This window comes from Gordonia sp. N1V, from assembly GCF_029269935.1.
GTDB classification, from domain to species: Bacteria; Actinomycetota; Actinomycetes; order Mycobacteriales; family Mycobacteriaceae; genus Gordonia; species Gordonia polyisoprenivorans.
Genome location: NZ_JARJDD010000006.1, coordinates 173,015 through 288,357, shown reverse-complemented (window position 1 = coordinate 288,357; position 115,343 = coordinate 173,015). Strand labels below are relative to the sequence as shown.

At 67.4% G+C, this 115,343-nt stretch carries 106 protein-coding genes, 3 tRNA genes and 1 riboswitch (2 of these 110 running past the window's edge); of the genes, 83 read left to right on the top strand and 26 right to left on the bottom strand.

Annotated elements, in window-relative coordinates; genetic code table 11:
* The 6 genes from P3L18_RS10955 to P3L18_RS10930 all read right to left on the bottom strand — a co-directional run.
* A protein-coding gene (locus tag P3L18_RS10955) for an ABC transporter ATP-binding protein (protein ID WP_079929409.1) crosses the window boundary here: on the bottom strand, nucleotides 1-1,112 show its 5' portion. The gene continues 700 nt to the left of window position 1, outside the view; only the first 1,112 of its 1,812 coding nucleotides appear in the window; its start codon is at nucleotides 1,110-1,112; the stop codon falls past the left edge of the window.
* 431 nt (nucleotides 1,113-1,543) lie between these two features.
* Nucleotides 1,544-3,325, bottom strand: a complete 1,782-nt coding sequence (locus tag P3L18_RS10950) for an alpha/beta hydrolase (RefSeq protein WP_043456401.1) — start codon at nucleotides 3,323-3,325, stop codon at nucleotides 1,544-1,546.
* The gene (locus P3L18_RS10945) at nucleotides 3,325-3,681 is read right to left on the bottom strand and encodes a hypothetical protein (protein WP_014359702.1); all 357 of its coding nucleotides are present in this window, start codon (nucleotides 3,679-3,681) and stop codon (nucleotides 3,325-3,327) included. Before P3L18_RS10945 ends, P3L18_RS10950 begins: the two co-directional genes overlap by 1 nt.
* A gap of 170 nt (nucleotides 3,682-3,851) precedes the next feature.
* On the bottom strand, nucleotides 3,852-4,202 hold the full coding sequence (locus P3L18_RS10940; protein WP_079929411.1) for a hypothetical protein: 351 nt from the start codon (nucleotides 4,200-4,202) through the stop codon (nucleotides 3,852-3,854).
* Between the two features lie 81 nt (nucleotides 4,203-4,283).
* Nucleotides 4,284-4,356 (bottom strand) — tRNA-Arg (locus tag P3L18_RS10935).
* A 179-nt stretch (nucleotides 4,357-4,535) separates the two neighbouring features.
* A complete protein-coding gene (locus P3L18_RS10930; RefSeq protein ID WP_020171582.1) occupies nucleotides 4,536-5,477 on the bottom strand; it encodes a formylglycine-generating enzyme family protein in 942 nt (313 codons plus the stop codon).
* A gap of 199 nt (nucleotides 5,478-5,676) precedes the next feature.
* Here P3L18_RS10930 and ettA point away from each other — a divergent pair, with 199 nt between their 5' ends.
* The 4 genes from ettA (at nucleotide 5,677) to P3L18_RS10910 (ending at nucleotide 13,502) form a co-directional block, all read left to right on the top strand.
* Nucleotides 5,677-7,350, top strand: coding sequence for an energy-dependent translational throttle protein EttA (gene ettA, locus P3L18_RS10925; protein WP_006371236.1), 1,674 nt, complete (start codon nucleotides 5,677-5,679; stop codon nucleotides 7,348-7,350).
* 86 nt (nucleotides 7,351-7,436) lie between these two features.
* A complete protein-coding gene (locus P3L18_RS10920; protein WP_276114070.1) occupies nucleotides 7,437-12,272 on the top strand; it encodes an NAD-glutamate dehydrogenase in 4,836 nt (1,611 codons plus the stop codon).
* Nucleotides 12,273-12,334: 62 nt separating this feature from the next.
* Nucleotides 12,335-12,817, top strand: coding sequence for a thioesterase family protein (locus P3L18_RS10915; RefSeq protein WP_276114069.1), 483 nt, complete (start codon nucleotides 12,335-12,337; stop codon nucleotides 12,815-12,817).
* The gene (locus P3L18_RS10910; protein ID WP_079929428.1) at nucleotides 12,807-13,502 is read left to right on the top strand and encodes a hypothetical protein; all 696 of its coding nucleotides are present in this window, start codon (nucleotides 12,807-12,809) and stop codon (nucleotides 13,500-13,502) included. The genes P3L18_RS10915 and P3L18_RS10910 overlap by 11 nt, the downstream gene beginning before the upstream one ends.
* Nucleotides 13,503-13,533: 31 nt before the next feature.
* On the opposite strand, the gene P3L18_RS10905 is transcribed toward P3L18_RS10910, so the two are convergent.
* Both P3L18_RS10905 and P3L18_RS10900 read right to left on the bottom strand, forming a co-directional pair.
* Nucleotides 13,534-15,333: a glycoside hydrolase family 13 protein gene (locus P3L18_RS10905; RefSeq protein ID WP_276114086.1), complete on the bottom strand. Its 1,800-nt coding sequence runs from the start codon at nucleotides 15,331-15,333 to the stop codon at nucleotides 13,534-13,536.
* 120 nt (nucleotides 15,334-15,453) lie between these two features.
* Nucleotides 15,454-15,870: a globin gene (locus P3L18_RS10900; RefSeq protein WP_079929430.1), complete on the bottom strand. Its 417-nt coding sequence runs from the start codon at nucleotides 15,868-15,870 to the stop codon at nucleotides 15,454-15,456.
* 239 nt (nucleotides 15,871-16,109) lie between these two features.
* Between P3L18_RS10900 and P3L18_RS10895 the strand changes: the two genes are divergently transcribed.
* The 3 genes from P3L18_RS10895 (at nucleotide 16,110) to P3L18_RS10885 (ending at nucleotide 17,755) form a co-directional block, all read left to right on the top strand.
* A complete protein-coding gene (locus P3L18_RS10895) occupies nucleotides 16,110-16,760 on the top strand; it encodes an HNH endonuclease (RefSeq protein ID WP_014359709.1) in 651 nt (216 codons plus the stop codon).
* Nucleotides 16,761-17,010: 250 nt separating this feature from the next.
* Nucleotides 17,011-17,259 carry a hypothetical protein gene (locus P3L18_RS10890; protein WP_006371243.1) on the top strand — a complete coding sequence of 83 codons (249 nt, stop codon included), beginning with the start codon at nucleotides 17,011-17,013 and terminating at the stop codon, nucleotides 17,257-17,259.
* Nucleotides 17,246-17,755: a DUF5130 domain-containing protein gene (locus P3L18_RS10885; protein WP_231386685.1), complete on the top strand. Its 510-nt coding sequence runs from the start codon at nucleotides 17,246-17,248 to the stop codon at nucleotides 17,753-17,755. Before P3L18_RS10890 ends, P3L18_RS10885 begins: the two co-directional genes overlap by 14 nt.
* Nucleotides 17,756-17,959: 204 nt before the next feature.
* Here P3L18_RS10885 and P3L18_RS10880 read toward each other — a convergent pair whose 3' ends face one another.
* Nucleotides 17,960-19,363, bottom strand: a complete 1,404-nt coding sequence (locus P3L18_RS10880; protein ID WP_026920190.1) for a cation:dicarboxylase symporter family transporter — start codon at nucleotides 19,361-19,363, stop codon at nucleotides 17,960-17,962.
* A 202-nt stretch (nucleotides 19,364-19,565) separates the two neighbouring features.
* Between P3L18_RS10880 and P3L18_RS10875 the strand changes: the two genes are divergently transcribed.
* Both P3L18_RS10875 and P3L18_RS10870 read left to right on the top strand, forming a co-directional pair.
* The gene (locus P3L18_RS10875; protein WP_014359713.1) at nucleotides 19,566-21,149 is read left to right on the top strand and encodes a sensor histidine kinase; all 1,584 of its coding nucleotides are present in this window, start codon (nucleotides 19,566-19,568) and stop codon (nucleotides 21,147-21,149) included.
* A gap of 16 nt (nucleotides 21,150-21,165) precedes the next feature.
* Nucleotides 21,166-21,861 (top strand): response regulator, encoded by a 696-nt coding sequence (locus tag P3L18_RS10870; protein ID WP_014359714.1) that lies wholly within the window; start codon nucleotides 21,166-21,168, stop codon nucleotides 21,859-21,861.
* A 24-nt stretch (nucleotides 21,862-21,885) separates the two neighbouring features.
* On the opposite strand, the gene pepN is transcribed toward P3L18_RS10870, so the two are convergent.
* Nucleotides 21,886-24,498 carry an aminopeptidase N gene (gene pepN / locus P3L18_RS10865; protein ID WP_079929433.1) on the bottom strand — a complete coding sequence of 871 codons (2,613 nt, stop codon included), beginning with the start codon at nucleotides 24,496-24,498 and terminating at the stop codon, nucleotides 21,886-21,888.
* A 168-nt stretch (nucleotides 24,499-24,666) separates the two neighbouring features.
* Between pepN and P3L18_RS10860 the strand changes: the two genes are divergently transcribed.
* The 3 genes from P3L18_RS10860 (at nucleotide 24,667) to P3L18_RS10850 (ending at nucleotide 26,760) form a co-directional block, all read left to right on the top strand.
* Nucleotides 24,667-25,272, top strand: a complete 606-nt coding sequence (locus tag P3L18_RS10860) for a DsbA family protein (protein WP_014359716.1) — start codon at nucleotides 24,667-24,669, stop codon at nucleotides 25,270-25,272.
* A 153-nt stretch (nucleotides 25,273-25,425) separates the two neighbouring features.
* On the top strand, nucleotides 25,426-25,899 hold the full coding sequence (locus P3L18_RS10855) for a ribose-5-phosphate isomerase (protein WP_276114068.1): 474 nt from the start codon (nucleotides 25,426-25,428) through the stop codon (nucleotides 25,897-25,899).
* 57 nt (nucleotides 25,900-25,956) lie between these two features.
* Nucleotides 25,957-26,760 carry a zinc finger domain-containing protein gene (locus P3L18_RS10850; protein WP_276114067.1) on the top strand — a complete coding sequence of 268 codons (804 nt, stop codon included), beginning with the start codon at nucleotides 25,957-25,959 and terminating at the stop codon, nucleotides 26,758-26,760.
* Between the two features lie 43 nt (nucleotides 26,761-26,803).
* Here the strand turns inward: P3L18_RS10850 and P3L18_RS10845 are convergent, their stop codons facing one another.
* Nucleotides 26,804-26,944 (bottom strand): hypothetical protein, encoded by a 141-nt coding sequence (locus P3L18_RS10845; RefSeq protein ID WP_006371252.1) that lies wholly within the window; start codon nucleotides 26,942-26,944, stop codon nucleotides 26,804-26,806.
* Nucleotides 26,945-27,174: 230 nt separating this feature from the next.
* Here P3L18_RS10845 and P3L18_RS10840 point away from each other — a divergent pair, with 230 nt between their 5' ends.
* Nucleotides 27,175-28,080, top strand: a complete 906-nt coding sequence (locus P3L18_RS10840; protein ID WP_276114066.1) for a PE-PPE domain-containing protein — start codon at nucleotides 27,175-27,177, stop codon at nucleotides 28,078-28,080.
* Nucleotides 28,081-28,199: 119 nt separating this feature from the next.
* Entirely contained in the window at nucleotides 28,200-29,648 is a 1,449-nt protein-coding gene (gene sthA / locus P3L18_RS10835) for a Si-specific NAD(P)(+) transhydrogenase (RefSeq protein ID WP_006371254.1), read from the top strand.
* 94 nt (nucleotides 29,649-29,742) lie between these two features.
* Here sthA and P3L18_RS10830 read toward each other — a convergent pair whose 3' ends face one another.
* From P3L18_RS10830 to P3L18_RS10810, 5 genes are all read right to left on the bottom strand, one after another.
* Entirely contained in the window at nucleotides 29,743-30,432 is a 690-nt protein-coding gene (locus P3L18_RS10830) for a L,D-transpeptidase (RefSeq protein ID WP_006371255.1), read from the bottom strand.
* Between the two features lie 223 nt (nucleotides 30,433-30,655).
* Nucleotides 30,656-31,990 (bottom strand): lipase family protein, encoded by a 1,335-nt coding sequence (locus tag P3L18_RS10825; protein WP_276114065.1) that lies wholly within the window; start codon nucleotides 31,988-31,990, stop codon nucleotides 30,656-30,658.
* 162 nt (nucleotides 31,991-32,152) lie between these two features.
* A complete protein-coding gene (locus P3L18_RS10820) occupies nucleotides 32,153-32,338 on the bottom strand; it encodes a hypothetical protein (protein WP_035734553.1) in 186 nt (61 codons plus the stop codon).
* Nucleotides 32,339-32,405: 67 nt separating this feature from the next.
* Entirely contained in the window at nucleotides 32,406-33,869 is a 1,464-nt protein-coding gene (locus P3L18_RS10815; protein ID WP_276114064.1) for a cytochrome P450, read from the bottom strand.
* Nucleotides 33,866-34,093 (bottom strand): hypothetical protein, encoded by a 228-nt coding sequence (locus P3L18_RS10810; protein ID WP_253193922.1) that lies wholly within the window; start codon nucleotides 34,091-34,093, stop codon nucleotides 33,866-33,868. Before P3L18_RS10810 ends, P3L18_RS10815 begins: the two co-directional genes overlap by 4 nt.
* 170 nt (nucleotides 34,094-34,263) lie before the next feature.
* On the opposite strand from P3L18_RS10810, the gene P3L18_RS10805 reads away from it, so the two are divergent.
* Together P3L18_RS10805 and P3L18_RS10800 are read left to right on the top strand one after the other, a co-directional pair.
* On the top strand, nucleotides 34,264-35,571 hold the full coding sequence (locus P3L18_RS10805) for a histidine kinase (protein WP_276114063.1): 1,308 nt from the start codon (nucleotides 34,264-34,266) through the stop codon (nucleotides 35,569-35,571).
* Complete coding sequence (locus P3L18_RS10800; protein WP_276114062.1) at nucleotides 35,571-36,236, top strand: response regulator transcription factor; 666 nt, start codon at nucleotides 35,571-35,573, stop codon at nucleotides 36,234-36,236. The genes P3L18_RS10805 and P3L18_RS10800 overlap by 1 nt, the downstream gene beginning before the upstream one ends.
* Before the next feature lie 83 nt (nucleotides 36,237-36,319).
* Here the strand turns inward: P3L18_RS10800 and P3L18_RS10795 are convergent.
* Nucleotides 36,320-36,390 (bottom strand) — tRNA-Gly (locus P3L18_RS10795).
* Between the two features lie 232 nt (nucleotides 36,391-36,622).
* Between P3L18_RS10795 and P3L18_RS10790 the strand changes: the two genes are divergently transcribed.
* From P3L18_RS10790 to proB, 17 genes are all read left to right on the top strand, one after another.
* Nucleotides 36,623-36,696 (top strand) — tRNA-Pro (locus tag P3L18_RS10790).
* 96 nt (nucleotides 36,697-36,792) lie between these two features.
* The gene (gene tig / locus P3L18_RS10785; protein WP_006371262.1) at nucleotides 36,793-38,220 is read left to right on the top strand and encodes a trigger factor; all 1,428 of its coding nucleotides are present in this window, start codon (nucleotides 36,793-36,795) and stop codon (nucleotides 38,218-38,220) included.
* A 397-nt stretch (nucleotides 38,221-38,617) separates the two neighbouring features.
* A complete protein-coding gene (locus tag P3L18_RS10780; protein WP_006371263.1) occupies nucleotides 38,618-39,193 on the top strand; it encodes an ATP-dependent Clp protease proteolytic subunit in 576 nt (191 codons plus the stop codon).
* 53 nt (nucleotides 39,194-39,246) lie between these two features.
* On the top strand, nucleotides 39,247-39,942 hold the full coding sequence (locus P3L18_RS10775) for an ATP-dependent Clp protease proteolytic subunit (protein WP_006371264.1): 696 nt from the start codon (nucleotides 39,247-39,249) through the stop codon (nucleotides 39,940-39,942).
* A gap of 281 nt (nucleotides 39,943-40,223) precedes the next feature.
* Nucleotides 40,224-41,504: an ATP-dependent Clp protease ATP-binding subunit ClpX gene (gene clpX, locus P3L18_RS10770; protein ID WP_006371265.1), complete on the top strand. Its 1,281-nt coding sequence runs from the start codon at nucleotides 40,224-40,226 to the stop codon at nucleotides 41,502-41,504.
* Between the two features lie 196 nt (nucleotides 41,505-41,700).
* Nucleotides 41,701-42,321, top strand: a complete 621-nt coding sequence (locus P3L18_RS10765; RefSeq protein ID WP_276114061.1) for a molybdenum cofactor guanylyltransferase — start codon at nucleotides 41,701-41,703, stop codon at nucleotides 42,319-42,321.
* 88 nt (nucleotides 42,322-42,409) lie between these two features.
* The gene (locus P3L18_RS10760; protein WP_276114060.1) at nucleotides 42,410-45,055 is read left to right on the top strand and encodes a valine--tRNA ligase; all 2,646 of its coding nucleotides are present in this window, start codon (nucleotides 42,410-42,412) and stop codon (nucleotides 45,053-45,055) included.
* A 182-nt stretch (nucleotides 45,056-45,237) separates the two neighbouring features.
* Nucleotides 45,238-46,704, top strand: coding sequence for a folylpolyglutamate synthase/dihydrofolate synthase family protein (locus P3L18_RS10755; protein WP_253193924.1), 1,467 nt, complete (start codon nucleotides 45,238-45,240; stop codon nucleotides 46,702-46,704).
* On the top strand, nucleotides 46,701-47,102 hold the full coding sequence (locus tag P3L18_RS10750) for a DUF4233 domain-containing protein (RefSeq protein WP_006371269.1): 402 nt from the start codon (nucleotides 46,701-46,703) through the stop codon (nucleotides 47,100-47,102). The genes P3L18_RS10755 and P3L18_RS10750 overlap by 4 nt, the downstream gene beginning before the upstream one ends.
* A 123-nt stretch (nucleotides 47,103-47,225) precedes the next feature.
* Complete coding sequence (locus P3L18_RS10745) at nucleotides 47,226-48,134, top strand: undecaprenyl-diphosphate phosphatase (RefSeq protein ID WP_276114059.1); 909 nt, start codon at nucleotides 47,226-47,228, stop codon at nucleotides 48,132-48,134.
* Between the two features lie 266 nt (nucleotides 48,135-48,400).
* Nucleotides 48,401-48,886, top strand: coding sequence for a hypothetical protein (locus tag P3L18_RS10740; protein WP_276114058.1), 486 nt, complete (start codon nucleotides 48,401-48,403; stop codon nucleotides 48,884-48,886).
* Between the two features lie 32 nt (nucleotides 48,887-48,918).
* Nucleotides 48,919-49,335 carry a nucleoside-diphosphate kinase gene (gene ndk / locus P3L18_RS10735; RefSeq protein ID WP_006371272.1) on the top strand — a complete coding sequence of 139 codons (417 nt, stop codon included), beginning with the start codon at nucleotides 48,919-48,921 and terminating at the stop codon, nucleotides 49,333-49,335.
* Between the two features lie 423 nt (nucleotides 49,336-49,758).
* Nucleotides 49,759-53,241, top strand: a complete 3,483-nt coding sequence (locus P3L18_RS10730; protein WP_276114057.1) for a translation initiation factor IF-2 N-terminal domain-containing protein — start codon at nucleotides 49,759-49,761, stop codon at nucleotides 53,239-53,241.
* A 301-nt stretch (nucleotides 53,242-53,542) separates the two neighbouring features.
* Nucleotides 53,543-53,854 (top strand): 50S ribosomal protein L21, encoded by a 312-nt coding sequence (rplU, locus tag P3L18_RS10725; RefSeq protein WP_006371274.1) that lies wholly within the window; start codon nucleotides 53,543-53,545, stop codon nucleotides 53,852-53,854.
* 35 nt (nucleotides 53,855-53,889) lie between these two features.
* Nucleotides 53,890-54,153, top strand: a complete 264-nt coding sequence (rpmA, locus tag P3L18_RS10720; RefSeq protein ID WP_006371275.1) for a 50S ribosomal protein L27 — start codon at nucleotides 53,890-53,892, stop codon at nucleotides 54,151-54,153.
* 154 nt (nucleotides 54,154-54,307) lie between these two features.
* Nucleotides 54,308-55,768, top strand: a complete 1,461-nt coding sequence (gene obgE / locus P3L18_RS10715; protein WP_006371276.1) for a GTPase ObgE — start codon at nucleotides 54,308-54,310, stop codon at nucleotides 55,766-55,768.
* A complete protein-coding gene (gene proB / locus P3L18_RS10710) occupies nucleotides 55,768-56,883 on the top strand; it encodes a glutamate 5-kinase (protein WP_276114056.1) in 1,116 nt (371 codons plus the stop codon). The genes obgE and proB overlap by 1 nt, the downstream gene beginning before the upstream one ends.
* Here the strand turns inward: proB and P3L18_RS10705 are convergent.
* From P3L18_RS10705 to ectB, 3 genes are all read right to left on the bottom strand, one after another.
* Complete coding sequence (locus P3L18_RS10705) at nucleotides 56,827-57,786, bottom strand: Sir2 family NAD-dependent protein deacetylase (RefSeq protein WP_276114055.1); 960 nt, start codon at nucleotides 57,784-57,786, stop codon at nucleotides 56,827-56,829. The two genes, proB and P3L18_RS10705, sit on opposite strands and share 57 nt — an antisense overlap.
* A 112-nt stretch (nucleotides 57,787-57,898) precedes the next feature.
* A complete protein-coding gene (locus tag P3L18_RS10700; protein ID WP_006371279.1) occupies nucleotides 57,899-58,333 on the bottom strand; it encodes an ectoine synthase in 435 nt (144 codons plus the stop codon).
* A complete protein-coding gene (ectB, locus tag P3L18_RS10695; protein WP_006371280.1) occupies nucleotides 58,330-59,613 on the bottom strand; it encodes a diaminobutyrate--2-oxoglutarate transaminase in 1,284 nt (427 codons plus the stop codon). The genes P3L18_RS10700 and ectB overlap by 4 nt, the downstream gene beginning before the upstream one ends.
* Here ectB and P3L18_RS10690 point away from each other — a divergent pair.
* On the top strand, nucleotides 59,612-59,758 hold the full coding sequence (locus tag P3L18_RS10690) for a hypothetical protein (RefSeq protein WP_155828369.1): 147 nt from the start codon (nucleotides 59,612-59,614) through the stop codon (nucleotides 59,756-59,758). The two genes, ectB and P3L18_RS10690, sit on opposite strands and share 2 nt — an antisense overlap.
* Before the next feature lie 84 nt (nucleotides 59,759-59,842).
* On the opposite strand, the gene ectA is transcribed toward P3L18_RS10690, so the two are convergent.
* A complete protein-coding gene (gene ectA, locus P3L18_RS10685) occupies nucleotides 59,843-60,370 on the bottom strand; it encodes a diaminobutyrate acetyltransferase (RefSeq protein WP_276114054.1) in 528 nt (175 codons plus the stop codon).
* Nucleotides 60,371-60,602: 232 nt separating this feature from the next.
* Between ectA and rsmD the strand changes: the two genes are divergently transcribed.
* From rsmD to P3L18_RS10510, 35 genes are all read left to right on the top strand, one after another.
* Nucleotides 60,603-61,202 (top strand): 16S rRNA (guanine(966)-N(2))-methyltransferase RsmD, encoded by a 600-nt coding sequence (gene rsmD, locus P3L18_RS10680; RefSeq protein ID WP_079929450.1) that lies wholly within the window; start codon nucleotides 60,603-60,605, stop codon nucleotides 61,200-61,202.
* A 12-nt stretch (nucleotides 61,203-61,214) separates the two neighbouring features.
* Nucleotides 61,215-61,703 carry a pantetheine-phosphate adenylyltransferase gene (gene coaD, locus P3L18_RS10675; protein ID WP_006371284.1) on the top strand — a complete coding sequence of 163 codons (489 nt, stop codon included), beginning with the start codon at nucleotides 61,215-61,217 and terminating at the stop codon, nucleotides 61,701-61,703.
* Between the two features lie 162 nt (nucleotides 61,704-61,865).
* A riboswitch (SAM riboswitch) is annotated at nucleotides 61,866-61,974 on the top strand.
* 132 nt (nucleotides 61,975-62,106) lie between these two features.
* On the top strand, nucleotides 62,107-63,117 hold the full coding sequence (locus P3L18_RS10670; protein WP_014359732.1) for an amino acid ABC transporter permease: 1,011 nt from the start codon (nucleotides 62,107-62,109) through the stop codon (nucleotides 63,115-63,117).
* A complete protein-coding gene (locus P3L18_RS10665) occupies nucleotides 63,114-63,911 on the top strand; it encodes an amino acid ABC transporter ATP-binding protein (protein ID WP_079929451.1) in 798 nt (265 codons plus the stop codon). Before P3L18_RS10670 ends, P3L18_RS10665 begins: the two co-directional genes overlap by 4 nt.
* 114 nt (nucleotides 63,912-64,025) lie before the next feature.
* Nucleotides 64,026-65,081: an ABC transporter substrate-binding protein gene (locus tag P3L18_RS10660; RefSeq protein WP_276114053.1), complete on the top strand. Its 1,056-nt coding sequence runs from the start codon at nucleotides 64,026-64,028 to the stop codon at nucleotides 65,079-65,081.
* 78 nt (nucleotides 65,082-65,159) lie between these two features.
* Nucleotides 65,160-65,879 (top strand): GNAT family N-acetyltransferase, encoded by a 720-nt coding sequence (locus tag P3L18_RS10655; protein ID WP_216354232.1) that lies wholly within the window; start codon nucleotides 65,160-65,162, stop codon nucleotides 65,877-65,879.
* A gap of 137 nt (nucleotides 65,880-66,016) precedes the next feature.
* A complete protein-coding gene (locus tag P3L18_RS10650) occupies nucleotides 66,017-66,832 on the top strand; it encodes a DivIVA domain-containing protein (RefSeq protein ID WP_014359736.1) in 816 nt (271 codons plus the stop codon).
* A 74-nt stretch (nucleotides 66,833-66,906) separates the two neighbouring features.
* The gene (locus tag P3L18_RS10645) at nucleotides 66,907-67,539 is read left to right on the top strand and encodes a DUF177 domain-containing protein (RefSeq protein ID WP_006371290.1); all 633 of its coding nucleotides are present in this window, start codon (nucleotides 66,907-66,909) and stop codon (nucleotides 67,537-67,539) included.
* On the top strand, nucleotides 67,536-68,267 hold the full coding sequence (gene rnc, locus P3L18_RS10640) for a ribonuclease III (RefSeq protein WP_006371291.1): 732 nt from the start codon (nucleotides 67,536-67,538) through the stop codon (nucleotides 68,265-68,267). The genes P3L18_RS10645 and rnc overlap by 4 nt, the downstream gene beginning before the upstream one ends.
* A 21-nt stretch (nucleotides 68,268-68,288) precedes the next feature.
* Nucleotides 68,289-69,200, top strand: a complete 912-nt coding sequence (gene mutM / locus P3L18_RS10635; RefSeq protein ID WP_079929455.1) for a bifunctional DNA-formamidopyrimidine glycosylase/DNA-(apurinic or apyrimidinic site) lyase — start codon at nucleotides 68,289-68,291, stop codon at nucleotides 69,198-69,200.
* 91 nt (nucleotides 69,201-69,291) lie between these two features.
* Nucleotides 69,292-69,771, top strand: coding sequence for an OsmC family protein (locus tag P3L18_RS10630; protein ID WP_006371293.1), 480 nt, complete (start codon nucleotides 69,292-69,294; stop codon nucleotides 69,769-69,771).
* A 17-nt stretch (nucleotides 69,772-69,788) separates the two neighbouring features.
* Nucleotides 69,789-70,085, top strand: coding sequence for an acylphosphatase (locus P3L18_RS10625; RefSeq protein WP_014359739.1), 297 nt, complete (start codon nucleotides 69,789-69,791; stop codon nucleotides 70,083-70,085).
* Between the two features lie 48 nt (nucleotides 70,086-70,133).
* Nucleotides 70,134-73,760 carry a chromosome segregation protein SMC gene (gene smc, locus P3L18_RS10620; protein ID WP_276114052.1) on the top strand — a complete coding sequence of 1,209 codons (3,627 nt, stop codon included), beginning with the start codon at nucleotides 70,134-70,136 and terminating at the stop codon, nucleotides 73,758-73,760.
* Nucleotides 73,761-73,818: 58 nt separating this feature from the next.
* The gene (gene ftsY / locus P3L18_RS10615) at nucleotides 73,819-75,333 is read left to right on the top strand and encodes a signal recognition particle-docking protein FtsY (protein ID WP_276114051.1); all 1,515 of its coding nucleotides are present in this window, start codon (nucleotides 73,819-73,821) and stop codon (nucleotides 75,331-75,333) included.
* Nucleotides 75,334-75,597: 264 nt separating this feature from the next.
* Nucleotides 75,598-76,944 (top strand): ammonium transporter, encoded by a 1,347-nt coding sequence (locus P3L18_RS10610; protein ID WP_208790882.1) that lies wholly within the window; start codon nucleotides 75,598-75,600, stop codon nucleotides 76,942-76,944.
* 60 nt (nucleotides 76,945-77,004) lie between these two features.
* Nucleotides 77,005-77,343: a P-II family nitrogen regulator gene (locus tag P3L18_RS10605; protein ID WP_005176661.1), complete on the top strand. Its 339-nt coding sequence runs from the start codon at nucleotides 77,005-77,007 to the stop codon at nucleotides 77,341-77,343.
* 12 nt (nucleotides 77,344-77,355) lie between these two features.
* A complete protein-coding gene (locus tag P3L18_RS10600) occupies nucleotides 77,356-79,950 on the top strand; it encodes a [protein-PII] uridylyltransferase (protein WP_276114050.1) in 2,595 nt (864 codons plus the stop codon).
* 106 nt (nucleotides 79,951-80,056) lie between these two features.
* Nucleotides 80,057-81,622 (top strand): signal recognition particle protein, encoded by a 1,566-nt coding sequence (ffh, locus tag P3L18_RS10595; RefSeq protein ID WP_276114049.1) that lies wholly within the window; start codon nucleotides 80,057-80,059, stop codon nucleotides 81,620-81,622.
* Between the two features lie 7 nt (nucleotides 81,623-81,629).
* Complete coding sequence (locus P3L18_RS10590) at nucleotides 81,630-82,757, top strand: amidohydrolase family protein (RefSeq protein WP_006371300.1); 1,128 nt, start codon at nucleotides 81,630-81,632, stop codon at nucleotides 82,755-82,757.
* A gap of 447 nt (nucleotides 82,758-83,204) precedes the next feature.
* Nucleotides 83,205-83,660: a 30S ribosomal protein S16 gene (gene rpsP, locus P3L18_RS10585; RefSeq protein ID WP_006371301.1), complete on the top strand. Its 456-nt coding sequence runs from the start codon at nucleotides 83,205-83,207 to the stop codon at nucleotides 83,658-83,660.
* Nucleotides 83,657-83,899, top strand: coding sequence for an RNA-binding protein (locus tag P3L18_RS10580; RefSeq protein ID WP_006371302.1), 243 nt, complete (start codon nucleotides 83,657-83,659; stop codon nucleotides 83,897-83,899). The genes rpsP and P3L18_RS10580 overlap by 4 nt, the downstream gene beginning before the upstream one ends.
* Nucleotides 83,900-83,913: 14 nt before the next feature.
* Complete coding sequence (gene rimM / locus P3L18_RS10575; RefSeq protein WP_006371303.1) at nucleotides 83,914-84,474, top strand: ribosome maturation factor RimM; 561 nt, start codon at nucleotides 83,914-83,916, stop codon at nucleotides 84,472-84,474.
* Between the two features lie 17 nt (nucleotides 84,475-84,491).
* Nucleotides 84,492-85,190 carry a tRNA (guanosine(37)-N1)-methyltransferase TrmD gene (trmD, locus tag P3L18_RS10570; protein ID WP_276114085.1) on the top strand — a complete coding sequence of 233 codons (699 nt, stop codon included), beginning with the start codon at nucleotides 84,492-84,494 and terminating at the stop codon, nucleotides 85,188-85,190.
* An 85-nt stretch (nucleotides 85,191-85,275) separates the two neighbouring features.
* Complete coding sequence (locus P3L18_RS10565) at nucleotides 85,276-85,632, top strand: YbaB/EbfC family nucleoid-associated protein (RefSeq protein ID WP_276114048.1); 357 nt, start codon at nucleotides 85,276-85,278, stop codon at nucleotides 85,630-85,632.
* Complete coding sequence (locus P3L18_RS10560; RefSeq protein WP_276114047.1) at nucleotides 85,629-85,961, top strand: hypothetical protein; 333 nt, start codon at nucleotides 85,629-85,631, stop codon at nucleotides 85,959-85,961. Before P3L18_RS10565 ends, P3L18_RS10560 begins: the two co-directional genes overlap by 4 nt.
* A gap of 7 nt (nucleotides 85,962-85,968) precedes the next feature.
* Nucleotides 85,969-87,051, top strand: coding sequence for a hypothetical protein (locus P3L18_RS10555; RefSeq protein WP_276114046.1), 1,083 nt, complete (start codon nucleotides 85,969-85,971; stop codon nucleotides 87,049-87,051).
* 208 nt (nucleotides 87,052-87,259) lie between these two features.
* Nucleotides 87,260-87,601 (top strand): 50S ribosomal protein L19, encoded by a 342-nt coding sequence (gene rplS / locus P3L18_RS10550; RefSeq protein ID WP_006371308.1) that lies wholly within the window; start codon nucleotides 87,260-87,262, stop codon nucleotides 87,599-87,601.
* 18 nt (nucleotides 87,602-87,619) lie between these two features.
* Entirely contained in the window at nucleotides 87,620-88,507 is an 888-nt protein-coding gene (lepB, locus tag P3L18_RS10545) for a signal peptidase I (RefSeq protein WP_276114045.1), read from the top strand.
* A gap of 75 nt (nucleotides 88,508-88,582) precedes the next feature.
* On the top strand, nucleotides 88,583-89,311 hold the full coding sequence (locus tag P3L18_RS10540) for a ribonuclease HII (protein WP_276114044.1): 729 nt from the start codon (nucleotides 88,583-88,585) through the stop codon (nucleotides 89,309-89,311).
* Nucleotides 89,308-89,619, top strand: coding sequence for a DUF2469 domain-containing protein (locus P3L18_RS10535; RefSeq protein WP_006371311.1), 312 nt, complete (start codon nucleotides 89,308-89,310; stop codon nucleotides 89,617-89,619). Before P3L18_RS10540 ends, P3L18_RS10535 begins: the two co-directional genes overlap by 4 nt.
* Nucleotides 89,620-89,785: 166 nt before the next feature.
* Entirely contained in the window at nucleotides 89,786-90,193 is a 408-nt protein-coding gene (locus P3L18_RS10530; RefSeq protein ID WP_026920180.1) for a YraN family protein, read from the top strand.
* Nucleotides 90,194-90,212: 19 nt separating this feature from the next.
* Nucleotides 90,213-91,727 (top strand): YifB family Mg chelatase-like AAA ATPase, encoded by a 1,515-nt coding sequence (locus tag P3L18_RS10525; protein ID WP_276114084.1) that lies wholly within the window; start codon nucleotides 90,213-90,215, stop codon nucleotides 91,725-91,727.
* Nucleotides 91,724-92,851 carry a DNA-processing protein DprA gene (dprA, locus tag P3L18_RS10520; protein ID WP_276114043.1) on the top strand — a complete coding sequence of 376 codons (1,128 nt, stop codon included), beginning with the start codon at nucleotides 91,724-91,726 and terminating at the stop codon, nucleotides 92,849-92,851. Before P3L18_RS10525 ends, dprA begins: the two co-directional genes overlap by 4 nt.
* A gap of 70 nt (nucleotides 92,852-92,921) precedes the next feature.
* Nucleotides 92,922-93,815 carry a siderophore-interacting protein gene (locus P3L18_RS10515; protein ID WP_006371315.1) on the top strand — a complete coding sequence of 298 codons (894 nt, stop codon included), beginning with the start codon at nucleotides 92,922-92,924 and terminating at the stop codon, nucleotides 93,813-93,815.
* 101 nt (nucleotides 93,816-93,916) lie between these two features.
* Entirely contained in the window at nucleotides 93,917-94,897 is a 981-nt protein-coding gene (locus tag P3L18_RS10510; protein ID WP_240523909.1) for a tyrosine recombinase XerC, read from the top strand.
* A gap of 5 nt (nucleotides 94,898-94,902) precedes the next feature.
* On the opposite strand, the gene P3L18_RS10505 is transcribed toward P3L18_RS10510, so the two are convergent.
* Nucleotides 94,903-95,481, bottom strand: a complete 579-nt coding sequence (locus P3L18_RS10505; protein ID WP_276114041.1) for a peptidoglycan DD-metalloendopeptidase family protein — start codon at nucleotides 95,479-95,481, stop codon at nucleotides 94,903-94,905.
* 320 nt (nucleotides 95,482-95,801) lie between these two features.
* Here P3L18_RS10505 and rpsB point away from each other — a divergent pair, with 320 nt between their 5' ends.
* A complete protein-coding gene (rpsB, locus tag P3L18_RS10500) occupies nucleotides 95,802-96,611 on the top strand; it encodes a 30S ribosomal protein S2 (protein WP_006371318.1) in 810 nt (269 codons plus the stop codon).
* Between the two features lie 64 nt (nucleotides 96,612-96,675).
* Nucleotides 96,676-97,500: a translation elongation factor Ts gene (tsf, locus tag P3L18_RS10495; protein ID WP_006371319.1), complete on the top strand. Its 825-nt coding sequence runs from the start codon at nucleotides 96,676-96,678 to the stop codon at nucleotides 97,498-97,500.
* Nucleotides 97,501-97,633: 133 nt separating this feature from the next.
* Here tsf and P3L18_RS10490 read toward each other — a convergent pair whose 3' ends face one another.
* Both P3L18_RS10490 and P3L18_RS10485 read right to left on the bottom strand, forming a co-directional pair.
* Complete coding sequence (locus P3L18_RS10490; protein WP_276114040.1) at nucleotides 97,634-99,349, bottom strand: MFS transporter; 1,716 nt, start codon at nucleotides 99,347-99,349, stop codon at nucleotides 97,634-97,636.
* 8 nt (nucleotides 99,350-99,357) lie between these two features.
* Nucleotides 99,358-100,779, bottom strand: coding sequence for a condensation domain-containing protein (locus P3L18_RS10485; protein ID WP_276114039.1), 1,422 nt, complete (start codon nucleotides 100,777-100,779; stop codon nucleotides 99,358-99,360).
* Nucleotides 100,780-101,135: 356 nt separating this feature from the next.
* On the opposite strand from P3L18_RS10485, the gene P3L18_RS10480 reads away from it, so the two are divergent.
* The 5 genes from P3L18_RS10480 (at nucleotide 101,136) to P3L18_RS10460 (ending at nucleotide 105,662) form a co-directional block, all read left to right on the top strand.
* Complete coding sequence (locus P3L18_RS10480) at nucleotides 101,136-102,164, top strand: alpha/beta hydrolase family protein (protein ID WP_079929468.1); 1,029 nt, start codon at nucleotides 101,136-101,138, stop codon at nucleotides 102,162-102,164.
* A complete protein-coding gene (locus tag P3L18_RS10475; RefSeq protein WP_276114038.1) occupies nucleotides 102,131-103,135 on the top strand; it encodes a glucosyl-3-phosphoglycerate synthase in 1,005 nt (334 codons plus the stop codon). Before P3L18_RS10480 ends, P3L18_RS10475 begins: the two co-directional genes overlap by 34 nt.
* Before the next feature lie 172 nt (nucleotides 103,136-103,307).
* Entirely contained in the window at nucleotides 103,308-104,048 is a 741-nt protein-coding gene (pyrH, locus tag P3L18_RS10470; protein WP_079929478.1) for a UMP kinase, read from the top strand.
* An 86-nt stretch (nucleotides 104,049-104,134) separates the two neighbouring features.
* Nucleotides 104,135-104,692, top strand: coding sequence for a ribosome recycling factor (frr, locus tag P3L18_RS10465; RefSeq protein WP_006371325.1), 558 nt, complete (start codon nucleotides 104,135-104,137; stop codon nucleotides 104,690-104,692).
* An 88-nt stretch (nucleotides 104,693-104,780) separates the two neighbouring features.
* Nucleotides 104,781-105,662: a phosphatidate cytidylyltransferase gene (locus tag P3L18_RS10460; RefSeq protein ID WP_276114037.1), complete on the top strand. Its 882-nt coding sequence runs from the start codon at nucleotides 104,781-104,783 to the stop codon at nucleotides 105,660-105,662.
* 42 nt (nucleotides 105,663-105,704) lie between these two features.
* Here P3L18_RS10460 and P3L18_RS10455 read toward each other — a convergent pair whose 3' ends face one another.
* Nucleotides 105,705-106,073, bottom strand: a complete 369-nt coding sequence (locus tag P3L18_RS10455; protein WP_006371327.1) for a LapA family protein — start codon at nucleotides 106,071-106,073, stop codon at nucleotides 105,705-105,707.
* 30 nt (nucleotides 106,074-106,103) lie between these two features.
* On the opposite strand from P3L18_RS10455, the gene rlmN reads away from it, so the two are divergent.
* Entirely contained in the window at nucleotides 106,104-107,216 is a 1,113-nt protein-coding gene (gene rlmN / locus P3L18_RS10450; protein WP_014359756.1) for a 23S rRNA (adenine(2503)-C(2))-methyltransferase RlmN, read from the top strand.
* Nucleotides 107,217-107,315: 99 nt separating this feature from the next.
* Here the strand turns inward: rlmN and P3L18_RS10445 are convergent, their stop codons facing one another.
* Nucleotides 107,316-107,606, bottom strand: a complete 291-nt coding sequence (locus tag P3L18_RS10445; protein WP_006371329.1) for a DUF2631 domain-containing protein — start codon at nucleotides 107,604-107,606, stop codon at nucleotides 107,316-107,318.
* Between the two features lie 180 nt (nucleotides 107,607-107,786).
* On the opposite strand from P3L18_RS10445, the gene puuE reads away from it, so the two are divergent.
* The 6 genes from puuE to P3L18_RS10415 all read left to right on the top strand — a co-directional run.
* Nucleotides 107,787-108,758, top strand: coding sequence for an allantoinase PuuE (gene puuE, locus P3L18_RS10440; RefSeq protein ID WP_006371330.1), 972 nt, complete (start codon nucleotides 107,787-107,789; stop codon nucleotides 108,756-108,758).
* A 76-nt stretch (nucleotides 108,759-108,834) separates the two neighbouring features.
* Nucleotides 108,835-110,007 carry a 1-deoxy-D-xylulose-5-phosphate reductoisomerase gene (gene dxr / locus P3L18_RS10435; protein WP_079929471.1) on the top strand — a complete coding sequence of 391 codons (1,173 nt, stop codon included), beginning with the start codon at nucleotides 108,835-108,837 and terminating at the stop codon, nucleotides 110,005-110,007.
* A 70-nt stretch (nucleotides 110,008-110,077) separates the two neighbouring features.
* Entirely contained in the window at nucleotides 110,078-111,310 is a 1,233-nt protein-coding gene (locus P3L18_RS10430) for a M50 family metallopeptidase (RefSeq protein ID WP_276114036.1), read from the top strand.
* Nucleotides 111,311-111,397: 87 nt separating this feature from the next.
* The gene (gene ispG / locus P3L18_RS10425) at nucleotides 111,398-112,606 is read left to right on the top strand and encodes a flavodoxin-dependent (E)-4-hydroxy-3-methylbut-2-enyl-diphosphate synthase (protein ID WP_276114035.1); all 1,209 of its coding nucleotides are present in this window, start codon (nucleotides 111,398-111,400) and stop codon (nucleotides 112,604-112,606) included.
* A gap of 74 nt (nucleotides 112,607-112,680) precedes the next feature.
* Nucleotides 112,681-113,517, top strand: coding sequence for a GNAT family N-acetyltransferase (locus P3L18_RS10420; protein ID WP_006371334.1), 837 nt, complete (start codon nucleotides 112,681-112,683; stop codon nucleotides 113,515-113,517).
* Between the two features lie 143 nt (nucleotides 113,518-113,660).
* Nucleotides 113,661-115,343: the 5' portion of a penicillin-binding transpeptidase domain-containing protein gene (locus tag P3L18_RS10415; RefSeq protein ID WP_276114034.1), read on the top strand. 150 nt of this gene lie beyond the right edge of the window; 1,683 of the gene's 1,833 nt are visible here — the first part of the coding sequence; it begins with the start codon at nucleotides 113,661-113,663; the stop codon falls past the right edge of the window.

Below are 115,343 nucleotides of genomic sequence, written 5' to 3'. Positions count from 1 at the left end.
AGGGCCACAATCCGGCCCGGCCGCAGATCGAGCGATACCTCGTCGAGGACGGTGGTCTCACCGCGCTGCAGCGAGACCGAGCGCAATGACACGGGCAGTGCGGCGCCCGGTGTGGGGGAACTGTCCCGCGCGTCGGATGCGTCGTGCTCGGCGGGTTCGAGGTCGAGGATCTCCGCGACGCGTTCGGCACTGACCACGGCCGAGGCGATCGCGAGCCGGGCATCGGCGATCTCTTGCATCTTCGGATAGAGCAGACCGAGGTAACCGGTCAGCGCCAGCAGCTGGCCGACGCTCAGATGTCCTTGGCGAACCTGCCACACGCCGGCGACGGCGATGGCCAGGGTGACCACCACCTGGCCGAAGCCCATCACCGCGCCGAACCCCGCCTCGACCCGGGTCTGCGCGAGACGTGCTGCGCGCCAAGCCAGTCCGTGCGCATGCAGGACTTGGTGTTCGCGCTTCTGCTGGTTGTAGGCGACGGCGGTCTCGTGGCCGGCCAGCGCGGTTTCGACGGCGTCGGAGATGTCGCTGTTGGCGCCCCGCTCGTCGCGGGTGACCGCCATCTGGCGGCGGGCGAAGACCGAGGACACACCCCACAACATCGGGACGGCGGCCAGCGCGACCACCGCGACCTGCCAGCTCATGAGGAACGCGGCGATCACCAGGCCGACGGTGTTGAAGATCGCGATGATGATCTGCATCACCCCGGACCCGACGAGATATTCGACGGCCTCGAGGTCGCTGGAGTGACGACTGACGAGGTTGCCGAGACCGAGTCGACGATGCAGCACCGGGTGGAGCCGCTGGACGTGGGCGAAGAGCCGGTCACGCAGCCGAAGGACCACCTGCTCGGAGACGCTCACCGCGACGACCTGGCCGAAGTAGTCGCCGGCCGTGGACACCGCGGTCAGTCCGAGCCACAGACCGGCAAGACGAGCGAAGTCCCACACACTGTGCGAGTCGAGGGCTCCATCGATGACGTCGGCGAGGACGAAGACCGAGACGATCTCGCAGAGTGCGGCGACCCCGAGGAGACTGCCGGCGAACGCGAATCGCGTGCCCTGGCCGCGCATGGCGGGCAGGAATCGTCGAATGGCAGTGAGGGTGTTCATCGGACTCCGCAACCTGGTCGTCGAGTGTGTCGTGGAAGAAGTGCGTTCGGGCGCGCGTCGACGATTCATGCGCGTCGACGCGTCGGAACCCGGCGCGAGGTAAGCGGTTTGCGCCGGGTTTCCGATCGGGAGTGATCAGGCGGTGCGGGTCACTGCCACACCCAGATCCACCGGAAGGTCCGCCAGTCCCAGATGCGGACGCGGCGGCGGCGTGGCTGGGGCTCGAAGCGGCGCTGCGGACCGAACTGACGGGGCTGTCCTGGCATGAGTTGTCTCCTTCGATCATGGTCGGCGTCGATGCCGACAGAGATGAAACTAGGAGCCGTTGCTGCGTCCGCGCTGCCTCGTCGCTGAGAGCCCGCTGTCAGTGAAACCTGTACAGCAGCTGTGTGTTTCGCCAACGAAGAGGGAGCGTCGCAGGCCGGCCCGAGTCACCACATGCGCAGCGGTACATCGGGGATCAGGGGAGTGGGGAGCGAGGGAGGTGTGCCCGGTGGCCCCGCGTGCCCGCCATTGCCGGGCAGCGGCGGCACCGGACCGATTGTCGGTTGTGACGCGTCACGGATCCTGTCGAGGATCTCCGCGAGCGTCTCAGTGCTGGTGTGGTGTGTCCCGGTGATCACCCCGACCATCGCCGCGAAGGCGTCCGACTCGGGGTCGTTGAAGTACGACCCGTGCGCCGACAGTCCGAACAGCCACTCCCCGTTGCCATCTCGTCCGGTGAACAAAGGCTGGTAGCCCGCCAGGTCGGGGCTGTCGCCGAGCGGGTTGTCGGGTATGAGGCGCGACATCATGATGGGGTCGAAGGGTGCGGTGATGGTGTACCGGTGCACACCGGGACTGGTCGCCGCCGGCCCAAGTACGCCGGTTCCGGCCGACGACGCGTGAATGACGTTGTCGGCGCGCAATCCGAGCTGATCGGCGGTTCCCACGATGGTCCCGCCGTAGGAGTGCCCGAGGTAGGTCGTCGTAGCCGACGGCGCGATCGTGGCGATCTCGGCGTCGAGGGCATGGCCGAAATCGACCAGCCGCGGCGCCATCTCGAGTGCGAACTGCGGATCGACGGCGGAGTCGTCGATGACCGATGCCAAGGCCTTGACCTGGTCGAGGGGATTGGTCGAGATCGGCAACCGCGGTGGGTTGACCACGTTTTGCGGAAAGTCGCCGTCGAGGTAGATGAACACCGGACCACGCGTCTGCTCCGCCAGGTTGTAGGCCGCTGTCCAGTTGCCACCGCCGTAGCCGCGCGCATTGGTGCCGGTACCGGGTACGTAGACGGTGGCGTTGCGGGTGGTGGGTGTGAGCGCGCCGACCATCTCGACCAGCCGCGGGTTGTCACCGTCGGTGAAGGAGACGAACACGCGCTCGGTGTGCGCCGTCAGTGGGGCGTTGGGTGCGTCGCCCTGGATCGACGAATACGGCGCCTTGCGCTGCTCGAGAAAGGACTGCAGCATTCGTGCGCGGTCGGTGTCGACGCCGTGCGTGCGGATCTCGCCGGCCAGCGCGTTGCGGATGCTGATCTCATTGGCGACACCGCGCATCTCGAAGGGAACGCCGTTCAGGTTTCCCATGGTTTCGGGGTCGGCCTGGATCAGCCGCCGCAGATCGTCGGCATCGGTCTGGGCGAGCAGAGTGCGCCGCCGGTCGACGTCGAGCGAGTTCAGGGTCCGAACCATCGCATCCGGGTCCATGGTGCCCAGACCTGGCACCGTCACGTCCGGCTGGCCCAGGATCATCGAGGCGAGATCGGCGCGCAGATCGTCGAGTCTGGTGCCGTAGAGTTCGTCGACCTCGTCGAGAACCCGAAGACCCTGCTGTATCCGGGCCTCGAACGCCGCGGCGTCCGCCGATCTCGTCGCCAGCGAATGGGAGACCGCGCCCTCGTCGGTGACGGTGAAACCGAGCCGCCTCGCCTCGTCGACGGCGGCGAGTAGGTCACGGCGTGCCTGCTCCAGGTCTGTCCGGGCATCGGCGGCTTCATCGGCGATCTGCTGCAACACATTTCGCACCTCGTAGGCGTGATCGTGTTCCTGGCGCAGGCGGGCGAGGGCCGCGTCATGTGTCTTGCCGTGCCACTCGCTTGGCCGAAGTGCGCTGCCGAGCGCGACGTCGAGTCCCTGCTCGAGAACACCCGCGGCAGTGGTGGCTGCGTCTGCGGCCGCAGAGATGTCGGCCACCGGCCAAGCGCGGGCAGCGGAGATGGACAGGCGCATCAGCGTTGCGGCAACAGGTCGAAGGCGCGTCCGGCCGCGGCGTCACTCGCCTGCGCATCGGCGCTGAACTGCTGCAGCGCAACGCTCATCGCCAGCAAGCGATCGGCGATCGAGTCGGCGGCCGCGCGGCTGGGTTCGGCCAGCGAGCGCAGGGCTGTGGTGACCCGGGTCGGTGGTCCGTCGACTTGCAACCCGTCGAACGGAATGCCGGCGACGAATCGGGCGCGTTCTCGCCAACCCGCGCAGATTCCGGCGAGTTCGTCCGGGTCTATGCCGAACAGTGTGTCGTCGTCGTCACCGAAAACGCGCTCGATGGTGTCGGGCAGCATCGTCAGCAGGTGTGAGAGCGGTGTCATGGGTACCCTCCGGCGTCGTGGTTCGGTCGAGTCGGTCGACCTGATGCATTGGACGCGGCGAGGGGGCCGATCGGTTCCATGCTTCACGGTGGTTGTGCACACGTGATGGGGCGGTGCGCCGATGGCCGTCGAAGGAACTTGCTGCTGGATCAACCCGGTGTGCTGGTGCGTCAGTCGTACTGGATGTACTCGACAACAGCTCCATCGGGATGTCTGGCGATCAGTCGTGGACCGTTGGGTGCGGATGCGGGCCCCTCGAGGACAGTGCCTCCGAGGTCGGCGACGGTGCGTTCCACCACCGCGATGTCGCGGACGATGACGGTCGCGGTCCGTGAGCGCACCTGCTCATCGCCGCCCTCGATCAGCAGGAACGCGCCGACCGTGGCGAGGCGGATGTCTCGAAACCCGAAAGTGTGTGGCTCGTCACCGGTGAGTTCGCGATACAACGGCAGCGCTGCGTCAAGATCGTCGACGTGGACGCGGGCAAGGGCGGCAACGATGTTGGAGGGGGCGTCGGTCATGTCGGGGTAACGCGGACGGGGCCGACGCTGTTCCGCTCCCGCGGGCGCACACCCGGCCGGAGGCCGGCGAGGATGTCACAGTGCCCCCGGCAGGATTCGAACCTGCGACCAGCTGATTAGAAGGCAGCTGCTCTATCCCCTGAGCTACGGAGGCGTGCCTCGGCCGCGAGCGGCTGAAAGGCCTGGGAAGTATATCCCGGTCGGATGTGAGGACGGCGACCGTCCCCTCGGCGGTCGCCGTCCTTGCCCGATCAGCATGCCCGACCATCGGGCTCTGTGGCGCACGCCGGAGCGTCCCTGTGGACAACTACTTCCCGCCGGTCGGCGATCGGGTCAGGCGACGCAGCGGAAGCCGAGGTGTGAGGTGGCGGAGTCGTCGGATTGCGGTGAGCGTGCGGCAGGTCGGTATCGACGACAGTACTGGGGTGAACACAGGTGTGAGCCACCCTTGGTGACGCGAAGAACAGTGGGAGAAGTGCTGGGCGCCAACAGGTTCTGCCGTCCGCCGGCGGTGACCGTCGACATGTCGGGCGGGACGTGGCGGGGTGTGAACACCTCGGCGGTGCGTTCCCACACGTTGCCGATCATGTCGAACAGACCGAACGGATTCGGTGGGTAATACCCGACCGGGCTGGTCCCGCCCCAGCCCTCGTTGCGGTAGGGGAATCGCCCGATCCACGTGTTGGCCATGACCGCGCCATCCGGGTGGAGCTCGTCGCCCCACGCGTAGTCGTGGCCGTCGAGCCCGCCCCGGGCCGCGCATTCCCACTCGGCCTCGGTGGGCAGGCGGCGCCCGGCCCACCGGGCGTACGCGTCGGCATCGGCGTAAGCGATCTGGGTGACCGGGTGGTCGAGCCGGTCGTCGACCCCGGAGTCGGGGCCGAGGGGATGGCGCCACGATGTACCGGGCACGTAGCGCCACCATGCGCGCCAGTCGGTGAGGTCCACGGGGCCGTCGGTCGGGGTGAACACCACTGCGCCGGGAACGAGCTCGGCGGGGTCGGCACCCGGGAAGTCTGCCGGGTCGAGTGGCCGCTCGGCGACGGTCCGGTAGCCGGTGTCGGCGACGAACGCCGCGAACTGTGCGTTGGTCACCGGGTGAACCTCGAGGGAAAAGGACTCCACGTGGCGGGGGTGGGCGGGTCGCTCCTCGGCGTAGAAGCGGTCCGAGCCCATCTCGAAGTCGGCCGTGGGGATGGCGACGACGTCGGTCAGTCCGGATGCCGACCCGGCGCGAAGGGCGCGCCGGCCGGTATCTGAGGTGTCGCCGTGCACTCATTGATGGTGCCACCGGTGGCTCGGGCGCGCCTGCCTCGCACGCGCCGACACGGCAGACCGGCCGGTGCGATTAGACTGATTCACCGTTGTGTCAGGGCCCGGCTCTCTCCGCGCCCGGGGATCGCCCGCCGCAGATGAGACCGCGAGTAGTTCGTCGGCCCCACGACCCGAAAACCACTGGTAGAGAGGCTCACGCGTGGCAGAGTTCATTTACACCATGAAGAAGGTGCGCAAGGCGCACGGCGACAAGGTCATCCTCGATGACGTCACGATGTCGTTCTTCCCGGGTGCCAAGATCGGCGTCGTCGGTCCGAACGGCGCGGGTAAGTCGTCGATCCTGAAGATCATGGCCGGCATCGACCAGCCGTCGAACGGCGAGGCCTTCCTCGACCCCGATGCGACCGTCGGCATCCTGCAGCAGGAGCCTCCCCTCAACGAGGAGAAGACGGTCAAGCAGAACGTCGAGGAGGGGATGGGCGAGATCAAGGTCAAGCTCGACCGCTACAACGAGATCGCCGAGCTGCTCGCGACCGACTACTCCGACGAGCTCATGGAGGAGATGGGCAAGCTTCAGGAGGACCTCGACAACGGTGACGCCTGGGATCTCGACTCCCAGCTGGAGCAGGCGATGGACGCCCTGCGCTGCCCGCCCGGGGACTCGCCGGTCACCCATCTCTCCGGCGGTGAGCGGCGTCGCGTCGCGCTGTGCAAACTGCTGCTGAGCAAGCCCGATCTGCTGCTGCTCGACGAGCCGACCAACCACCTCGACGCCGAGAGCGTGTTGTGGCTCGAGCAGTTCCTGGCGAGCTACCCGGGTGCGGTGCTGGCCGTCACCCACGACCGCTACTTCCTCGATCACGTGGCGGAGTGGATCTGCGAGGTCGATCGCGGCAAGTTGATCCCGTATCAGGGCAACTACTCGACCTATCTGGAGAAGAAGGCCGAGCGTCTGGAGGTCCAGGGCAAGAAAGACCAGAAACTGCAGAAGCGCCTCAAGGAGGAGCTGGCCTGGGTCCGCTCGGGTGCCAAGGCCCGCCAGACCAAGAACAAGGCACGTCTGGCGCGCTACGAGGAAATGGCGGCCGAGGCGGAGAAGACGCGCAAGCTCGACTTCGAGGAGATCCAGATCCCCACCCCGCCCCGGCTGGGTGACGTCGTCGTGGAGGTCTCGCATCTGGACAAGGGCTTCGACGGTCGGGTGCTGATCAAGGATCTGTCGTTCACGTTGCCCCGCAACGGTATCGTCGGTGTGATCGGCCCGAACGGTGTTGGTAAGACGACGCTGTTCAAGACGATCGTCGGGTTGGAGAAGCCGGATTCGGGCACCGTCAAGGTCGGCGAGACGGTCAAGCTCAGCTACGTCGATCAGAATCGCGCGAACATCGACCCCAAGAAGTCGGTGTGGGAGGTCGTCTCCGACGGTCTGGACTACATCGAGGTCGGCCAGAACGAGATGCCGTCGAGGGCGTACGTGTCGGCATTCGGATTCAAGGGCCCCGATCAGCAGAAGCGGTCGGAGGTCCTCTCCGGTGGTGAGCGTAACCGCCTCAACCTGGCGTTGACCCTCAAGGAGGGCGGCAACCTGATCCTGCTGGACGAGCCGACCAACGACCTCGACGTCGAGACCCTCTCGTCGCTGGAGAACGCGCTCGAGCAATTCCCGGGTTGCGCGGTCGTCATCAGCCACGACCGCTGGTTCCTCGACCGCACCTGCACCCACATCCTCGCGTGGGAGGGCAACGTCGAAGAGGGCACCTGGTTCTGGTTCGAGGGCAACTTCGAGGCCTACGAGGCCAACAAGGTCGATCGCCTCGGCGCCGACGCCGCGCGCCCCCACCGGGTCACGCATCGCAAGCTCACGCGCGACTGATCGCCGGGCGGCGCCGCAGGCGCTAGGCTCGCCATGGAGCCAACGGCGGCGCCTCCGTCACCCCTGCGCCGCGCACGAGAGGGTGATTGTCGTTGTCGGATGTGACTTCGCTTCTGCCGCAAGTCATTCCCAGCTATCTGGCGACCTCGGTGGGTGTCACCGGAGATGCGGCGGGAACCGATCGGTCGAGCATCGATCCGGGCACTCTCGACCCGGCCGTCCTCGACCGCATCCGGGCGCACATGGAGATCGCCGCGATCCGTCGACCCGGTGAATCGGTGGTCGAGGTCACCACCGATGGAGCGGGCGGCACAGATGTGGTGGTGGTGACCGACGACATGCCCCTGCTGGTGGAGTCGGTGCTCGCCGCGCTCGAGGGGCGAGGGATGACGGTCACCCGCATCGATCACCCGATCATGGCGGTCACCCGTGACCGGACGGGCACCCTCACCGACATCTGCGGCCCCCACGCAGGCCTGGCCGAGTCGTGGATCTCGGTGACGGCGTTGTCGAGTCGGGAGACGGTCGACGATGCGCAGCTGCGGGCCGACATCCGGCGGGGGATCGATGTGGTCGCCGTCATCGACGGTGACGCCGCCGCGATGCGGGAGCGTTTGACCGGATGTTCGGCGGAGTGCGCCGGCGCGCATCTCGGCGACGAATCGGGTGTGTCCGCCGACGGGCAGCGCGAGTACGCCCGGCTGCTCGAGTGGTTCGCCGGCAACCACTTCGTGCCACTCGGATATGCACGGCTCGACGCCTCCGGTGCGGTGACCGACCGGCTCGGTCTCAACCGCGCCGAGTCCGTCGACCTGGACTTCCCGAGAATCGATTCCTCGCCCCTGACGCCCCGCGTGTCGCGGGTGTTCCTCGATACCGGAATCCAGCGCTCGAAGTTCCCGATCCTCATCGCGGTGCCGGCTTTCGACGCTGCGGGAGCGCACGTCGGCGAGCACCGTTTCCTCGGTGTCTTCACCTCCTCGGGCCTGCATCAGACGGTGCTCGACGTCCCTGTTCTACGCGGCAAGGTGCACGACGTGGTCGCCCTCGCGGGCGTCGACGAGGACTCGTTTGCCGGACGCACGATGGTCGAACTCCTCCAGAACTACCCGCTGGTCGAGATGTTCCAGGACACGACCGCGGAACTGCATCGGCGAATCGACGAGATGCTCGACGCCGTCGCGACGCGATCGCTGCGGGTGTTTCTGCGCGTGCACCCCGCAGGCGGAGCCGCCACCGCGCTCATCTACCTACCGCGCGACCGGTACAACACCCCGTCACGAACTGCGCTGGGGAGGGCCGTCACCGAAATGCTCGAGGGCAGCGACCTCGAGTACTCGGCGCGGGTCAGTGAGCGCCCGCTCGCGTTGCTGCAGGTGATGGTTCGGGTGGACCCCGACGTCGCGCGCTCGTGGGGGTCGGTCGACATCGGCACCGATGTACAGCGCCGGATGCAGATCACCCTGTCCGAGGCAATCCGGAGTTGGGACGAGCGGGTGCGTGAACTGATCACCACCACCGCCTCGGAGCGGGCCCTGCCGCCCGGTGGCGCCGACGCCATGCTGCGGCTGATCAACACGCTGCCGGCCGACTACAAGGACCAGCGTGCGCCCGCCGACGCGGTCGGCGACCTCGCGCACGTGGCCGCACTCGAGCCCGGGCATCTGGCCGTCACGTTCGCCAAGCATTCGGGTGCGCAGAGCCGAACCGACCGGGATCATTGGGACTTCACCCTGTACCTGTGTGACGAGTCGGCCACCCTGACCGACGTGCTGCCCGTCCTGCACAGTCTGGGCCTCGACGTCATCGACGAACACCCGTATGCCTTGCGCGGCATCGGCGACAAGGACTGTCACGTCTACGAATTCGCCGTGGTCCTGACCGCCGGGATGGATGTCGACGTCGATCACGCCGACGACCTCCCCGAACGGTTCACCGAGGCATTCGCCCAGATCTGGCGGGAACACGCGCAGATCGATGCGTACAACGAGCTGATCATCCGATGTGGGCTGGACTGGCGGGCCGCGGCGATGCTCCGTGCCTACGGCCGCTATCTCAAGCAGTGCGGATTCTCTTACAGCACAAGTCATGTCGCATCCACATTGGGCCGCTACCGTGAGGTCACGCGCGGGTTGGTCGCCTTGTTCGAGGCGTCGTTCGACCCGGCGGTCGCCGACGCGGACCGTCGTGCCGATGTCCTCGAGCAACTGCGTTCGGACGTGGGGGCAGTGCTGAGCCTCGACGCCGACCGCATCGTGTCGGCGTTCCTCGCGGTCATCGCCGCCACCGATCGGACCAATTTCTATGTGCTCGGCGCGCCGGGCAACTCCGGCGACACGACGGACAGCGACACGACGAACAGCGACGACGAGCACCGACCGGTGATGTCGTTCAAGCTGCGTCCGCGCGACATCCCGCAAACCCCGGAACCCCGTCCGTTGCACGAGATCTTCGTGTACTCGCCACGTGTGGAGGGGGTGCATCTGCGATTCGGTGCCGTCGCCCGAGGTGGGCTGCGGTGGTCGGATCGGCGCGAGGACTTCCGCACCGAGATCCTCGGTCTGGTCAAGGCGCAAGCGGTCAAGAATGCGGTGATTGTGCCGGTCGGGGCCAAGGGCGGATTCGTCCTGACCCGGCCGCCGGCCCCGACCGGAGATGCCGCCGCCGACCGAGAGGCATTGCGGGCGGAGGGAATCGACTGTTATCGCATGTTCATCTCCGGTCTGCTCGACGTCACCGACAACATCGACCGGGCGACCGGCGAGGTGATCCCGGCCCGATCAGTGGTCCGGCGCGACGGTGACGATCCGTATCTGGTTGTCGCCGCCGACAAGGGCACTGCGGCGTTCTCCGACATCGCCAACGACGTGGCGGGGCGGTACGGCTTCTGGCTTGGTGATGCCTTCGCGTCCGGGGGCTCGGCCGGCTACGACCACAAGGCCATGGGCATCACGGCGCGCGGTGCGTGGGAATCGGTGAAGCGCCACTTCCGGGAAATGGGAATCGACACCCAGACACAGGATTTCACGGTCGTGGGTATCGGCGACATGAGCGGTGACGTGTTCGGCAACGGCATGCTGCTCAGCGAGCACATCCGACTCGTCGCCGCCTTCGATCATCGCCACATCTTCATCGACCCCACCCCCGACGCCGCATCCTCGTATGCCGAGCGGGCGCGGATGTTCGCGCTGCCGCGCTCGTCGTGGGCCGACTACGACGAGCGACTGATCAGTCCCGGCGGAGGTGTCTGGTCGCGCGAACGCAAGTCGATCCCGATCAATCCCGAGATGCGCGCGGCCCTCGGGCTTCCCGACGATGTGACCACCCTGTCGCCGCCCGAGCTGATCCGGGCCGTGCTGCTCGCGCCGGTCGACCTGCTGTGGAACGGAGGCATCGGCACCTACATCCGAGCCTCGACCGAATCCGACGCCGACGTCGGTGACAAGGCCAATGACGCGATCCGAGTCACCGGAGACGAGTTGCGCTGCAAGGTGATCGGCGAGGGAGGCAATCTCGGGGTGACCGAGCGTGGCCGCATCGAGTTCGACCTCGCGGGCGGACGGGTCAACACCGACGCCATGGACAACTCGGCAGGTGTGGACTGCTCCGACCACGAGGTCAACATCAAGATCCTGCTCGATGCCGCGGTGTCCTCGGGGGGCTTGGCGCAGGCCGATCGCAACCCGCTGCTCGAGTCGATGACCGACGAGGTCGCGCGACTGGTGTTGGCCGACAACATCTCCCAGAACTCCGAACTGGGATTCTGTCGCGCCTACTCCCGTGACCGGGTGGACGTGCACGTACGACTGCTGACCGCCCTCGCCGCCCGTGGGGTGAATTTGACACTCGAGGCGCTGCCCAGCCCGGTCGCGTTGCGCAAGCGATTCGACTCCGATACCCACCGCGGCCTCACCTCGCCAGAACTCGCCACGCTGATGGCGCATGTGAAGCTGGTCGCCAAGGACGACCTGCTCGCCGGTGACCTCCCGGACAACGACGTGTTCGACCATCGGCTCACCCACTATTTCCCGGTGCCGTTGCAGGAACGATTCGCCGCCGAGATCCACGACCATCGCCTGCGTCGGGAGATCGTGACCACGGTGCTTGTCAACGACGTCGTCGACCGCGCGGGCATCACCCATCTGTTCCGACTCGGTGAGGCGACCGGTGCGACCACCGAGGAGCTCGTCCGCGCATTCGTGGTGGCCGAGCAGGTCTTCGGGATGGCCGGTCTGCTCGACCGCATCCAGAGCGCGTCGGCCTCCATCGACGCGGTCGACGAGATGATGCTCTACGCGCGGCGATTGCTGTTCCGTGCGTCGCGCTGGTTCCTGGCATTCCGGCCGCAACCGTTGCCGATGGCTTCGGACATCACCCGCTACCGCGAGCGGGTCGCCGACCTGACCGCGCGCCTCGACGGCTGGTTCGGTGCGGCGTCGGCCGCCGACGTCGACGCGCGGGTGCGCCGATATCACTCCCTCGGCGTGGCACCGGATCTCGCTCACGATGTGGCGGTCAGTCTGCATCGATTCTGCCTGCTCGACATCATCGACGCGGCTGAGATCGCCGACCGTGATCCGGTCGAGGTGGGTGAACTGTACTTCGCTGTGATGGAGCACTTCGGTCTCGAGGAATTGCTCACCGCGGTGTCGAATCTCGAATACGGCGACCGATGGCATGCGTTGGCGCGCTTGGCGTTGCGTGACGACATGCACGGCGCGCTGCGGGCGTTGACGCTGACGATCCTCGAGGGCAGCGAGCCCGACGAACCGTGCGCGGAGAAGATCAGCGAGTGGGAGAGCGCGCACTCGTCTCGTCTGGCGCGGGTGCGCTCGATGCTGGCCGAGATCGAGGCGGCCGGCAACATCGACCTCGCCACACTGTCGGTGGCCGCGCGGCAACTCCGCAGTGTCATCCGGTGAGTGGGATCCGATGAGCCGCAACGCCGTCGGACCGCACGCGGTACGCGAAGAGGGGAGTCGTAGTGCTCTACGAGGATGAGGGAACCGCCACCGACAAGGGATATGTCGTGCGGGTCCCGGTGCGTTGGTCCGACATGGACGTCTTCCAGCACATCAACCACGCACGGATGGTGACCCTCCTGGAGGAGGCCCGAATCCCGTGGCTGTTCTACGACGGACGGCCCACCGCCGATCTGCGGCGCGGCTGTCTGGTCGCCGAGCTGCACGTGAAGTACGCAGCGCAGATCCGCCACGACGAGGGTCCGATCGTGGTCACCATGTTCGTCGAGAAGGTACGGGCGGTGGACTTCGTCGTCGGTTACGAGGTGCGCCCCGACGGTGCTCAGCCCGACGACGCACCGGCCGTCATCGCCTCCACCCAACTCGTCGCGTTCGACGTGGATGCACAGCGTCTGCGGCGCCTCACCGCCGACGAACGCGCGTACCTGGAGAGCTTCCGGTTGCCGGACACCACCGAGCAGACCGCGCCGCATCATGGAGGGTGAGCGGCATCTGACGTTGCAGCGCGCCGACGACCTCTCCGACGCGCTGGCCTTCCTCGGCCGTGCCCACCGGCTCGACGACGCTGCCGTTGTCCGCCTGGCGGTACGCGGCGACGGCCTGATCGGCCTGTGGTCACACACCGGATTCGACGTCCTGGTCACCCGGGCCGTATTCGGCCGGATGGCGCCCAAGGATCTGGTGGCCGACGTGACCTCCTTGCGCGCAGCGCTTTCCGGCGCCATGCCCGGAACTCCCGTCGACCCCGGTATGCCCTTCGATTCGGCGTGGCGCGGCGCACTGCCGCTGCTCACCGGTTTTCGCCACGTCGACGACGTGCCCGCGCGCACGGTGGTGGGGCTCGTTCGGGACGGTGCTCGCGTCGCACGCGAGGAGGGCAGCGCGCACGGCCCGGCGACCGGCGTACTCGATCAGGACGTGCTGGAGGTCACCTCGACCGACGGCGGTCTACGGGCCGCAGTCTCCCTGCGCGCGCTGTTCGCGCTCACCGGAATGGGTTTCGTCCGCGACGCGCAGGGCCGCGCGATCACCGAGGACTCCGATGTCGAGGCGATCGATGCCGACGAGCCGATCCGAATCCGGATGTCGGCGGCCTGGATTCGGATCGACGCAAGGTTCGGTGCGGTCTACCTGCGCCGCCATCGCGACCTCGGCGTCACCGTGCTGTGACCACCTCTCGGTGGTCCTTCGGTGCGCAGCCTCACACCAGCCAGGCGGCGGAATTCGGTGCGAGATGACCGTCGACGAGAGGGGCGCTGAGCAGCAGGACCTCTCCAGGGGGGAGCGGCACCGGGTCGTCGCCGGCGTTGAGGGCGCAGATCAGGCCGCCACCGGCTCTGCGGAATGCCAGGCAGTCGTCGGGTGCGCCGTACCATTCGACCGTGTCTCCACTGAATTCACTTCGGCTGACCCGCAATTCGATGGCCTGCCGATACAACGAGAGGGTCGAGGAGATGTCCTCGAGCTGCTTCTCGACGGTGTAGGGCGCCCAATTGTCGGGCATCGGCAACCACGTCTGCGCCGAGGTGCTGAAACCATAGGGCGGCTGTGAACCCTCCCACGGTATGGGCACCCGGCAACCGTCGCGCCCGCGTTCGGTGTGATCCGAGCGCTCCCATACCGGATCCTGCAATGCCTCGTCCGGGAGATCCACATTGGGGAGTCCGAGCTCGGCGCCGTTGTAGATGAAGACCGTTCCGGGGAGGGCGAATTCGACCAGCGCCATCGCGCGCGCCCGGGCCCGGCCGACGTCGAGGTCGACCTCGGAGTCCGGGCCGTGCTGATCGAGGCGACCGTAGCGCGAGACCTCCCTGTCGACATCATGATTGGACAGTGTCCACGTCGGCGTCCCCGAGACCCGAAGTACCGCATCGAGAGAGTTCTCGATCGCGGCGCGGATCTCGTCGGGATCGAACGCGGCCTTGGCAAGTCGGAAATTGAACCCGAGATGCAGCTCGTCCGGCCGCAGGTACTCGGCGAAGCGTTCGTTGTCCTCCACCCAGATCTCGCCGACGTTGGCCGCGCCCGGATACTCGTCGAGCACCTTGCGGATCTTTCGGTGGATGTCGTGCACCGCATAGTTGTTGAAGCGCGGATCGTCGTCACTGTTGGTCAACAGCCCGACCGAGTCGAGGTCCATGTCCGGCAGGTCCTCGGGCTTGGCCATGCCGTGCGCGACGTCGATGCGGAAGCCGTCGACGCCGCGGTCGAGCCAGAACCGAAGGGAGCGTTCGAGATCCTCGAACACCTCGGGGTTCTCCCAGTTCAGATCCGGTTGCTCGGCGGCGAAGATGTGCAGATACCACTGACCGGGTGAGCCGTCGGACTCGGTGACCCGTGTCCATGCCGGTCCGCCGAACACGCTGTGCCAGTTGTTGGGTGGCTCGTCGCCGCCCTCACCGAGGCCGTCGCGGAAGATGTAGCGGGCGCGTTCGGGGCTGCCGGGTTCGGCGGCGAGCGCGGCCCGGAACCACTCGTGTTGGTCGCTGGTGTGATTGGGGACGAGGTCCATCGTCACGCGCATTCCGCGGTCGTGTGCCTCGGCGACGAGTTCGTCGAAGTCCTCGAGATCGCCGAAGAGGGGGTCGATGTCGCGTGGGTCGGACACGTCGTAACCGTGATCGGCCATGGGGGAGCACATGATCGGGCTCAGCCAGAGGGCGTCGATCCCGAGGAGTTCGAGATATCCGAGTTTGTCGATGACCCCGGCGAGATCGCCGACACCGTCTCCGTCGAGGTCGGAGAAGGATCGCGGGTAGATCTGGTAGAAGATCGCCGATCGCCACCACGTGGTGTCGGACGGGTCGAGTTGCGGCACAACCGAACCTGGCGCCGCCGCGTCGGTCAGTTCACCGGCGGGGTCCGTCTCGGAGGTCGCCTCGTCCTCGCCGGTCCCGTGGCTTTCCTCGCCCGCGTCGGCGGGATTCGGTCCGATGTCGCTCGGGCCGGAAACCTGCTCGTCGGTGAGCGCTTCCTCGGAGCCGGTGTCCTCCGAACCCATGGGCACAGCGCTCGATGTCTCATCGCTCACGTCGCAATTGTGCCTCACCTGATAATTCGGTGACCCATGCAGGTCCGCGCGGCGAGTCGCCGATGCGCGCGCCGAGGTGGAGGCCGTTGGTCAGAACGGCGAATTCATCATCGACTGTGCAGCCATTTCCATGTAATCGGTGAGCGCACGGCGATGTTCGTCGTCGAGGGTCTGTGAGTCGATCTCCGCGATCGCGGTGTGCATGCAGCGCAGCCAGGCATCGCGTTCGATCGGCCCGATCTTGTAGGGGTGGTGCCGCATCCGCAAGCGCGGATGACCGCGTTCCTCGGAATAGGTTCGCGGCCCACCCCAGTACTGCTCGAGGAACATGCGGAGTCGGCGTTCGGCCGGACCGAGGTCTTCTTCGGGATAGAGCGGCCGGAGTATCTCGTCCTTGGCGACCTCGGAGTAGAAGGTGTGGGTCAGGCGGGCGAAGGTGTCGGCGCCGCCGACCTCGTCATAGAACGATCGGCTCTCGGGTGCGGGAACGGGCTGGGAGGCACTCACCCGACCAGTGTCCTCCACCGGCGCCGAAGGTCTCAAACCTCACGCGTGCCCACCGTCGGTGGACGCCGCGGGTATCGGCGGTCGGCGGGTGCACCGACATCCGTTGTTCACACAAGTGACCTGCGTCGACACCCGAGATTTGTCGTGCACGACCGCGCTCGGCGTGTTCCACTTGACGCGTCCGGTGCGCGCACACGGGAGGCGGGATGACACGCAGAAGCCAACGGCAGGTTCGCGATGTGACGGTGTTGCGTGGCGAGCGGTCGCTGCGCCGCGCGCACGAGAGCCCCGTGTCCACCAACCCGGAACTGACCGAGAAGCCTGATGCTGCCGACGAGTCCCGTCCGTCTGCGGGGCTTCCGGCTGCGGGACTGTGGGGACGACGCCGCGTCCTGCTGCTCAACGCGACCTACGAGCCGCTCACCGCGATCTCCCTGCGCCGGGCGATCGTCCTCGTCCTGCGTGAACGCGCCGACGTCGTCCACGCAGTGGCCCCGGGGATGGCCGTGCATTCCGCCGCGCGAACGGTCCCGATCCCGTCGGTGATCAGGCTGCGGACCTACGTCCGCGTGCCCTATCGTGCGGTCACCCCGATGACCAGGGCGGCATTGATGCATCGAGACCGCTCCCGCTGCGGTTACTGCGGGGCCAAGGCGACCACGATCGACCATGTGCTGCCCCGAAGTCGTGGCGGCGGGCACTCCTGGGAGAACTGCGTGGCCTGCTGCGCGAGCTGCAATCACCGCAAGGCCGACCGCCTGCTCAGCGAACTCGGCTGGACCCTGCACACGCCGCTCACCGCTCCCAAGGGGCGGCACTGGCGACTGTTGGCCACGATCAAGGAGATCGATCCGGCGTGGGTCCAGTACATCGACGCCGGGGCGGCCTGACAAGCCGGTCGTTTCCGGTGGTCGGTGTCCGCTCGAGGCCCCGCGGAGTCCTCCGATTCGTCCCGGACGGAGTGCGCTGATCGTTCCGGACGGAGTGCACCGAATCATCCCGGACGGAGTCCGCCAAATCGTCTACGACACGTTGTAGGCCCCACTGGGACGCACCCGCGCCGGTGGGCTAGATTGATCACACAACCTGGTGGTGCGGGCGGTTTCGTGCCGTTCGAGGAACACCGATCGAAAGGATGTCATGGATAGCGCCATGGTCGGTATCGGAGTCGTGGTCACGGTCATCTGCGTCGTGATGGTCGTGCTCTGCGTCGTCTCGATGATGTTCTCGTCCGGCCTGAAATACCCGAAGGTGCAGGAGTACACGCTCGATCAGGAGTGGACGCGCCAGCCGTTGCTGTTCAGCGCCACCGAGATCGAGCCGATGGCGCTGCCGCATCACGCGGGACCGACCGATGTGGATGGAGGCTCGGCCAGTGGCAAGTGGTGAAGTGACTCAGGCCGGCACACCCGGCGCCGCGCAGGGCGGCAACGTCAAGCTGTCGCCGACCACCGCGCTCCCGATGGGAACGGTGATCACCAACAGCGGTCGCGTCTCGGCGACCCGGTTTCCCGGCCAGGCACCGAGCACCCCGCCGTTCTCGCAGCGGGATCTGATCGATCTCGACGACGCACTCAAGGCTGCCAGCGAGAAGGCCCTCGTGCGTTTCTCGGTCTACATCGGTGAACTCGGTGAGGACGCCGTCGCCGACGCGCGCGCGGTCCTCGCACAGGCTCCCGAGCCTGCCAACGGCGCGCTGATCGCCGTGTCGCCCAACACCCACGACGTCGTTGTCGTCTCCGGTGCGCGGGTGGCCGACCGGGTCAACGATCGGGTCGCCCAACTCGGTGTGACCGCCGCGATCGGCAGCTTCCGGTCCGGTCAGCTCATCGACGGGCTGATCGCCGCACTGCACGTCGTCGCGACCGCTGCCGCACCTTCCTGATCACCGGATCTCGTTTCTTCGCGCCGATGCGGGGCTCTCCACCGAGAGCCCCGCATCGGCGTTTCGGTGGGTGCCCGGCCGAGCGTGCACGCCCGCAGGGCCCCTTACAACCGACCACTGCGTGCAGATGCCGGCGCCGGTCACTCCTGGTGGGAGTGACCGGCGCCGGCGTCTCTTGGCACCCGATGATGTGCCAATCGGCGTTCAGCGTGCGGCGAGTTCCTTTTCCGTGACGATCGTGTCGTCGTGGGTGCGTGGCCGGTCGAGCGGTTCCTCGTCGACCATGTCCTGTTCGTTGAACGGGTCGCGGCCGGCGAGAACCTCCTCGACACGCGCTTTGTCGACGGTTCCGGTCCACGAGCCGACGAGCAGAGTGGCCACGGCGTTACCGGAGAAGTTGGTGACCGCACGCGCCTCCGACATGAAGCGGTCGATCCCGACGATGAGGCCGACGCCGTCGAGCATCTCCGGTCGGTGGGCCTGCAGCCCGCCGGCGAGCGTGGCCAGGCCGGCGCCGCTGACGCCGGCGGCGCCCTTGGAGGCGATGATCATGAATGCCAGGAGACCGATCTGCTCCGGGATCGACAGCGGATCACCCATGGCGTCGGCGATGAACAGCGAGGCCATGGTCAGGTAGATCGCGGTGCCGTCGAGATTGAACGAGTAGCCGGTCGGCACGACGACTCCGACGGTCGTCTTCTCGACACCGAGGTGTTCCATCTTGGCGATCAGCCGGGGCAGCGCGGACTCCGACGACGAGGTCGCGAAGATCAGGATGTACTCGCGGGCCAGGTACCGGACCAGCTTGAAGATCGACACCCCGGCGGAGGTCTTGAGCAGCACTCCCAGCACACCGAACACGAACACCAGGCAGGTCAGGTAGAACGCGACCATGAGCACCAGTAGCTGGCCCACCGCAGCCCAGCCGGTCTGGCCGACGACGTTGGCGATCGCACCGAAGGCGCCGATCGGGGCGACCCACAGGATCATGGTGAGGACCTTGAAGACCAGCTTCTGGAAGTAGGCCACCGCGTTGAGGATGGGTTCGCCCGTGCGCCCCATGGCCTGGATGGCGAAGCCGACGAGCAACGCCACGAACAGGGCCTGCAGCACGCTGCCCTCGGTGAGCGACGACAGCAGCGAGGTGGGGATGATGCCCTCGATGAACTCCATCGTTCCGCCCGATTCGTGCGCCTTCTCCGCCAGCGCGGCGCCCTGACCGGCCACCGCAGAGATGTTGAGACCGGTGCCGGGCTTGATGAGGTTGCCCACGACCAGGCCGATGGCCAGGGCGACGGTCGACATCACGAGGAAGTAGACGAAGGCCAGGCCGCCGACCTTGCCGACGGTGGCGGCCTTGCGGACCGATCCGATGCCCAGGACGATGGTGCAGAAGATCACCGGCGCGATCATCATCTTGATGAGGGCGACGAACATCGTGCCCAGCACGCCGATGTCCTTGCCCACCTCCGGCCAGATCAACCCGACGGCCACGCCGGCGACCACCGCGATGATCACCGAGATGTAGAGCCAATGGGTGCGGTCCCGCTTCTTGCGCGGGGTGGCCGGGAAATCGGCGGTGCCCGCCGTGTTCGACCTGATGTTCATCAGTGAGTCCTTTCTCGTCCCGCCCTCGCGTACGGCGATGGGAGGTGCTGACTGAGAATTCTTCGGCGTCACGGTGACCCCGGTCACCATTGAGTTCATTTCGTTCAGTGGCGTGGACCACCTCGATCGGGCAGTGTGAGTGCGCCGGTCCGGCACGATGTGTCAGGTTGGGGCCGGTGGTGGAGAACGAGGAGGCGCACGGGTGAGGGCACGGTTGCTGCCGCGGTCGCTGGCCGGGCAGGCGGTCGCATTGCAGGTCGCGGTGGTCATCGCGATCGTCGTGGTGGGCAGCCTGCTCGCGGTCGTCGATGCCCGTGCCGACGCGAATCGTGCGGCGCGGGAGCAGGTGACCGCGGTGGCGGTGAGTATCGCCGACGCCCCGTCGACCGCCGCGGCGATCACCTCACCGGACCCGACGACGCAACTGCAGCCGGTCACCGAACACATCCGGCAGGCCACCGGCATCGCGTTCATCACCATCATGAACACCCACGGCATCCGCTACACCCACACCGATCCCCGGTTCATCGGCGGCCACTACCTGGGCACCATCGAACCGGCGCTGCGGGGGCAGACGTTCACCGAGATCTACACCGGCACACTCGGTCCGTCGGTCCGCACCATCGCTCCGGTCCGCGCCGGCGACGGCACCATCGTCGGCGCGGTGGCCGCGGGCATCACCCAGTCGACGTTGACCGAGGACTGGGTGTCACAACTGCCGCTCATCGGCGCCATCGGCGGCGTCGCCCTGGTGATCGCGTTGGTCGGCTTGTGGGCGATCCGTCGGCGTCTGCTCCGTCATACCGGTGGGCTCACGCCGACGGAGTTGCGGGTGATGTACGACCATCACGATGCGGTCCTGCACGCGGTTCGTGAGGGACTCGTCGTCGTCGATTCGTCGCGCCCGGTACTCGTCAACGACGAGGCGCGCCGCCTGCTGGGAACCGATGAGCCGCTTCATATCCCGGAGTTCATGACGTCGGGCACCGAACCGTTGCGTGACGTTCTCGTCGCCGAGGGAGGGCGAGTACTGATGGTGAATCGGTCACCGGTGCCCGGTCGGGATGCCGCGGTGATCACCATCCGCGACCGCACCGAGGTGGCCGAGGCGATGGGTGAACTCGACTCGATGACACGCTTCGCCGAGGCGCTGCGGTCGCAGGCGCATGAGTCGGCGAACCGCCTGCACACGATCGTGGCGTTGATCGAGATGGGACGGTCGGGCGACGCCGTGCGCATGGCCACCGAGAATCTCGAACTCTCCCAGAAACTCGTCGACCGGGTCGGCGACGCGGTGGTCGAGCCGACGCTGGCGGCATTGTTGCTCGGTAAGACGGCACAGGCCGCCGAACGCGGTGTCGAACTGACACTCACCGAGGACTCGATGGTCGATGACCATGCGACGCAGATCCTTTCGGCCGGCGAGATGATCACCGTGGTGGGCAATCTGATCGACAACGCGCTCGACGCCGTCGACCCGGATGATCCCTGGGTCGAGGTGACCGTCATCGGCGACGCTGCCCACGTACACGTGGTGGTCGCCGATTCCGGACCCGGCATGACTCCCGACGAGTTCGCTCGAGCGCGACGCCGCGGTTACTCGACGAAAGCCGGTGGTGACACGGCCGGACGCGGACTCGGTCTCGCGTTGGTCGCCCAGGTCGTGCACCTGCACGGCGGTACGATCCGAGCGGAGAACACCTACGGTTCGGTGGTCGGCGTCGAGATCACGGCCGGCGCGCAGGCGTCGACACCGACCGAACCGGACGCCGGGAGGCTCAGATGATGCGAGCAGAGGCGAGATGATCCGGGTACTCGTCGTCGAGGACGACCAGGTGATCGCCGCCGCACACGTCGACTTCCTTTCCCGGATCGGTGGATTCGACGTAGTCGCCCATGCGGCCACCGCGCAGGAGGCGCTGCGCCGGGCCACCGCGGCCGCCGACGGCGCCCACCCCGTCGACCTCGTCCTGCTCGACCTCGGCCTGCCCGACGCGAGCGGCATCTCGCTGGCCTCGGCACTGTCGGGCATCGTCCCGTCCCCCGACATCATCGCGATCACCGCGCAACGAGACCTGGACTCGGTTCGTAGCGCGATGGCCCACGGTGTGCTGCTCTATCTCATCAAGCCGTTCACCTTCGCGGCATTCGGTGAGAAGATCCGGCAGTATCTGAGCTATCGCGAGGCGCTGACCGGTGGGGGAGACGCGGTGAGTCAACGCGACATCGATCGTGCGTTGGCGAATCTGCGCACCGCCGACACCCGGCGTACCGCCGCGAAGGGGCGCTCCCCGGACACCGAGGACGCCGTCGGACGTGCCATCCGCGACAGCACCGACGGTCTGACCGCCTCGGAGGTCGCCGGCGCGATCGGTAGCTCCCGGGTGACGGCCTGGCGCTACCTCGAGCGCCTCGCCGACGACGGTACGGTCGACCGGGTCACCGAGTACGGCAACACCGGTCGACCGCAGATCCGCTACGTGTGGCGGGCACGCTGAGCGGTCGGCCGCCGGCCACGGCGGTCAGCGAGTGGCGTCGAACGCCCGAGCGCGCAGTGAACGTTCCACTCCCGCACGGCCTTCGACGATGAGGCGCTTGAGCGCGGCGGGATGGTCGGCGGCCAGGAACTCATCGGCGGCGGCGAGACCGGCCTCACTGATCTCCCACGACGGGTAGAGCCCGACCACCACCGTCTGGGCGACCTCGCTCGAACGCCGCGACCACACACCGGGCACGGCGTCGAAGAACTTCGCGACGTACTCGCCCAGCAGCGCACCCTGACCGGGTCGGGCGAAGCCGGCGACGACCGATCGGGTGAAGATGTTCGAGGCCGAATCGTCGTCGACGGCCTGGGCCCAGGCGTCGGCTTTCGCCTGCGCGAGCGGGCGGGCGGCACGGGCCGTTGCGGCCTGCCGGGCACCGGCGGCGGTGTTGTCGCGCTCGGCCTCGGCATCGATGACCGGGGTCGAGTCGGGGTCGGTGTCGATGGCGCCCGCGGTGGCCAGCGCGATCACCAGCCGCCACCGCAGATCGGTGTCGACGGTGAGCCCGGACAGTCCGTGCGACGCTGGGTCGTCACCATCGAGCAGACCTTTGGCCACGCCGACCTGACCCTCGTCGAGGGCACCGGCCAACAGGGTGTTGACGAAGGCCAACTGGTGATCCGAGCCGGGCTCGGCGGCGCGGGCGAGTTCCAGCAGCCGCGCCGAGAAACTCCGACGCCCGGTCTGCTCGGCCCACGTGGGGTCGGCGTAGGACTCGATGGCGGTGGTGGCCTGCAACAGGACTCGCTGGACCACCCCGATCTCGGTTTCGGCGACGATCCCGCGCTCGACCAACTCGACGAAGTCGCGGGCGGCCATCTCGGCCTGACGGGTCATCTCCCACGCCGCCGACCACACCAGGGTGCGCGGCATCGAATCGCTGATGTCGCCGATCCGGGTGGTCGCGGTCGACAACGAATCCGGGTCGAGCCGCACCGAGGCGTAGGTGAGGTCGTCGTCGTTGATCAGGATCAGCTTGCCGCGGTGGACGCCGAGCAGATCGGCGACGTCGGTGCGTTCGCCCTCGACGTCGAGTTCGATGCTGTGCGTACGGGTCAACGCGCCCGAGTCGCCGTCGTCATAGATGCCGACCCGCAGCCGGTGCACCCTCGTCGCGCCCACCGCCGACGAATTGTCCGCGCCACCCGCGCCCGGGACCGCACCGTCCTGCACGATCGTGAACCGGGTGAAAGCGCCCGAGTCGTCGAGCTCGAAGTCCGGGCGCAACACGTTGATGCCGGTGGTCTTGAGCCACTGCCCACCCCAGTCGGACAAATCGCGGCCCGACGATTTCTCCAGTGCGGCAAGGAGATCGGAGAAGGTTGCGTTGCCGAAGCGGTGCGCGGAGAAGTAGTCGCGCAGACCGGCGAGGAAGTCTTCGAGTCCGACGTAGGCGACGAGCTGTTTGAGTACCGACGCGCCCTTGGCGTAGGTGATGCCGTCGAAGTTCACCTCGACCGCGGCGATGTCGGGGATGTCGGCGGCCACCGGATGCGTTGAGGGCAACTGGTCCTGACGGTAGGCCCACGACTTCTCGACGTTGGCGAAGGTGGTCCAGGCGCTGGTGTACTCGGTTGCCTCCGCCTGGCACAGCACCGAGGCGAAGGTGGCGAAGGATTCGTTGAGCCACAGGTCATCCCACCATTTCATGGTGACGAGGTCGCCGAACCACATGTGGGCCATCTCGTGCAGGACGGTCTCGGCCCGCCGCTCGTAGAGATAGTTGGTGACGCGGGAGCGGAAGACGTAGTCCTCCAGGAAGGTCACCGCCCCGGCATTCTCCATGGCGCCCGCGTTGAACTCCGGAACGAAGAGCTGGTCGTACTTGCCGAAGGCGTAGGGGATACCGAAGTTCTTGTGGTAGAAGGCGAATCCCTGCTTGGTCTCGGTGAACAACCGGTCGGCGTCCATGAACTCCGCCAGTGAGGCCCGGCAATAGATCCCCAGGGGGATGGTGCCGTGCTCGTCGGTGTAGGAATCGGTCCATTCGGCGTAGGGTCCGGCGATCAGGGCCACGAGGTAGGTGCTCATCGTCGGCGTCTCCCGGAAGCGGTGCACTCCGGGTTCGGCGGCGGCGGTGGCGACCTCGGGCGCGTTGGAGATCACCTTCCAGTCGGTGGGTGCGGTGACCGTCAGCGTGTAGGTGGCCTTCAGGTCGGGCTGATCGAAACATGCGAACATCCGCTTGGCATCGGCGGTTTCGAACTGCGAGTACAGGTACACCGAGTCGTCGGTGGGGTCGACGAAGCGGTGGAGCCCCTCGCCGGTGTTCGAGTATGCGCAGTCGGCCACCACGGTCAGGGTGTTCTCGGCGGCCAGCCCGGGCAACTCGATGCCGACGGACTCGTCGAAGCCGGTGACGTCGAGTTCGGTGCCGTTGAGCGTCGCCGAGCGCAGGGTCGGCGCAACGAGATCGATGACGGTCGATGCGCCCTGAGTGGCGGTGAAAGTCACCGTCGTGGTGGAGGCGAAGGTGGTGGCGCCCGGCGCGCCGTTGCCGTCGGTGAGATCGAGGTCGATGGCGTAGTGGGACACGTCGACGGTGGCGGCGCGCTCGCGGGCCTGATCACGGGTGAGATTCGGGGCAGTCACAGCGGCCAGCTTAGTGCTCGGCGGCGATCGGGGGTGCCGACGCGACGCCGGGGGAGCAGGATCGGATGGAATGGGCTCGGCCGCGCGCGGGTTGAGTGGGCCGAGTTCGCCGCGCACCCGGTGTGAGCAGAAGGGTGTCCGGGAATCGTCGAGAAGAAGGGAAGACGTATGTCGAAGGATCGTGTGGATTTCTGGTTCGACCCGCTGTGCCCATGGTGCTGGATCACCTCGCGGTGGATCCTCGAGGTCGAGAAGGTGCGCGACATCGAAGTCAATTTCCACATCATGAGCCTGGCCGTGCTCAACGAGGGGCGCGACATCCCCGACAGCTACCGCGAGGGCCTCAAACAGGCATGGAAGCCGGTCCGCGTGATCGCCGCAGCGGCCGCGGCGAAGGGTGAGTCGATTCTCGCCCCCCTCTACACCGCGATGGGTACCCGTATCCACAACGGACAGAACAAGGATTTCGACGTGGTGATCGCCGAGTCGCTCGCCGAACTCGATCTCGATCCGACGCTGGCCGAAGCCGCCGACTCCACCGAGTTCGACGAGGCGATTCGGGAGAGCCATCACCGCGGGATGGACAAGGTCGGCGACGACGTCGGCACGCCGACCATCCACATCAATGATGTGGCCTTCTTCGGTCCCGTGCTCTCGCGCATCCCGCGCGGGGAGACCGCGGGCACGGTGTGGGACGGTGCGGTGGCACTGGCGTCCTACCCACACTTCTTCGAGCTCAAGCGCTCTCGCAACGAGGACCCCGAATTCGACTGACCGCCCCTGAGTGTACTCCGCCCCGACGACTCTCCTCCGGTCGCCGGGGCGGAGTCGTCCGGGGGTAACCCCATGGTCTCGGGGGGTGACGATCACTGTCGGGTCGTCACCCGGCACCGGAATCGCGGGTGGGCGGGATCTATAGTGAGGCGCATGCGCGTATACGTGGGTGGAGATCATGCCGGCTTCGAACTCAAGGCGGCCATCGCCGAGCATCTGCGGTCCAACGGTCATGAGGTGATCGACTGCGGGGCACACGTCTACGACGCCGCCGATGATTACCCGGCATTCTGCATCGCCGCAGCGAAGAAGGTGGTGGCCGATCCGGGCAGCCTCGGAATCGTGCTCGGCGGCAGTGGAAACGGCGAACAGATCGCCGCGAACAAGGTGCCCGGTGCGCGGTGCGCCCTGGCGTGGAGCGTCGAGACGGCCCAGCTCGCTCGCCAGCACAACAATGCGCAGTTGATGGGGATCGGTGGACGGATGCACACCACCGAGGAGGCGCTGGCGATCGTCGACGCCTTCTTGGCGGCGAAGTGGTCGGAGGAACCGCGTCACCAGCGTCGCATCGACATCCTCTCGGAGTTCGAGAAGACCGGTGTGGCGCCGGCCGTCCCCGAGTCCTGAGGGCAGCGCACTCGGTGACGGTGGCGACATCGGCGAGTTCGGCGACGGTGGTCGTCGATGCCTGAGGGGCATACCCTGCATCGCCTCGCCCGGCGTCAACAGAAGCTCTTCGGTGGGCAGCGGGTGCGGGTGTCGAGCCCGCAGGGGCGTTTTGCCGAGGGCGCCGCGGTGGTCGACGGCATGGAGTTCCATCGCGCGCAGGCGTGGGGTAAGCACCTCATACAGCGCTACCGCGACGGCAAGCGGACCCAACTGCTGCACGTCCACCTCGGGCTCTACGGCTCGTTCTCCGAACTCGCGGTGCCGATGGGGGAGCCCGTCGGACAGGTCCGGATGCGGATCGTCGGAGACGAGGTGGGCACCGACCTGCGCGGGCCGACCGCCTGCGAGTTGTACACGCCTGCCGACCTCGAGGACCTCGTCGCGCGGCTCGGCCCGGATCCACTACGGTCCGACGCCGACCCGGAGCGTGCGTGGCAGGCGATCCACCGGTCGTCACGACCGATCGGCGCCCTGCTGATGGATCAGAAGGTGATGGCCGGCGTGGGTAACGTCTATCGTGCCGAGGTCCTTTTTCGTGCACGTCTCGACCCGATGCGGGCCGGGCGCACCGTCGATCGGGAGGCCTTCGACGACATGTGGGCCGACCTCGTCGCCCTCATGCGAATCGGTGTGCGGCGCGGGCGAATTCACGTGATTCGGCCGGAGGACGATCACGGGCCGGGGTCGTACGCACCGGATCGGCCACGCACCTATGTGTACCGGCGCACCGGAGAACCCTGTCGGATCTGCCGAACCCCGATCGCGACCACCGAACTCGTGGGCCGAAACCTGTACTGGTGTCCCGACTGTCAGCGGTGACGGCCATACCAGTGGCTGCGTCAGCATGGGAAGTGCTTGAGGGTCAGCGACTTTCGTGACGCTGCGCCATGACGAGCAGCTCGTCGCGCTGGGCTCCGGACGACATCAGGGCGATGCGCTCGTAGAGCCGACGGTGGTTGTGGCCGGAGGGGAGGAAACGTTCACGCAGACGTGCGAACGACATGGGTACCGCTTCTTTCGTACTTCTCGGGGATGGTGATCGTCGACGGTTCGCGACCGTGTTCGACCTCGTCCATTGTTCGCGTTACGAATGTGTTACGCAACCGGAATCCAGGTGATCCTGGGCACCCTCGGCACGTCGGTGACCAGGCATCACAGCGCGATGGTCCAACTCTCATCCGGCCCTCAGCCGACTGTCCGGCCCCTCTCATCGACCATCGCGACGATGGAGTCATGACAGCCCACACCGACCCGGTGCACGCGGTGACGGTTCTGGTGGTCGGCGGAACCGGAGAGTCCTACGACGGTGACATGCGCACCGAGGTCACCGGACTGCTCTCCGGCGTCACCGATGCCCTCGACGACCGGTTCGACACCCGCTGGGTGGGCTACCCGGCGAGTTACGGTCCGGCACCTCATCTTTCGGGTATCAGCTACGCCGACAGCGTCGCCGCCGGGCAACGCGCACTGGCCGCGGCGCTGCACGCGGTCGTCGGACCGGTGATGATCATCGGCTATTCACAGGGCGCGGTGGTGATCCGACGCCTGCTGGCCGATCTCGACGCACGTGCCGACATGCGCGCGCTGAGCCGTGTCGTGGCGGTCGGATTCGTCGCCGACCCCCATCAGCCGCCCGGCGTCGTTGCGGGATGCGACGGGTGGGGAGTGGCCGGGCCGGGTCCGGCGATCCCCGAGCGCATCCCGGTCTGGTGGGTCGGCGCCCCCGAGGACATGATCTGCAACGCCTCGCGGGATTCGTTCGTCCGCGATATCGCCGATCTCACCGACACCCTCACCTTCGCCGCCCCCCGACGCTGGCTGTCACAGACGTGGAAAGTGTTGCGCAGCAACTCCTTCCAGAATGCGCGGGCAACCTCGGTGCGACCGGCGCAGTGGTTGCGCGACGTCGAACGGCTGGGTTCGGCATGGCGGGAGGTTCGCGGCTACCTGCCCGGTGTGATCGCCTGGCGCGGCATGGTCATCCGCAATCGGGCGGGCGGCAGACACACCGCCTACCACGACGAGCCGTACCGCCGGGACTCGGTGACCGATCCGCTGACCACCGGCTGTGAGGCGCTGGCCCAATGGATGCAGGTGCAGGCCACCTTCACCATGGGCCCGGCCGACCTGGCGGCCTGAGGACTCCCGCTCGAGTCGTGGGATCTGTCGACCTGGGTGACACTTGTCCGGGCGGTACCGATCACCTGCGGTGATCGATACACCGCCGAGCCACGGACACATCGAGCGAAGGATCCACGGTGGATCATTACGACATCGTCGTCATCGGGTCAGGACCGGCAGGTCAGAAAGCGGCGATTGCGGCGGCCAAACTCGGCAAACGCGCCGCGATCGTCGAACGCAAACACATGATGGGCGGCGTGTGCATCAACACCGGCACCATCCCATCGAAAACCCTCCGAGAGGCCGTGCTCTATCTGACCGGCCTGAACCAGCGAGAGCTCTACGGACAGTCGTACCGACTCAAGACCGACATCACCGTGGCCGACCTCACCGCGCGGACGATGCACGTCGTCGGCAAGGAGATCGACGTCATCCAGAGTCAGTTGGCCCGCAACGGCGTTGTGACGCTCATCGGCAGCGCGACCTTCACCGGCCCGCACGAGATCGCGATCGAGGATGCCACCGGAGACCTCAAACACGTATCCGCCGACCACTTCGTCGTCGCGGTCGGCACCCGCCCGGCGCGCCCGTCGTCGGTCGACTTCGACGGGGAGACCGTCGTCGACTCCGATCAGATCCTCGAACTCGACCGCGTTCCGGGATCGATGGTGGTGGTCGGCGCCGGGGTGATCGGCATCGAGTACGCGTCGATGTTCGCGGCGCTGGGCACCAAGGTCACCGTCATCGAGCAGCGGCCGGCGATGCTCGATTTCTGTGACCGGGAGATCGTCGAGGCCCTGCAGTATCAGCTCCGGGAACGTGGCGTCACCTTCCGTTTCGGCGAGCACGTCCGCACCGTCGAGACCCACCCCTCGGGAACCCTGACCATCCTGGAATCGGGAAAGCAGATCCCCGCCGACACCGTTCTGTATTCCGCAGGGCGTCAAGGTGTTTCCGATGAGCTCGCGGTCGAGGCCGCGGGGCTCACCGCCGACAACCGTGGGCGCCTCAAGGTCGACGAGCATTTCCGCACCGAGGTCGAGCACATCTATGCGGTCGGCGACATCATCGGATTCCCGGCGCTGGCGGCCACCTCGATGGAGCAGGGACGCCGCGCGGCATATCACGCCTTCGGCGAGCCGGTCGGACACACCCCGACCGACCTGCAACCCATTGGGATCTACGCGATCCCCGAGATCAGCTTCGTCGGCCGGACCGAGGATCAACTGACCACCGACAACATCCCGTTCGAGGTGGGTGTGGCCCGGTATCGCGAGCTCGCGCGCGGAGCGATCATGGGGGACTCCTACGGATTGCTCAAGCTTCTCGTGCACGCCGAGGACCGCACGCTGCTCGGCGTCCATGCCTTCGGGTCGAACGCTGCCGAACTGGTCCACATCGGCCAGACCGTGATGGGTCTCGGCGGCACCGTCGACTACCTGGTCGACGCGGTGTTCAACTACCCGACGCTGGCCGAGGGGTACAAGGTGGCCGCACTCGATGCGTCGAACAAGATGCGGGCGATCGCGCGGGTGCGCGCGGAGGGGCGATCGCTGGATCTCGATGTGTCGGCGCCGGTGGCCTGACCGGATCGGTGCCCTGAGTCGATCAAGCCCCTGACGACGACGAAGGGCCGGCCCAGGTTGGGCCGGCCCTTCGTCGGTACGAGGAGGGTGGGGATCAGTCGCCGGTGTACTGGCCGCCGACGGTGCCGCGAACGACGATCGGGGTGCCGCGACCGATGGTGTCGTAGACCCACTTGCCGTTCTCGGTGCTCACGTTGATGCAACCGTGGCTCACATTGCTGTGACCCTGCTGCTCGACCGACCACGGAGCGGCGTGAATGAAGATGCCGTCCCAGGACATGCGGGTCGCGTACTCGACGTAGGTGCGGTACCCACCGGGCGAATCGACGGGAACACCGTAGGTGGAGGAGTCCATGTACATGTCACGGTACTTCTCCTTGGTGTGGTACACGCCGTTCGGAGTCGGGTGGGCATCGGAGCCCATCGAGATCGGCATCGACTTGACGAAGGTGCCGTCCTTCCACCAGTAGATGGTGTGCGTCGAATCCTGGGCGAGGGCAACCCAACCGGTCGGGGTCGAGACGTTCGGCTCCGCGGGCACTCCGGGGGTTTCCGGGGTGGTGGACGTCGGAGGCGGCGTGGTCGTCGACGGCGGTGCGGCCGGCGGGGTCGGCAGACCCGGGATCGACGGGATCTCGACCGGCGGTAGTCCGGGGATGACCGTGACGGGGGCGGCCTGCGCCATGCCCGGCAGCGCAAGGGCCACAGCGATCACGCCGAGGACGATGGCCACGAGGCGGCTCATGCCGCGACGACGGCGAGGTGAGTTTGTGGTGTTCAGCACGGAAGTGGAAACCTTTGCTTGTGGGACATCCGGGCGCACCCCCGGGGCGCAGGCACCATCGTTACACAACTGTTGCCATGGGGCCAAAGGACATTGGGCGATCAGGCTACGTCACCGTCGTGTAGTCGCGATGCGGCATCTGGAAACCGGAGGTGAGGGCGCCGGAAACGGAGGGTGTGATTGCAGTCACATCAACCGGAGCGTGTCCCCACCTCGTGCGACCTCAGCAGGTGCTGGGAGCCGGCAATCCGGCGAACCGGTCACCGAGATAGTCGAACGCGGGGAGCAGTCCGATCACCGCCGCCGACATGTGATCGGGCGACGGCGTGGAGAACTGCTGCACACGAGTCCCGGCCCGGCAGTATCGCCGCATCGTCTGATCGATCGAGGCCACCGGGATCAATACGTCGGTCGGACTGTGCCACTCGAAGATCGGGGTCTTGGCCACACCCGGATAGAAGGCGAGGCTGTTGTCCTGGACGACGCGTCGTGCAGTCGGGTCCTCGAAGATCTGCTCACCGCCCACCGAGACCTGCTTGGCCGAGTGACCCGCGCCGAGGCGCAGGATGTCGTTGGTGCACGCGTTGCGCATCTCGGAGTACATCTGCTTACCGAGCGGTGAAAGGAATTTCATCATCGGGATCTGCTGCGGATACTCGCGGGAGAGGCCGATCGCCGCGGCGAAGGCCAGGCCGAAGGCGGGATGCGGATTGTTGTACCCCAGGCCCTCGGCCATCTTGATCAGATCCATCGGGACACCGCCGTACGCTGCGCCGACGATGTTCAGCTCCGGCGCGTAGGTCGGCGCGAGCGCAGCGGCCCACGCGGTTGCCATGCCGCCGCCGGAGTAGCCCGCCATCGCGACCTTGCTCCTGGCGACCTGGGCGGGGGCGAAGCGTTGGACGGCGCGGGTGGCGTCGAGGGCGATCTGGCCGCCCAGCCGCGCAGCCCCGTAGGCGCTGCGCGGGCCCAGATGATCGGGGATCGAGACCGTCCACCCGCGTTGAAGGGCGCCGTTGAGGCCCGGTGCCTCTCGGATGGTCAGGTTCGGGTCGGTGGTCCAGAGGGCCTGCGACGGCGCGCATTCGAGTCCCACCGCGTTGATGATGTGCTGAAACGACAACAGTGGTCCGTTGACCTGCTTGTGGATCGGGACCAGCAGGGTGGTGACCGCGGCGATCGGCTTGCCCTGGCTGTCGGACGACCGGAACTTCAACTGAAAGGTCCGTACGTCGAAGAAGCCGGGCGGAGTGGTCCGCGGGCGCACCGCGAGAATGTCGCCGTCGCGATGAGTGGCGATGTCGGCGGGCTGGGAATAGAAGGAGTCGGGCAACGCGGTGGGGAGCGCGACGTCGTCGGCGTGGGCGGGGCCGACGCCGAGCCAACCACTCGACACCGTCGCGGTGGTCACGGTGGCCGCCACGGCTGCGAGGGCCAGACGGCGTACCCGTGCGGGCGGGGTCTCACCGGTGCGCGGCACGCTCGATCGGCGAGATCCGAACAGTGGGTTGGGGAGAGTGGCCGCACGCGCGCGACCACCACCGAGAGAGAAGAGCACGAATCCCCCATCGAGGTCCTGGTACGAAGACCTGTGGCGCCGACGGCCACACCGGTCATGTCCCCCGACAGGATTCACAATGTGAATGGGGTGGCATGCGGTGTCAACTGGAACGAATGACCAGGTGTGACGGGGGTTACCCGCGAGTTCGCGGGCGGTTGCTCAGGCGGGCTGGAGATGTTCTGTGTGCAGGTGACGGGCCGGCTCGGAGCAGGCTTCGTCACGGCACACGAGCATGGTGTCGACCCGCCGATTTCCGCCGGTGGTCTCGGTGACGTCCTTGCGGACATGGAGATTCGCCCCGCATGACGGGCACTTGCGCTGACTCTTGACGTGACTGGAAGACATGTCCCCAGGCTACGCGCGATGTGGCGAAGATCACATGCCAGGTGAGGTGCGGGTTGCGGTGGCGAGATCAGTCGACCGAGAGTGCCCGGACGGTTCCGCCACGGGCGGGGATCATCGTGACGTTGCGGTAGCGGGGGCGTTCCGCGGGGCGGTCGTGGGTCTCCAGTTCGACCCGCCGCAGGATGTCGCCCACGACGATCTGGAGCTCGGTCATCGCCAGGTGGGCGCCGAGGCAACGACGGTTTCCGCCGCCGAAGGGCAGCAGCGTCATCGGGTCGGTCCGGGTGCCGATGAACCGGTCCGGCCGGAAATCGAAGGGATGGGGATAGAGGTCGTCGCGATGGTGCAGGAGCAGGGTGCTCACCACGGCGATGTCTCCGGACTCGCAGCGGTGGGTGCCGAATCGCCACGGGCGCTGCAGTTCCCGCGCGACCGACGGCACCACCGGGCGGCACCGCATCGTCTCGGTGATCACCGCGCCCACGAACTCGTCGTCGCCCTCGGCGGCGGCCGAGCGAGCCTGCGCATACACCTCGGGGTGACGGGTGAGGCGTTCGAAGGCCCAGGCGATCGTGGTGGCCGTGGTTTCGTGACCGGCGAGCAGCAGTGACACGAGCTCGTCGCGGATCTCGCTGTCGGACAACGGGAGTCCGTCGGTGGCACGCGCCGCCAGCAATGCCGACATCACATCGTCGTCACTGGCGTGGCCCCCGGCGCGACGTTCGGCGATCACCTCTGCGATCGCCGCATCCAGGTGCCGAACACCCCACGCGAGCAGGCCGACGGGCTCCGGATGCGAGGCGTTGAGCAATTGCGCGACGGTACCGACCGCCGACGACGACCAGCGCAGGAAGCGCCGGGTGGCGTCGCGGAGGTGCCGCTCGGCGGTGGTCGCCACGTCGGGAACATCGTCGGTGAGGACGCCGTCGGCGGCGTGGATGCCGAAGATCACGGCCATGATGACGTCGAGGGTTATCGCCTGGGCGATGCGGTCGACCCGGACCCGGCGGTTTGTCGGCCAGCGATCGAGATGCGCCGCCGAAGCCTGTTCGATCACATCTGTGTACCGCGCGACCGAGGTGCGATGGAATGACGGCAGCAGCGCCGTCCGTTGCCTGCGGTGCTGCTCGGCGAGGGTGGTGAGCACCGAGTCGGGACCGACGATCGGCCGCAACGGTGACAGCCGCGTCGCCGAGGGGGCGATCGCCGGATCGGCCGTCAGTACCGAGCGGACGTGAGCGGGATCGGAGATCACCACCAATCGTCCGGGCGCGCCGGGCAGATCGTAGGTGAGCACGTCGCCACATCGCGCCGCGTCGGCGAACACCACATCCCCCTCTCGACGGGCGAATCGCAGCGCGTTGCGGACCGTTGCGCGACGGGGCGTCGGCGGTGCCGGTAGGGCGTCGGCGTCCGACGCGCTCAGCGGTCCCGCCTCGGCGCACGTCGATACCAACCCCGACGCCGCGTCCGGGGCGGCGTCGAACCACCGCCCGGTGAGCGCGGGGTGGTACTCGGTCGATGCGGTCATGCGCGGGCCCCCGCCGGTCGGGTCGCACCCGGCAGCCGCGGCATCGACGACCGGGGTGCCGTGCGCACCCGCGACGGTCGGGGTCGGCGTGCCGAACGTGCGCGGTTCTCTCGTGCCGCATAGGCGATGTCGGTTTCACGGCCACGGAAGTTCATGTCATCAGGGCTGTGCAAGAGCCAGAAGAGGGTCATGAGGGTGGCGGCGGCGATCAGCAGGATCAGCATGGTTGCTCCTCGTCCGATGAACCCGGTCAATCCGGGTACCACTCACGCTATGGAGATCGAACTCCCTGGTCAGCGCCCCGCAGGCGGATCTTTGTCGACCTACTCGGGGTGGAGGCGACCTCCGACCGTGGGTGGATGTGCAAACGCGGCGGCGGCGATAGGCTGGGCGAATGCGCTGGTTGGAGGCCCACTACCGGCACGCCCTGGTGATCTTCGGGTTCGATTACCCGACGAGTTACATGCTGATCTCCGACCTCGGTGTGTTCACGCTCGCCGTCGCGGCGGTCGTGCAGCGCGTGGTCGTCGGCCCGTCCGGCACGCAGTGGATTCCGATCGCGGCGGCCGTGGTGCTGGCCCTCGGACCGCACCTCGCGTGCCTCTACCGCGGGTGGCAGCCCAGCATTCTCCGCTGGAAGCCGTGGATTCTCGGGCTGCCCGCATTCACACTCGCGGCGGTGGTGTGCTTCTGGCAGGTTCCCGTCGAGGTCGATGTGGCCACACTGTTGCTTCCACTGTGTGCGACGATCACCGCCGCGGTGGCCACCCGACGGGAGGCGATCATCTCGACGATCGCCCTGTCGGCGACCGCGATCGGTGGCGGACTGGCCGGGGTCATCGCCCAGGCGTGGTTGTTCGTCCTCATGGTCGGCTTCGGCGGCGTGGTCGGCTATCTGCTACAGAAACAGCTACTCCTGCTGACTGCGGAACGGCGCGCCCAGGAACAGCAGATGGCACTCGATCGCGCCGAGATCGCCGGCGAGGTGCACGACGTTCTCGCACACTCGTTGAGCATCATGATGCTCAACGTCACCGCCGCCCGACGGGCGTTGCAGGAACACGACGACGTCGCCGAAGCCGTCGATGCACTCGTCGACGCCGAACAGGTGGGCCGCGCGACGATGCAAGACGTGCGACGCACGGTGGAGTTGCTCCGCACCTCCGACGCCGAGTCGTCCACCCCGCAGCCGGGCTTCGCCGACCTTCCCGACCTCGTCGACGGATTCCGCAGGGCCGGAGTCGATCTCGACGCCGAGATCGTCGGAGATTCCGAAACGATCACCGGCGGAACCGGATTGGCCGTATATCGCGTCGTCCAGGAATCATTGTCGAACGCGGCACGGCATGCGCCCCACGGCACTGTCACCGTTCGGGTCGGGCCCGAGCCCGGTGGCGCTCTCGTCGTGCGCGTCCGCAATCCGGTGACCGCCGACGCGCGCCGGGCACGCGGTGGCTCCGGGCTCTCGGGAATGGCCTCGCGGGTCGAAAACTGCGGAGGCATCTTCGTGACGAGGGTGGTGGACGGACACTGGTGTGTGGATGCCCGGTTTCCGGGGGCGGCGGTCGAATGTTCCGATGCAGGTCTCGTCGATGCCGCCAGTGGTCCGCAGGGATCGGTTGAGACGCCTTGTCCACCAACGACTTTCGGGTCGATGCCGCTGACTCGACCGAACGGCTCACCGGTGAGCGAGCCACGGTGATGACCCGGGTTGCCCTGGTCGACGACCAGGACCTGGTGCGGGCGGGACTACGACGCATCCTGCGGCCGCGGGACGGCTTCGAGGTGGTCGCCGAATGCTCCGACGGCGACGAGGTGTCCGACATGGTCCTCCGGCACCGACCCGACGTCGTCGTGATGGATCTCCGGATGCGCAGGATCGGGGGAGTGGAGGCAACCCGACGCCTCCGCGACGATCTCGGAAGCGGTCACGTGTCGCCGCCGGTGCTGGTCCTCACCACCTTCCGCGACGAGCAACTGCTGTCCGGGGCATTGCGGGCCGGCGCGGCGGGATTCGTGCTCAAGGATTCGCCGGCCGAGGAGCTCATCCGGGCGGTGCGTCTCGTGGCGCAGGGTGAGGCCGTCCTCGACCCCGCGGTGACCGCACATGTCCTCGACACCTATCGCGGTGCGCCCGGACCCACCGCACCGCAGGCGGCCCCCGACGGTCTGACCTCGCGGGAGCTGACCGTTCTCGGCCTCATCGGTCGGGGGCTCACCAACGACGAGATCGCCGCGGAACTCGTGATCTCGGTGGTGACCGTGAAGAGCCACATCGGCAAGATCTTCACCAAACTCGGCGTCCGCGACCGAGCCGCTGCTGTGGTCTACGCCTTCGACCACGGGATCGTCGAGCCCCGTCGGTGACGTGGGAGACCAGGCAGGCAAGAGGCCGGTGAGGCGAACGCCGAGAGCCCGACACGTGCGGCGTGAGGGCTCTCGTGATCGCGAGCGGGTGACGGGAATCGAACCCGCGTAGCTAGTTTGGAAGACTAGGGCTCTACCATTGAGCTACACCCGCGTGCCCCGTCAGCGGTGCTTGCCGGTGTTGCCGGAACCCGCTGTGGTGCGCATGAGACTGTACCTGCTCGGTGTACCCGAACCGAAATCGCCCCTCTGCGGCGAATCCGAGAGATCAATGCGCAGGGCGATCCGGGTGGCCGGGTTTCGTCTCATGGAGGGTGACCCGTAAGATCATCGGTCGGTCCTGTCCGCGCATCCCCACCCCGGTGGCGTTGCCGCGATGCGGGCGCCGGGATGTGGCGCAGCTTGGTAGCGCATCCGCTTTGGGAGCGGAGGGTCGCAGGTTCAAATCCTGTCATCCCGACTCTGTACCGACCGAACGACAGCAACGGCCTGGCCCGTCAGAACGGGCCACGACGCACATGACGTCCGCAACGCGAGAAATAGGAGCATTCCAAGCGTGAAGAGCACCGTCGAGCAGCTGAGCCCCACCCGGGTGAAGCTCAACGTGGAAGTACCGTTCGAGGAGCTCTCGGGCGATTTCGATCGGGCGTTCAAGTCCCTGGCCCAGCAGATCCGCATCCCCGGATTCCGTCCGGGCAAGGCGCCCGCCAAGTTGATCGAAGCCCGCGTCGGCCGCGACTCGATCCTCGCGCAGGTCGTCAACGATGCGCTGCCGGGCAAGTACAGCCAGGCGGTCGCCGAGACCGACACCAAGGCGATCGGCCAGCCCGAGATCGATCTCGAGGAACTCAAGTACGGCGAGACGATCACCTTCTCGGCCGAGGTCGACGTCCGTCCCGAGCTCGAGCTCCCGGACTTCTCGACCCTCTCGGTCGAGGTGCCCGCCGTCGTCGACGACGAGAACGCCGTGGACGAGCAGATCGAGCAACTGCGGAGCCGCTTCGGCACCCTCGCCGGTGTCGACCGCGCCGCCCAGAACGGCGACATGGTGTCCATCGACCTGGCGGCCAGTGTGAACGGCGAGGCCGTCGAGGAAGCCTCCACCGAGGGCCTCTCGCACGAGGTCGGTTCCGGTGACCTCGTCGACGGACTCGACGAAGCCCTCGTCGGGCTCAAGGCCGGAGAATCGAAGGTCTTCACCACCAAGCTCGTTGCCGGCGACCATGCCGGGGAAGAAGCGCAGGTGACGGTGACGGTCAACTCCGTCAAAGAGCGTGAGCTGCCGGAACTCGACGACGAGTTCGCGCAGATGGCCAGCGAGTTCGACACCGTCGACGAACTGCGCGCCTCGCTCGCCGAGCGCGTCGATCAGTCCAAGAAGCTCGAGCAGGCCAACCAGATCCGCGACGCCGTGGTCGACGAGCTGCTCGCCAAGGTCGACGTCCCCTTGCCGGAGAAGGTCGTCGAGTCACAGGTCGAGTCGCAGCTCGAGCAGGTGTTGCACAGCATCGGCCACGACGAGGCGGTGTTCGCCCAGCTACTCGAGGCCCAGGGCACCACACGCGAGGCCTTCGAAGCCGAGGCCCGCGAGAGCGCGGAGAAGTCGGTGCGCACCGAGCTGCTGCTCGATGCGATCGCCGATCAGCTCGAGACCGTCGTCGGCCAGGACGAGCTGACCCAGCAGATCCTGTTCTCCGCACAGCGCTACGGGATCGCGCCGCAGGACTTCATCCAGCAACTGACGCAGGCCAACCAGCTCGGTGCGGTCTACGCCGATGTTCGCCGCAACAAGGCGCTCGGTGACGTCATCCGGAAGTTCAGCGTCACCGACTCCGATGGCAACTCGATCGACCTCGCAGAGTTCTATGGTGAGGACGAGGTGGACGATTCGGCCGCAGCCGACGATGCTGCCGGCGACACCGAGAGCTCGGACGCCGACAACACCGACGCCAAGAGCGCAGACGCCAAGGGCGACGACGCCTGATCTCGTCCCCACGAACAGCCGGATTCCAGCGATGGACTCCGGCTGTTCGCGTCTGACACGCCGACGTGTGCCGTGTTCTGCTGTGAGCGAAGTACGGCGCCACCGGGAGTGCCGGACGCAATGAATTGGTTAGTGTCGGTGACAACGCCGGAACGAAAACGCCGGAACGAAAACGCCGAACGACAGATTCCGGGATGGGACCAACAACAGCCGACGCGGCAGACGGCACCGGACAAACGAGTAGCAAGTAACGAGCATCAACGTAACGCGTGCGGGTCGAGTAGACCCGCACGACGCCGGTCGGGTTGCCCCCGACCCGGCACCACACCGACAGGTAAAGGTAGGAATCGTGAGCAAGCCGACTGATGACATCCCTTCGATGAGCCGCACTCCTTCGATGAGCTCGGGAGTCGCCGGGCTCAATCTCACCGATTCGGTGTTCGAGCGACTGCTGCGTGAGCGCATCATCTTCCTCGGTACGCAGGTCGACGACGACATCGCCAACCGGCTGTGCGCGCAGATCCTGCTGCTCGCCGCCGAGGATCCGACCAAGGACATCCACCTCTACATCAACTCACCCGGTGGGTCGGTGACCGCGGGTATGGCGATCTTCGACACCATGCAGCTCGCCGAATGCGACGTCGCCACCTACGCGATGGGGATGGCCGCGTCGATGGGCCAGTTCCTGCTGGCCGCGGGCGCGCCCGGTAAGCGACACGCGCTCCCGCACTCGCGGATCATGATGCACCAGCCGTCGGCGGGTATCGGTGGTACCGCGGCCGACATCGCCATCCAGGCCGAGCAGTTCGCGGCGACGAAGAAAGAGATGAACCGGCTCAACGCCGAGTTCAGTGGGCAGCCGCTGGAGAAGATCGAGGCCGACGCCGACCGCGACAAGTGGTTCACCGCCGAGGAGGCCAAGGCGTACGGACTGGTCGACCACGTGATAACGCGCGCGGTGCCGGTCAACTGACGCGCCGGACCCTCCACAGACCATTCGTCGTATCCCAACCTCACGGAGCAGAAATGACCCACAATCTGACCACCGACGCCCTGCCTGCCGACGTGGCCGCCGGAATCCCGGCCTCGGCGCTGGCGCTGAAGGCGATCGAGGCGCGCTACATCCTTCCGCAGTTCATCGAGCACACTCCCAACGGCCAGCGTCAGTACGACCCGTACGCCAAGCTCTTCGAGGAGCGGATCGTCTTCGTCGGCACGCCGATCGACCAGACCGTTGCCAATGACGTGATGGCGCAGCTGCTGGTCCTCGAGTCGCAGGACCCCGACCGCGACATCACGATGTACATCAATTCACCCGGTGGCAGTGTGCCCGACATGCTCGCCATCTACGACACGATGCAGTACGTGCACTGCGACATCGTGACCGTGTGCCTCGGCGAGGCGGCATCGGCGGCGGCGATCCTGCTCGCCGGCGGCACGCCCGGTAAGCGCGCGGCCCTGCCGAACGCGACGATCCTGATCCACCAGCCACGCACCGGTGGTGCCTACCAGGGACAGGTCTCCGACCTCGAGATCCAGGCGGCCGAGATCGAGCGCATCCGCAACCGGCTCGACGAGATCCTGGCCTCGCACACCGGCCAGCCGGCCGAGAAGATCCGCAAGGACACCGATCGGGACAACATCCTCACCGCCGACGCCGCGAAGGAGTACGGCATCGTGGACGAGGTGTTCGAGTACCGCAAGAAGTCCATGAAGAAGTAGCCGGCGTCCATCACCGGCACCCATGTGGTGCGGTCGAGCCGTCGGGGGTGTCCCGGGCGGCCGACCGGACGACATTCTCGCGACATTTGGCCCAAGCGGTCGAAGTAACGGGCGTGCGCGGGTACCGTCGGGAGGGCGAACACTCGTGGCGAGCCCGTTCGAGCACGGTATTGGTCGCACGCCATGATCGTCCGCGCCGCGACTGCCCCATCGTCGCCGATCCGGTGGCGGCGACGACCCCCGGCAGCCAGGCAACATCGAGGAAGTAGGTACAGCACACGATGGCACGAATCGGAGACGGTGGCGATCTGCTGAAGTGCTCCTTCTGCGGAAAGAGTCAGAAGCAGGTCAAAAAGCTCATCGCCGGTCCCGGCGTGTACATCTGCGACGAGTGCATCGACCTGTGCAACGAGATCATCGAGGAAGAACTCGCCGAGAACGGCGACGTGAAACTCGACGAGCTGCCCAAGCCTGCCGAGATCAAGGAATTCCTCGAGAACTATGTGATCGGTCAGGACACGGCCAAGCGCACGCTCGCAGTGGCCGTCTACAACCATTACAAGCGCATCCAGGCCGGGGAGAAGAAAGAGGCTCGTGGCGGTGAGACCGTCGAGCTGATGAAGTCCAACATCCTCATGCTCGGCCCGACCGGTTGCGGCAAGACCTACCTCGCGCAGACGCTCGCCAAGATGCTCAACGTCCCGTTCGCGATCGCCGACGCCACGGCGCTCACCGAGGCCGGGTACGTCGGGGAGGACGTCGAGAACATCCTCCTCAAGCTCATCCAGGCCGCCGACTACGACGTCAAGCGCGCCGAGACCGGCATCATCTACATCGACGAGGTCGACAAGATCGCCCGCAAGAGCGAGAACCCGTCGATCACGCGCGACGTCTCCGGTGAAGGCGTGCAGCAGGCGTTGCTGAAGATCCTCGAGGGGACACAGGCATCGGTGCCGCCGCAGGGTGGACGCAAGCATCCGCATCAGGAGTTCATCCAGATCGACACCACCAACGTGTTGTTCATCGTGGCGGGCGCCTTCGCCGGCCTGGAAAAGGTGATTTCCGAGCGAATCGGCAAGCGCGGCATCGGTTTCGGCAACGAGGTGGCCTCCAAGAACGATGTGGACGTCACCGATCACTTCGCCGAGGTGATGCCCGAGGACCTCATCAAGTTCGGGCTGATCCCGGAATTCATCGGTCGTCTGCCGATCATCGCGTCGGTGACCAATCTGGACAAGGAATCGCTCGTGTCGATTCTGTCCGAACCGAAAAACGCGCTGGTCAAGCAGTACACCAAGCTTTTCGAGATGGACAACGTCGAACTCGAGTTCAGCGCCGATGCACTCGAGGCGATCGCCGATCAGGCCATCCATCGGGGCACCGGGGCGCGGGGTCTTCGCGCGATCATGGAAGAGGTGCTGCTCCCGGTGATGTACGACATCCCGAGCCGCACCGACGTCGAGAAGGTCGTCGTCACCGCCGAGACGGTGAACGACAACGTGCTCCCGACGATCGTTCCGCGTGCCGAGAGCGACGACGAACGGCGCGACAAGAGCGCCTGACACGCACACCACTCCCTCTGACGCCGACGCTCCCGTCCGGAATCTTCCGGACGGGAGCGTCGGCGTGTGGGATGCGGCCAAATCCCACTGGGCTGAACTCCACCGGGCCCAATTCCGTTGGGCTCAATTCCCGTTGGGCGACACCGGTATCGCGATCTCGACACCAGGCGCGGTGGTCATCGCCCAGACTGGACCCATGACAGCGCAGACGAACGATCGACATCTGGCCGGACTGGTCCTGGCCGGCGGACGCTCCAGGCGAATGGGCCACAACAAGGCGGCGATGGATTGGGAAGGACAGCCGATGCTGGCAAGCATCGTCGAGGTCCTCAACGGCTGCTGCGACCGCGGGGTGTTCGTCGCCGCGTCCACCGGCTCCCCGGCGTATCAGGAACTGCATGGCACGGGTGGTCCGCCGGCCCAGTGGGTCACCGGTGAGCAGCAAGGGGCAGGACCGCTCGGCGGTCTTGCGGCCGGGTTGGCGACCGCCGGTGAGCACGGTGCCGAGATGGCGTTCGTGTGCGCCACCGACATGCCGATGATCGCACCGGGGCTGGTGGCCGAACTGTCGGCGGCCATGACCGAATCGACCGAGGCGGTCGTCGCCCACGACGCCGACCGTGATCACCCCATGGCGGCCATCTATCGGGTGGGCACCGCAAGCACGGTGGCCGCTCTGGTCGAGTCCGGTGAGCGACGGATGACCGCAGCGCTCGATGCCCTGGTGACCCGCCGGATCACGGTGAGCGACCCGTCATGGCTGATCAACGTCAACGCTCCCGAGGACCTTCACCGCCTGCGCGCGCTCGCGCCGTAGCGACCACGCGGTGGCGCCGCGGCGGTGCGCACCCGCCGCGGCGGGCAGGGGGCGCGGGAGCGTCGGCAGCATTCCCTAAGATTGGGGGGTGACCACACCCGATTCATCCCGCGAGCTGCCGAAGTCCTGGGACCCCGCCGAACATGAGGCAGCGCTGTACCAGCGATGGGTGGACGCAGGCTATTTCACCGCGGACGCGGCCGGTGAGAAGCCACCGTTCTCGATCGTCATCCCGCCGCCCAACGTCAACGGCTCCCTGCACATGGGGCACGCCTACGAGCACGTCCTGATGGATGCGCTCTCGCGGCGCCGTCGGATGCAGGGCTACGAGGTGCTCTGGCTGCCCGGAATGGACCACGCGGCGATCGCCATGCAGACCATGGTCGAACGCAAACTCGCCGGTGAGGGTCTGACCCGCGACGACCTCGGCCGCGAGGCGTTCATCGATCGCGTGTGGACCGAGAAGGCCGCGATCGGCGGCAACATCGGCGAGCAGATGCGCCGACTCGGTGACAGCGTCGACTGGAGCCGGGAACGCTTCACCATGGACGACGGACTGTCGCGTGCAGTGCAGACGATGTTCAAGAAGATGTACGACGACGGGCTCATCTACCAGGCCGAACGCCTGGTGAACTGGTCGCCGGTCCTCAAGACCGCCGTCAGCGACATCGAGGTCAGCTACGCCGACGTCGAGGGCGAACTGGTCAGCTTCCGCTACGGCTCGCTCGACGACGCCGAGCCCCACATCGTGGTGGCCACCACGCGCCTGGAGACGATGCTCGGCGACACCGCGATCGCGGTGCACCCCGACGACGAACGCTATGCGCACCTGATCGGGACCGAATTGGCCCACCCCTTCGTCGAGCGCACCATCCCGGTCATCGCCGACGACTACGTGGACCCGGAGTTCGGCAGTGGCGCGGTCAAGATCACCCCCGCCCACGACCCCAACGACTTCGCGATCGGCCAGCGCCACGACCTCCCGATGCCGACCATCCTCGATGAGGAAGCCCGGATATACGGCACCGGAACGCAATTCGACGGCATGGACCGCTTCGAAGCGCGGGTCAAGGTGCGCGAGGCCCTCGCCGAGCAGGGACGCATCGTCAAGGAGGTCCGGCCCTACCTGCACAGCGTCGGACATTCCGAGCGCACCGGTGAGCCGATCGAGCCGCGGTTGTCGATGCAGTGGTGGGTCAAGGTCGAACCCCTGGCCAAGGCCGCCGGCGATGCCGTCCGCGACGGGTCGACGGTGATCCACCCGTCGTCGATGGAGCCGCGCTGGTTCGGCTGGGTCGACAACATGCACGACTGGTGCATCTCTCGGCAGCTGTGGTGGGGCCACCGGATCCCGATCTGGTACGGCCCCGACGGCGAGGTGGTGTGCGTCGGACCCGACGAGGCACCGCCCGTCGGATACACCCAGGAGACCGACGTCCTCGACACCTGGTTCTCCTCGGGGCTGTGGCCGTTCTCCACCCTGGGCTGGCCCGAGCAGACCGCCGACCTCGAGAAGTTCTATCCCACTTCGGTTCTCGTCACCGGATACGACATCCTGTTCTTCTGGGTGGCGCGGATGATGATGTTCGGCACCTACGTCGGTGCCGACCTCGGGCCGCAGCGCCGCGTGCCGTTCCACAATCTGTTCCTGCACGGCCTCGTGCGCGATGAGCACGGCCGCAAGATGAGCAAGTCCAAGGGCAACGGCATCGATCCGCTGGACTGGGTCGAGAGGTTCGGCGCCGATGCGTTGCGTTTCACGCTGGCGCGCGGGGCGAATCCGGGCAGCGACATCTCCGTCGGCGAGGACCACGCGCAGTCCTCGCGCAACTTCGCGACCAAGCTGTTCAACGCGACCAAGTTCGCGCTGATGAACGGGGCCGAGCTCGGCGAACTGCCGGCCCCGGCGGATCTGACGATCGCCGACCGGTGGATCCTGTCGCGCCTCGACGAGGTGCTCGCCGAGGTCGACGCGGGCTTCGAGTCGTACGAGTTCTCCAAGGCCTGTGAGGCGCTCTATCACTTCGCCTGGGACGAGTTCTGCGACTGGTATCTGGAACTGGCCAAGGTGCAGTTCGCAGATAACGACGAGAAGCGTTCGCAGACAACACGTCTGGTCCTCGGCGCGGTACTCGACCCGTTGTTGCGCGCACTCTCACCGGTGATGCCGTTCGTCACCGAGGTCCTGTGGACGTCGTTGACCGGCGGCGAGTCGTTGGTGATCGCGCCGTGGCCGATGGCTTCGGGCCGACCGACCGACACCGAGGCGGCGACCGCAGTGGAGGATCTGCAGAAGCTGATCACCGAGGTCCGACGCTTCCGCAGCGATCAGGGGCTCAAACCGGGGCAGAAGGTGCCGGTGCGGTTCGCCCACCTCGACGACGCCGGATTGGCCGGACTCACCGGATACATGGCCGCGCTGGCCCGGCTGGAGGAGCCGGGAGCGGAGTTCGCCGCGACCGCCGACCTCGAGGTGCGCCTGAGTGCGGCAACGGTCAAGGTCGAGATCGACACGTCGGGCACCGTCGACGTGGAGGCCGAGCGGAAGCGTGCGGAGAAGGATCTCGCCGCCGCGGAGAAAGAACTGGCTCAGACCACCGCGAAGTTGGGCAACGAGCAGTTCCTCGCGAAGGCGCCGGAGGCAGTGGTGGAAAAGATCCGCGCGCGCCAACAGATCGCCGGCGAAGAGGTGCAGCGGCTCACCGCCAAACTGGCATCGCTGGGCAGATCGTGACCCGCCACAACGGGTCCGACCCCGACCACGACGATGCGGCCGACGGCTCCGACGACGAACCGATCTTCACCGCCGCCGACTTCGCCGGGTGGGAGGATGCGGGTGACATCGAGCCCGACGACCCCGGACCCGACGACCCCGAACCTGACGACTTCGGACCCGACGACGTCGCTCCCGACCGGATGGATCTCGCCTCCCTGCTGACCGACGACGAGGAAACCGCCGCCGACGCCCGCGATCGTGCGCCGCTGACCGCGGGGGACAGTGCGGCCGACCTCGCCGAACTCGCCGAGGTGGAGGCCGACCTCGATACGCGCTGGCCCGAGACGAAGATCGAGCCGTCGCTGACGCGCATCGCGGCGTTGATGGATCTGCTCGGTTCGCCGCAGCACGCCTACCCGGCGATCCACGTCGCCGGGACCAACGGCAAGACGTCGGTGACCCGGATGATCGACGCGCTGCTCGTCGCGTTGCACCGGCGCACCGGACGCATCACCAGCCCGCATCTGCAGCGGGTGACCGAGCGGATCGCCGTTGACGGACAACCCATCTCGGCGCGCGCCTACATCGACACCTACCGCGATCTCGAGCCGTACATCACCATGGTCGACGACTCGTCGACCGCCGCCGAGGGTCCACGGATGAGTAAGTTCGAGGTGCTCACCGCGATCGCCTACGCCTACTTCGCCGAGGCTCCCATCGATGTGGCCGTCGTCGAGACCGGAATGGGTGGCCGCTGGGATGCGACCAACGTCGTCGACGGTGCGGTCGCGGTGATCACCCCGATCGCGATGGATCACGCCGATTACCTCGGTGACTCGCTGGCAGCGATCGCAGGGGAGAAGGCCGGGATCATCAAGCGCGCCAAGGACGATCTCGTCGTGACCGATCCGGTGACCGTCATCGCCCCACAGCAGCCGGAGGTGATGGACGTGCTGCTGCGCGAGAGTGTGGACAAGGGCACGATCGTCGCCCGGCAGAACTCCGAATTCGCGGTCCTCGACGCGGTCACCGCCGTCGGCGGGCAGATGCTGCGCATCCAGGGGCTCGGCGGTGTCTACGAAGAAGTCTTCTTGCCGCTGCACGGCGAGCATCAGGCCGCCAACGCCGCGCTCGCACTCGCCGCGGTCGAGGCGTTCTTCGGTGCCGGGCCCGACCGCCAGCTCGACATCGACGCCGTCCGTGCGGGTTTCGCCTCCGTCAGCAGCCCGGGACGGCTCGAGCGGGTGCGCAGCGCGCCGAGCGTGTTCGTCGACGCCGCGCACAATCCGCATGGCGCGGCGGCGCTCGCGCACGCGTTGACCGACGAATTCGATTTCCGGCGGCTCGTCGGGGTCGTCGGTGTGCTCGGGGACAAGGACGCCGAAGGGGTACTGGCCGCGCTCGAGCCCGTCCTCGATCACGTCGTCGTCACCAACAACGGCTCACCGCGGGCGCTCGACGCCGAGGATCTGGCCGAGATCGCCCGCGAGATCTTCGGCGAGGACCGTGTCACCGTCGAGCCGTTCCTGCCCGACGCGGTGGCCGCGGCCATCGCGCTCGCCGAGGAATCCGACGGCGAGCCGGTGTCCGGGGCGGGTGTGATCATCACCGGTTCGGTGGTCACCGCAGGCGCCGGGCGAACCCTTTTCGGCAAGGAGCCCGCATGAGTGAGCATCCCGGCTTCACCGCGCCGGCCACCGATCCCTGGCGCGGCCTGCGCGGCGTCATGGCCGGCACGCTGGTCCTCGAGGTCATCGTCATGGTCCTCACCTTTCCGATCGTCGCGAAGATCGGTCCGGGACTGACCTGGGTGTCCGGGATCTACCTCGGCGTGGTCACGCTCCTGATGATCCTCGCCTGCGGGATGCAGGGGCGACGGCGGGCTCTCGAGATCGACATCGGCCTGCAGATCCTGGTGATCATCGGTGGGGTATTCCACTGGTCGATCGCCATCGTCGGGCTGTTGTTCCTGTTCGTATGGCTCTACATCCGCTATGTCCGCGCCGATGTCGCCCGACGTATGCGGGAGGGGCGGTTGGCCGGTCAGGAGCCGATCGACTCGTGACGGTCGCCGCGTCACCCCGGCCGATCTGCCAGAAATGTCCGTAATTCTCTGTGGCGCAACGTGTTTCGTCGGTCGCCGTTGGGTACTGTTGGCGCGTCGAGATGACGAGAGGATGAGCCAACGGTGAGCGATCTGACCTATCCCCAGGCCATTGTGATGGGTCTGTTGCAAGGTGTGACCGAGTTGTTCCCGGTCTCGAGCCTGGGGCATTCGATCCTGGTTCCCGCCTGGCTCGGGGGTGATTGGGAGAAGTTGGTCACCGAATCCGACAGCGCCGGACACACTCCGTTCCTGGCGTTCGTCGTGGCGCTGCACGTCGCGACCGCCGTGGCGCTCGTTCTGTTCTATTGGCGCGACTGGGTCCGAATCGTGGGTGGGTTCATCTCGTCGCTGCGGCACCGTTCCATCGAGGGTGACGACGCGCGCCTGGCGTGGCTGATCATCGTCGGCACGATCCCGGTGGGGATCGTCGGTCTGATCGCCGAGAAACCGCTGCGGGTGGTGTTCGCCACCCCGCTCGCCGCGTCGATCTTCTTGTTCCTCAACGGTCTCGTGCTGCTGACGGCCGAACTGCTGCGGCGTCGCACAGCCGCCGGACGCCGTCGCACAGCCGCCGGACGCCACGCCGCGCAGCCCTCCGGCAATGATCGGGCGATGACGTCGCTGACGATGTGGGAGGCCGTCGGCATCGGCGCATGCCAGATCCTGGCGCTGCTCCCGGGCATCTCCCGATCCGGTGTGACGATCTCCGGTGGTCTCCTGCGCCGCCTGGTGCACGAGGACGCGGCGAAGTTCGCGTTCCTGCTGGCCACCCCCGTCATCTTGGCGGCCGGCCTGCTGAAGATCCCGGAGTTGTTCGGGCCCGAGGGACACGGCATCGGTGGGCAGGTCCTCGTGGGTTCGCTCTGCGCGTTCGTCGCGGCGCTCGCGGCCGTGGCCTTTCTCGCCCGCTGGTTCCACACCCGCACGCTGTACCCGTTCGTGGTCTATTGCGTTCTGGCCGGCGCGATCAGCATCGTTCACTTCGCCTGACCGCGCCCTCGGGCGCGTGTCGTCCGTTCGGCCGACGATCGGTGCCCAATCGTGACCTCGATGGGGTGTTCTCGCGCTCAGTCCTCTTGCAGAATTACGCGAAGTCGCGCCGGGGCCCGCGATTCCCTTATCGATCACTCACCAGACCCTGTCGGGTCGAGACCGTCGAGTGGTCGGCGATATCCTCGACGACTCCGGCCGACCTGCATCCGGCTGCGGCGGCGCCTCGTCTCCGCCGCACCACAACACAACCCAGAAGGAGCCGCGTGATCATCGACCGCGCCTGTCACCGCACCAGCAACGAGACCCGGGCACGGTCGGTCGCCAGACACGGCGCCCTCGCGCTCCTGGCGGTGGCGGCAGCCGGTACCGCGGTCATGACCACAGCGGGTCCGTCGTCGGCGGCGCCCACACCGGCCCAGCCGGCTCCCAACACGCAGGTACTCCTCGTCGACGTCCCCGAGGCCGGACCGCCGATGCCTGTGCCCACCGGTTCCTTCGGTTACCTCGCCACCCACGACCTCACCAAGCGCATGGCGTCGATGAAGACCGCCGAGGCGATCGCCGCTCTGCCGGTTCCGGAGCAGTACCGTCCGGCGAACATGGCGCTGGCCAAGAACCTCGATCTGGCCGTCAAGGGTGCGCTGGCCGACCCGAAGGGATGCGTGCAGGTGATCGTCGATCCGCGATCGACCTCGGGTGGGTTGTTCGATTACGGCTTCTACGCCGTGTCGGGGCAGTACTGCCCGTAGGAGTGCGACCGCCGCGCCGATAAGGTGTGCTCGTGACTGAACGGACACTGGTACTGATCAAGCCCGACGGTGTTGCCCGCGCCCTGGTGGGCGACATCCTCGCCCGTATCGAACGCAAGGGCCTGACCCTCGTGGCGCTCGAACTCAAGACGGTCGACGACGAGCTGGCCCGCCGGCACTACGCCGAACACGAGGGCAAGCCCTTCTTCCCGGCACTGCTGGAGTTCATCACCTCGGCGCCGCTCGTTGCCGCCGTCGTCGAGGGACCGCGCGCGGTTGCCGCCTGGCGGCAGATCGCCGGCGGCACCGACCCCGTCGAGAAGGCGGTACCGGGGACCATCCGTGGGGATTTCGCGCTGAGCACCCAGAACAATCTCGTCCACGGCTCGGATTCTCCCGAATCGGCCGAGCGGGAGATCGCGATCTGGTTCCCCGACCTCGACGCCTGACCCTCGCAACCTCCCGGGCCGACGCGCGTGCACCCACATGAGTGCCGGCGTCGGCCCGCGGTGTGGGATACTTGTGGGGTTATCACGGACACACTTTGTCCATGACAACGCCGATGACGTTCGGAAACGGGTCGGACCAGCACGAAAGTCCCGGTCGAGATGACCGGGACGGTGAGTGCCCGCCCACCCGCCCTCCCCATTGCGGTGGGTCGCCGACGGCGATCCGCCGGCAGGCCACAGCCTTCGTGATGGCGTGGAGGGTGGACCGCCGTAACCCATCGACCCAGCAAGAGCGCCCTGCAGCTCCGATCGAGCCGAGGGGGCGCGCAGACCACACAACACCGGCCGAAGGCCGGGACACACAGCAGAGGCCCTCGCGTGGCCGCGTCGTATGGACGCGCCCGGGGGTTCGAGGAGACACGAGTGACCGACAACGGGTCACCGGCTGACGCGAACTCAGCGTCGGATCCGGTGGAAGAATTTCCCAGCAAGCTTCGTGTGCACGCACTCGCCCGAGTGCTCGGCCTGACCAGTCGCCAGGTGCTCGCGCACCTCGCCGAGTTGGGCTGGCACACCCGTAGCCCGCAATCGAGCGTCGAGCGGGAGATGGCACAGGCGGTCGCGCAACGCGTGCGCGAGACCGAGCCGCCCACCGACGCGGCCACACCGCCGGCCGAGGCAACCCAGGTCGAGGCCCCGCACGCGGAGCCGACCGTGGCCGCGGTGGAGGAGCCGGTGGCCTCCGTCACCGAGTCCGATGTGGCCGAGACCGCTGTGGCCGAGACCGCTGTTGCCGACACCGAGGTGGCGGAAGCCCCCGCCGAAGAGACACCGGCCGAAGACACGCCTGCCGAAGAGACTCCGGCGGGTGAGGCAGCGACATCCGAGTCGCCGGCCGATGACACTGCAGCGCCCGACACAGCAGCGCCGCCACAGTCGGACGTGCCGATGTTGTTCTCCGCGGCCGACGTCGACAGTCATGCGCCGGTCCAGGCGACCGGTGAGGTCGCGGCGGGCCCCTTGTTCCTGCAGCCGGACACCTCGACTCCCGCGCCGTCCCGATCGGCACGCACTTCGAGCCCAGACTCCACGAAGACCGACTCCACGAAGACCGAATCGGCGAAGACCGAATCGTCGGCCCGGGCGGATACCGCCACCGATACCGATGATCAGTCCGACGACGACGGTTCCGAGGACGATTCGTCGGGTGAAGGCGGGCGTAACCGCAGGCGCCGGCGTGGACGTCGCGGTCGCGGTCGCGGTCGCGGCGATCAGGCCGATCGTACGGACTCGCCGGAGGACTCCGGATCGCAGGACGACGACTCCGATTCCACCGATCTGTCGTCGCGTGAGGGCGACTCCGCCGATTCGTCCGACGACTCCGGTGCGACCGGTACATCGTCGGCCGACAAGCAGCAGTCGGGATCCGGCAAGAAATCGGGGAAGAAGTCCGGCAAGAAGGACGGCACCAAGGCCGACGGATCGAAAGCCGACGGCTCCGGAAGCGACGGATCGGGGCCTGACCGGGGCGGAGCCGACAAGGCCAGGGGCAAGGGTGACGACAAGAACCCTGCCGACGATGACACGGCGGAGTCCGCCGAGGACGCCGATACCGACGACGAGTCGGATGATGCCGACGATTCCACGGTGCCGACCTCCAAGCGGCGCCGTCGCCGGCGTCGACGCAAGGGTGGCGGCGAGGCCGAGGATGTGGCAGCCGATGATCCGCCGAACACCGTGGTGCACGAGCGTGAGCCGCGCAGCAAGCGGGTCCGCGACGAGGTGCAGGGCATCTCCGGGTCGACGCGGCTCGAGGCCAAGCGTCAGCGTCGTCGGGACGGCCGCGACGCCGGTCGCCGTCGGCCACCGATCCTGAGTGAGTCGGAGTTCCTCGCGCGCCGCGAGGCCGTCGAGCGGGTCATGGTGGTGCGTGAACGCAGCGCCAACAGTTCGCTGCACACCACCGATTACGCCGATCCCGCGGCGATCGAGGACTACACGCAGGTCGCGGTGCTCGAGGACGGCGTCCTCGTCGAACATTTCGTCACCACCGAGACGTCGTCGTCGATGGTCGGCAACATCTATCTCGGACGCGTACAGAATGTGCTCCCCGGCATGGAGGCCGCGTTCGTCGACATCGGACGCGGACGCAACGGTGTCCTCTACGCCGGTGAGGTCAACTGGGATGCCGCGGGCCTCGACGGCGGGTCCCGCAAGATCGAGCAGGCACTGTCACCCGGTGACAACGTGGTCGTGCAGGTCAGCAAGGACCCGGTGGGTCACAAGGGTGCTCGTCTGACGACGCAGATCTCGCTGGCCGGGCGTTATCTGGTGTACGTGCCGGGCGGTTCGTCGACCGGCATCAGCCGCAAGCTGCCCGACGTCGAGCGCAAGCGTCTCAAACAGATCCTCGCCAAACTCGTCCCCGACGACGCCGGCGTGATCATCCGCACTGCATCGGAGGGGGTCAGCGCCGACGATCTCGCCGCCGACATCGAACGTCTCGAGTCCAAGTGGAAGGCGATCGAGTCCGCGGTCTCCGACGCGAAGTCCGACGGCAAGAAGAACAACGGCTCGCAGAATCCGCGGGCACTGTACGAGGAACCCGACCTACTGGTGCGGGTCGTCCGTGACCTGTTCAACGAGGACTTCCGCAAGCTCGTCATCGAGGGTGACAAGGCGTGGAACCTCGTGGAGGGCTACGTCAGTTCGGTCGCTCCCGACCTGCTCGAGCGGGTCGAGAAGTTCGAGCGCTCCCACGCCGACGCGCCGGACTCCTTCGTGGTGCACCGGATCGACGAGCAACTCGCCAAGGCGCTCGACCGCAAGGTCTGGCTGCCCTCGGGTGGCACGCTGATCATCGAGCACACCGAGGCCATGACGGTCATCGACGTCAACACCGGCAAGTTCACCGGCGCAGGCGGCAACCTCGAGGAGACGGTGACCCGTAACAACCTCGAGGCGGCCGAGGAGATCGTGCGGCAGATGCGGCTTCGCGACATCGGCGGCATGATCATCGTCGACTTCATCGACATGGTCCTCGAATCCAACCGCGATCTGGTGTTGCGCCGTCTCACCGAGGCCCTGGCGCGTGATCGCACCCGTCACCAGGTGTCCGAGGTGACCTCGCTCGGCCTGGTGCAGATGACTCGCAAACGACTGGGAACCGGTCTGCTGGAAGCGTTTTCGACCACCTGCGCCGCCTGTGGTGGCCGCGGTGTGATCGTGCATTCCGCGCCGGTGGAGGTCCGGACCGACGACGCGGGGCGTGCCGACGCCGGGTCGAAGAAGTCGCGTCGCGGCAAGCGCAAGCCCGAGCAGCCCGCCGAGCAACACAAACCCGCCCACAATCCGGCCGAACACCCGATGTTCCGGGCGATGGCGGCGCACGCCCACGACGGCGACGAGGATCATGACGGTCTGGTCCACGAGGATCATGACGGTCACGAGGCCGCGACGACCTCTCGACACCGACCGCAGAATGCTCCGGAGAGAACCGACACACCGGAACCGGAGGAGGCCGACGTCGCGGCTTCGGAGGGAACCGACACCGCGGCCGAGAGTGCCACCGACACAGACGATGCCACCGACACCGTGTCGTCGACCGACGCCACCGGGCGCGCATCGACCAACGGCGAGGTCACGGTGAGCGCTGAACCCGAGAATGTGGCGCAACCTGCGTCGGCCCGTCGGGGCAGGCGACGCGCCGCACGTCGCGCCGCATCGCCGACGACGACGTCGGAGGCGCCGGCGATGGTCGTCGCGGACGCCTCGGTCAAGCCCCCGGCCAAGCCCCTGACCACGTTCGGCCCGATCACCGAGACGGCCGATACCGCTGTCGCGGTCCGGCAGCGGCCGCGGCGTCGGGCTGCGGGTCGTCCGGCCGGTCCGCCCGCCGACGAGTAGGCCCGGCGGCGGGTACCGGACCCGGTGAGGCGAGTTTGACCTGACCGGACCGGCTCCCGTAACCTTGATTGGTCGCCTCTGGCGGAGGGTTCGAGCTGTGCCGAGTCCCGAAGGGATCACCATCCCGGACGGGGTGGCACCGGCCGGGAACTCCCTCCACGGCAGGCCCTTCGGAGTGATCTGATGCAATCCCGGTGTAGCCGCTGGGTTTCGCACGGCCCACGCCGGATGCACACACCCACACACCCGTGGACGCACATGCGTGACACGGCCCGAGATGATGAACAAGAGGACAGCTTCGATGGCAACGTACGCGATCGTCAAGACCGGCGGTAAGCAGTACAAGGTCGCTCAGGGCGACATTGTGAAGGTCGAGAAGATCGACAGCGAGCCGGGCACCACCGTGAACCTGCCGGTGGCGCTGGTCGTCGACGGCTCCGAGCTCACCACCGATGCCGACAAGCTCGCGAAGATCTCGGTCACCGGCGAGATCGTCGAGCACGTCAAGGGCCCGAAGATCCGCATCCACAAGTTCAAGAACAAGACCGGCTACCACAAGCGCCAGGGTCACCGTCAGAAGCTGACGGTCCTCAAGGTCACCGGCATCAAGTAATTCTCGTCTCAGCGCTACCCCAGGAGGACTGACACATGGCACACAAGAAGGGCGCGTCCAGCTCGCGCAACGGTCGCGATTCCAACGCCCAGCGGCTCGGCGTCAAGCGCTTCGGCGGCCAGCAGGTCAGCGCCGGCGAGATCCTGATCCGTCAGCGCGGCACCAAGTTCCACCCCGGCGTCAATGTCGGCCGTGGCGGCGACGACACCCTGTTCGCGCTCGCGTCGGGTGCGGTCGAGTTCGGCACCAAGCGTGGCCGCAAGACCGTGAACATCGTTCCGGAGACCGCTCAGGCCTGACCCGAGCGGTTCACGAGAACCACCAGAGCTCTTCGACAGGGCGGGCAGGGGCATCACGCACCCGGCCCGCCCTTGTTGTTTTTCACCGTTGTTTGTCACCGTTGTTTGTCACCGGGCGTCGACCCCTCGCCGCGCCCGAGAAGGAAGGAACGTCATGTCGCGGTTCGTCGACCGGGTGACCATCCACGTCGCCGCCGGTAACGGCGGCCACGGCTGCTCCTCGGTGCACCGGGAGAAGTTCAAGCCGCTCGGCGGTCCCGACGGTGGTGACGGTGGTAACGGCGGCTCGGTGCGCCTGGTCGTCGATCCCCAGGTCCACACCCTGCTGGATTTCCATTTCCGTCCGCATGCCAAGGCCGGCAACGGGAAACCGGGAATGGGTGACAACCGCGACGGCGCGAACGGTGAGGACCTCGTGCTCGCCGTTCCCGACGGCACCGTCGTCCTCGATGCGGCGGGCACGATCCTGGCCGATCTCGTCGGTGCGGGCACCACCTTCGACGCCGCCCAGGGCGGTCGGGGCGGACTCGGTAACGCCGCGTTGGCATCCCGGGCGCGCAAGGCGCCGGGGTTCGCGCTGCTCGGCGAGGAGGGGCAACACCGCGACCTGGTATTGGAGCTCAAGTCGGTCGCCGACGTCGGGCTGGTCGGGTTCCCGTCCGCGGGCAAATCGTCACTGGTGTCGGTACTCTCGGCCGCCAAACCGAAGATCGCCGACTACCCGTTCACCACGCTGCAGCCCAATCTGGGTGTGGTGCAGGCCGCCGGTGACGTGTTCACCATCGCCGACGTCCCCGGTCTGATCCCCGGCGCCTCCACCGGACGCGGCCTGGGTCTGGACTTCTTGCGTCATCTCGAGCGGTGTGCGGTCCTCGCGCATGTGGTCGACTGCGCCACCCTCGAACCCGGGCGTGACCCGGTGTCCGACATCGACGCCCTCGAAGCCGAACTCGCCGCCTACCAGCCGGCCCTCGACACCGACCACGGGCTCGGAGACCTCGCCGAGCGGCCGCGGGTGGTCATCCTGAACAAAATCGACGTCCCCGATGCCGCAGAGCTCGCCGATCTCGTCGAACCCGAACTGGCACAGCGCGGTTGGCCGGTATACCGAATTTCCGCGGTCACCCACCAGGGGCTACGTGAGTTGACCAACGCGCTCGCGCGCATGGTGGCGCAGTATCGTGAAGCCCATCCGAAGCCCGCCGCCCGCCGAACGGTGATCCGCCCCAAGGCGATCGACGAGGCACAGTTCGCGGTGACGCCGGACCCGGCGATCGACGGTGGATTCGTCGTCACCGGTGCCCGCCCGGAACGTTGGATCGCGCAGACACAGTTCGACAACGACGAGGCCGTCGGCTACCTCGCCGATCGCCTCAATCGCCTCGGGGTGGAGGACGAGCTGATGCGCCTCGGTGCGCGGCCCGGCGCGCCGGTCACCATCGGCGACATGACCTTCGACTGGGAGCCGACCACCCCGATGGGCGACGATGTCCCGATCACCGGGCGCGGCACCGACATTCGGCTCGACCGATCCGAACGGATGGGTGCGGCCGAACGCAAGCAGGCACGACGCGTGCGGCGCGGTTTGGCCGACGACACGGAGGCCGACGAGTAATGAGCGACGTGCGTGAACGGATCGCCCACGCGCGCAGCATCGTCGTCAAAATCGGATCGTCGGCGCTGACCGACCTCGGTACCGGTCTCGACATGGATCGACTCGACCGGCTCACCGACGCACTCGAGGCGCGTATGCGGGCCGGGTCGGACGTGATCGTGGTGTCGTCGGGAGCGATCGGTGCGGGCATCGCCCCGTTGGGGCTCAAGAAGCGTCCCACCGACCTGGCGACCAAACAGGCTGCGGCGAGCGTCGGACAACTCGCGCTCGCGCACGCGTGGGGTACCAGCTTCGCCCGATACGGGCGGACCGTCGGACAAGTGCTCCTGACCGCCGACGACATCTCCAACCGCGCCCACCATGCCAACGCGCAACGCACGCTGGACCGGCTGCGCTCCTTGGGGGCGGTCGGCGTCGTCAACGAGAACGACACGGTGGCCACCAACGAGATCCGGTTCGGCGACAACGATCGGCTCGCGGCGCTGGTGGCACACCTCGCCGGTGCCGACGCGCTCGTGCTGCTCTCGGATGTGGACGGCCTCTACGACGGCGATCCCCGCAAGCCGGGACCGGACGGCCTTGTCGCACAATTCCTTTCGGAGGTCAACGGGCCCGAGGATCTCGACGGGGTGATCGCCGGATCCGGTGGGGCGCTGGGGACCGGTGGGATGGCATCCAAGCTGGCCGCGGCCCGTCTGGCCGCCGATGGCGGGGTGCCGGTGCTGCTCGCCGCGGCCGCCGACGCCGCGCAGGCGTTGGGCTCGGCGTCGGTCGGCACGGTCTTCGCCGCACGCCCCGACCGGCTGTCGTCGCGGCGATTCTGGGTGCGCCACGCCGCCGACGCCCGCGGACAGATCGCCATCGACGACGGCGCGGTCGCCGCGGTGGTGAAGCGCAGGCGCTCACTGCTGGCGGCCGGGGTGATCGGGGTGCGCGGCGGGTTCTCCGAGGGCGACGTCGTCGAACTGGTCGACGCCGCCGGTTCGGTGTACGCACGGGGGGTCTCGTCCTATGCGGCCGACGATGTCGCCCGGATGGTGGGTCGCTCGACCTCAGAACTACCGGAACAGTTGCGGCGCCCGGTGATCCACGCCGACGACCTGGTGCCCGTCTGACGGTTCGGTGAGCCGGTCTGCTCGTCCCCACTGTGAGAGGGCAGGCAGGACGACGCCGCAGAAGTGGTCGATCTTCAGATCGGCGATGTGGTCTGCACGGGTGGCACCGCGATTGACCACCACCAGCGTCTTGGAGGTGCGGTGGGCGTACCGCGCGAACCGCAATCCGCTCATCACGGTCAGCGACGACCCGGCGACCAGCAGCGCATCGCTCTCGTCGATCATCGCGAACGATTGTGCGACAAGTTCTCTCGAAGCGTTCTCGCCGAAGTACACGATGTCGGGTTTGAGGATGCCACCGCATCGCGGGCAGGGTGCGACAACGAAATCGGCGGTGTCGTCGAGTGCTACGTCGGCGTCGGGGGCCACCTCGATCGCACCGCGGCCGGACACCCGGGCCGCGAAGTCCGGGTTGAGGTCCTCGAGCATCTCCGCGAGCCGGTGACGCGACAGGGTCGCATCGCAGTCCAGGCAGCGCACTCGCCCGTAACAACCGTGCAACTCGACCACCCGGCGGGTTCGCGCCTTGGTGTGCAGCATGTCGACATTCTGGGTGATGACACCGGTGAGGCGTCCCTGGCGTCCGAGTTCGGCGAGCGCATGATGACCGGCGTTGGGAGTCGCGGCGTCCATGTGGCGCCAACCGAGGTGATTGCGTGCCCAATAGTGGCGGCGGAATTCCGGGGAGGACAAGAACATCTGCACGGTCATCGGTGTGCGGGCCGGCGCGCCGGGACTGCGGTAGTCGGGGATACCGGAGTCGGTGGAGAGGCCTGCGCCGGTCAGGGCGGTGATCCGGGCCCCGTCGAGCAGTGCCGAGAGCCGATCGAGGGCGACATCGAGGCGCTCCTCGAGCGGGGTCGGTTCGGCGGGGGTCCAGCCGATCTGCAGACGGGTACGCACCTCATCCAGGATAGGGCCACCACGCGAGTTGCCCGCGCACTCCGCATGCTCACTCGGTGAGCGGCAGGGGAGTGCACGGGCAACTCGTGGACGACCGGTGACGGCCGGTGTGTCAGACGTCGGCGGTCTCGGCGTGCTTGCCGGACGGCTGTTCGGGCACGGTGACCAGCGGGTAAACGCCGTCCTCGTCGTGCACCTCGGTACCGACCACCGGCGGATTGAACACGCACAGCATGCGCATCTGCGTCTGCGCGGTGACGGTGTGCCGCTCGTGACCGTTGAGCAGATACATCGTGCCCGGAGCCAGGGGATAGGTCTCGCCGGTCTCCCGGTCGAGCAGGGTGCCGGTGCCCTCGACGAGCCATACGGCCTCGATGTGGTTGGCGTAGTGGAATTCGTTGACACTGCCGGCGTTGATGGTGGTCTCGTGGAACGAGAACCCGACCCGGTCTCCGCCGAGCACGATGCGCTTGGACACCCAATTGCCCTTGGGGTCGGCGACGTCTCGGTCGGTTCCGGTGATCTCGTCTGTGGTGCGGACGATCATGCGAGCACCTCCTCGGTGGCATCGGCGAGGATCCCCAACCCGTGGTCGAGATCCTCGGTGGAAATGGTCAGCGGCGGAAGGAGTTTGACGACCTCGTCGGACGGACCGGAGGTCTCGGCGAGCAGGCCGGCGCCGAAGGCGGCGGCGCACACCTTGCCGGCGTCGGCGGGCTCGGCGAACACCAGTCCGCGTGCCATGCCGCGGCCGCGGGTCGAGACGCCCTCGTGCCGGGCGGCGAGCGTGGAGAGCACCTCGTTGATCTGTCGGCCCTTCATGTGGACGTCACGGGAGAGCGAATCGTCGGACCAGTAGTGCTCGATCGCCTTGGCCGCGGTGACGAACGCGGGATTGTTGCCGCGGAAGGTGCCGTTGTGCTCGCCCGGCGACCACACATCGAGGTCGCGGCGGATGAGCACGAGTGCCAGCGGCAACCCGTATCCGCTGATCGACTTGGACAGCGTGACGATGTCGGGCTTGATCCCGGCCTCTTCGAAGGAGAAGAACTCACCGGTGCGGCCGCAGCCCATCTGCACGTCGTCGACGATCAGCAGGATGTCGCGACGCCGGCAGAGCTCGGAGAGCGCACGCAACCACTCCGCGCGCGCGACGTTGACACCGCCCTCGCCCTGCACGGTCTCGACGATGACCGCCGCGGGCAGGTTGAGTCCGCTGCCGGAGTCGTCGAGCACCCGCTCGAACCAGCTGAAGTCCTCGACGGCCCCGCCGAGGTAGTTGTCGAACGGCATCGGGGTCGCGTGCACGAGCGGGATACCCGCGCCGGCGCGCTTCATCGAGTTGCCGGTCACCGACAGCGAGCCGAGGGTCATGCCGTGGAACGCGTTGGTGAAACTCACGATCGATTCACGGCCGGTGACCTTGCGGGCCAGCTTCAGTGCCGACTCGACGGCGTTGGTGCCGGTCGGTCCCGGGAACTGGATCTTGTAGTCCAGATCGCGCGGCGCGAGGATCTTGGAGGTGAACTCCTCGATCAGCCGACCCTTGGCCACGGTGGCCATGTCGAGACCGTGGGTGATGCCGTCGGATTCGATGTATTCGAGCAACGCGGACTTGAGGACCGGGTTGTTGTGGCCGTAGTTGAGCGCACCGGCCCCGGCGAAGAAGTCCAGGTAGCGGTCGCCGTTGGTGTCGGTCAGCCACGACCCACGAGCCTGGCCGAACACCGTCGGCCAGCTGCGGCAGTAACTGCGGACCTCGGATTCGTGTTGGGTGAAGACCGAATCATCGATCGAGGTCTTCTTGGCGGTGGGTTGGTCGTTCATGGTTATTCCTCCAATGTGGGAAATCTGTGAGGCCGTCGCCCGGGGCGCGCGTCGCGTCGCCACCGCAGGTGAGATCCGCACAGAGCGGATCGGCGTGGCCCGCGCGGGGATACCGGTGCGCACCAACATGTACGGAGCAACCTGATCGACACATGTTGTGCGGACCCATCTTTGACCGTGTGGCTGGTGGATCAGGACCGGCTCGGGAGCCGACTCCTGTTGCCCGGGATCAGGGTTCGGGAACCTCGGGCTCGAGCAGATAGAGGTCCTCGGGCTCGTGTGCGTTTGGGAAGTCGCCGGCGGCGAAAAGGTCGCGCCGGGCGAATCGGAGTCCGCGAGCGGCAGCCACCGATGCGAACAATCGTTGCGAGGCAACGTTGTCGGGGCTGATGGTGGTGTGCATGGCCACCACCCCGCGTCGTGCGGCACGATCGAAGAGTCGATGCAGCATCGTTGCTGCGATCCCGTGACCGCGATACGCGTCGTCGACCGCGACCTGCCAGACCATGAGGGTCGACGGGTCGGAGGGACGTCGATATCCGGTGACGAATCCTGCAGTGCGGCCGTCGACCTCGGCGACGATGGACGTCTCGGCGAAGTCTCGGCACCACAGTACGTAGGCGTAGCTGGAATTCACGTCGAGCACCTGGGAGTCCTTGGCAATCTCCCAGAGTCGGGTACCGTCGGCCACCGAGGGAACCCGGTAGTCGAGAGTGAGAAGGGGTGATGGGGCCGTTCTTGTGTGGGACGGGCTCATAACGCATTCGACGTTAACAACGTGTGTCGACGAATTCACCTGCCTGCGTAAATCGGTGGGGAAATGCCCCCTCAATGCCCAGTTCATCCGGTATTTGTGATGCGGGACACAAACGCTTGCGACGACTCGCTGCGGGTGGGCGAATTGTCCGGCGGCGACCGCGGTGACGACCCGGTGGCGCCGCCCGTCGAGGGGGACGGCTCAACCGAATCGGCAATGGGAGAATGGTTCGGTGACCCGGATCATCGCCGGCCGCCACGGCGGACGACCACTGAAGGTTCCCGACGCCGGGACCCGGCCCACCTCCGATCGGGTGCGCGAGGCGGTGTTCAACATTCTCGACGCCCGGATCGATCTGGAGGGTGCCGCCATCCTCGACCTCTATGCCGGGTCCGGTGCGCTGGGCCTCGAAGCACTCTCCCGTGGCGCGTCCTCGGCCGTGTTCGTCGACAGCCGTCGTCGCGCCACCGCTGTCGTCACCGCCAACCTGAGGGCGCTCGGCGTCGCCGAGGTGGGCCGGGTGATCACCGCACCGGTGTCGGCGTTCCTGGCCGGCCCGGCCCGAGCGGAGGTCCCGGCCCGAGTAGGTGTGACGGGTCGCTTCGATGTGATCTTCTCCGACCCGCCCTATGCACTCACCGACGACGAGGTGCACGGTGACCTCGCGGCGCTCGGCGCGGGCGGTTGGCTCGCCGACGGTGGCTTACTGGTCCTCGAGCGGGGCCGCCGGGCCACGACGAGATGGCCGGTCGGCTGGGAGGTCGTCACCGACAAGTCCTACGGCGACACCACGGTGCAGGTCGCGCGAGTCACCGGCGGGGAGGCCGGGTAGGTTCTGCAGAGTATGACCAGTGCGGTGATCCCCGGCTCCTTCGATCCCTTCACGCGCGGCCACCGTTACGTCGTCGAGCGGGCTGCTGCGTGTTTCGACGAGCTGGTGGTCACCGTTGTCGTCAATCCCAACAAGCGCGGCCTGTTCTCGGTCCCGGAGCGGCTCGAACTGATCCGGGAGGACTGCGCCGATCTGCCCAATGTGCGGGTGGATCAGTGGACCGGCCTGCTCGTCGACTATCTCAGAGAGAACGCGATCCACTCCATCGTCAAGGGTCTGCGCTCGTCGGTGGACTTCGACTACGAGCTTCCGATGGCGCAGATGAATCGTGAGCTGGCCGACGTCGAGACCGTGTTCCTGCTGACCGATCCGCGCTTCGCGCACGTCTCGAGTTCGCTGGTGAAAGAGGTCGCCAAGCTCGGCGGCGACGTGACACCTTTTCTCTCCCCTCACATCCACCGGCGCCTCGAGGCGATCCTGGCCGGTGAACGCAGCGTCTGACGAACGCAGCGTCTGACGAACGCAGGTCTGAGGAACGCAGCGTCAGACGAATAACGCAGCGTCAGACGACTATGGTGTCCGACGCCGACGCCACGAGACTTTCACTCATCGACGAATGTAAATACTGACCGCTGCGGCGCGCGGTATTAGCGTGAGCGAGACGGTCATGAGCGTCAACGTCAAGCCCTGGCTGGTTGACCGGCAACCCTCGCATCGCGGTGGGGTGCCCCAGGTGACGACCGGATCGGGAATGTCCCGATAAGCGTGATGGAAACGGCCACAACGATTTCGTGAGGAGTCGTCGTGCCGTCGTGGTCGTCGGTACCCGCGGGATACGCCCGGGGTGTCGTCGGGCACGCCTCTCCTCGCGTGCCCCGTTCCCCGGTTGGAGGAGAGTGCCGACATGTCCGCCCCATCGCCGTCCACGAGTGCCGATCCACACCCGGCGCCGTCGGGGGACTCGCACCCGTCGTCGGCGGGCACGACTACGCCGCCGGTCGCCGAACGCGTTGCGCCCCTGCGTCATCCCGGCCGGTGGGTTCTCGCCGCGATCGTGCTCATCGTCGGCGCGCAGTTGGTCCACGGCCTGGCCACCAACGCGTTCTTCCAATGGGATCGGTTCGGGTACTGGTTCTTTCGCCCCGTCATTCTCGAAGGCCTCGGAGTCACCTTGGAGGTCGCAGCGTACAGTGCGGTGCTCGCCCTGGCCGTGGGTATCGTCCTGGCGCTGATGCGGCTGTCGAACAATCCCGTGCTCGCGGCGGTCAGCTGGGGTTACGTCTGGTTCTTTCGATCGATCCCGCTGATCGTACTGCTCCTCATCCTGTTCAACTTCGGGGCGCTCTACCAGAGTCTGAGTATCGGTGTTCCGTTCGGCCCGGGACTGTTTCATTTCTCCGAGGCCGATCTCGCCACCCCGTTCCTGATCGCCGTCATCGGTATCACCGTCCACGAGGCGGCGTTCGCCGCCGAGATCGTGCGCGGCGGCATCCTGTCGGTCGACGCGGGCCAACACGAAGCCGCTGCCGCACTGGGCATTCCACGTCGGTATCACTTTCTGCGCATCACATTGCCGCAGGCTCTGCGGTCCATCGTGCCGTCGTATGTGAATCTGCTGATCGGGCTGATCAAGTCGACATCGCTGGTCTACTACGTGTCGCTACTCGATCTGTTCGGCGTGGTCTCGACCCAGTCGAGCACCTATTCCGGTGACATCATCCCACTGCTGATGGTGGCGACGGTCTGGTATGTGATCCTCACCAGCGCCGTCTCGATCGTGCAGTTCTACGTCGAGCGCTACTTCGCGCGAGGGGCGGTCCGCACCCTGCCCCCCACGCCGATACAGCGATTGCGGTTCGCTGTTGCCGGCGCTCGCCGGAGCATCGCCCTGCGTCCCTGGGAGCGTGCCGCATGACGCGCGCCGCCATCACACCGGACACGACGTCGACCGGTGCCGAGGTGCAGATCGTGGGCGCCCACCGCTTCTACGCCGACCACCACGTCCTCAAGGGCATCGACCTCACGATCCGCCCGGGAGAGGTGACGGTGATCCTCGGACCCTCGGGCTCGGGCAAGTCGACCCTGCTCCGTGCCGTGAACCATCTCGAACGGCTCGACGCAGGCCACGTCAGCGTGGGCGGCGAACTGATCGGCGTCCGCCGTACCGGCGGCCGTCTCCGGGAATTGCCCGAACGCGAGATCCTGCGACAGCGACGCCGCATCGGCTACGTCTTCCAGTCGTTCAACCTGTTCTCCAACCTCACCGCCGGCCAGAATGTCGCGGCACCACTGGTCTCGACCGGCCGGATCACCCGCGCGGACGCCGAGCGAGCTGCCCGCGCACTCCTTGCGCGCGTGGGACTCTCGGACAGGTACGACGCATATCCGCGCCAGCTCTCCGGCGGTCAGCAACAGCGGGTCGCCATCGCCCGGGCGCTGGCCGTCGAGCCGGGGGTGCTGCTCTTTGACGAGCCGACCTCGGCGCTCGATCCCGAGCTCGTGGGCGACGTCCTCGCGGTGATCCGTGATCTCGCCGCCACCGGCACCACCTTGATCGTGGTGACCCACGAGATCGGCTTCGCCCGCGAGGTCGCCGACACCATCGTCTTCCTCGACGACGGCCGCATCGTCGAGCAGGGCACCCCGGATCAGGTCCTCGATCATCCGACACACCAGCGCACCAAGGACTTCCTGCTCCGAGTGCTCTGACCGCCACACATCGACCACCACACACCGACTCACCGACCGCCACCACCGTCGACGACCCCGCCGGGGCACGTCGTCATCCTCCCTGCCGTCACACCCCAGAAACGGAGTAACTCCATGTCACCAACGCGTTCCGCCGATCGCGTCACCCCCCGAACGCGCGCTCGTCGCCGGGCCGCGACGCGGCTCGGTGCCGTCACCGTGGCACTCGGCCTCGTCGGCGGTCTGCTCACCGCGTGCTCGGGCGGTTCCACCGACGCCGCGCAACCATCCGGAAAGCCGGGCGACGTCGTCATCGGGGCGGTGTCCAACGGCGCCGCCAACCAAATCGATGTGACTGTGCCGCAGGTCGATTCGATTCGCAACGCGCTGCCGGCGGCGGTGCGTGACTCCGGGGAGCTGTCGATCGGGATCGGGGCACTGCCCTCGGGGTATCCGCCTCTGGCGTTCATCGGGTCCGATCAGCACACGCTGACCGGCGCCGAACCCGACCTCGGCCGCCTCGTAGCGGCTGTCTTCGGGCTCACACCGGTGATCACCAACGCCACGTGGGAGAACCTCTTCGTCGGAATCGACAGCGGGCGAACAGATGTCGGATTCTCCAACATCACCGTCACCGAAGAGCGCAAGGAAAAATACGACTTCGCGACCTACCGCAAGGACGAAATCGCCTTCGAAGTGCTCAAGGCGAGCTCCTGGAACTTCGACCGCAACTACGAGAGCCTTGCGGGCAAGAAGGTGGCCGTCGGGTCGGGCACCAACCAGGAACGCCTACTGCTGGAGTGGCGGGACAAGCTCACCGCCGAGGGCAAGACCCTCGACGTCGTCTACTTCCCGGACGCCAACTCGATCAACCTGGCCCTTGCCTCGGGCAAGATCGACGCCTACCTCGCGCCGAATCCGAGCATCTCCTATCACGTCCGGCAGACCGCGGGCACCCCGAAAGCCACCCGTGTCGCCGGCACGTATTCCGGGGCCGGGTCGACGCTGCAGGGATTGATCGCGGCCACGACGAAGAAGGGTGACGAACTCGTCGGGCCGCTCGCCGACGCGATCAACCACCTGATCACCACGGGTGTGTACGCGAAGTGGCTGGCCGCGTGGAACCTCTCCGCCGAGGCCGTGCCGACGTCACAGGTGAATCCGCCCGGTCTGCCGCGCAACGACAGCTGAGGTGGCCGGGATGAAGACGGGTGGGACAGAGAGGGGCGGGATGGAAAAGGAGTCGTGCCGATGGGACATCATCGAGTCATGAGTGAGCGCACGGCTGATGCTTCGCCGATGCCCCGTTTGGGTGTCGACGTCCTCGACGATCCGGTCCGATCGTCGCTGACCGGTCACCACCGGCATCTCGCGCAACGGCGCGGACGGGTGTTGCGCTACCGACGCGACGTGTCGGTGTTCGCGGCGTTCCCACTCGATCCCGGCCCCGCGGATTGGTCGGACGCCGTAGAGCTCTTCGGTCCCGGTGGCACACTGCCGATCTCGGGGTCGATGCCGACGCCGCCGCCCGGCTGGGCGACGACGATGGCCCTGCCCGGTGTGCAGATGATCGCCCGTGCCGTCGAGTCCGCACCGGATCCGGCGGCGGTGATCCTCACCGACGACGACGTCCCCGAGATGCTCGACCTCGTCGCCCGCACCCGACCCGGGCCGTTCCTGCCGCGCACCATCGAGATGGGCACCTATCTCGGACTCAGGCACGGTGGCGCGTTGATCGCGATGGCAGGGGAGCGACTACATCCGGCCGGCGCCACCGAGATCAGTGCCGTGTGCACCGATCCGGCACACCGGGGTCGGGGGCTGGCGTCGCGTCTGGTCCTGGCTGTCGCCGACGGGATCGTTCGGCGCGGTGAGATCCCGTTCCTGCACACCGCGGCCGAGAACGTCACGGCGATCCGCCTCTACGAATCACTGGGCTTCGAACTGCGCAAGGAGCTGGTCTTCGGGTCGTTCCGGATACCCGACTGACCGCACACCCTGTTGCGTTCGCGTACCACGCGACACGCCGATCACTGTGACCTCCTTAGTCACACACATCCCATTCGGCACAATAGTCACAGACGTTTCACCAGATGACCATTGGCGTGAGCCGGATTGGGGTGGCTGTGTACCGGGTATTTGAAGCGCTCGACGAACTCGTTGCGATCGTCGAGGAGGCGCGGAGTGTCCCCATGACCGCCGGATGTGTGGTCCCGCGGGGAGATGTGCTCGAACTGCTCGACGACATCAAGGACTCGATCCCGGGTGAGCTCGACGACGCCCAGGACGTTCTCGACAGCCGTGACTCGATGCTCGAGGACGCGCGTTCGCACGCAGACACCGTGATCGGCAACGCCGATTCCGAGTCGGAAGCGGTGCTCGCCCACGCCCGTGCCGAGGCCGACCGCATCCTCGCCGACGCCAAGTCGCAGGCCGACCGCATGGTCGACGAGGCAAGCAATCACGGCAAGTCCCTCGTCGAGGACGCGACCGAAGAGGCTCGGCGGCTTTCGTCCAGCGCGGCCCGCGAATTCGAGGCCGTCACCGGGCGGGCACGCGCCGAGGCGCAGCGCACCATCGACGCCGCGAACAACACCTACGACAAGTCGGTCGCCGACGGCATTGCCGAACAGCAGCGTCTGGTGTCCGAGGCCGAGGTCGTCGCCGCCGCGAAATCCGAGGCCGAGCGCATCATCGACGCGGCACACGCCGAGGCCGACCGGTTGCGCGGTGACTGCGACGTCTACGTCGACGAGAAGCTGGCGCAATTCGAGGAAACCCTCACCAACACCCTGCGGTCGGTGAACCGCGGTCGCCATCAGCTGCGTACCGGCGCGGGCATGCACGATTACGTCGAATATCCCCGCAGCGTCGACCACGATCCGGCCCGCGGTCGGGCCCGGTCCGAGGCCGCCGACGACGTTTCGCCGCTCGCGGTCTGAGTCCGCGAAGCGGTGCCGACACGGGCCGGGCGAGCTCATTCGAGGATTCGCTGACCCGGGCGTATGGTGCATCTGTGGCCGAAAACGCAGTGACCCCAGGTGTGAGCACGGGTGAGGCATCCGCGCACGCCCGTGATCCCTTCGTGCTCGACATCCGCTCTCTCGGACGTCGTCCGGGGACGATGACCGAGGTGCACCGGACCGCCGTGACACCCGAACGGCTCGGGCTGGAGATGATCGGTATCCCCGCCGCGTCCGAGGTGGATCTCGACCTGCGACTCGAGTCGGTGAGCGAGGGAGTTCTCGTCAGCGGCACGGTCTGCGGCGAAACCGAGGGCCAGTGTTCGCGGTGTCTCGAACCCGTCGACGGGACCGTCACCGTCTTCCTGACCGAGCTCTTCGCCTATCCCGACAGTGAGACCGAGCAGACCACCGACGCCGACGAGATCCACCGCATCAACGACGACCGGATCGACCTCGAGCAGTCCATCATCGACGCCGTCGCGCTCGAACTGCCGATGTCGCCGTTGTGTACCGAGGACTGTGAGGGCCTGTGCAGTGTGTGCGGTGTGCGCATGGCCACCGCAGAACCCGGCCACGGACACGAGATCATCGACCCGCGCTGGGCCGGTCTCGCCCAGAAGTTCGCCGATGTCGATGAGGAGTCGTCCGACACCGATCCCGAGCAGTCCCGGGGTCCGCAGTGAGCGAAGGCAGACGTCGGGGGAAACAACCCCCGTCGTGCGTTCCTCTGCTGTCCGCACTCGGCGCCGAGATCTCCGACGAGCTGCTGACCCTGGCTCTGACACATCGTTCCTACGCCTACGAACACGGGGGCCTGCCGACCAACGAGCGCCTGGAGTTCCTGGGCGACTCGGTACTCGGCGTGGTCATCACCGAACGGCTGTATCTGCGTTTCCCCGACCGGCCCGAGGGCGAGCTGGCCAAGATCCGGGCGAGTGTGGTGAACATGCACGCGCTCGCCGGTGTGGCCCGCGGCCTCTCCGACGACGGGCTCGGGGCCTACCTGTACCTGGGCCGAGGTGAGGAGCTCACCGGCGGTCGCGACAAGGACTCGATCCTCGCCGACGGTCTCGAATCATTGTTCGGTGCGGTCTATCTCGAACACGGCCTCGAGGTGTCGCAACGCGTCATCGGTGATCTCTTCGACGAGATCATCGACCGTGCAGGCGATCTCGGTGCCGGACTGGACTGGAAGACCTCACTTCAGGAGCTCACCGCCGAGCACGGTTTCGGGCCGCCGCAGTATCAGGTCTCCTCGACCGGGCCGGACCACAACAAGGAGTTCACCGCGGTTGCCGTGGTGGCCGGCGAGAGCGTCGGAGAAGGTGTCGGCCGGACCAAGAAAGAAGCCGAGCAAAAGGCGGCGGCACTGGCCTGGCAGACCCTGACCGACCGCGCCGGGGCGTCGTGACCACCCCGCGCCGGAGCGTCGATGCCTGAATTACCCGAGGTCGAGACCGTGCGCCTGGGCTTGGCCGATCACGTTGTCGGGCAACGGATCACCACGGTCGAGGTACTCCACCCCCGCGCGGTACGCCGCCACGCGGGCGAATCCGCCGATCTCGCGTCGCGGCTCGCGGGGAAGACCGTCACCGCTGCGCGCCGTCGTGGCAAATACCTCTGGCTCGACGTCGCCGACGACACCGACGACGCCGCGCTGGTCGTCCACCTCGGGATGAGCGGCCAGATGCTCATCGCACGGGCGGGAGCACCCGACCACACCCACCTGCGTATCCGCGCACAACTCGCCGACGGCAACGAGCTGCGCTTCGTCGATCAGCGTACCTTCGGTGGCTGGCACGTCGACGAGCATGTGCCCGACCCGTTCACGCCCGAGAATGCTTCTGCTGCAATGGATTCGGACGACGGGGTGTTGCCCCGCGTGCCCGCGTCGATCGCACACATCGCGCCGGACCCGTTCGATCCGGGCTTCGACACCTCGGCCGTCGTCGCGAGGATCCGTGCGCGACACACCGAGATCAAAAGAGCACTGCTCGATCAGACGATCATCTCCGGGGTCGGCAACATCTACGCCGACGAGGCCCTCTGGCTCGCCCGGCTGCACGGCACCAGGGTCACCGACACGTTGGCGCCCAAGAAGATTCGCGAACTGATCGACGCCGCCGCCGACGTCATGGCACAAGCACTGAAGGTCGGCGGTACATCGTTCGACGCGCTCTACGTCAACGTCAACGGACAGTCCGGCTACTTCGAGCGGTCGCTCAACGCCTATGGTCGCGAGGGTCAGCCGTGCCGGCGGTGCGGACGGATCATGCGTCGTGAGCACTTCATGAACCGCAGTTCGTTCTCCTGTCCGCAGTGTCAGCGCCGACCACGGATGTGACCCGCGCCGCCGGTTGCCGGTACCCCGGAAGCATCGGCCCGCCCGCGACGTTGGGTGCCACGAGGACCATGGACGAAGGAGCGATCTCAGGATGACCGTCGAGAATCACGCCGACCGGCACGGCACGGCCGACAAGGGCAACGCGGCCGCCGCGCCGCATCAGCACACCGAGCTGTGGGTGGAGCGCACCGGAACGCGTCGCTACACCGGTCGTTCCTCGCGGGGAGCCGAGGTACTCGTCGGTTCCGAGGACGTCGAAGGCGTCTTCACACCCGGCGAGCTCCTGAAAATCGCGCTGGCCGCATGCACCGGCATGTCGTCGGACAGGCCGCTGTCGCGACGACTCGGCGACGACTACGACGCGACGATCCGGGTGAGCGGCACCGCCGACCGGGACAACGAGGTGTACCCGCGTCTCGACGAGGTGCTCGAAGTGGATCTGTCCGAACTCGACCCGGAGGCCGCGCAACGCCTACTCGTCGTCGTCGAGCGCGCGATCGACGCGGTGTGCACCGTCGGGCGGACCATCAAAGCCGGAGCCGAGGTCGGCCTGCGCATCGACACCGAGTGAGACAGGACGAGACCACGATGACCGACGACGCCGATAGCGCCGATGCGATCCGGCTGACCGCCTACGTCCACGGACACGTGCAGGGAGTCGGGTTCCGATGGTGGACACGTTCCCGCGCACTGGAACTCGGCCTCGTCGGATACGCCGCCAACCAACCCGACGGTCGGGTGCGCGTCGTCGCCCAGGGACCGGCCGAGGCGGTGCGCGCGCTCGTCGCGCTCCTGCGTTCCGACACGACGCCGGGGCACGTGGATCTCGTCGTCGACTCCTACGACGCACCGCGCGCCGGTGTGACCGGATTCGTCGAGAAGTAGGCCCGGGGGCGGGCCCCGCCTCGTCCGAGATGAGTAGGCTGTACCGTCGTGCACCTCAAGTCGCTCACCCTCAAGGGCTTCAAGTCCTTCGCGTCGGCGACCACCCTGCGCTTCGAGCCCGGGATCACCTGCGTGGTCGGGCCCAACGGGTCCGGCAAGTCCAACGTCGTCGACGCGCTGACCTGGGTGATGGGGGAGCAGGGCGCCAAGGCACTGCGCGGCGGAAAGATGGAGGACGTCATCTTCGCCGGAACCTCGGGCCGCCCACCGCTGGGCCGCGCCGAGGTCACCCTCACCATCGACAACTCCGACGGCGCGCTCCCCATCGAATACTCCGAGGTGTCGATCACCCGCCGCATGTTCCGCGACGGGGCGGGCGAATACGAGATCAACGGCAACTCGTGCCGACTGATGGACGTCCAGGAGCTGCTGTCGGACTCCGGAATCGGCCGGGAAATGCACGTCATCGTCGGGCAGGGGCGCCTCGCGGCCATCCTCGAATCCCGGCCGGAAGATCGCCGCGCCTTCATCGAGGAGGCCGCAGGCGTCCTCAAACACCGCAAACGCAAGGAGAAAGCGGTCCGCAAACTGCAGTCGATGCAGGCCAACCTGGACCGCCTGTCCGACCTGACCGCCGAACTGCGCCGCCAGCTCAAACCACTCGGACGCCAGGCCGAGGTGGCACGCCGCGCGCAGACCATCCAGGCCGACCTCCGCGACGCCCGGCTACGGCTGGCCGCCGACGACCTGGTGACCCGCCGCGCCGAGATGGCCGAGCACACCGCCGTCGAGGACAACATCCGTCGCGAGCAGGACGAGGTCTCCGCCGAACTCGATGCCGTGTCGGGTGAACTCGCCGATCACGAAGAGCATCTCGCACAGGTGGTGCCCGCCGCAGAGGCCGCCGGTCAGGCATGGTTCACGCTCTCGGCATTGGCCGAGCGGGTCGACGCCACCGCCCGCGTCGCCACCGAACGCAGCCGTTATCTCGACGAACCGGTCACCGCGTCCAGCGGTCCCGACCCCGAGGACCTCGAACGCCAGGCCGACGAGGCCGCCGAGACCGAGGCGGAGATGACGGCCGCGGTGGAAAGCGCCGCCGAGTTCCTTGAAGGCGCCAAAGACGAACTGGCGCAACGCGAACGGGCTGCCGCAGCGGCAGAGCAGGCGCATCTGGCCGCGGTGCGGGCGATCGCCGACCGTCGGGAGGGCCTCGCACGCCTCGAAGGGCAGGTCGACAATCTGCGGACCAAGGCCGATTCGGTCGACGCCGAGACCACACGTCTGACCGAGGCCATCGCCGCTGCGGTCGAGCGTTCGCAGATCGCGCAAACCCAGCAGGACGAGGTGGCCGAGTCGTTGGGTGAACTCGAAGCCTCGGAGAAGGGCCTCGACGAACACCACGAGCGCTGTGTCAGCGCGCTCAACCTGTCGAACGAGCGTGTCGCGACACTGCAGGCCGAGGAACGCGAGGCCGAACAGCGGATCGCGTCGTTGACCGCGCGCATCGAAGCCCTGTCGGTGGGCCTCGAGCGAGGCGACGGCGGTGCCTGGCTGATGGAGAATGTGGCCGACGGACTCCTCGGTCCCATGTCGGAGCTGTTGACCGTCGACGCCGGCTACGAGACCGCGATCGCCGGTGCGCTCGGCGGTGCGGTCGATGCGATCGCCGCCGCCGATCCGTCGTCGGCGCTGCGCGCCCTCGAGTTGCTCAAAGCCGGTGACGGTGGCCGGGCGTCGATGATCGTCGGCGGCCTGACCCACACTCCCTCACCACGCACCGACCCGCTTCCCGACGGAGCGGTGTGGGCGTCGTCGGTGGTGACCTGCGCGCCGTCCGTCCGGGCCGCGATCGAGCTGATCCTCGCCGACACCGTCCTGGTGGACAGCACCGAGGCCGCCGTCGAGGTGGCCGGAGCGCTCGGCGTGCGCGCGGTCACCGGCGACGGCGACCGGGTGTCCCGCGCGACCATCGAAGGCGGATCATCACACCGGCCGTCGACGTTGGAGGTCCAGTCGGCGATCGACACCGCGACCACCGACCTCGCCGCCACCCGCCGGCGGGTCGAAGAACTTGCCGCCGCCCTGCAGGGTGCGTTGGCCGAACAGCAACAGCGCCGGGAAGCCGCCGAACAGGCACTCGCTGCGCTGCACGAGTCCGACAGCGCCGTGGGCGGGGCATACGAACATCTCGCCCGGCTCGGACAGGAGATCCGCGCGGCGCAGGCCGAGGCCGACCGGCTCACCCGGCAGCGCAACTTCGTCGAGACCGGCCGCGCCGAGACGGTCGCGAAACTCGACGAACTCGAACAACGTCTGGCACTCGCCCAGGGTGAGGGCACCGAAGAACCGACCGGCGAGGTCGATTCGGGCGAACGCACACTGGCAGCCGAGGCGGTGGCCGCGGCCCGCAGCGCCGAGATGGAGGCACGGCTGGCGATGCGCACCGCCGAAGAGCGCCTCGCGTCGGTGCGCGGCCGCTCGGAATCGTTGCGGCGCGCGGCGCAGCGTGAACGCGACTCGCGGGAGCGCGTGCGCCGTCAGAACGAGGCCCGACGGCAGGCCGCCACGGTCGCCGCCGCCGTCGCCGCGTCGGCTGCGGAGGTGTCCGAGCGGGTGGCCGCCGCCGTCGCCACCGCGCAGGCCGGGCGCGACGAACTCGAGCAGGTGCGCGCCACCCGCACCGCGGCCGTCGACGAACTCAAGAGCCGCGTCAACACCCTCTCGCAGCGGTTGAGCACGCTCAAGGACGCCGTGCACCGCGATGAGGTGGCCCGCGCGCAGGCCACCTTGCGGATCGAACAACTCGAGGAGCAGGTACTCGAGCAGTTCGCGATGGCGCCCGACGACCTCGTCGCGGAATATGGGCCGGACGTGCCGATGCCGCCGTCGGCGCTCGAAATGGCCGAGTACGAGGCCGCCAAGGCACGTGGTGATCAGGTGGTGGCCCCGGCGCCGATGCCCTTCGACCGCGCCACCCAGGAGTCACGGGCCAAGAAGGCACAGAAAGACCTCAACACGTTGGGACGGGTGAACCCCCTCGCGCTCGAGGAATTCGCCGCACTCGAGGAGCGCTACACGTTCCTCTCTGCGCAACTCGAGGACGTCAAGGCCGCCCGCAAGGACCTGATGTCGGTGGTCGAGGAGGTCGACGCCCGCATCCTGCAGGTGTTCACCGAGGCCTACGCCGACGTGGAACGCGAATTCGCACAGGTGTTTTCGACACTGTTCCCCGGCGGTGAGGGCCGACTGATCCTCACCGAACCCGGCGACATGCTCACCACCGGAGTCGAGGTCGAGGCCCGGCCGCCGGGGAAGAAGGTCAAACGCCTGTCTCTGCTGTCCGGCGGCGAGAAGTCGTTGACCGCGGTCGCCATGCTGGTCGCCATCTTCCGTGCGCGGCCGTCGCCGTTCTACGTGATGGACGAGGTCGAGGCAGCACTCGACGACACCAACCTGCGACGCCTGATCAGTCTGTTCGAGCAACTGCGGGAACGGTCACAGCTGATCGTGATCACCCACCAGAAGCCGACGATGCAGGTCGCCGACGCGCTCTACGGCGTCAGCATGCGCGGCGACGGGATCACCACGGTGATCTCCCAACGGTTGCGGGGGGTCGACGTCCCGGTCGCCGCGACCCCAGAACTCGCGACCCCGGAACCCGCGACCGACTGACACATCCCGACGGACACCCCCGACCGCAAGACCGACGGAGAACAGGACCTGTGCACCAGTGAACACCGACATCATCATCGGCATCGTCATCGCGGTGGTCGTGATCCTCGCGCTCATCGTGGTGGGCATCGTGCTCGCCTGGCGGCGGCGGATCTCGCTCACCGACCAGCCCGACAGCCAGGTCACCGACGGCAGCAAGCCCCAGGTCGACAGATCGGGTGGATACCAGGCCGGGTCGGGTTTCAGTTTCAGCCAGGGCGGGGCGGGTACCGCCACCGCGCCGCCACCGGCACCTGGCCCGACGCCGACCGTCGAGCCGGTGCTGCCGTCGCAGGAGCGCACCGAGACCGACGGCCAGCCCGCCGTCGGCGACGATGCCTCCATCCCACGTGACTCGGTCAAGCGTGGAATCTCCGAGGTCAGCCTCCCCGACGCCACCGACGACGGCGGCCCGGCTCCCGCCGACAGCGCTCCCGACGTCGCCGACAGCGCCCCCGATACCGTCGACAGCGCTCCCGACGTCACCGACAGCGCTCCCGACGTCACCGACAGCGCTCCCGCCGACAGCGCTCCCGCCGACAGCGCTCTCGATACCGAGGCGGCCGCCCCGGCGGATGCCTCCGGCGCCACCCAGGCGCCTGCTCGCGAGGAGATCGCGCCGACCGCGGGGCGTCTCGGTCGGCTCCGCGGCCGTCTGTCGCGCTCGCAGGGCGCGATCGGCAAGAGCATGCTCGGGTTGCTCGGCGCCGGCGACCTCGACGAGGACAGCTGGGAAGAGATCGAGGACACCCTGGTGATGGCCGACCTCGGCACCGCGTCGACGACTGCCGTCGTGGAGCGGTTGCGTACCGATCTGGCCACCAACCCGGTACGCACCGCCGATGACGCCCGGGCACTGCTCAAGCGTGTTCTCGTCGATCAGCTCCACCCCGAGATGGACCGATCCGTGCGCGCCCTACCGCACGCCGACAAGCCGGCCGTGATCCTGGTCGTCGGCGTCAACGGCACCGGGAAGACCACCACCACCGGCAAACTCGCGAGAGTGCTCGTCGCCGACGGGCGACGGGTGCTGCTCGGCGCCGCCGACACCTTCCGCGCGGCCGCCGCCGATCAGCTCCAGACCTGGGGGGAGCGGGTGGGAGCCGACATCGTGCGCGGCAAGGAACAGGCCGATCCGGCATCGGTCGCCTTCGACGCCGTCGCGAAGGGCATCGACTCGGGCGTCGACGTGGTCATGATCGACACCGCAGGTCGCCTGCACACCAAGACCGGACTCATGGACGAGCTGGGCAAGGTCAAGCGCGTCGTGGAGAAGAAGGCGCCCGTCGACGAGGTGTTGCTGGTTCTCGACGCGACGGTGGGGCAGAACGGTCTCACCCAGGCCCGGGTGTTCGCCGAGGTCGTCGACATCACCGGAGTGGTCCTGACCAAGCTGGACGGTACCGCCAAGGGCGGCATCGTGTTCCACGTCCAGGAGGAACTCGGCGTTCCGGTGAAGCTGGTGGGTCTCGGCGAAGGTGCCGACGATCTCGCGCCGTTCGAGCCCGAGGCATTCGTCGACGCGCTCCTCTGAGCGCGACCGAGGCCGGATAACGCTCGGCTCCGCCACGACGGCTCCGGGGCCTCCTCATCGGCTCTTGCGAATGTGTGAACGTGTGGGTTTTGCGCTGCACAATCATGCGTGCCGCTGCATAGCGACCAGGGATTTAACGTCAGCGAAATATAAAGCAGTCAGCGGTTCACATATCCGAAACGCCAGGGCACCACGCCTGAAACCGACTGCCGACACTCTCTTTGCAGGCGCCGAGCCGTCGGCGCTGTATAGGGAGGTAAGCAAGTGATATTGGCTCTGCCAGACACAGCCTTTGGAACTCCGGACGCGGGTGACACCGCTTGGATGCTCGCCAGCGCGTCGATGGTGCTTCTGATGACGCCTGCGTTGGCGTTCTTCTACGGGGGCCTGTCCCGCGGCAAGGCCGTGCTGAACATGATGATGATGTCCTTCGGCTCGGTCGCGACGGTGAGCGTCGTGTATGTGCTGTGGGGCTTCTCGGAGGCCTTCGGCAACGGCATCACCGGCGACAGTGACATCGGGGGTATCTTCTCCAACCCCTTCGCTCTGTTCGGTTCGGGACAGTTGTCCGACACGATCCCCGGGCCAATGAAGGACGGTGCGGCAACCGATCTCGTCGTGACCGGCGGCTTGACGATCCCGTCGTATGTGTTCCTCGGCTTCCAGCTGACCTTCGCGGTCATCACCGTCGCCCTCATCTCGGGTGCTGTGGCCGAGCGTGTGAAGTTCTCGACATGGCTGGTGTTCTCGGTGCTGTGGTCGACCATCGTCTACTTCCCGCTGTCGCACATGGTCTGGGGCGGTGGAATCATGTCCGCGGCCGAAAAGGGCTTCGCCTCGTGGATGTTCGGATCGACCGACGGCAAGGCCAATGTCGCACCGATCGACTTCGCCGGCGGCACCGTGGTCCATATCAACGCCGGTATGGCGGGCTTGGTTCTCGCGCTCATCGTCGGCGCCCGTGTGGGCTTCGGCAAGACTGCCTACCGGCCGCACAACATTCCGTTCGTCATGCTCGGTGCAGCTCTTCTGTGGTTCGGATGGTTCGGCTTCAACTCGGGTTCGGCGTTGGCCGCCAACGTGTCCGCCGGACTCGTGTGGGTCAATACGACCGCCGCGACCGCAGCGGCGATGATCGGCTGGCTGGGCGTGGAATGGGTTCGAGACAAGCACGCGACCAGCGTTGGTGCCGCCTCGGGCATCGTCGCGGGACTGGTGGCGATCACCCCCGCGTGCGGCAACCTCACCCCGGTGGGATCGTTGATCCTCGGCGTGATCGCCGGTGCGCTGGCGGCGGTGGCGATCGGCTTGAAGAACAAGTTCGGCTACGACGACTCACTCGATGTCGTCGGCGTGCACCTCGTTGCCGGGCTCTGGGGCACGATCGGTATCGGATTCCTTGCCAAGGACACCGGCCTGTTCTGGGGCGGCGACTACAAGCAGCTGGTCGTTCAGGTTGTGATCGCGCTGTTCGCGCTCGCGTTCACAGGCGTTCTGACCACCATCATCGCCTTCATCCTCAAGCCGCTCGGCTGGCGTATCGCCGATGACGAGGAGAAGAGCGGTATCGACGAGGCCGAACACGCGGAGACGGCGTATGAGTTGGCGTGATTCCTCACCCGCCGACCACTACGCTGAATCCCAGCCGAATCCTTTGGAGAGGGTTAACTCATGAAGCTGATCACCGCAATCGTGAAGCCGTTCACGCTCGAAGACGTCAAGGCAGGTCTCGAGCAGGCCGGAATCCTGGGCATGACCGTCAGTGAGGTCCAGGGCTACGGCCGTCAGAAGGGCCACACGGAGGTCTATCGCGGCGCCGAGTACTCGGTTGATTTCGTCCCGAAGGTGCGGGTCGAGGTCGTCGTGGACGATGCCGCCGTGGACAAGGTCGTCGATGTCATCGTCGAGGCCGCGCGCACCGGCAAGATCGGCGATGGGAAGGTCTGGGTCTCGCCGGTGGAGTCGGTCGTGCGCGTCCGTACCGGCGAGCGCGGCGCCGACGCACTGTAGCGAGAGGGCCCGATGCCCTTCGTGAGCACTGGTCACGGCCCCGCGTCCGATGATGATTCGGGCGCGGGGCCGCGTCCTTCCCAGACACCGGTTGCCGCAACGGATCTCGCGGCAACCCGACGCCAGCTGACCGAGGCGTCCGGACCCAATCGACTCGACGCCCCCGGCCTGCGCCAGGTACTCGTCGACCTGCACGAGTTCTGGTTGACCAGCAAGGGTGCCGAACTCGGGATCAAACCCGGTAGTGGACTGGCGATCGTCGCCGTCGGCGGGCTCGGACGCGGTGAACTGCTGCCGCATTCGGATCTCGACCTGATCCTGCTCTACGAGGACCAGTCACCCGAGCGGGTCTCCGAGGTCGCCGACGGCCTCTGGTATCCGTTGTGGGACGCCAACATCGCGCTCGATCACAGCGTGCGCACGGTTCCGCAGGCGCTGCAGGTGGCCTCCGAGGACGTCACCGCCGCACTCGGTCTGCTCGAGGCCCGGCACATCGCCGGCGACGAGGACCTGTCGTCGCTGCTGATCGGTGGGGTGCGCCAGCAATGGCGTTCGGAGATCCGCACCCGGTTCCCGGCGGTGGTCGAACATGCCCGGGATCGGTGGCGACGCAGCGGCGACATCGCACACCGCGCCGAACCGGACCTCAAGAACGGTCGCGGCGGACTCCGAGACGTGCAGTTGCTCGGTGCGTTGTCGATCGCCCAACTGACCGACGGCATGGCCAATTTGCGGCCCGATTCTCCCGGCGCCGGACCGCAGGTCGCCTATCACCGACTCCTGGACATCCGTACCGAATTGCATCGGATCGCCGGGCGCCCACGCGAACAGGTGCGCGCCCAGGATGCCGACGAGATCGGCGCGGCACTGCGCCTCGGGGATCGTTTCGACCTCGCACGGGTCATCAGCGACGCCGCGCGCACCATCGGGTACTCCACCGATGTCGGTTTGCGGACCGCGGGTAATGCGCTGCCACGACGCGGGTTGGCCAAACTGCGCCGCTCACCGATCCGGCGACCGCTCGACGAGGGCGTCGTCGAGCACAACGGTGAAATCGTGTTGGCGCGCAACGCCATTCCCAGCAAGGACCCGGGACTGATTCTGCGGGTGGCGGCGTCGTCGGCGCGGACCGGCCTGCCGATCAGCGCGTCGACCCTGTCGCGGTTGGCCGACTACGCCCCGGAGCTGCGCGAGCCGTGGCCGAGCGAGGCGCTCGGTGATCTGCTGGTGCTGCTCGGTTCGGGGCCGCACATGGTCGCCCCGATCGAGGCTCTCGATCGGACCGGCCTGTGGGGTCGGCTCCTGCCCGAGTGGGGTGCGGTGCGCGACCTGCCTCCTCGCGATGCGGTGCACACGTGGACCGTCGACCGGCATCTGGTCGAGACCGCCGTCAACGCCGGCGCGATGACGACCCGGGTCACCCGACCGGATCTGTTGTTGCTCGGCGCTCTGATCCACGATCTCGGAAAGGGTCGCGGCGCAGACCATTCCATCGTCGGTGCAGAACTCGCCATCCAGGTCGGCAACCGAATCGGGTTGTGGCCGCAGGACGTGACGATCCTGTCGCAGATGGTCCGACACCACCTGTTGTTGCCCACGGTGGCCACCCGCCGTGACCTCGACGACCCGGCCACCGCCGAGGAGGTCGTCGACAAGCTCGGACACAACCGATTACTGCTCGAACTGCTCGCGGCACTCGCGGAGGCGGATTCGCTGGCGACGGGCCCGGGCGTGTGGGGTGACTGGAAGGCCTCACTCATCAACGATCTGGTGCGGCGCGCGACCCGCCTGCTCGACGGTGAGGAACTGCCGACCCCCGAACCGCTGACCGACGAGATGATCGCGCTCGCGCGCAGCGACGACTTCGCGGTCCGCATCACACCGACGGACGGCTTGCACACCTACTCCGTACTGATGGTCGCCCCGGACCATCCGGGCATGCTGTCGAAGATGGCCGGTGTGTTGGCGCTCAACGGATTGCGCTCGCTGTCGGCGACGGTCCAGAGCCACGAGAATCGCGCGATCAACAGCTTCGTGGTGGTGCCCGTGTTCGGGACACCGCCCGAGGCCGGGCTGCTGCGACAGCAGCTCATGGCGACCGTCGACGGCAAGTTCGACGTGCTCGAGCGGCTCGACAAACGTGAACGCGAGTCGCCGACCCCGACGATCGGCACGATCGTCGCGACCCCCGGGGCGGTGGCCGTCGCGCAAGGCGCACCCGACGATCCCGCCACGGTGGCCGCCAACGCGGTGCCCGCATTGTTCGCGGTAGCCCCGTCGCGTGTGTTGTGGACGTCCTCCGATCTCGACGGAGGGGTGCTCATGGAGTTGCGCACCGACGACCGGCTCGGTCTGTTGAGCCGGGTCAGCGACGTGATCGAGCACGCCGGCGTCGTGGTGCGTTGGGCCAAGGTCGCCACCCTGGGCAACACGGTCGTCGACACGTTCTGTCTCGTGCTGGGGGAGGACACCCCCGAGCGTCGGACGGAGCTGGCCGACGCGGTGCTCGCGGTCTGTCCGCCACCGCGGCCACGCACCGAAACCGACGACCATCCGGGGCCGGCGAGTTTCGGCGGCAGCGGCCGATCGGGAGTACCCATCAGCTGACGCCTCGCGGGATCGAGCGGTCGGCGGCGCCTGCCGTGTCGCCGTGATGCGCCCGACGCGCACCCGCGTCGGGCGCAGCACGAGCCGGTCATGGAAAGATGGTGGAATGTTCGACTCCCTCTCCGATCGGTTGACCGGTGCGCTGAAGGATTTGCGCGGCAAGGGCCGCCTCTCCGACGCCGACATCGACCGCACCTGCCGTGAGATCCGCCTCGCGCTGCTCGAAGCCGACGTGTCGCTGCCGGTGGTGCGTGCGTTCATCGCGCGCATCAAGGAACGCGCCAAGGGTGCCGAGGTCTCCGCGGCGCTGAACCCGGCTCAGCAGGTCGTCAAGATCGTCAACGAGGAACTCGTCGGCATCCTCGGCGGCGAGACGCGGCGCGTCCGGTTCGCCAAGACCCCGCCGACGGTGATCATGCTCGCCGGCCTCCAGGGTGCCGGTAAGACGACGCTCGCGGGCAAGCTCGCCGCCTGGCTCAAGAAGCAGGGCCACACCCCGCTGCTGGTCGCCTGCGATCTCCAGCGTCCCGGCGCGGTCTCACAGCTCAAGATCGTCGGTGAACGCGCAGGCGTCCCGGTGTTCGCGCCGCACCCGGGTACCAGCATCAGCGGTGAGGCAGCCCCCGTCGGGATCAACCCGCTCGGCGTGACCGCCGGAGACCCGGTGTCGGTGGCGACCGGTGGTGTCGCCGAGGCCCGCGCCAAGCACCACGACGTCGTCATCATCGACACCGCGGGTCGTCTCGGAATCGACGCCGAGCTGATGAAGCAGGCCTCCGACATCCGTGACGCGACCCGTCCCGACGAGGTGCTGTTCGTCGTGGACGCGATGATCGGTCAGGACGCGGTCACCACCGCCGAGGCGTTCGCCGAGGGCGTCGGCTTCACCGGTGTGGTGCTGACCAAACTCGACGGTGATGCCCGCGGTGGTGCAGCCCTGTCGGTGCGTGAGGTGACCGGGCAGCCGATCATGTTCGCCTCCTCGGGTGAGAAGCTCGAGGACTTCGACGTCTTCCATCCCGACCGGATGGCCAGCCGCATCCTCGGCATGGGCGATGTGCTCTCGCTCATCGAACAGGCCGAGGAACACTGGGACGCCCAGCAGGCCGAAGAGGCCGCCGCCAAGATCACCCAGGGTGAACTGACCCTCGAGGACTTCCTCGAGCAGATGCAGATGATCCGCAAGATGGGCCCGATCGGCAACATCCTCGGCATGCTGCCCGGAGCCGGGCAGATGAAGGACGCCTTGTCGCAGGTCGACGACAAGCAGCTCGACCGCGTGCAGGCGATCATCCGCGGCATGACGCCGGCCGAGCGGGACAACCCCAAGATCATCAACGCCTCTCGGCGTCTGCGTATCGCCAACGGCTCGGGTGTCACCGTCAGCGAGGTCAATCAGCTCGTCGACCGCTTCTTCGAGGCCCGCAAGATGATGGCGCAGATGTCCGGACGGATGATGGGCCCGGGCCGCAAGACCAATCGCAAGAAGGGCAAGGGGAAGAAGGGCAAGAGCAAGGGCCGCGGACCCACGCCACCGAAGGTGCGCGGCGGATTCCCCGGGATGCCGGGTGGTTTCCCGGATCTGTCGAACATGCCCGCCGGACTCGACCAGCTCCCACCCGGACTCGAGGGCATCGACATCTCCCAGTTCCAGCAGCCGAAGAAGAAGTAACGGGTCGATGCCCGGAGACGTTGCAGCAGAACGGGACTCGATCCGGTATTCACCGATCGACCACGGCGAGCCGCGGCATTACCGGGGTCGTGACCCGCTCACCGACGAGCCGATCGAGTTCTGGGTGCGCGGCGGGCGCATCCGGACCGAACCCATTCCCGATGCGCAGACCGCAGCCGACGACGTGTGGATCCTGCCCGGACTCGTCGATGCCCACAATCATGTCGGCATCGCCCCCGGGCTCGGGGTGACGATCGATCAGGCACGTGCGTTCGCGCGTCAGGACGTGGCCGCGGGCACCCTGTTGATCCGTGAGGTCGGCTCGCCCCTGGACACCCATCCGCTCGACGACGACCCATTGGCGCCGCGATTCATTCGCTCGGGCAAGCACATTGCGCGGCCCAAACGGTACCTGCGTGACTACGGCGTCGATCTCGACGATCCGGACGATCTCGCCGGCGAGGTGACGCGGCAGGCGGCCGCGGGGGACGGCTGGGTCAAGATCGTCGGCGACTGGATCGACCGTGAGGTCGGTGATCTCGCGCCGCTGTGGGACCGTGCACAACTCGACGCCGCGGTTCGTGCTGCCCACGATGCCGGGGCACGCATCACCGCGCATGTCTTCGGTACCGATGCGCTCGGTGACCTCATCGCCGCGGGAGTCGACTGCATCGAACACGGAACCGGGGCGACCGCCGACCACATCGATGCCATGGTCGAGCGCTCTATTGCCCTGGTGCCCACCATGATTCAGGTTGACAATTTCCCGGGTATCGCCGACGGAGCCGACCGGTTCCCGACATATGCGGCCAACATGCGCGCCCTGCACGCGCGCGCCGCGGACACCTTCGCCGCCGCGCGCGAGGCGGGTGTGAGAATCTTCGCCGGCACGGATGCCGGTGGTTTCGTCGAGCACGGGCGGATCGTCGACGAGGTCGAACGTCTCGCCGGCATCGGTCTCGGTGCGCGCGGCGCGATCGCGGCGGCGAGTGCCGAACCGCGTCGGTGGCTGGGGGCCGATCTCCTCGCCGACGGTGATCGCGCCGACTTCTTGGTCTTCGACGAGAATCCGGTCTCCGATCTCGGTGTGCTCCGGCATCCGCGAGCGGTCGTCTGCTCCGGTATCCACGTCTGATCACATCTGACACATGGGTCCCTGCGCAGGGGACATTTGTGATCCAAATCACCCGTCGACCATTGGTGCGTTTTATTACTGTTCGGTAGGGTCACAGATGCATTGCAGGCGTGATCAGTCCGCAACTGCATCCGGGCCGTCTGGGCGGCCCGGCCACGGGGCGAGTCCGATCGACGTGAACGCGCGAGACGGACCGACATGAGGCCGGACATGCGGTTATCTTTCGCGGGGTGGATAACCGCATGTCCGCACTCCCGGCAGGGGTCGCCCGGCCGGGTATGGCTCTCTCGATTTCTCCCTCGCTCACCCGGTCTGGCACAATGATCTGCTGGTTCGTCGGACCCGGTCACGCACCGCCCGACGGTCACACCGAGACAGATCGCAAAACCGGGCCCCACAACCGGTGGGGTCGCTGAATTGCGCAGTGACCACACGAAAGATGAAGACATGGCTGTCAAGATCAAACTCACGCGGCTCGGCAAGATCCGCAACCCCCAGTACCGCATCGTCGTCGCCGACGCGCGCACCCGCCGTAACGGCCGCGCGATCGAGACGATCGGCAAGTACCACCCGAAGGAAGAGCCGAGCCTCATCGAGGTCGACTCCGAGCGCGCCCAGTACTGGCTCGGCGTCGGCGCGCAACCGACCGAGCCCGTGACCGCCATCCTCAAGGTCACCGGTGACTGGCAGAAGTTCAAGGGCCTCCCGGGCGCCGAGGGCACTCTCAAGGTCGCCGAGTCCAAGACCTCCAAGCTCGACCTGTTCAACGCTGCGCTCGCCGCCGCCGACAGCGAGCCCGTCGCCGAGGCGACCACCCCGAAGAAGAAGGCCGCCAAGAAGGACGACGCACCGGCCGAGACCGCTGACGACGCATCCGGCGCCGAGGACAAGGCTCAGGCGTGAGCGCTGTCGTCGCCGATGCGGTGGAGCATCTGGTCCGCGGCATCGTCACCAACCCCGATGACGTCCGCGTCGAGCTGATCACCGGCCGACGTGGCCGTCTGGTCGAGGTTCACGTGAACCCCGAGGATCTCGGCAAGGTCATCGGCCGCAACGGCCGCACCGCGACCGCGCTGCGCACTCTCGTCTCGGGTATCGGTGGTCGTGGGATGCGTGTCGACATCGTCGACACCGATCGCTGATCTCCCGGAGTCCGATGGAGCTCGTGGTGGGCCGTGTGGCCAAGTCGCACGGTATTCGCGGCGAACTCGTCGTCGACGTCCGTACCGATGAACCGCAGGAGCGGTTCGCGCGTGGGACGACCCTGCTCGGCCGACTGCCGCGAGGCGCGGGCGAGCGCACTTTCACGGTGACAGCCGCCCGGGAACATTCCGGGCGGCTGTTGCTGTCGCTGGGCGAGGTGACCGATCGGTCGGCCGCCGACGCCCTGCGCGGCACGCTGTTCCTCATCGACAGCTCGGAGGTCGATTCGGGTGACGACCCCGACGCCTTCTACGACCACGAACTCGAGGGCGTTGCGGTCTCGACGATCGACGGTGTGGCCGTGGGCGTCGTCGATTCCGTCCTGCACCTGCCTGCCAACGACATCCTGGTCGTGCGCACCGACGCCGATCGGGAGGTTCTCGTACCGTTCGTCCGGGAGATCGTGCCGACGGTGACCCTCGACGGCATCGAGATCGATCCGCCGCCCGGCCTCATCGACGACGCGGCCGCCGACGCCGGTGGTGACGACGACGCCAACGGTTCGGCGCAGTGACCGGGGAATCGCCCCACGTGCGCATCGACGTCGTCAGCATCTTTCCCGAGTACCTCGAGCCGCTTCGGGTTGCGTTGTTGGGCAAGGCAATCGAGCGTGGAGTCGTCGAGCTCGGGGTGCACGACCTGCGTGCGTGGACCCACGACGTCCACCGCAGTGTCGACGACTCGCCCTATGGCGGGGGCCCCGGCATGGTGATGAAACCCGAGGTGTGGGGTCCGTGTCTGGACGAGGTGTGCCCCGACGACGCGCTGCTCGTCGTCCCCACCCCAGCCGGTGTGCCGTTCGATCAGGCCACGGCGCATCGCTGGAGCGAGCACCCACATCTGGTGTTCGCATGCGGACGTTACGAGGGCATCGACCAGCGGGTCTTCGACGATGCCGCACGACGGGTGCGCGTCGAGGAGGTCTCACTCGGCGATTTCGTGCTGATCGGTGGCGAGGTCGCCGCGATGGCGATGATCGAGGCCACCGTCCGGCTGATACCCGGTGTCCTCGGCAATCCCCGCTCCCACCAGGAGGATTCGTTCTCCGACGGCCTGCTCGAGGGCCCCAGCTTCACGCGGCCCGAGATCTGGCGGGATCTCCCGGTGCCGCCGATCCTGCTCTCCGGCGATCACGCCAAGATCGCCGCGTGGCGTCACGAGCAGTCGATGCAACGCACCCGTGAGCGTCGCCCCGACCTGTTACCGGGCGTCGATCACCCCGCTCACTGACCGGTCCAATCCTGTGGATTCCCACCCAACCGATGTCGGATTCGGGGGATATGATCGACCGATCCGTGTGAGTGGGGAGGCGACGGTGGGGGACTCCGGCAACAGTCGAGTGAGCGGTGCGCGCTGGGCGGACATGCTCGACGAGGTCGAGCGGCAGCGTGGCGAGGTGCGGCGGGTGGCCGACGCCGTCGCCGGTCTCACCGCCACGGCGACCAGCCCGGATCGCGCGGTGTCGGTGACCGTCGATGCGCGTGGCGTGCTGGTCGGCCTCGACATCACCGCGTCGGCCATGCGGCGCTATCGGGGAGAGCAACTCGCGCAACTGATCGTCGGACTCGTCGCCGATGCCGACGGCATGTTGCGCACCCAACGTGCGCAACTGCTCACCGCCGCGAGCACGGTCGCGCCGGCGCTCACCGACATCGAGCCGTCCGCCCGATGACCGCCGATCCGCAAAGGGTCGACGTCGACACCGACGCCACCGGCACACTGCATGCCGCGCTCACCACCGCGGCCCGCCGCCTCGACGACCTCGGAGCCGATCTCGAAGTGGTTCTGGCACAGCTCGATTCGGCACTCGGAGACGATCCCGGAGCGCTGCGGTTCCGCACCGGATTCGCCGGCGTCGTGAGCTCTCTCGCCGGTGCGATGGCGAGCGCCGTCCGCGACGTCACCACCCACGCGGCGTCGATCGACGCCGGGACCCGCGATATCGTCGACACCGATGGTCGTGCGGCAGGCGGTTTCGACCATCGTGGGCGACTGCGATGACGGCACGATGAGCGGGCAGCCGTGGAGCGGCGACACCCGTGCGCTGGCCGAGAGCCTCGTCCCGGGATGCTGGCCCACCACCGACGACGCGACCCTCCGTCAGGTCGCGACCGCACTGGCCGCCCTGCGCGAGCGACTCGAACACATCGCGGCCGACCTCGCCTCCGCATATCGCGACGTCGAGGGTGGGGACGGCCGTTTCACCCGGGCGATCCTCGCCGGACGCGAGCACCTCGTCGGCGGCGAGGACGCCGCGTTGCCCGCGACTGCACGAGCGGTGGCCGCCGCCGCGGACACCGTCGAGGCGTTCGCCGATCTGACCACCGCGGCGCGTCTGCGAGTCGAGTTGGTCACGGCGATCACCGACCGTGACCAGATGCTCGGTGCGCTTGCCGCGGCACTCGGCGACGACACGTCTGCCGTGCGGGCCGCGAGTGCGGGCCGGATGGCACTGACGGCCGCCGGCGACGAGTACACCGAACAGTCCGGCGCGCTTGTGCAGGCCGACCCGTTAGGTGCGGGTGGCGGTGAGCACACCGATGATCGGACCGGAAGCTCCGCGGGCGCCACGAGTGGGATGATGCCGATGGGTGGCTTCGCCGGTCTCGGCGCGGCCGCGGCCGGCGCAGGTGTGGGTGCGGCGGCGCGGCGTGTTCCGGCCGGCCCCCGAACCGGTCCCGACGCGGAGTCCGACGAGCCGCCTGAACTGACCCGCGCCGAGTACGACGCGCTTGCCCGTCGGGCAGCCGCCCTGCACATGTCACTGCCCGGTGCCGTCGGATCGTGGGTGCAGGTCGCCGTCGGAGTGGGGGAGCACCCGCAGACCAGTCGGACGGTGGTGATCGCGACCAGCGACCCGGTGCCCTACCTGCGCCGGGGCATGTCGATACGGTCCGGTGAGGAACTCGTCGGTGACGGCCGTGCCCCGGAGATCGCGCTGCTGCACCATATGCAGAGCTCCGGCGTCACACCGTTGGCGGTCGCCTCCGCGTCACCGCCGTCGGCGCAGGCGCGAGCGGCGATCGCGGCGTCCGGCGCAGCGCTGGTCGCCGCCGCGTCACGGTCGTCGCGCGGTGTCGCCGGACCGTGACCGGCGATTTCGTCGGGCCGGGGGTCGTCTGGCACAATAGTCGGGTTGCCTGATGCCGGCGTCCCCTGCGGACGTCCATCCCGGTACACACCATGACTCGGAGCACGAACCGGTCGAACCACACTCCTGACCTCGGGTGATCCCCGGGGATCAGGGCGGGCCGCCAGGTTCCTCTGTTCACGCCACGCCAGAATAAGGACCACGACACATGAACATCCTGGACACCATCGACAAGCAGTCGTTGCGCGACGACATCCCCGAATTCGGTCCCGGTGACACCCTTGACGTCCACGTCAAGGTCATCGAGGGCAGCAAGGAACGCGTCCAGGTCTTCAAGGGTGTCGTCATCCGCCGCCAGGGCGGCGGCATCCGCGAGACCTTCACCGTCCGCAAGGTCTCCTTCGGCGTCGGCGTGGAGCGTACCTTTCCGGTGCACAGCCCGAACATCGCCAAGATCGACGTCCTCACCCGCGGCGACGTGCGTCGCGCGAAGCTGTACTACCTGCGCGATCTGCGCGGCAAGGCGGCCAAGATCAAGGAAAAGCGCTGACGCGTCTACCCTGACGACGTGGCTGACACCTATCGCGACGGCGACGGCGCCGGGGAGGACCGCGCCTACGCCGCCGGCGGCACCGATCCCTCCGGCAGTACCGATCCCGCCGACGACGGTCCGCGAGCATCGCGGCCGTGGCGGACCAAGAGCGACAAGCCCGAGAAGAAGAAGGGTTCGCTGCTGCGGGAGACGATCATCATCGTCGCCTGTGTCCTGCTGATCAGCTGGATTCTGCAGACCTTCATCGGTCGTCAGTACGTCATTCCCTCCGAGTCGATGGAGCCCACCCTCATCGGGTGCACCGGGTGCTCCAACGACCGGATCTTCGTGGACAAACTCTCCTACACGTTCGGGGACCCCAAACCCGGCGACGTCGTCGTGTTCAAGGTTCCCGATTCGTGGGGTGAGGACGGCTGGGTGTCACCGCGATCCTCGAACCCGGTGGTACACCATCTGCAGGATGCGTTGTCCTGGTTCGGATTCGCTCCTCCCGACGAGAACGACTACGTCAAACGCATCATTGCTGTCGGGGGGCAGACAGTCGAATGCCGCAACAACGAGGGCGTCGGTGTGAAGGTCAACGGCAAGGCGCTCAAGGAGCCCTACGTCAACATGGCGCTGCAGCAGCAGAACCTCGCCAACGGCACCGCCACGCCGAGCGCGATCGGTGACGACGGCAAGCTCAACAGCTGCCTGGGCAAGGATTTCGGTCCGATCACCGTGCCCAAGAACAGCGTGTTCGTCATGGGCGACAACCGCACCCGATCCTCGGACTCGCGGTACCACATCACCGCGAGCAGCGACGGCACCGTTCCGGTCGACGACATCCGCGGCAAAACGCAGTTCATCATCTACCCGTTCTCCCGGATGGGCGGTGTGGGCTCGGTCGACCCGCAGCAGTGAGCGGCACGCCATGACCATCGATGTACTCGTCTGCGCGGTGTCACCCGCTCCGGCGTCGGCCGGCGAGGTGGCGTGATGAGCCGGTGGCCACCACGATTCCCGGTTCGCCGTGCCGCGGCTCTCCGGACCTACGAGTTCACCCTGCACCGCAGCGGGCTCGGGCCGGTCGCCGGTGTCGACGAGGCCGGGCGCGGCGCATGTGCCGGTCCGCTGGTCGTCGCCGCATGCGTGTTGCGGCCCACCCAACTCGCCTCACTGGCCGAGCTCGACGACTCCAAGAAGCTGACCGAGGCGGCGCGCGAGAAGCTCTATCGTGCGGTCACCCGCTACGCCGAATCGTGGTCGGTGGTGGTCATCGAGGCCGAGGAGATCGACCGCATCGGCATTCACGTCGCGAACATCGAGGGCATGCGCCGCGCGGTCGCCGGGCTCGACGTCGTGCCGGGATATGTACTCTCCGACGGCTTCCCGGTGCCCGGTTTGACGGTACCGTCGCTGCCGGTCATCGGCGGCGACGGTGCGGCCGCATGTATCGCTGCGGCCAGCATCCTGGCGAAGGTGACGCGTGACCGCATCATGGTCGCGATGGACGGCGAGGTGCCCGGCTACTCGTTCGCCGTCCACAAGGGCTACAGCACCGCGTTGCACATGTCCTGTCTGGACCGACTCGGACCTTCTGTGCAACACCGGATGTCCTACCGCAACGTCGCGTCGCGGCGGCTGCTCGCCACCGCGGAGCCCGGTGTCGGCGCGGCCGCGCCCGACGCCGGTGACCACGGTTCCCGCGATAGGCTTACAGGATGAGCGCTGAGGATCTCGAGAAGTATGAAACCGAGATGGAGTTGTCCCTGTATCGCGAGTACAAGGACATCGTCGGCCAGTTCACCTACGTGGTCGAGACCGAGCGCCGTTTCTATCTCGCGAACGCCGTCGAGTTGGTGCCCCGCAACGCCGAGGGCGAGGTCTACTTCGAACTCCGCATGAGCGATGCCTGGGTATGGGACATGTACCGCCCGGCCCGGTTCGTCAAACAGGTGCGTGTGCTCACCTTCAAGGACGTCAACATCGAGGAGCTCGAGAAGCCCGAGTTGCGGCTGCCCGACGAGCCCTGAACCCGGCTGTGACCACAGTCTGGGAGTCGACGCTTCTCCTGACGTCGCTTCGTGGTGGGTTTTTTCGTACCTGATTTCTCCACAGTTATGACCGTGTGCACTGTGGTGGGGGTGTTGTGGGTCGTGGGGGTCGGTGGTGCGGGTGTGAGGCGCGATCGTTGTCGTCATGACAGCGGAACCTGTGAGAGCCCGGGGTGGTCGTCTGGGGCGGGCGGAGGTGGCCCGGCTCGGTGAGGATCGGGCGGCCGAGTTCGTGACCGAGCTGGGTTGGTCGATCCTGGAACGCAATTGGCGTAATCGTTACGGCGAGTTGGATTTGATCGCCTTTGACGGACGTCGGTTGGTGGTGGTGGAGGTCAAGACGCGGGCGTCGCGGGTCTTCGCCGACCCGGTGGCGGCGGTGACGGCCGACAAGTTGGCGCGGATGCGCAAGTTGACGCGGATGTGGTTGGCGCAGCAGAAGATCTGGTGGCCGGGCATTCGGTTTGATGTCATCTCGGTGCAGTTGGATCGGTCGAATCCGTCGGCGATGGAGCGGGCGGAGGTGCGCCATCATGTCGGTATCACCGAGTGAGGATCTGGTGCCGGCGCGTATGTCGTTGGGGCGCACGCATTCGGTGGGTTTGAATGCGTTCGAGGCCAAGCCGGTCGAGGTGCAGGCCAATGTGGGCCAGGGGCTTCCGTCGTTTGCGATCGGCGGTAACGTCGATGCGTCGTTGCGGGAGGGCCGGGATCGGATTCGGGCGGCGATCAGCAACTCGGGGTTCACGTTTCCTGATCTGAAGGTGACGGTCAATCTGTCGCCGGCGACGATGCCCAAGCGTGGTTCGGCGCATGATCTGGCGATCGCGGTGGCGATTCTGGCTGCGCGTGACCAGGTTTCGCCGGTGAAGTTGTCCTCGACGGTGATGTTGGGGGAGTTGGCGCTCGACGGTGGTATTCGGCCGGTGGCCGGGGTGTTGCCTGCGGTGATCGAGGCGCGGAATGCGGGGTTTGCGCGGGCGGTGGTGCCGTTGGCGACGGTGGCCGAGGCGTCGTTGGTGTCGGGGATCGAGGTCGGTGGGGCGCGCACGTTGGGGGAGGTGGTGCGGTGGCTGGCGGGGTCGTTCGTGCTTGACACGGTCGATGAGAATGCGGTGCCGCCGCCGGTGGCCGCGGTTGCCGACATGGTCGACGTGGTGGGCCAGGCGCAGGCGCGGCATGCGCTCGAGATCGCTGCTGCCGGAAGCCATCACGTGTTGATGACGGGGCCGCCCGGGATCGGGAAGACGATGCTGGCGCGGCGGTTGCCGGGAATTCTGCCGCCACTGGACGACGAGGAGTCGCTGGAGGTGACGGCGATCCATTCGATCGCGGGAGTGCTCTCACCGGGGTCGCCGTTGGTCAGTGCGCCTCCGTTCATCGATCCGCATCACACGACGACGACCACCGCGCTGCTCGGTGGCGGTACCGGGATGGCACGGCCGGGGGCGGTGTCGTTGGCCCACCGCGGGGTGCTGTTCCTCGACGAGTGCGCCGAGATGGGCCCGAAAGTCCTCGACTCCCTGCGCCAACCGGTCGAGGAGGGGGTGGTCAAGGTGCCGCGGCGCGACGGGGTGGCCGTCTATCCCGCGCGTTTCCAATTGATCCTGGCCGCCAATCCGTGTCCGTGCGCACCGAACCGGGATGTGCAGTGCATCTGCAGTGCGGTGGTCCGGCGGCGCTATCTCGGCAAACTGTCAGGGCCGCTGATGGATCGCGTCGATATCCGGGTGCGGATGGATCCGCCCGGCAACGTCGCGCTGGCCACCGAGACCGGCGAGTCGAGCGCCGACATCCGCGCACGGGTCACCGCGGCGCGCGGCGCGGCTGCCGAGCGATGGCGCGAATTCGGTTGGCGCACCAATGCCGAGGTACCCGGACCGGCGTTGCGCAGGCGTTTCCGGCTGCCGCCCAAGGTCGTTCGGCCGGTGGACCTGAGCCTACGGGAGGGGCGACTCACCGCGCGCGGCGCAGATCGCGCGCTGCGGCTGGCCTGGACGCTGACCGACCTGGCCGGGGGCACGGTGCCCACCGAAACCGAAGTGGCCCAAGCACTTCTCTACCGCGATCGGGGGAGCTATCGATGACGACGACCGAATCCGAACGACGCGCGTGGGCCTATCTGGCCCGCGTCGCCGAACCGCCGTGTGTGCCGCTGACAGCACTGGTCGCCGAGATCGGCGTCGTCGAGGCCGCGGCGGCCATCGCGCGCGGGCAGGTGCCGCGCGGGCACGAGGCCGTGCTCAAGGTGACGCAGGCGCGTGCCGGCGACGACCGCTCGGAGTCGGACCTCGCGGTCGCCGAGAAATGTGGTGCGCGGCTGGTGACCCCCGACGACGACGAATGGCCGGGGTTTTCGCTGCTGGCACTGGCGAATGCAGACACCGGTGAGCGCGGTGGGATGCCGCTGGCGCTGTGGGCGCGCGGACCGGCCCGGCTGGACGATCTGGCGGCGGCCTCGATCGCCCTCGTGGGATCGCGTGCCGCCTCGTCGTACGGCGAGCACGTCACCGGCCTGCTCGCGGAGGAACTCGTCGACCACGGGTGGGGCATCGTCTCCGGTGCCGCGTTCGGGATCGACGGGGTCGCCCATCGCGCGGCGCTCGCCAGTGGCGGAGCGACGATGGCGGTCCTGGCATGCGGTATCGACCGCGACTATCCCGCTGCGCACTCCCGTCTGCTCGCCGAGATCGCCGAGCGCGGTGTCATCGTCTCCGAGTACCCGCCGCACACCACCGCGGCGCGCCACCGATTCCTCACCCGCAACCGTCTCGTCGCCGCCCTGTCGAACGCCGTGGTGGTGGTCGAGGCGGGCGCCCGCTCCGGTGCGGTGAGCACCGCCGCGTGGGCGGTGAAACTCGGGCGACCGCTCGGTGCGGTGCCGGGGCCGGTCACCTCGGCGACGTCGGTCGGCTGTCACGAGCTGATTGCCGACGGACGCGCCGCACTCGTGGCCGATGGCGCCGCCGTGCGGACGATGGCGGCCCCCGACGGCGGGGGAGTCGCCGACCGGGGAACGCCCCGCAGCACCGATGGACTCACGCCGATTCAACAACGCGTCCACGATGCGCTGCCGGGTCGCGGCGCAGTCACGGTCGAGGAGGTGGTGTTCTCGGCCGGCGTCGAGATCGGCGAGGTCCGGGCGGCACTTGCCGTGTTGGAACTCGGTGGTCTGGTGGCCATGGAGGGCAGCGGATGGCGCCTGGCCTGACGCCTTCACCCGGACCCGCAGGTTAGGTTGACCTAACCCGGCGTACTATGGTTCGGGTGAAGGAGGTCCCATGGCCAAGCGAGTGAACACGATGACGGTCCTGCGGCGTGAACAGATCACCCCGCACATGGTGCGACTGTTTCTCGGGGGCGACGGATTCGACGACTTCGTGCCCGCCGTCGGCAGGGACGGACGTGCCGAAACGGACATGTACGTCAAGCTGATCTTCATGCCCGAGGGGGTGGAGTTCCCCGACGACTTCGACCCACGGGCATCGAGATCGCTTCCGCCCGAACAACAACCGACGCTGCGCACCTATACGGTGCGTAAGGTCGACGCCGAGCGTCGAGAACTGCTCATCGACTTCGTCGTGCATGGCGACGAGGGGCTCGCCGGGCCCTGGGCGGCGAGTGTCGAACCTGGTACCACCGTGCACTTCCTCGGCCCGGGTAGCGGATATCACCCCGATCCGGCCGCACCGTGGCACCTGCTCGCCTGCGACGAGGCAGGTCTGCCCGCCGTCGCCGCGGCCCTCGAGGCACTGCCCCCCGATGCCGTGGCAAAGGTCTTCATCGAGGTTGCCGGCCCCGACGACGAACTCGAGTTGAGCGCACCCGCCGGCGCCGAGATCACCTGGCTGCATCGCGGTGGCGGGGCAGGCGAGGTCGGCGAGGACAAGGCCGGCGACAACGCACCGCTCGTCGCTGCGGTCCGGGAGGCAGCCTGGCTCGAGGGAGAGCCGCAGGTGTTCATCCACGGTGAGGCGCAGGCCGTCATGCACAACCTGCGCGCCTACGTCCGCAAGGAGCGCGGGGTGGGTGCGGCCAACGCATCGATCTCCGGGTACTGGCGCCGCGGCCGTACCGAGGAGGGATTCCGGCAGTGGAAGGCCGAACTCCGCGAGACCGAGGAAGGCGCCGAGAAGCCAGGGCTCGGACAACGGGTGCGCAACCTCGTTCGTTGAGGCCACCTCGACCCGTCACGATCGGGTCCGGGCTGTACCGATCCGGCAACGACACGGCGTGTGTGGTTGCCGGATCGGCGGTCGAGCGATGTGCTCACCGCATGACCGATGCAGACCGGGCCGACCGGCCGGGCTCCGTCGACGGCGTGGGCGCCGACGTCGGACGCGGATCCACGGTGCTGGCCGACTTCGCCGAGTATCTGCGATTCGAGAAGGGACACAGCGAGCACACGATCCGCGCCTACTCCGGTGACGTTCGCGGACTCATCAGTTTCGCCGGAGCACGTGGCGCGGCGATCTCGGCGATCGATCTCGGCCTGCTGCGCGCGTGGCTGGCCGAACACACGCGCCGCGGCGCCGCCCGCACCACCGTTGCCCGCCAGGTGTCCTCGGCGAAGACCTTCTGCGCGTGGGCCGTTCGCGAAGGTCTACTCGCGAGTGATCCGTCGACGCGGCTGCAGGCGCCCCGGGCGCATCGCACCCTGCCTGCAGTGCTGACCGCCGAGCAAGCCGCTGCCGCGGTGTCCGCCGTGTCGCCGGCACACACGGGCGATTCCACCGCCGAGGACGACGTCGGCCCGATCGCCCTCCGCGACCGGGTCATCCTGGAGTTGTTGTACGGCAGTGGGATCCGCGTCGGCGAGCTGTGCGGACTCGATCTCGACGACGTCGACACCGGTCGCCGGGTCCTGCGGGTGATCGGCAAGGGCGACAAGCAGCGGACCGTTCCGTTCGGGGCACCCGCCGACCACGCCCTACAGGCCTGGCTGTCCCACGGTCGCCCCCGCCTGGCCACCGACGGCTCCGGCGCTGCGCTGTTGCTCGGGGCGAGGGGTGGACGCCTGAACCAGCGCACGGCCCGGACGGTGGTGGCCACGGCTGTGGCCGCGATCGACGGACCGCGCATGGGACCGCACGGACTGCGCCACAGCGCCGCAACGCATCTGCTCGAGGGTGGCGCCGACCTGCGGGTGGTGCAGGAGCTGCTGGGCCACTCCTCGCTCGCCACCACCCAGCTCTACACCCATGTCAGCGTCGAACGCCTGCGCGCAGCTCATCAGCAGGCCCACCCCCGCGCGTGAATCACTCACGGTGACACCGGACCGTCGACCGGTTTCAGTCGCACCCGCACCGCGCCGAGGAGGGCCAGCGGGTTGAGATAGTCCGCCGCGCGGCCGCTCCCACGCCGTGCTCCCCAATGCAGGCACGCCGCCGCCGTGCATCCGGGGTGGCCCGCCTCGATCGTCCCGATCGCCTGTCCACGACGCACCCGGACACCCCGACCCACGCCGGCGCGCACCGGCTCGTAGGTGGTGATCACCCCGTCGTCGTGCTCGATCGACACCGTCGGTTTGCCCACCACGATCCCGGCGAAGCGGACGATCCCGTCACCCGCGGCCAGGACCGCGGTGCCGGAGGTGGTGGCGAGGTCGATTCCACGGTGCCCCGGCTGCCAGCGCCGGGTCGGTTCGTCGAACCCGCGGACCACCGTCGGCCGGGGCGACAGCGGCACCGAGTATCGCGAACCCGGTGGCGCGCTGACATTCGCCGCGGAGGACGGCTGCGCGCCGACGAATGCGGGTACCGCCAGCAGCAACGACACCACGACGACGAGTTCTGCCACGCCGATGACAAGGGCGCGCCGAAGGCGCAGGGGAATGGTCATGACAGATCAGACGCAGCGCACCGACGATCGGCTCCCTTTGTGTCGAACGAATTCCGCGGCCGCAGGTCGTCGGCCGCGATCCACCGAGCTGTGCAGGGCAGATTTTGGAGCTGTGCAGGGCATACGCGTAGACTGATCGGGCACCTCGCCGACGGCGGGGTGACTTCGCGCGCTCGTCACCAGATCGCCTCCCGTCGTGGAGGAGGTCGACAACGCTCCGCGTGGGCGGTCCCGGTACCTCCGGGTTCCGCGCGGACACGGGCGCCAGGGTTCGAACCACCCGGTACCGAACATCAACCGACACAAAGGAATGAGACCTCATGGCTGTCGTGACCATGAAGCAGCTGCTGGACAGCGGCGCACACTTCGGGCATCAGACCCGCCGTTGGAACCCGAAGATGAAGCGATTCATCTTCACCGACCGCAACGGCATCTACATCATCGACCTGCAGCAGACGCTGACCTACATCGACAAGGCCTACGAATTCGTCAAGGAGACCGTCGCCCACGGTGGCACCATCCTGTTCGTCGGCACCAAGAAACAGGCGCAGGAGTCGATCGCCGGAGAGGCGACCCGCGTCGGCATGCCGTACGTGAACCAGCGCTGGCTCGGTGGCATGCTCACCAACTTCCAGACCGTCCACAAGCGTCTGCAGCGTCTCAAGGAACTCGAGACCATGGAGCAGACCGGTGGCTTCGAGGGTCGCACCAAGAAAGAAATCCTGATGCTGACCCGCGAGAAGAACAAGCTCGAGCGGACCCTCGGTGGTATCCGCGATATGGCCAAGGTGCCATCCGCCATTTGGGTGGTGGACACCAACAAGGAGCACATTGCTGTCGGTGAGGCACGCAAGCTCAACATCCCGGTCATCGCGATCCTCGACACCAACTGCGACCCCGACGTCGTCGACTACCCGATCCCGGGCAACGACGACGCCATCCGCAGCGCCGCGCTGCTCACCCGCGTCATCGCCTCGGCGGTTGCCGAGGGCGTGCAGGCCCGCGCCGGTGCGGCGTCGGACGACTCCAAGCCGGAGGCCGGCAGCGGCGAACCCCTCGCCGAGTGGGAGCAGGAACTGCTCACCCAGGCCACCGCGCCCGCCGAGGGCGACGCCACCCCGGCGTCCTGACCCCCGGCGTACCCACGGGACGCGCCGAGTAACCGATCACTCTCTCTAAGGAGGCTCGCCAACGATGGCGAACTACACCGCAGCCGATGTGAAGCGTCTCCGCGAGCTCACCGGCTCTGGAATGCTGGACTGCAAGAAGGCGCTCGAGAACAACGACGGCGACTTCGACAAGGCCGTCGAGGAACTGCGCATCAAGGGCGCCAAGGACGTCGGCAAGCGCGCCGAGCGGTCCACCGCCGAGGGTCTCGTCGCCGCCAAGGACGGCGCGATGATCGAGCTCAACTCCGAGACCGACTTCGTCGCCAAGAACGCCGAGTTCCAGCAACTCGCCGACCAGGTGCTCGATGCCGCGCTGGCCGCCAAGACCAGTGACGTCGAGGAGCTCAAGGCAGCCAAGCTCGGTGACGGAACCGTCGCCGACGCCGTGCAGGCACTCTCGGCCAAGATCGGCGAGAAGCTCGAACTGCGTCGCGTCGTGTTCTACGACGGTCCCGTCGCGATCTACCTGCACAAGCGTGCGTCGGATCTGCCGCCGGCCGTCGGCGTGCTGGTGTCCTACACCGGTGAGGGCGACGCCGCCGCCGAGGCCGCGCGCAACGCCGCGCAGCAGGTTGCCGCGCTCAAGGCCCGTTACGCCAGCGAGGACGAGGTCCCCGAGGACGTCAAGGCCGACGAGCGTCGTATCGCCGAGGAGACCGCCAAGGCCGAGGGCAAGCCCGAACAGGCTCTGCCGAAGATCGTCGAGGGTCGGCTCAAGGGCTTCCTCAAGGACGCGGTCCTGGTGAACCAGCCGTTCGTCAAGGACTCGAAGAAGACCGTCAAGGACGTTCTCGACGAGGCCGGCGCGACCGTCAAGGGCTTCACCCGCTTCGAGGTCGGCCAGGCCTGACCGACCCGTCACGAGGCCATCCGAGAGGGCCCCGATCCACCACGGTGGGTCGGGGCCCTCTCGGATGTCGCGCCGTTCAGTAGTGCCGGTGGTTCATAACGGCCTGTGGTTTTCGGTCACCGCGGGACCGTGGTCATCGTGTGGTCCGGCTCCGGTGCAGTCCGAGGCACAACCCGGCCACGACGACGGCAGCGGCGGCCAACACCCACAGCGTGGAGCGGAACGCGCCGACGAAGGTCCGTGCGGCCACCTCGCGGCTCGCGGCATGGATCTGCGGGCCGGTCTGGGCGGCGAGCCGGCCGGCGAGCCCGGGCCGGTCGCCGTGCGTCGCGCACCCGGGAGCGGGGCGATCGGGATGCGGCGAGGTCAGCTGGGCGGAGGCGCACCGCGTGAAGCGGTCGACGACGAGGCCGCGGAACACCGGGTCGATCGAGGTCGTCTCGAGTGAGGCGGCGAGGTTCGAGCCGGCGGCCGGGACGGCCGTTGCCGACTGGCTCGCGACCTGGCCGAAGAAGAAGATCGTGACCACCGCCAGGCCGATGGACGCGCCGATCTGCTGGACGGTCGGTACGCATCCCGATGCCGAGCCGACCGTCTCGGGTGCGGTGTCGACCAGGATGGTGGTCTGCAGCGGAGCGACGAACAAGCCGGTGCCCGCGCCCCCGATCAGCAGCGGGGCGATCACCGCCGGTACGGACAGGGATGCGCTGTCCGGCGCGAGCATCACCGCGAGCCAGCCGAAGCCGATGGCCACCACCATCGCACCACAGCTCAACACCGTTGGTGCGCCCAGACGTTCGGCGAGCGCACCCGAGGACACCGAGCCCACGATTGCGCCGATCGCGAACGGCAGAGCCAGCATCCCGGTGCGCAGCGGCGAGTACCCCAAACCGAATTGGGTCGAGACCGACACGGTGAAGAAGAATCCCGCGAACACGCTGAAGAACAGCAACGACAGCAGGAGGCCGACGGTGAATCGGCGCGCCGCGAACAGATCGGTGTGCAGCAGCGGGCGGCCACCCGTACGGGTCAGTCGCCGCTCGTGAAAGGCGAAGGCGATCAACAGGACTGCCGAGCCGGCCAGCATCGCCCACAGCTGCGGTGGCCACCCCTGCTCGCGTCCGACGGCGAGCGGGTAGAGCAGACCGAACAGTCCAGTACTCGACAGGACAACCCCGATGATGTCGGGTCGGCCGCGCACACCGTCGCGCATCTGGGGGAGGCGTCCGGCAGCCAGCAGACATCCGACGATGCCGATCGGTACGTTGACGAAGAAGATCGTGCGCCAGCCCCACCCGGCGATGTCGGCACTGATCAGCACGCCGCCGATGACCGGGCCCAGCATTGCGGCAACCCCCGCGACCGCGCCATAGATGCCGAAGATCCGCGGATGCAGCGGCTTGGCGAACAATGCGGTGATCAACGCCAGGGTCTGTGCCGACATCAGCGCCGCGCTGACCCCCTGTACGCCGCGGAACACGATGAGCTCGGTCGGGGTACGGGCGACGCCGCACAGTACCGATGTCACGGTGAAGGCGATCAGTGCCGACACGAACAACCGTCGCCGCCCGTACCGACCGCCCAGCGTCGCCGCGGTCAACAACGTGCACGCGAACGCGAGCGTATACACGCTCAGGACGAACAACTGCTGGGCCGTCGAGGCGCCGAGCTCGACGGTCAGATCCGGCAGGGCGATGTTGACGATCGTGGTGTCGAGCATCTGCATGAACACCCCGAGCAGGGCACCGGCGAGGGCCAACCACGAGCTGCGCGGCGGCACCGGGGCGGGCGCGTCACACGCGGAACTGTTCTGTGAAGCTGGGTGATTCGCGTGCTCGGTACCGGTCATCGGTCGGATCAGGTGAGCGCGAGCACCGTCGGACGGTAGTCACCGGAGCGGGCGATGGTGGCCATGATCGTGCGCAGCGCGTCGGTGTATCGCGGGAGCGCCGCATGCGCCTCGTCGGTGTCGGGGAACAGCAAGGTCATCGACGTCTGGTCGCGGAATCGGTTGATCCACATGAACACCTCCTCGCTGCTGCCCCGATTGCCGTACAGACAACCGTTGATGGCGTCGAAGACGTCCACGCCGGGGAGTTTGCGCACGTCGACGTAGGACACCATCGGTACCGACCATCCGGGTGCCACGTCGATGCCGTCGTCGGGCTCGACCAACTCGAGTACCCGATGCAACGACACATCGGTGAGTTCCTTACCCGCGGCATAACTCTCGGCTGCCGGGCCGACGATCGAGGTGAACGTCGCGTCGGCACCGACGGTGATCGGCACCGGGATCAGGCTGGTGAACCAGCCGACCGAATTCAGTGCCGGACCCGGCGCACGGGTGCTCTTCGGTGTCATACCGAGATACTCTGTGCACCCGCTGAATTCGTAGCTCGCCAGGGCGGCCACCGCCATCAGCCCCGCGGTCATGTTGGAATCATGTGCGCGACAGACGTCCTCGAAACGCTGCGCGTCGTCCTCGGAGAAGACCGACATCGTCAGGAGTGCGCTGCGCGTGTGATCCTCGCTCTCGCCACCGAGCGGTAACGGGAATCCGGGCAGCACACCGCCATTGGCCTGGAGGAGTTCCACCCAACGACATACCTGTGGTGCCTGCCGCGTCAGGGCGGCCGAGACGGTGCGCTCATGGTCGCAGTACTCGATGTAGCTGCCCACCTCGGGTAGTCCGGTGTCGAGTCCGAACGCCTTGTTCATGTACAGGGTGATCAGTTCGGTGCACGTGAGTGCCTGCGAGATGCCATCGGTATCAAGGTGATCGATGGCACCGTACAGGGTGAAGCCACCTTCCCATTCGATGGCTCCGAAGGTGAAGCAGTCCCACGAGAACGGCCCCGGTGTCTCGTTCTGGATGTGTTCACGAATCGCTGAGGCCGAGTCCATGTCCCCGTGTGTCGTGGGGGTCATCGAGATGATCGCCGGATCGACGACGTGGCGTGCGATGGAGCCGTCGGGCTCCTCGGAGAACCAACAACGAAAGGTGTCATGACGACGCAAGAAGGCGTCGATGGTGCGGGTCAGTGCATCGGCATCGAGTGGTGAGTGGAAGTCGAAGGCCTGTAGGCACAATCGGGAGAAGCGGAAGCCCGCGGACTGATTGCGTTGTGCGGCACGAAGGTAGGCCTCCTGCTGATGCGACGGCGGGACCGGATGGATGGGGGCGCCGGCGGCGGCGGTCACCGCGGTCTGCGACATCGTCCAGCTCGTCAGCCGACCGATGCGGGGCTCCCATTCGTCGATGAGGCCGAAACTGACCACGACAACCTCGATTCTCGAGAAGTAGATTTCGTGCGGCGCACGCAATAGCCCGTATCGGGCGGCTTGTCGAAAAGTGCTGCAGGACACACACGTTGTGGGGTGACAGTACAGCCGTCCCACGACGTTGGCAACCAGTGACAGTTGAGTAATCCGACCAAACCGACTGTAGAACAGTGCATTTGATCGCGGTTGGTCAGATGACTCAGTTGGTTTTCGGGCAAGCTGTGGACAAGTGTTCACACCATCGGGCAGACTTCCGAGCGTCGACTCACCAGGTCGGCACCAGTCTTCGACGCCCGCGTTCTCTGGTTCCGTGTTCTCCGGTTCAGCGGGACCCCGTCACCGGAGGAATCACCATGCCGTCGCCCTTGCCCCGCACCCGCGCACTCGATCGGCCTCGGGTGAAATCGACTGTGGTCGTGCTGTTCTTGGTTCTCGCAGCTGTCATCGTGTCGACCGTCGGAACCGCACGTGCGGATCCGGGCGGCGCGAGCATCGTCTACCGCCACGACATCGCGCCCCGAGAGATTGCGGTGGGTGTGTACTCGCCGGCCATGCGACGCACCATCGACGTCCGGATGATCCCCGCGCGCAGTGCACACGCGCCGACGCTGTACCTGCTCAATGGTGCCGCCGGAGGCGACGGCGGCAGCAGTTGGTTCGATCAAACCGACATCCGCAGCTTCTTCGCCGACGACGACGTCAACGTGGTGGTGCCGATGGGAGGTGCGGCGAGCTACTTCACCGATTGGCGTCGCGACGATCCGGTCCTCGGCCGCCAGAAATGGGCCACCTTCCTGACATCCGAACTGCCCACCGTCATCGACCGCGACCTTGGCGGCGACGGACGCAACGCCATCGCAGGGATCTCGATGGCCGGGACGTCGGTGTTCCAGCTGGCTCTGCGCGCCCCGAACCTGTATCGGGCGCTGGGCTCGTTCAGTGGGTGCGCGCAGACGAGCGATCCTGCGGGGCAGGCCGCGGTGCGCATGGTCGTCGAGGGCAGGGGCCACGGCGACACCGTCAACATGTGGGGCCCTCCCACCGACCCCGAATGGCGGGCCAACGACCCCTACGTCCACGCCGACCGATTCCGCGGCAAGTCGATCTACATCTCCAACGGATCGGGTACACCCGGCCGCTACGACACGCTCAACGGGCCGGGTATCGACGGCGATGCGACCAAGCTGTCCGAGCAATTGGCCGTCGGCGCGGTCATCGAGACGGCCACCGATGCCTGCACCCACAACCTGCAGCGGCGGATGACGCAGCTGGGTGTCGCGGCGACGTTCCACTTCTATCAGGGCGGCACGCACGCCTGGCCCTACTGGCAGGACGAATTGCACCGCGCATGGCCGCAATTCGCGCAGGCGCTCGCGAGGTGACGATCGCGACCGGTCAGAACGCCGCGACCTGGTGGGAATCGAACACCTGGCATCTCGCTCGGCCCGACGGGACCCAACCTCTCGGGGATCGCCGCCTTGACGAACTCGTCGCAGCCAAGGCCGGCCGATCCATCTCCGTGGTGGTGCCCGTGGTCGCCGATGGGGCGGCGGCGGTGGACGTGGTGCTCGGCGCATTCGCGTCGGCCTGCCGGTCCCTGGTCGATGAGGTGGTGGTGACCACCGACGGCGCCGGCGACGCACAGGCGTGCGAGGCACGCGGCGTCCGCGTGGTCCCCACGACGTCGGCGCTGCCGGGGCTCGCGACTCTGCCGGGCCGGGGCGAGGTGCTGTGGCGCTCGGTGGCCGCGTCCACCGGTGACTTCGTCGTGGTCCTTGACGGCGCGCGATCGGAGCCCGCCGACGTGGCGCGACTCATCGAACCCCTGCTGACCGTCGACGAGTTGCGACTGGTCAAGGGCTACCGCCACAGTCATGTCGCCGATGACGCCGACCTGGTCGGCGGCGGTCGGGTCACCGAGTTGATGGTCCGTCAGCTGATCGCAGCGCTGCGACCCGAGTTGTCCGGGGTGATCGAGCCCCTCGCCGGTGAGTTCGCCGCCGGCCGGGACTTGCTGACGTCGATTCCGTTCGCACCCGGCGAAGGCGTCGACATCGGGATTCTGCTCGACACACTCCATCGCGACGGGATCGACGCCATCGGTCAGGTGGAGCTCGCGTCACGACCTCCCGATGAGCCACGATCTCCCCATGAGCATGGACTGCATGAGGTCGGCGTCATGTCACGACAGATCGTCGCGACATTTCTCCGGCGTGTCGGGATCGACGATTCGGCGGCTCCGTTGACGCAGTTCGTTCCCGACGGGCAGGGTGGTTTCGATCCGGTCCGCAACTATCCGGTGATGCAGGATCGGCCGCCGCTGTACGGGATCGACGTCACCGAGCGCTGCTGAGGTATCCGCCCGGACCGTCATCGTGCCTGGTGGGCGGCGGTGTGACGGGGGTTCTGCTCGGCCGATCGAGGCGCTCGGGCGCACCTTCTCGCTGCCCGTCGGTGGCGCCGCGCTCCGATTCGGACGGACGGGACCATAAGATGGTGAGTCGAACCGACGAGTGAGGATGTTGATGAGCGAAACCCCCGACACCCGACAGTCCGAACGCACCGGCTTCGGCCGCGTGCTCCTCAAGCTCGGTGGCGAAATGTTCGGCGGGGGAGAGGTCGGTCTCGATCCCGACGTCGTAGCCACGGTCGCCGACCAAATCGCCGAGGTCGTCGAGTCCGGTGCACAGGTGGCCGTGGTCATCGGTGGCGGCAACTTCTTCCGCGGCGCCGAACTCCAACAACGCGGCCTCGACCGGGCGCGCTCGGACTACATGGGCATGCTCGGAACTGTCATGAATTGTCTTGCGTTGCAGGACTTCCTGGAAAAGCGGGGAATCACGACGCGGGTGCAGACCGCCATCACGATGGGGCAGGTGGCCGAGCCGTACCTCCCGTTGCGTGCGCAGCGACATCTGGAGAAGGGTCGGGTGGTCATCTTCGGCGCCGGGATGGGCATGCCCTACTTCTCCACCGACACCACCGCCGCGCAGCGTGCGCTCGAGATCAAGGCCGAGGTCGTGCTGATGGCCAAGGCCGTGGACGGCGTCTACAGCGCCGACCCCCGCGTCGATCCCGATGCCACGCTGTTCCGCGAGATCACCCACCGTGAGGTCCTCGACCGAGAACTGAAGGTGGCCGATGCGACCGCCTTCAGCCTCTGCATGGACAACAAGATGCCGATGTTGGTGTTCAATCTGCTGGAACGTGGGAACATCGCGCGTGCCATCGCCGGAGAGCGCATCGGGACACTGGTGAGGACCTGATCGGCGGAGGCCAGACCCACCACCGATCCCGACGAACCGGCGAGCCGAATCCAGCCCGACCCGCCACGACGAAACAGGAACACACAATGATCGACGACACGCTGCTCGACGCCGAGGAAAAGATGGAGAAGGCGGTGAACGTCGCGCGTGAGGACATGGGTTCGATCCGTACCGGCCGGGCCAACCCGGCGATGTTCAACAAGGTGGTCATCGAGTACTACGGCGCCATGACACCGATCACCCAGGTCGCCAGTATCAACACCCCGGAACCCCGGCTGGTGGTGATCAAGCCCTACGAGGCGTCGACCCTGCGCGACATCGAGACCGCCATCCGCAACTCCGATCTCGGTGTGAACCCGACCAACGACGGGACCCTGATCCGCGTGGCCGTGCCGCAGCTGACCGAGGAGCGTCGCAAGGACCTCGTCAAGCAGGCCAAGGGCAAGGGCGAGGACGCGAAGGTCTCCATCCGCAACGTCCGCCGTAAGGCGGTCGAAGAACTCAAACGCATCCAGAAGGACGGCGAGGCCGGTGAGGACGACGTGGTCCGCGCCGAGAAGGATCTCGACAAGACCACCGCCGGTTACGTGGCACAGGTCGACGAACTCGTCAAACACAAGGAATCCGAGCTTCTCGAGGTGTGAGTGACGCCCGCGGTGTGAGTATCACCGAGGACGACGACCGAGACGAGGCAAGACGGACGAGGCGAGACGACAGGCGGAAACGACAACGATGTCACACGAATCGTCGGGGACCGGCGGCACACCCGGCGAGCCCGACACGGCCGCGCCGCGGAAGTCGCGCGCAGGCCGTGACCTTCCGGCCGCGATCGGGGTCGGGCTGACCCTCGGCGTCAGCATCATCCTGATACTGCTGTTCGCGCCGTGGGTCTGGTACATCGTTGTGTCGGTGGCGTTCGCGATCGCCACCTGGGAGGTCACCAAACGACTGCGCGACGGGGGCTACGACGTGGCGTTCTGGCCGCTGCTCGTCGGCGGTCAGGCGATCATCTGGTCTAGCTGGCCATGGGGGACAACCGGGGTCCTGGTGGCGTTCGTGGCCACGGTGCTCGTCATCATGGTGTGGAAGCTGTTGGCGCAGGGCATCACTCGTGCGCCCGAGAACTATCTGCGCAATCTGTCCGCGTCGGTGTTCGTGCTCGCCTGGCTCCCGCTGCTGGCTTCGTTCGGTGTGCTGATGGTGCATCAGGATCACGGGGCCGCGCGCGTGGCGACCCTGATGATCGTCGTCGTGTGTTCCGACGTCGGCGGCTACGCGGCCGGTGTGCTGTTCGGCAAGCACCCGATGGCGCCGGCCATCAGCCCGAAGAAGTCGTGGGAAGGTCTGGCGGGCTCGCTGGTGGTGGGTACCGCGGGTGCGGTGTGCACCACGATGTTCCTGCTCGACACCCAGTGGTGGGTCGGCGTGATCCTGGGACCTGTCCTCGTGGTGTGCGCGACCCTGGGAGATCTCGTCGAATCACAGGTCAAGCGGGACCTCGATATCAAGGACATGGGGACCCTGCTGCCCGGTCACGGCGGCATCATGGACCGACTCGACTCGCTGTTGCCGTCGGCGTTCATCGTCTGGGCGGTGCTGACCGCGCTGCTGTGAATGGGCTACCGCCGCCTCGACGGCGCGCCCGTCACAACCCCGTCAGTTGGCCTTTCGGGCCTTCTTCAGGGCGCGGTTCAGCTGGAAGGTGCGGGCACCGCCGATCATCGCGGTGATCAGGGCGCCGGCGATCGCGGCGATCAGCAGACTGACGCCGACCGGCAGGTTGACCTTCGCGAACAAGAAGTTGATCTGCTGGGAACCCAGATTCGCGAGGATGAAGATCAACAGCAGGATGGTGATGATCGCGCCGACGACCCAGCCGATGAAGGTGGCGCGGGTGCGTGTGTGTTTGACGTCGTCGATCGCGGTTTGGGCGGCGACGTGGGAGTCATCGAGCGGCGCCGGATTGCGGGCGCGGGTCGACGAGTCGGTGGCCGGGCGCTCGGAGGACGAATCCGGTGTGCTCATGCACCCATCATGACATGCGACAATGGGAACATGACGTCTTTGCCGCTCGTGTTCGACGCGCCCAAACGCGGACGTCCGCCGACACACTTCGCCGACCTCGATCAGGCGGCCAGGGTCGCCGCGGTCGGCGATCTCGGGCTTCCGAGGTTCCGCGCCGACCAGCTCGCACGCCAGTACTACGGGCGGCTCACCGCCGACGTCGAGGAGATGACCGATCTTCCGGCCGGGGCACGTGACAAGGTCGGTGCCGCGTTGTTCCCGCAGTTGCTCACCCCGGTGCGCCACATCTCCTGCGACGACGGCAGCACCCGCAAGACGCTGTGGCGTCTGCACGACGGGACGCTGCTGGAGAGCGTGCTGATGCGCTACACCGACCGTAATACGCTGTGCATCTCCAGCCAGGCCGGGTGCGGGATGGCGTGCCCGTTCTGCGCGACCGGGCAGGGCGGACTCGACCGAAATCTGTCGACCGGGGAGATCGTCGACCAGGTGCGCGCGGCCGCGCGGGCTCTGCGCGACGGGGAGTTCGGGGATGCGGGGCGCCTGTCGAACGTCGTGTTCATGGGAATGGGTGAGCCGCTCGCCAACTACAAGCGGGTGGTCTCGGCGGTCCGGCAGATCACCTCGCCGGCGCCCGAGGGTCTGGGGATCTCGGCGCGTTCGGTGACGGTCTCCACCGTCGGTCTGGCGCCGTCGATCCGGAGACTGGCCGACGAAAATCTCTCGGTCACGCTCGCGGTCTCCTTGCACACCCCCGACGACGAATTGCGCGACACGCTGGTCCCGGTGAACAACCGCTGGTCGGTTGCCGAGGTGCTCGACGCGGCGCGGTACTACGCCGATTCCACCGGCCGGCGTGTCTCCATCGAGTACGCACTGATCCGCGACGTCAACGACCAGCCGTGGCGCGCGGACATGCTCGGCCAGAAGCTGCATCGGGCACTCGGGTCCCTGGTGCATGTGAATCTCATCCCGCTCAATCCCACGCCGGGTTCCGAGTGGGATGCGAGCCCGAAAGACGTTGAGCGGGAGTTCGTCCGGCGTGTCCGGGCCCAGGGTGTGTCGTGCACGGTCCGCGACACCCGTGGCCAGGAGATCGCCGCGGCGTGCGGGCAACTCGCCGCCGAGGAGACCGACGGCTGAGCCGCCGACCACCGGACCCCACACGGCAGCGCCCACACAACAGCGCACCCCGGCGAAAAGTAATCGCCGGGGTGCGTGTGGGTTTCACAGGTCGTGCGGTCAACTCCACTTTTTCTTCGTGAGCATGCCGCGCAGCAGGAAGGCGGCGACGATGACGCCGAACGCGGCCAGCCAGATGTCCTCGACGTGCCCGACGTGGTTTCCGTAGAACATCGCGAACAGCAACACGACCACCACCCAGCCCGCGATGTAGAACGTGCGGGTCGCCACGCCGTGCCAGCCGAAACGCGCCGATGGCGCGTCGGCGGGCTCGCGCACCCACCCGGTGTCGATCTCGTCGCTGTGCTCCACGTCGGTGCTTGCCGCGTGCTCCACGTCGGTGCCTGCCACGTTGACTCCTCGCTGCGCACGTCAGAAGTGGTCTCTGACGATCGGTAGTAGTACTTCCAGAAGAGCATAGCGGGCACGGTGGCGCCGTGTCTCACTCCCCATGCCGCGTCTCGCGTGGCGTCGGAAGGCGGGGGTATCGCCCGACGGGACGACGTCGGAGATCGGTGCAAGAATGCGCCCATGCATCCGCCGACCCGATCGCTTGCCGACTATCGCTCCGAGGACTACCCCCGCGACATGGTGGGTTACGGTGCCACACCGCCGGATCCGCAGTGGCCGTCGAACGCGAAGATCGCGGTGCAGTTCGTGCTGAACTACGAGGAGGGCAGTGAGAACAACGTCCTCGAAAACGACCGCGGGAGCGAGACATTCCTGTCGGAGATGATCGGCGCGCAGTCATTCCCGAACCGCCACATGAGCATGGAATCGCTCTACGAGTACGGCTCCCGTGCCGGGGTGTGGCGAGTGCTGCGGGCCTTCGAGCGTCGCGGTTGGCCGTTGACGATCTTCGCGGTGGCGCAGGCGATGGCGCGTAACCCGGAGGTGGTGGCGGCCTTCCTCGAACGCGGTGACGAGATCGCCTGTCACGGGTACCGGTGGCTGAGCTATCAGATGGTCGACGAGCACGTCGAACGCGAACACATGCGCGCTGCCGTGGAGCTGCTGACCGAGATCACCGGGTCCCGTCCGCTGGGTTGGTACACCGGCCGCGATTCGCCGAACACGCGGTCGCTCGTCGTGGAGCAGGGCGGTTTCGTCTACGACTCGGACAGTTACGCCGATGATCTGCCCTATTGGGTCAAGGTCGGCCGGACCACCGACGGAATTCGCACCGAGGTCGATCACCTCGTGGTGCCCTACACGCTCGACACCAATGACATGCGCTTCGCGTCGCCGGGTGGATTCCCTTCCGGTGAACAGTTTTTCGCGCATCTGCGAGATGCGTTCGACGTGCTCTACCGCGAGGGTGAACAGGGTTCGCCGAAGATGCTCTCGGTGGGATTGCACTGTCGTCTGGTGGGCCGGCCGGCGCGGGTGGCGGCGCTCGAGCGCTTTCTCGATCACGTCGCGGCCCACGACGACGTGTGGGTCGCACGGCGGATCGACATCGCCGAGCACTGGCGCGCTGTGAACCCGGCGCCGGGAGCGTAGCGAGCGGGCCGAATATGAACCGGCGCCGGGAGCGTAGCGAGCGGTGGCGGTTTGCCGTGGTGCGCGGTGGGCGACAATGGTCGTCGTGACGACACGTGTGCTGATTCTCGGTTCGACCGGTTCGATCGGGGTGCAGGCCCTCGAGGTGATCTCCGAGCATCCGGAGTTGTTCTCGGTGGTCGGCGTCGGTGCCGGGGGCGGCAACCCGGACTTGTTGGGCCGGCAGGCCCGCGAGTTCGGTGTGCCTGCGCACCGGGTGGCCGTCGCGGATGCGGCGGTGGCCGAGAAACTCGTGGCCGAGTTGGGCGATGGGGTCCTGGGCGGTCCGGACGCGATGTGTCGGCTGATCGAGTCGGTCGAGGCCGACGTGGTGCTGAATGCCGTCGTCGGTTCGATCGGTTTGCGGCCGAGTCTGGCGGCGTTGCGGTCGGGTGCGCGACTGGCCTTGGCGAACAAGGAGTCGTTGGTGGCCGGGGGAGCGCTGGTGCTGGCGGCTGCGGCACCGGGGCAGATCGTGCCGGTCGATTCGGAGCATTCGGCGATCGCGCAGTGTTTGCGTGGCGGTAGCGCCGACGAGGTCGACCGGCTCGTGCTGACGGCGTCGGGCGGTCCGTTCCGGGGGTTCACCGCCGGCCGGCTCGAGAATGTGACGCCCGAACAGGCGGGACGTCATCCGACGTGGTCGATGGGCCCGATGATCACGCTGAATTCGGCGACCCTGGTGAACAAGGCGCTCGAGGTGATCGAGGCGCATCTGCTGTTCGACGTGCCCTACGACCGCATCGATGTGACGGTGCATCCGCAGTCGATCGTGCACTCGATGGTCACCTTCGTCGACGGTGCGACGATCGCCAAGGCGTCACCGCCGTCGATGAAGCTGCCGATCGCGTTGGCGTTGGGCTGGCCGCATCGGGTGCCCGGATCGTCGACGGCATGTGATTTCTCGACGGCGTCGTCGTGGACGTTCGAGCCGGTCGACAACGTGGTGTTCCCGGCGATCGACCTGGCCCGCCGGGCGGGGACCGCAGGCGGCAGCCTGACCGCGGTGTACAACGCCGCGAACGAGGCTGCCGCGGAGGGATTCTTCGACGGCCGCATCGCCTTTCCGCGGATCGTGGAGATCATCGGTCGCGTGCTCGACGATGCAGATCAGTGGCGTAAAACCCCGGGTACTGTGGAGGAGATCTTCGACGCTGATGCGTGGGCACGGGCCCGCGCCGCAGAGTTGGTGGCCACGATGCAGCGGTGAGGACGCGCCGTGGGGTTAAGTGCCGTGGGGTGAAGTAGCGGTGGCGTGAGGAAACGGAGAGTCGAGAGAAGTGGTATTCGCGATCGGCGTCGTGCTGTTCGCCTTGTCGTTGTTGGCCTCGATCGCCTGGCACGAGTGCGGGCACATGTGGGCGGCACAGGCGACGGGGATGAAGGTTCGGCGCTACTTCGTCGGCTTCGGTCCGACGCTGTGGTCGACGCGACGGGGTGAGACCGAGTACGGCGTGAAGGCGTTGCCGTTCGGTGGCTTCTGCGACATCGCCGGTATGACCCCGCATGAGGAGCTGACCGCCGATGAGCTGGGTCGGGCGATGTACCGGCAGAAGGCATGGAAGCGTCTGGTGGTGCTGTTCGCAGGCCCGGCCCAGAACTTCATCCTCGGCTTCGTGCTGATCATCGTGGCCGGTCTGATCTGGGGACTGCCCGACCTGTCGCCGCCCGCGGTCGGCACCACGGTGGACAAGGTGAGTTGTCTCACCTCGACGGTCACCGTCGACGCCGACGGCAACGTGGCGGAGCCGCGCTGCACCGGTTCGGGGCCGGCCAGTGCGGCCGGAATCCGCCCCGGCGACAAGATCATCGCGGTCGACGGGGTCGCCGGAACCACCGCGAGTGCGATCACCCCGCTCATCCAGAAGAGCAACGGTCCGGTGCAGTTGCTCGTCGAGCGCGACGGCAGCCGGGTGACCCTGACGATGACCCCGCAGCCGGTGACCACCACCGTCACCGACAAGTCGGGCAAGGTGACCTCGCAGACGGTCAACAAGGTCGGAATCCAGTTCCAGCAGCCGCCGCTGTGGAAGCACTACAACCCGGTGACGATCCTGCCCGGTGCGGCGGTCTTCACCGCCGAACTCGCGCATCAGACCTGGGATGCGCTGCTGTCGATGCCGACCAAGGTCCACAATCTGTGGATCGCGGTGACCGGTGGTGTGCGCTCGGCGGACACCCCGGTGAGCGTGTACGGCGCCACCGTCCTGGGCGGGCAGGCGGCCGAACGCGGACTGTGGGACACCTTCCTTCTGCTGCTGATCAGCATCAACTTCTTCCTGGGCCTGTTCAATCTCGTACCGCTACTACCCTTGGATGGTGGACACATGGCCATCGTCGGGTACGAGAAGGGACGTGACACGGTGCGTCGATGGTTCGGCCGGGCTCCCGGCGGACCGATCGACTACTACAAGTTGCTTCCCCTGACCTACGCCGTGGTGGTGGTCATGGCCGCGTTCATGGTGCTGACCCTCACCGCCGACATCGTGAACCCGATCACGATCCCGAATTGATGGCCGCCACCAGCCCCGGCTCGACCGGCCCGCGCCCAGCCCTCGCGAGTTCCCGCTCGCGCACACCGAACTCCTCAGGAGAACGAGATGTCCGCATCTGACCCGACTCCGGCCGGCTCGACGGTCACCGACCCGATCTCGATCGGGCTCGGCATTCCCGCCGCACCGCCACCGGTGCTCGCACCGCGACGCAAGACCCGCCAGATCCAGGTCGGATCGGTCGGCGTCGGCAGCGATCACCCCATCTCGGTGCAGTCGATGACCACCACCAAGACCCACGACATCAATGCGACCCTGCAGCAGATCGCGCAGTTGACCGCGTCGGGCTGCGACATCGTGCGCGTGGCGTGCCCGCGCAACGAGGACGCCGAGGCGCTGCCGATCATCGCGAAGAAGTCGAAGATCCCGGTGATCGCCGACATCCACTTCCAACCGAAGTACATCTTCGCCGCGATCGACGCCGGCTGTGCGGCGGTCCGGGTCAATCCGGGCAACATCAAGGAGTTCGACGGCCGGGTCAAGGAGGTCGCGAAGGCCGCCGGTGACGCCGGCATCCCGATCCGGATCGGCGTCAACGCGGGATCGCTCGACAAGCGGATCATGAGCAAGTACGGCAAGGCCACCCCGGAGGCGCTGGTCGAGTCGGCGTTGTGGGAGGCGGGCCTGTTCGAGGAACACGGCTTCGGCGACATCAAGATCTCGGTGAAGCACAACGATCCGGTGGTCATGGTCGAGGCCTACCGGCAGCTCGCCGCCCAGTGCGACTACCCGTTGCATCTCGGGGTGACCGAGGCCGGGCCGGCGTTCCAGGGCACCATCAAGTCGTCGGTCGCGTTCGGTGCGCTGCTCTCCCAGGGCATCGGTGACACGATCCGCGTGTCGCTCTCGGCGCCGCCGGCCGAGGAGGTCAAGGTCGGCGACCAGATCCTGCAGTCACTGAACCTGCGGCCCCGCAAGCTCGAGATCGTCTCGTGCCCGTCGTGCGGACGTGCCCAGGTCGACGTCTACAAGCTCGCCGACGCGGTGACCGCCGGGCTCGAGGGCATGGAGGTGCCGCTGCGGGTGGCGGTGATGGGGTGTGTCGTCAATGGTCCCGGTGAGGCGCGTGAGGCCGATCTCGGTGTCGCCTCGGGCAACGGCAAGGGACAGATCTTCGTCAAGGGTGAGGTCATCAAGACCGTGCCGGAGGCCGAGATCGTCGAGACCTTGATCGAGGAAGCGCTGCGAATTGCGGGCGAATCGGGAGAAACTGGAGAAGGCGCGCCCGCGGGGCCGCCTGTCGTGACCGTGTCCTGAGTTCCTCACGCGTGGTGAACTGATATCGGGCTACGCTCACACCGCAGGATCACATGGGACGAAGGAGCAGCGCGGTGCTGAAGCTGCTGGGCGACAAGCCGCTCGGGGCGCGGGATGCACCCGCGGTGGGTCGTGTCCTCAACTCGGACCCGGTCCCGATGTGCATGGTCGCCGCACGGTTCGAGTCCCACGGAATCGAGCCACGGATGCTGGGCGGGGAGATGTGGACCGCGGGCCGGCCCGAGACCTCCCTGTGTTTCTCGGGCGCCAACCTGATCCCGTTGCGTGGCACGGCCGCCGACATGGAGTACTTCGCCGACCGCGCGGCGGCGGGCGCCCGGGTGTGCTCCTCCATCGTCGGTGACGCCGACCTGGCCCTGACCCTGTGGGACCGTATCGGGGCCACCTGGGGCCCGGCGCGCGAGGTCCGACCGGTACAACCGCTGATGGCGCTGCACGGCGCGCCCCACGTCGAGCCCGACCCGCACGTGCGATTGGTCACCCACGACGATCTCGAGGCGTATCTGCCCGCGGCCGTCGACATGTTCATCGGTGAGGTCGGTGTCGATCCATGTGCCGGGGACGGCGGCCGGTCGTATCGGCGCAGGCTGGCGTCGCTGATCGCCGCACGTCGGGTGTTCGCCCGATTCGAGCACGGTGAGGTCGTGTTCAAGGCCGAGATCGGGTCGATGTCGCGGGCGGTCGGGCAGATCCAGGGGGTGTGGGTCGACCCACGCATGCGGGGGCGCGGCTACGGCGGCGCCGGAACGGCGGCCGTGGCCACCGCGATCACCGCACTCGGACGCATTCCCAGCCTGTACGTCAACAGCTTCAATCTGCCGGCCCAGGCCGCCTACCGCCGAATCGGTTTCACCCAGGTCGGGACCTTCGCGACGATTCTCATCGACTGACGTCGTACCCCCGGGTCTCGCCATCCGGCACCGGCCGGCGTCGGAGGGTAGCGCCGCTTGCCAACACCGCGGAGGAACACCGCGGCGATCATGCCGCGTGGCAACCGTATTCGATGTCGTGCGGGTCCTAGTATCGGCACTCGATGGACTTTCCGACGCGTCGCGCCGCCGGTGTGGTGGCTGTGCTGACCAGTGCCGTGCTCGCGCTGTGCGCGGTGAGCGCATGCTCGTCCGACGACGATGGTCCCCGACAGGCCGTCCAGGCGTTTCTCGATGCCTACGCGCACGGTGACGCCGCGAAAGCGGCGGCGCTGACCGACAATCCGCAGGCGGCGCAGACCGCACTGCAGTCGGCGTGGACCGGGTTGTCGGCCGAATCGATGTCGGGCACCACCGGCAAGGCCTCGATCGACCAGGACACCGCCGACATCGACGTGAACTATTCCTGGCAGCTCGGTCACGGCCGGCAGTGGGGCTATCCGGGCACCGTCAAGGCGATCCGCTCGGATGCCAGCGGATGGCAGGTGCGCTGGACGACCACCGACATCCACCCCAATCTCGGTGGCGATCAACGTCTCTCGTTGCGCATCACCGAGGCGCCGCGGGCCACGGTCAACGAGGCCGACGGGTCGGAGGTGATGGACAACGGCACCGTGATCGGCATCAACTTCGATGCCAAGGCGGCCACCGCCGCCGGGACCTCGGTCGGTGATGCCGTCACCCAATTGGTGAGTGTCCTCGCGCCGTTCGCGCCGAATCTCGATCCACAACGGATCGCCGAGGAGTCGACGTCGTCGGGACAGCAGTATCCGATCACCCGGCTCGCCGAGGCCGACTTCAACCGGCTGCGCGATCAACTCGCGATCCCGGGTGTGGTGTACAACGAGCAGTCCGAACTCGTCCCCACCGATCCGACCTTCGCGCCGGTACTGCTCAATGGTGTGCGCGGCGTGGTCGACGACGAGGTCGTCGGCCGGGCCGGCTGGCGCGTGGTCACCGTGAACCCCAATGGTCTCGACGCCGACGTCCTCGCCGACCATGCGCCCGAGCCGGCGGCGGCGGTGCCGCTGAGCCTGTCGCGGCAGGTGCAGAACGCCGCGCAGCGAGCGGTGAACGCCACCAACACCTTTCAGATCGCGATGGTGGTCATCCAACCCTCCACCGGGCGGATCCTCGCGGTCGCGCAGAACCCGGCCGCCGACACCCAGGGCCCGATCGCGACCACCGGCCTCTACCCGCCGGGGTCGACGTTCAAGATGGTGACGTCGTCGGCGGCGTTCAACGCGTCGATGATTCATCCGGATTCGATCGTCGGGTGCCCGGGCGAGATCACCATCGGTCCACGCACCATCCCCAACTACGATCAGTTCGCGCTCGGTTCGGTCACCCTGCAGCGCGCGTTCGCGCAGTCCTGCAACACCACCTTCGCGAAACTGGCCAGTGAGATGGGGCCCTCGGATCTGGCGCACGCCGCGGCGGCCATGGGGATCGGCCGCACCTTCGACATCCCCGGTCTGGCGACCTCGACCGGATCGGTGCCGATCGAGAACGATCTGGTCGCCCGCACAGAGGATGGCTTCGGGCAGGGCAAGGACCTGGTCAGTCCGTTCAGCATGGCGCTCGTCGCCGCGACCGTGGCCAACAACGGGAAGATGCCCGTGCCGCAACTCATCCTGGATCGCCCGACGACGGTCGGCGGCCCGTCGGCGACGCTGAACCCCGACGTCGTCGGACAGCTGCGGCCGATGATGCGCGAGGTGGTGCTCACCGGTACCGGCACCGCCATCGCCGGGCAGGGCGAGGTCTACGGCAAGACCGGTGAGGCC

What these genes read in the sequence shown, in the direction of transcription:
- P3L18_RS10905 (WP_276114086.1), bottom strand. Translation starts at nt 15,333, where the DNA reads ATGGGTTCGGAGGACACCGGCTCCGAGGAAGCGCTCACCGACGAGCAG.
- obgE (WP_006371276.1), top strand. Translation starts at nt 54,308, where the DNA reads ATGTCGCGGTTCGTCGACCGGGTGACCATCCACGTCGCCGCCGGTAAC.
- ffh (WP_276114049.1), top strand. Translation starts at nt 80,057, where the DNA reads ATGTTCGACTCCCTCTCCGATCGGTTGACCGGTGCGCTGAAGGATTTG.
- rimM (WP_006371303.1), top strand. Translation starts at nt 83,914, where the DNA reads ATGGAGCTCGTGGTGGGCCGTGTGGCCAAGTCGCACGGTATTCGCGGC.
- ectA (WP_276114054.1), bottom strand. Translation starts at nt 60,370, where the DNA reads ATGAGCCCGTCCCACACAAGAACGGCCCCATCACCCCTTCTCACTCTC.
- P3L18_RS10880 (WP_026920190.1), bottom strand. Translation starts at nt 19,363, where the DNA reads ATGAACATCAGGTCGAACACGGCGGGCACCGCCGATTTCCCGGCCACC.
- P3L18_RS10690 (WP_155828369.1), top strand. Translation starts at nt 59,612, where the DNA reads ATGGTTATTCCTCCAATGTGGGAAATCTGTGAGGCCGTCGCCCGGGGC.
- P3L18_RS10750 (WP_006371269.1), top strand. Translation starts at nt 46,701, where the DNA reads ATGAGTGAGCATCCCGGCTTCACCGCGCCGGCCACCGATCCCTGGCGC.
- P3L18_RS10660 (WP_276114053.1), top strand. Translation starts at nt 64,026, where the DNA reads ATGTCACCAACGCGTTCCGCCGATCGCGTCACCCCCCGAACGCGCGCT.
- P3L18_RS10560 (WP_276114047.1), top strand. Translation starts at nt 85,629, where the DNA reads ATGACCGCCGATCCGCAAAGGGTCGACGTCGACACCGACGCCACCGGC.
- P3L18_RS10950 (WP_043456401.1), bottom strand. Translation starts at nt 3,325, where the DNA reads ATGCGCCTGTCCATCTCCGCTGCCCGCGCTTGGCCGGTGGCCGACATC.
- P3L18_RS10815 (WP_276114064.1), bottom strand. Translation starts at nt 33,869, where the DNA reads ATGACCGCATCGACCGAGTACCACCCCGCGCTCACCGGGCGGTGGTTC.
- P3L18_RS10860 (WP_014359716.1), top strand. Translation starts at nt 24,667, where the DNA reads ATGTCGAAGGATCGTGTGGATTTCTGGTTCGACCCGCTGTGCCCATGG.
- P3L18_RS10625 (WP_014359739.1), top strand. Translation starts at nt 69,789, where the DNA reads ATGACCGACGACGCCGATAGCGCCGATGCGATCCGGCTGACCGCCTAC.
- rplU (WP_006371274.1), top strand. Translation starts at nt 53,543, where the DNA reads ATGGCAACGTACGCGATCGTCAAGACCGGCGGTAAGCAGTACAAGGTC.
- P3L18_RS10555 (WP_276114046.1), top strand. Translation starts at nt 85,969, where the DNA reads ATGAGCGGGCAGCCGTGGAGCGGCGACACCCGTGCGCTGGCCGAGAGC.
- P3L18_RS10490 (WP_276114040.1), bottom strand. Translation starts at nt 99,349, where the DNA reads ATGACCGGTACCGAGCACGCGAATCACCCAGCTTCACAGAACAGTTCC.
- rlmN (WP_014359756.1), top strand. Translation starts at nt 106,104, where the DNA reads ATGACGTCTTTGCCGCTCGTGTTCGACGCGCCCAAACGCGGACGTCCG.
- rpmA (WP_006371275.1), top strand. Translation starts at nt 53,890, where the DNA reads ATGGCACACAAGAAGGGCGCGTCCAGCTCGCGCAACGGTCGCGATTCC.
- P3L18_RS10945 (WP_014359702.1), bottom strand. Translation starts at nt 3,681, where the DNA reads ATGACACCGCTCTCACACCTGCTGACGATGCTGCCCGACACCATCGAG.
- P3L18_RS10910 (WP_079929428.1), top strand. Translation starts at nt 12,807, where the DNA reads ATGGAGGGTGAGCGGCATCTGACGTTGCAGCGCGCCGACGACCTCTCC.
- P3L18_RS10775 (WP_006371264.1), top strand. Translation starts at nt 39,247, where the DNA reads ATGACCCACAATCTGACCACCGACGCCCTGCCTGCCGACGTGGCCGCC.
- P3L18_RS10670 (WP_014359732.1), top strand. Translation starts at nt 62,107, where the DNA reads ATGTCCGCCCCATCGCCGTCCACGAGTGCCGATCCACACCCGGCGCCG.
- P3L18_RS10605 (WP_005176661.1), top strand. Translation starts at nt 77,005, where the DNA reads ATGAAGCTGATCACCGCAATCGTGAAGCCGTTCACGCTCGAAGACGTC.
- P3L18_RS10780 (WP_006371263.1), top strand. Translation starts at nt 38,618, where the DNA reads ATGAGCTCGGGAGTCGCCGGGCTCAATCTCACCGATTCGGTGTTCGAG.
- P3L18_RS10590 (WP_006371300.1), top strand. Translation starts at nt 81,630, where the DNA reads ATGCCCGGAGACGTTGCAGCAGAACGGGACTCGATCCGGTATTCACCG.
- P3L18_RS10600 (WP_276114050.1), top strand. Translation starts at nt 77,356, where the DNA reads ATGCCCTTCGTGAGCACTGGTCACGGCCCCGCGTCCGATGATGATTCG.
- P3L18_RS10530 (WP_026920180.1), top strand. Translation starts at nt 89,786, where the DNA reads ATGACAGCGGAACCTGTGAGAGCCCGGGGTGGTCGTCTGGGGCGGGCG.
- P3L18_RS10655 (WP_216354232.1), top strand. Translation starts at nt 65,160, where the DNA reads ATGAGTGAGCGCACGGCTGATGCTTCGCCGATGCCCCGTTTGGGTGTC.
- coaD (WP_006371284.1), top strand. Translation starts at nt 61,215, where the DNA reads ATGACCAGTGCGGTGATCCCCGGCTCCTTCGATCCCTTCACGCGCGGC.
- P3L18_RS10535 (WP_006371311.1), top strand. Translation starts at nt 89,308, where the DNA reads ATGAGCGCTGAGGATCTCGAGAAGTATGAAACCGAGATGGAGTTGTCC.
- rplS (WP_006371308.1), top strand. Translation starts at nt 87,260, where the DNA reads ATGAACATCCTGGACACCATCGACAAGCAGTCGTTGCGCGACGACATC.
- P3L18_RS10475 (WP_276114038.1), top strand. Translation starts at nt 102,131, where the DNA reads ATGGCCGCAATTCGCGCAGGCGCTCGCGAGGTGACGATCGCGACCGGT.
- ispG (WP_276114035.1), top strand. Translation starts at nt 111,398, where the DNA reads ATGTCCGCATCTGACCCGACTCCGGCCGGCTCGACGGTCACCGACCCG.
- rpsB (WP_006371318.1), top strand. Translation starts at nt 95,802, where the DNA reads ATGGCTGTCGTGACCATGAAGCAGCTGCTGGACAGCGGCGCACACTTC.
- P3L18_RS10700 (WP_006371279.1), bottom strand. Translation starts at nt 58,333, where the DNA reads ATGATCGTCCGCACCACAGACGAGATCACCGGAACCGACCGAGACGTC.
- P3L18_RS10665 (WP_079929451.1), top strand. Translation starts at nt 63,114, where the DNA reads ATGACGCGCGCCGCCATCACACCGGACACGACGTCGACCGGTGCCGAG.
- P3L18_RS10505 (WP_276114041.1), bottom strand. Translation starts at nt 95,481, where the DNA reads ATGACCATTCCCCTGCGCCTTCGGCGCGCCCTTGTCATCGGCGTGGCA.
- proB (WP_276114056.1), top strand. Translation starts at nt 55,768, where the DNA reads ATGAGCGACGTGCGTGAACGGATCGCCCACGCGCGCAGCATCGTCGTC.
- ectB (WP_006371280.1), bottom strand. Translation starts at nt 59,613, where the DNA reads ATGAACGACCAACCCACCGCCAAGAAGACCTCGATCGATGATTCGGTC.
- P3L18_RS10940 (WP_079929411.1), bottom strand. Translation starts at nt 4,202, where the DNA reads ATGACCGACGCCCCCTCCAACATCGTTGCCGCCCTTGCCCGCGTCCAC.
- P3L18_RS10540 (WP_276114044.1), top strand. Translation starts at nt 88,583, where the DNA reads ATGAGCCGGTGGCCACCACGATTCCCGGTTCGCCGTGCCGCGGCTCTC.
- P3L18_RS10890 (WP_006371243.1), top strand. Translation starts at nt 17,011, where the DNA reads ATGGATAGCGCCATGGTCGGTATCGGAGTCGTGGTCACGGTCATCTGC.
- P3L18_RS10455 (WP_006371327.1), bottom strand. Translation starts at nt 106,073, where the DNA reads ATGAGCACACCGGATTCGTCCTCCGAGCGCCCGGCCACCGACTCGTCG.
- P3L18_RS10480 (WP_079929468.1), top strand. Translation starts at nt 101,136, where the DNA reads ATGCCGTCGCCCTTGCCCCGCACCCGCGCACTCGATCGGCCTCGGGTG.
- P3L18_RS10630 (WP_006371293.1), top strand. Translation starts at nt 69,292, where the DNA reads ATGACCGTCGAGAATCACGCCGACCGGCACGGCACGGCCGACAAGGGC.
- pyrH (WP_079929478.1), top strand. Translation starts at nt 103,308, where the DNA reads ATGAGCGAAACCCCCGACACCCGACAGTCCGAACGCACCGGCTTCGGC.
- P3L18_RS10820 (WP_035734553.1), bottom strand. Translation starts at nt 32,338, where the DNA reads ATGTCTTCCAGTCACGTCAAGAGTCAGCGCAAGTGCCCGTCATGCGGG.
- P3L18_RS10800 (WP_276114062.1), top strand. Translation starts at nt 35,571, where the DNA reads ATGACCCGGGTTGCCCTGGTCGACGACCAGGACCTGGTGCGGGCGGGA.
- puuE (WP_006371330.1), top strand. Translation starts at nt 107,787, where the DNA reads ATGCATCCGCCGACCCGATCGCTTGCCGACTATCGCTCCGAGGACTAC.
- mutM (WP_079929455.1), top strand. Translation starts at nt 68,289, where the DNA reads ATGCCTGAATTACCCGAGGTCGAGACCGTGCGCCTGGGCTTGGCCGAT.
- clpX (WP_006371265.1), top strand. Translation starts at nt 40,224, where the DNA reads ATGGCACGAATCGGAGACGGTGGCGATCTGCTGAAGTGCTCCTTCTGC.
- P3L18_RS10755 (WP_253193924.1), top strand. Translation starts at nt 45,238, where the DNA reads ATGGATCTCGCCTCCCTGCTGACCGACGACGAGGAAACCGCCGCCGAC.
- P3L18_RS10810 (WP_253193922.1), bottom strand. Translation starts at nt 34,093, where the DNA reads ATGCTGATCCTGCTGATCGCCGCCGCCACCCTCATGACCCTCTTCTGG.
- P3L18_RS10850 (WP_276114067.1), top strand. Translation starts at nt 25,957, where the DNA reads ATGCCTGAGGGGCATACCCTGCATCGCCTCGCCCGGCGTCAACAGAAG.
- P3L18_RS10870 (WP_014359714.1), top strand. Translation starts at nt 21,166, where the DNA reads ATGATCCGGGTACTCGTCGTCGAGGACGACCAGGTGATCGCCGCCGCA.
- rpsP (WP_006371301.1), top strand. Translation starts at nt 83,205, where the DNA reads ATGGCTGTCAAGATCAAACTCACGCGGCTCGGCAAGATCCGCAACCCC.
- P3L18_RS10805 (WP_276114063.1), top strand. Translation starts at nt 34,264, where the DNA reads ATGCGCTGGTTGGAGGCCCACTACCGGCACGCCCTGGTGATCTTCGGG.
- P3L18_RS10765 (WP_276114061.1), top strand. Translation starts at nt 41,701, where the DNA reads ATGACAGCGCAGACGAACGATCGACATCTGGCCGGACTGGTCCTGGCC.
- frr (WP_006371325.1), top strand. Translation starts at nt 104,135, where the DNA reads ATGATCGACGACACGCTGCTCGACGCCGAGGAAAAGATGGAGAAGGCG.
- P3L18_RS10515 (WP_006371315.1), top strand. Translation starts at nt 92,922, where the DNA reads ATGGCCAAGCGAGTGAACACGATGACGGTCCTGCGGCGTGAACAGATC.
- P3L18_RS10525 (WP_276114084.1), top strand. Translation starts at nt 90,213, where the DNA reads ATGTCGTTGGGGCGCACGCATTCGGTGGGTTTGAATGCGTTCGAGGCC.
- dprA (WP_276114043.1), top strand. Translation starts at nt 91,724, where the DNA reads ATGACGACGACCGAATCCGAACGACGCGCGTGGGCCTATCTGGCCCGC.
- P3L18_RS10855 (WP_276114068.1), top strand. Translation starts at nt 25,426, where the DNA reads ATGCGCGTATACGTGGGTGGAGATCATGCCGGCTTCGAACTCAAGGCG.
- P3L18_RS10840 (WP_276114066.1), top strand. Translation starts at nt 27,175, where the DNA reads ATGACAGCCCACACCGACCCGGTGCACGCGGTGACGGTTCTGGTGGTC.
- dxr (WP_079929471.1), top strand. Translation starts at nt 108,835, where the DNA reads ATGGTCGTCGTGACGACACGTGTGCTGATTCTCGGTTCGACCGGTTCG.
- P3L18_RS10510 (WP_240523909.1), top strand. Translation starts at nt 93,917, where the DNA reads ATGACCGATGCAGACCGGGCCGACCGGCCGGGCTCCGTCGACGGCGTG.
- P3L18_RS10845 (WP_006371252.1), bottom strand. Translation starts at nt 26,944, where the DNA reads ATGTCGTTCGCACGTCTGCGTGAACGTTTCCTCCCCTCCGGCCACAAC.
- tsf (WP_006371319.1), top strand. Translation starts at nt 96,676, where the DNA reads ATGGCGAACTACACCGCAGCCGATGTGAAGCGTCTCCGCGAGCTCACC.
- P3L18_RS10460 (WP_276114037.1), top strand. Translation starts at nt 104,781, where the DNA reads ATGTCACACGAATCGTCGGGGACCGGCGGCACACCCGGCGAGCCCGAC.